The sequence below is a fragment of the Ensifer adhaerens genome (assembly GCF_013283195.1).
GTDB lineage: Bacteria > Pseudomonadota > Alphaproteobacteria > Rhizobiales > Rhizobiaceae > Ensifer > Ensifer adhaerens_G.
Genome location: NZ_JABEKT010000002.1, coordinates 113,632 through 228,974, shown reverse-complemented (window position 1 = coordinate 228,974; position 115,343 = coordinate 113,632). Strand labels below are relative to the sequence as shown.

The following is a 115,343-nucleotide window of genomic DNA, read 5'->3' as shown; positions in this document are numbered from 1 at the left end:
TGCTCGCACGCGCCCGCGAACTGCAAACAGCAGCAGCTGACGTCGCGCTTGCCCGCCAGGAGACACAGCTCGCCCGTGAGCGTCTCAGCCTTTGCCGTCGCGACCTCTTCAAGCTCATCGAAGTCCTGCGCGAAACCGATCCTGCGTCCGATTGCGACAGCCTGCAACAGCGTTACCTGCTCGCAGTCGAGCACCTACCAAGGAAACCAACGCTTGCTGAAATCGAACACGTGCTCAGCCAACTCGACCTATTGCGCGCAGACGTACTCAACCAATTGGAAAAACTGATAAATTTACAAAAACTGGCCACCAATGATAGCCAAAATGGCTGCCACATACAGAGTTCACATCCAGACTCTTCTACTGAATCTGTACGGGGCTTGGGACATGAAACGCAGGCAGGTTTGAGATCGAACAGCGGAAACAGCGTTCTCATCGAGGAACCGCTGATCAACGACACCCTGGCGACCGACCTTCGCGTCAGCCCCCGCCAGATGGCGACTGAACCGGGTCAATCCACACAGGCTTTCCCGCTATCGACGGTGCTGAAGGCGTGCCCTGACATCGTCGATTATGGTCCTGGTGGCGAAATCCGCTCCTGGCGCGACCTGATGACGGCAGCCGTGGTTGTCCGCTCCATGCTGAATGTCAGCCAAGGCGCCCATGACGAAGCTTGCCGCGTGCTCGGCCCGGAAACGGCGGCGGCGGTGCTTGCATGTATTCTGCAGCGCTCGGCGCACATCACGTCGGCTGGCGGTTATCTGCGCGATCTGACCCGCCGCTCACTCCGGAAGGAGTTTGCCATCGGTCCCATGATCATGGCGTTGCTGCGATCTCATCCTGGCAACGTCTCGCTAGCAAGCTAACGTCGAAGCATCGTTCGGTTTTGGAGCAGGTTGACAGCTGTCAACCGATGTTTACCCGCGCCCGGAGTTTAACATGCCGAGCGCATTGTATCTGTCCCGGCGCCGCCATACCTGACCATCAGACGTCAATCGTTCAGATTGCGCGATAAGGTTCTCGCCGGTTTGACGGGAGAAGTGTGGCCCACGTATCGACGGGATATGTTGAGCGATGCGATAGGGAATCTGCGCCCTGTGACACATCATAACGTTGCTTGATCGTTGGAAGAAGCGAGTTGACTCGTCTCAAGCTCGGGATCTCACAGCTGGCAATTCGAGAGCAACGACGAGCGTCGATCCGCTGAAATTGTCAACGAGCCCAGAGAGCGGTTGTGAGGCGCATCAAATTGCCTTGCGTTTCGACGAAGGCCGCGCGTAACTTCTCTCTGCGCGCGGTATTAGCGCCGACATGCGTCAACCTCGGGGACGATTATGTATTTCAACAGGATGACATTTAGATCTTCGTTCGTCTCGCTGATGATTTCTCTGGCGGTCGTCGCCTCACCGGTGGCGGTTCCCGGTAAAGCAAGCGCTCAAACCAACATCAACATCAACATCGGGGTTGGCACCAGCCTCAACAGCGGTCGTGGCATAACGTGCAGTCAGGGAGAACGGTTGCTCCGTAACCGCGGCTTCCGCGATATTCGTCGGGTCGACTGCCGTGGCCGATTTTTTGTCTATCGCGCATGGCGCGGCAATACCCGCTTCGAAATCGGAGTTCGTCAATTTGACGGCAGGATTGTCGACATGCGGCGTATCGATCGCCGGAGATAGACGGGCTTTACAATGTCCGTGGGTGAGTGTGCCCCATGAGGATCGATCCGGAGGCATGGCCATTTGACGTCACGGCCACCATCCGGCCTCGGCGAGTAGTTGGTGGGCGTATCAATAATCCCAGCCCTCGCTGACCCTAGGGGCAAATTTCTGCATCCGGTACTTCAGTGTATAGCCCGGCTGATGTTGGCGAACCTATGGGAAGTTCTCAAAAGCAGGACCGAAGGGATGTGCGCACAGAGAGAGCGTTGCGCGCCGGTTGTCTGCAGCGAGAACTGTGGCAAGTTGGATGGCAGACTTTTCGCTATTCCACCGCGGTTGCAGCCGTTAAACAACGCAATGCGGCTCTGGTGGATGGATCGGATAAGGCCTTGTCCGGCAAGCGGGACGGCGCTCGAAAGGAAGTTAAATCAGCGATAACTTCCCTCACCCGAAGCCCTGGTCTGCCTATGTCGATCGACGCAAGACAATTGGACTTTTGTACGAGGTGAGCTGCATATCAGTCGATTGAGGCTGGATGTTCTTTTGCGCCACAAGACCTGCCGTACCGTCTACGTGCGGTGTGAGCCCGGGAGATCTGCGTGCGGTCAAAAGCGCTATGCTATCCTCCGAGATACGAGAGGGCGAAACGATACTGCGGATCTCCACGGGGGTAGACAGTTGGGCTGTGTTTGCCGCAGTCATTCAGCGTGTTGACAGCTGTCAACTCTGCCGGCCGCATCCATCTGGATTTCGACCCAGTGGAACAAGGCTTGGTTTTCCCGTGAATGACCCGGTTTGTCGAATCAGCAGCGTTCGGTTTGGCTGCGATAATGGCCCCACATGCGCCATCGGATTAGCGCGGCTGGCGGTCAAGTCAGGGTGACGGCGCTCTGGGGCAGCGCACAAGCAAGGGTTCATTGTTCGATTTTGGAGAATGAAACGCGGGCAAGAACACCATGGCGACGGTGACATCACACAGAATGTGAGCTGTCTCTTCGGTTGCTTCTGTGGGGCAGGACAGTCTGTCCGGACTGACGGGTGTTCGCGCCGCTGTCCCCGTACGAGGGTTTCAGTCAAGGTCATTGGTATCTCCAACCATCGGCATGCATCGGGTTCCTTCGTCGCTAAGATTTCCTGAAGCGGGTGGGTGGGCAGGAGTGCGCTATTCTGTGATCTCAGCGGCGGAGGAGGCGCGCCGCATTCGAGATTCTTCGGGCGGCAATGGATGCCGTTGACAGCTGTCAACTCGTTGCGGAATAGCAAGGCGTGTCTGCGAAACGATGCTGTTCGGCACGATGTAGATGCGACGACCTGGCCGCCGGTAGTGGCCGCCCCACCACCTGGCAATGGCTAAGGCGCTTTTGTTGGTCTGCATAGCAGCAACCTTTTGGACTGATGTCAGCGGTCGAAGGCGTCGGCAGTGCCTGTGGCTTTGGCTGAGTGGAGTTGCGCAACGCTTGGTAACGTGGTTGTCAAGGGGCTCTGATCTCGGGTTATTCTGCGGATGGTTGGAGTGCATCTGAAGTGGTGTGATCGCACAACTCCGGTCTCGCCGCCATCAGTTGACAGCTGTCAACACGAAGCCCTGACGCACCCGTTGCCCTTACCGGCAGGCGAGATAGATCTGTCACTCCGATTGTTGTCTGCTGCCACTCCCGTCCGCTTTGTGCGGAGCGTCAGCCCATCGCTGCCCAATACCCTTCCTGCCACTTTCAGAGCTGTTATCGGAATAGAAAGGATGCAGTGTTATCCTGGTGATGTCGGCCGTCTTGCGTTGCGAATGCCCCGTAAGAGCGTACAATGACACGGTCAAATCGTTCGATTCGAGCCTGATTTGCGCTCAATAGTAACGTTGCGTGGCCAATCTGGCTCTCCGGCTTGATCGACGCAAAAACCCGACGACAATCACTGCACTTTTCGGTAAAAAGACGCATCTTGTGTGTCGGAAGAAAACGACCGGATTTCTTCCGTTTGCCGAAAATAGCGTGTGATTGTAATGCGATACGATATCCAGAATTCACTCCTGCAGACGCTCTGTTCTGCATCCATCGATGCGGAAGACCGCCTCGCGCGGCTGGATGAGCGTGCCGGCCGCCACCCGGTCGCCGAAGGTTTCCGCGAGCGCGGTCAGTTCTTCGATGCCGCCAGTGCGCTCTGGGTTGCGGGCGAACTCGTCCACGTCGAGGACCTCGTGCTGCATGATGCGCATATGGATGCCCGCGCACCGACGCACGAGTTGACGATTGCCCACGCGATCCTGCGGACGCGCCGAAGGATCTGGCTGTCTGATCCGGATTGGGCACTGTCGAACGTCGGTCTCGGGGTGCTTCGGGGCGAGCAGGTTGGTGCCGGGACTGCGTTGCTCGATGCGGACCGGGGGCATTCGACTGAGGCGGAGGAGGAAGAGGACGCCGCCATTGACGACGATGCGGGCGACAACCCGCTATCCCTCGAATTCGCCGAGATCGACGCGGCGATCGAACGGTCGCAACGCCTGCTTGACGAACAGGCGGGTGAACCCGGCGAAGGCGGATTTGGCGGAACGGAACGCCCGTCCGCGCCGGAGCCCAAGGGGCAGCTGGGATTGCTTTTCGATGACGAGTGGGATGAGGGCGCACGGCTCGAGGCATGGCGGTCGCTGATCCCGGCGGCGGATCGGTTGCCGGCCTGCCTTGGTGCCGCGATGCTTTTCGATGCGTGGGAACAGATCGAGCCGCTTCGCAGGCAGCATTGGCTCGGAGGGTTGCTCGTCGGTGCTTACCTGCGCGCCCGCGGCAAGGTGACGTCGCATTTGCTCTGCTTCAACACCGGCCTGAAGACAATCCGCCACGAGCGACGCCGGTCGAAAGAGCAAGAGGCTCGGCTGAGGGCTTTTCTCGAAGCTCTGGTTCTCACGGGAGACCTTGGTCTCAAGGAACTGGACCGGCTGTTCCTTGCCAAGACCCAGATGGAAATGCGCGTGCGTCACCGCCGATCAAACAGCAGCCTGCCGAGCCTGATTGAGCTTCTGCTGTCCCGGCCGATCGTATCCGCCGGGCTTGTCGCGCGGCATGTCGGCGTCACCCAAAGGGGAGCGCTGAACCTGGTTCGCGAACTCGGCGCCAAGGAGATGACGGGCAGGGGGCGGTACCGCGGTTGGGGCATACTGTAGCCGACCGCAGCGTCGGCAACCATTGCCGATGATGATATTGGGTCTCGCCAAATTTTGCAGGCGGCAGGGTCTCGCCCGCTACGACGGCGTTTCAGATGTAAACCACAATCGACGACGGCAAGGAGGCGGGCCCGGATCACCGACGCTGCCGCCGGTCCGGATCGGCAACTGTTGCGCCGGCACGATCTGGCGACCGGTTTCGACCCGCTTGGCCGCAATGATCGAGTTCGGCCTCCGGCTACCCGGCGACTAACCGAGCAGATTGCGGATCGTGCGCATAAAGGCACGGGCACCCACCGCGATCAGGGCGTCGGGAAAGTCGTAGTCGGGATTGTGCAGGCGAGGGTGGTCCTCTCCCGCCCCCAGGAAGAACATGGCCGAGGGGGCAACGCGGCCGAACAGGCCGAAGTCCTCCGATCCCTTCATCGGCAGCGCCGTAGCGCCTCTGTCATGGCTGATCTCTTCGTCGACAAGCGCGCGACGCAGTTCGTCGACGGCCGCCGGCGCATTGCTGCATTGATGGAAGATGTCCTCGTAGCTGATCGACGATACCAGTCCTGCGGCCTCCGCATGGCTACGGACAAGCGTTTCAGCGCTCTCTACCAGGCCGGTCATCCGCACGTCCGTCAGCGTGCGCAAGGTCGCCCAGATCTCGGCGCGACCCGGGCTGATGCCGAAGGCGGGTTCGCCAAGGCGCGCATGGGTCACGGTTACCAGCGTGAAGTCGGCATCGAGGCGGCCGCCGGCGCCCAGGCCGGTCAACTCCTCCAAAAGCCTGGCCATGGCGAACGTCGGGGCGATGCCATCCTCCGGGCAGGAGGCATGCGACGTCTTGCCGGAAAGCACGATCTTCATGCCGCGCGAGGCACAATTGACCGGACCTTCCGCCAGGGCGACGTGCCCCAGCGGCAGGCCGGGAAAGTTATGCAGCGAAAACACGAAGTCCGGTTTCAGCGCTTCGAATTTCGGGTCGGCCAACACGGCGGCAGCCCCAGCTCCATTCTCTTCGGCCGGTTGGAAAAGCAGGATGGCCCGTCCGCGTGCCGGTCTCCTGTGAGAGAGACCTTTGGCAAGTGCGATCAGGATAGCCGTGTGGCCGTCATGTCCGCAGAGGTGTCCCTTGCCGGCGATTTCGGATCGGTGTGGCAGGGATGAAAGTTCTTCGATCGGCAGAGCATCGAGTTCGGCGCGGATCATGACGGTCGGACCGTCGGCCGCTCCTTGATAGACGGCCGCTATCCCGTGTCCGCCGAGGCCGGTGACGATCGCGTCCGGTTCGCTTGACCGTAGCGCTTGGGTCACCGTCCTGGCTGTCTCGGCCTCGTGGCCGGATAGCTCCGGCCTGCGGTGAAGTTCGCGCCGAAACGCGGTGATCTCGTCCAGTTCGCCACCATTCAAAAACATGCCCAACATCCCAAACTAGAAAATCGACCCCGTGGCGCGCCGACGAGCGAGCCTCGATCCCGGCAGCGAATGTGAAGTGGCGTTTCGGCTCTGTCCAGAGCATCCCGTTCTTCAGGTGGAATCACGAAAGGGGGATAGGACGCTCCAGCCATGAAGGTGAGATTGAAGGAAGGGTGCGTCGACGACGTCGTCGAAGGGATACCGCCATCTCGTCATTCGCGACCGCGGGCCGCAGCGGGTGCGCCATAGCGTCTGGATCGCGACCGAGCAGCGGTTGTCGGGGCAGCCACAAATCGACCTCCATCCGGGCGGCCTGCATGCGCTTTGCCTGGTATCCCGGGGACTGGATCCGCGAGGAACTGGCCACAGGTCAGATCAACCCCTTGCCGCTAAAGGAGGGAGCGGAGCGTTGGGGGCGATGTATCTCGTCTATCCCGATCCTGATGGTGCCGGTCCGGGCGTCCGCCGGTTGGGAGAGATCATCCGGCGCGAGGCGCCGAGCATCGCTTAAGCCGTTGGCGCGAGGCTGAGCACCTATCTGCGGGCGCCGCCGACAAGTGATATCGAACGCGCGGCGGCCGTCACCAGCGGGGCGAAGCGTTCTTCGGTTTCTTCCGGCGTGTAGCGGCTGCGTGATACCGCGATGTTGATCGCGCCGTAGGGCGTGCCGTTGGCATCCAGCACCGGGGCGGCGATCGACAGGTCGCCGTGAAAGTATTCCTCGAAGGCCGTGGCGTAGCCCTGGGTTGCCGATTGTTTCAGCTTTGCCTTCAGCGCGTCGAGGTCCCAGGTCGTGTGCGGCGTGAACGGGTAGAGGTCCGATTTTTCGAGAATTGCATAGGCTGCGGCTTCTGGCAGGCCCGACAGGATGGCGATGCCCGGCGCCGTGCAATAGGCCGGCAGCCGCGTGCCTGTGATGACGTCGTTGTTGAGCACGTGTCGGCTCATGAAGCGCGACACGAAGACGATGTCGGTATCGTCAAGCACGGTGAGGTTGACAGTTTCTTCTGTCGCTTTGCTCAGGTGCAGAAGATAGGGCATGCCCCGTTCGACGAAGCCGCTGGCGCGGGTGTAGTGGTAGCCGAAATCAAGCGCCTTCACCGTCAGCTCAAAGCGCTTGGTATCCGGGTTCTTGCCGAGATAGCCGAGCTTTGCGAGCGTGTGGGTGAAGCGTTGGGCAGCGCTCATGTCGAGCCCGGTTTCCTCGGCGATCTGCGACAGGCTGAGGTTCGGGCGGCGACCATCAAAGGCTCTTAAGACCCTGAAGGCCTTCTCGACCGACTGAACCAGCAAGGGATCGCGGTCTTCCCCCGGCGTTTCGTTTTCGTCCGTCGCAGCCTTGTTCGCCTTGCGCGCCATCAATCCCCCGGTCCTCACCGTTTCCCGCATATCGATAACAGAATCGCCAAGCCTAGGAAAAGGTGCTTGACAGCTAAAATAAACATAATCACACTATGACATAACAATTATCGCATTGCAATAGTTGTTTCATCGCAACGGAGAAAATCATGGACCGCTTCATCCTGACTGAACGGCGCGGCGAAGTCGGCGTCATCACGCTGAACCGCCCCGAAATCCTCAATGCATGGCACAGCCCGATGCGCCAGCAGCTGGTTGCTGCCTTCAAGGCCTTCGAAGAAGACGAGGCGGTCCGCGCCATCATCCTCACCGGTGCCGGCGATCGCGCCTTCAGCGCCGGCCAGGACCTGAACGAGACCCGTACGTTCGATGGCGCCCGCGGTCAGGAATGGGTGGGTGAATGGGAGCGGCTCTATGATGCGATGCGCTCGCTGTCGAAGCCGCTGATTGCAGCGCTCAATGGCGTTGCCGCCGGCTCGGCATTCCAGGTGGCACTTCTGTGCGATTTCCGCATCGCTCATCCCGGCGTTCGCATGGGTCAGCCGGAAATCAATTCCGGTATCGCCAGCACCACGGGCCCGTGGATGATGCGCGAGATGATCGGCTTGTCCCGCACCATCGACCTGACCCTCAGCGGGCGTCTTATGGAGGCGAATGAATGCCAGGCCATCGGCATCATCAACCGCATCGTGCCGCAGGAACGCGTCATGGACGAAGCCCTGTCGCTGGCGCATGAACTCGCCGCCAAGCCGCCGGTCGCCATGCGGCTTGACAAACAGCGCTTCAGGGAGATGACAGAGGCTGGTTTCCGCGACTGCCTCGAAGCCGGCGCCCGTATCCAGCGCGAAGCCTACGCTTCCGGCGAACCGGCGCGGATGATGGAACAGTTTCTCGCACGGCGTGCGGCAAGCAAGGCCTGACAAAGGCCAGGCCGCTTATGGGAGGCGGCGCGCAATCCAAGATAAGAGGGTAGAACAATGACCAACGACAAACGCATTCTGATTGATCGTCGCAACCTGCTGAAAATCGGCGGAGGCCTGGGCGTTGCCCTGGCCGCGCCAGCCATCTTCACGCGGCACGCCTTCGCCGCCGAAGCACTGACCGTTGCCGATCCCGGCGGTCCTTATAGCCCGGGATACCGCAAGGCCTTCTACGATCCCTTCGAAAAGGCGACCGGCATCAAGGTCATCAATGTCGCCCGCGATGCCGAACCGACCGCGCAGTTCCGCGCGATGGTCGAGACGCAATCCTACAGCTGGGACGTCTGCACGCTGACGCTGTCTGCCCGCGACATTCTGGAAAAGCGCGACCTGCTCGAACCGATCAACCTGCCGGCTGCCGACGTGCCCGGGCTGATGCCCGACGCGCTCACCGAACTGTGGCTCGGCGTCGACGTCTATTCCACCATCATGGCCTACCGCACCGATCGCTTCGACGCCGCCAATGGTCCGAGCTCCTGGGCCGATTTCTGGAACGTCGAGAAATTCCCGGGTCGTCGCGCCCTGCGCAAGAACCCGATCGATACCCTGGAGCAGGCGCTACTTGCCGACGGCGTGCCGCTTGCCGAACTCTACCCCCTCGACATCGAACGCGCTTATGCAAGCCTTGAGAAGATCAAGCCGCATGTCGATGTCTGGTGGACCGGTGGTGCACAGTCGAGCCAGCTGATCCAGAGCGGCGAAGTCGACCTGATCGCGCTCTGGAACGCCCGCGCCCAGGCGGTCATCGACGGCGGTGCGCCGGTCAAGATCGGCTGGAACCAGGGGCTTTACTCGATTGAGGGATGGGGCATTCCCAAGGGCTCGCCGCGCGCGGATATAGCCCGGCAGTTCGTCCGGTTCTGTGCCGATCCGAAGCAGCAGGCGCTCTTTACTGAATTCCTCGCCTACGGACCGACGAACCTCAAGGCCTATGAACACATCCCGGCAGAACGCGCCGCGGCGCTTCCGACCTCCGAGGCCAATCTCAAGGTCATGACCATCGCGCGCGAAGACTGGTGGAGCGCCAACCGCTCCGAAATGACCGAGCGCTTCAACGCCTGGATCCTGGGTTAAGGGGAAATTAGATGCTCGCGAAGCCCGAACAAGCCACTCGCCCCAAACTTCTCGTCGACGGACTGGCTAAGAGCTACGGTGCCACCGTCGCTCTGAAACCCACGCACGTCGCAGTCCAGACCGGCGAGTTCCTGACGCTTCTCGGGCCTTCGGGCTCCGGCAAGACCACTTTGCTGCAGATGATCAGCGGGCTGGTCCTGCCGACGGAGGGCCGCCTGTTCATCGACGGCAGCAACGAGACGGACACGCCGGTGCACAAGCGCGACATCGGCCTAGTCTTCCAGCACTACGCCCTGTTTCCGCATCTGACGGTGGCCGAGAATATCGGCTTTCCCCTGAAGATGCGCGGCAAGAGCACGGCCGAGATCGACAAACAGGTCAAGGGCGCTCTGGACATGGTTCAGCTCGGCCATCTGGCCGGGCGGTTCCCGCGCGAGCTTTCGGGCGGACAGCAGCAGCGCGTGGCGCTTGCGCGCTGCTTCGTCTACCAGCCGTCGATCATCCTGATGGACGAGCCGCTGGGCGCGCTGGACAAGAAGCTGCGCGAACACATGCAGTTCGAAATCAAGCGGCTGCACCGGCAGACCGGCGCAACGATCATCTATGTGACGCATGACCAGGAAGAGGCGCTGGCGCTGTCGGACCGCATCTGCCTGATGAACCACGCCATGGTCGAGCAGATCGGCCCGCCGCAGGAAATCTATGCCCGGCCGCGCACGGCCTTTGCTGCCGATTTCATCGGCATCTCCAACATCTTCCGCGGCCGCGTCGAGATCGGCTCCGGTGGTGCCGCCCATCTTTCGACCGAAAGCGGCCGCTTCCGGATCGATGGTACCGGCCTTTCCAACAATGCCGAGATGGCGCTGGTGGTGCGGCCGGAGCATCTCGAACTCGGCTCGACCGGGGCAAACGAAATCAGCGGCCGCGTGGCCGAAGTCGTCTATGCCGGCTCGGAAACCCGCCTGCTCGTCGACATTTCGGCCGGTGAACTGGTGACGGTTCGTGTTCTTCCCGGCAAGCCGTTACCAAGCATCGGCGAAACCATCATGCTCAGCTGGGCGCCGGAAGCGGCCGTGCTGGTGACGCCATGACCGCCGCCGCCATGACCCCAGCGCGCGCCGCGCGTTCCAGCCGCTTCCGCTTCGGCCCGCTTTGGCTGGCGGTGCCGGGTATCGCCTTCCTGCTGATCTTCTTCCTCGTCCCCGTTGCAAGGCTCATGGGCCTCAGCCTCGAAGACGCCGACACCGGGGCGATGACCGCCAGCCACTATGCAAGGATCTTCGAGACCGACGTTTACTTCCGCGTCCTCCTGATCACGTTCCGCATCGCCGGGCTGACGACGCTCTTCTCTTTGTTGCTCGGCTATCCCTTGGCCTACTGGCTGTCGCGCCTGCCCGACCGAACGCGCGGGACGATGATCCTTCTCGTCATGGTGCCGTTCTGGACAAGTTATCTCGTCAAGAGCTTCGCCTGGGTCATCGTGCTTGGGCGCACCGGCGTCATCAACCAGATCGGTCTTGGATCGGGTCTGCTCAGCCAGCCGCTCGAACTGCTGCACAATGAAATCGGCGTGATGATCGGCATGGTCCATGCCATGGTCCCGCTTGCCATCCTCACGATGTTGCCTGTGATGACCGGCATCGATCGCCGGCTGACACAGGCATCGGGAACGCTGGGCGCGACGCCGGCTAAGGGCTTCTGGCTCGTTTATTTCCCGCTCTCGCTTCCGGGTGCTGCGGCTGCCGGCCTGCTCACCTTCATCTCCTCGCTCGGCTTCTTCATCGTTCCGGCTCTGCTGGGCGGCCGCCAGCAGACGATGCTGGCGCAGCTGATCATCGTGCAGGTCCAGGAGATCCTGAACTGGGCCTTTGCGGGCGCGCTCGCCGCCATGATGCTGGTCGCAGCATTGGTGACCTGCTGGCTCTACGACCGGGTCTTCGGTCTCTCCAGCCTCTCGGGCGAACCCTCTGATGGAAAGGCTGGCAAGACTGGTTTCCTGCGTGCCCTCGGTTTGGCGATCCTCGATCGCGTCGCAACCGTCAGCAGCGCCATCGCGGCCGGCAGCCACCGCCTGCTGGGGGCTGCGGTTTCGAGCCGAATGCTCGGCATCTACAGCCTCATGATGTTCGCCTTCCTGATGCTGCCGACGCTCGTCGTCCTGCCGATCGCTTTTACCAGCTCACAGTTCCTCGAGTTCCCGCCGCCGGGATTTGGTCTCGAATGGTTCCGGACCTACTTCACCTCGGACCTCTGGGTGGCGGCCACCATTCGCTCCTTCGGCGTTGCCTTCGCGACCGCCATCGTTGCAACGGTGATCGGCGGCTTTGCGGCGCTCGCGCTTGCCCGTTCGCGCTCGCGCTGGCGGGGCATCATCTTCGCCTTCTTCCTGGCACCGATGATCGTGCCGCGCATCGTTATCGCCGTCGGCCTGTTCTACCTCTTCGCCCAGATGGGTCTCGTCGCCACCGATCTTGGTCTCGTCATCGGCCACACGGTGCTGGCGTTGCCCTTTGCCTTCGTTGCCATCGCGGCGGTGCTGAAGAGCTATGACTGGCGGCTCGACCAGGCGGCGGCCACGCTCGGGGCAAACCGGGTTCAGGTCCTGCGCTTCGTCACCGTGCCGCTGATCAAGAGCGGTCTGACGGCAGCGTTCCTGTTTGCCTTCATCACCTCGTTCGACGAGCTGACCGTGGCGATCTTCGTCAGCGGCGGCGTCAAGACGACACTGCCGAAGCAGATGTGGGACGACATGATCCTTCAGCTCAACCCGACGCTCGCGGCGGTTTCCGTCGTCGTCTTCATCGTCGTGACGACACTTCTCCTGGCGGCGGAAAAACTCCGCCGCTCCACCTGACACACCATCCGAGATCCTCCCATGACCGTTTCTCTCGAAGGCTTCCTCGGAAGCTTCACGACCAAGGCTGCCCGCAAACCGGAACAGGTGTTCGCCCGTTTCAACGGCGAGCCGATCACTTTTGCCACCCTCGATGCCATGTCGGCAGCCCTTGCCGCCGAGTTGCGACGGCGTGGCCTGAAATCCGGCGACCGCGCCGCTGTCATGATGCGCAATTCGCGCCTGTCGCTGGCCGTCCTGTTCGGCCTTGCCAAGGCCGGCGTCGTCTGGGTGCCGGTCAACGCGCAGCTGCGCGGCGAGGGCCTGCGCTACATTCTGGAGCATTGCGAGCCGGGGGCCGTCATCTGCGATGCGGAGCTTGCCGAGACCATCGCCGAATGCGGTGCTGCTCTGCCTGCGGCCGGGCTCATTCTTGCGGGCGAACAGGCAGGCGAGGGCTCTCTGGAAACAATCCTGTCGTCAGGCGCTGCCTTCGACGAGGAACCGCCGGCGGCCGACGATCTGTTTGCGATCATGTATACCTCCGGCACCACCGGTCGGCCAAAGGGCGTGCTGGTGACCCACGGCATGATCCGGCTTGCCGGCGAGGCGGTGCGCACGCTTTCGGTCGCCGGTCCGGGCGATGTCTTCTTCGTCTGGGAGCCGCTCTATCATATCGGCGGTGCGCAGCTGATCGTGCTGCCGATCATCGAGGACCTGTCGCTCGCCATGGTCGACAGGTTCAGTGCCAGCCGTTTCTGGGACCAGGTGCGCAGCTACGGCGCCACCCACATCCACTATCTCGGCGGCATCCTGCAGATCCTTTTGAAGCAGCCGGAAAGCGTACGCGACCGCGAGCATCCGGTGCGGATCGCCTGGGGGGGCGGCTGCCCGAAGGAGGTCTGGCCGCTGTTCAAGGAACGTTTCGGCGTCGAGATGCGCGAGTGCTACGGCATGACGGAGGCCTCGAGCATCACCACCTGCAACGCAACCGGTGTTGTCGGCGCCGTCGGCCAGCCGATGCCCTGGTTTTCGGTCGATATCCTCGACGACAAGGGCGCGCCGGTGCCGACGGGCGACAAAGGAGAGATCGTCGTGCGGACCTCGCTTCCGGGCGCGCTGTTCAAGGGTTATCTGCGCAATCCGGAAGCAACCGAAAAGGCTCTTCGCAACGGCGCGCTTCATACCGGCGATTCCGGCTCCTTCGATGCCGATGGCAATCTCTGGTTCCATGGCCGGCTCACAGATAGCGTCCGTTGCAAGGGCGAGAACGTTTCTGCCTGGGAAGTGGAGCATGTCGCCGCCGCCTACCCGGCAGTCGAAGACTGCGCCATGATCGGCGTTGCCGCCGATGTCGGCGAGCAGGATATCAAGCTTTTCGTCAAGCCGAAGCCGGGCAGCGCCATCGATCCGATCGACCTGTCGGGATGGCTTTCCCATCGTCTCGCACCCTACCAGAACCCGCGCTACATCGCCGTTGTCGACGAGTTCGAGCGCACGCCGAGCCAGCGCATCATGAAGCACCGGCTGCCTGCTGGTCTCGACAACTGCTGGGATCGGTTGGCACGGCAGTAGGGCCGAGGTTTTTCGGACGAAGACGGTGAACGAAGGGAAGCGGCGGGATGGATCAATCTGACGAGATCGTGCTGGTCGGCTGTGGCAACATGGGGTTTGCGCTGCTCGAAGGCTGGGTCGGGCGTGCGGGTATTCCCGCCGGCCGAATTCACGTGATCGAGCCTGCGAAGGCCCTTCGCAGCCGCGCGGCGGCTGTGGGTGCCACCGTCCATGCCGATGCGGCCGAGCTACCACAGGCGTTGCGGCCCCGCGCCGTCATTATTGCCGTCAAGCCGCAGGTCGTTCGTTCGATGCTCTGCGCTTACCGCCGGTTCGGCGGAAAGGCTGCTTTTGTCAGCATTGCCGCCGGCGTGCCGATATCGACCTTCGAGGCGACGCTTGGCGAAACAGCGATCATCCGCGCCATGCCCAATATGCCGGCTTCGATCGGGCTGGGGGTGATCGCCGCCTTTGCCAACGTCCATACCGACGACGGCCAAATGGCCTATGTGACAAACCTGCTCGCGGCCGTCGGCGCCGTTCATTGGCTGGCGGAGGAAAAACTCGTCGATGCGGCGACGGCGATTTCGGGGTCGGGGCCGGCCTACCTCTTCCATTTCATCGAGTGTCTGACAGAGGCGGGCGTTGCCGTTGGTCTATCGGCGGAGACTGCGCTCGCCTTGGCAAAGCAGACGGTCGAGGGTGCTGCTGCTCTTGCCGGCACCAGCGGCTTTTCGCCGGCAGAGTTGCGTCAACAGGTGACCAGCCCGAACGGCACTACGGCTGCAGCGCTCCAGGTCCTGACGGCCGAGCCATGTCTGGCCGAACTGATGACGCGGGCGGTCGCCGCTGCACATCGCCGGGCGCTGGAGCTTGCGGTCGCCTGATCGCCGGCCGGAGATGTGTCAGGGCGTCGTGAACGACGCGTCGCGCACACCGGGAATATGAAAGGTCTGCTGGAAATAGGACCGCAGCGCCTGCATCGGCGGCGTGAATTCCGCCCCGCGCCGCCAGGCAAGGCCGACGTCCATGGCAGGCACCGGATCGCGCACGGTGATCGTCTCGATGCGCCGGCCTTCGAGCGACCAGGGGCGATGAACCATGTCGGACAAAATGGTCACGCCCTGGCCATTGGCGACCAGCGAACGGACCGCCTCGACCGACGAGGTCCGGAGATTGACGCGCGGCTGGTAGGTCGAGGCGCTCCAGTATTTCAGCGACGAGTGCGCTGCCTCGTCGACCGTCAGCATGATGTAGGGTTCCTCGGCGATCTCGCGAAAACCCACGCTGTCGCGTTGAAGTAGCGGATGCTGGGCCGGCACCCAGAGCCGGCGCGTCGAACTCATCAGCTTTTCGGTCGTCAGCGCCGGGTTGAGGATGTTGGACGTCAGGAGCACGGCCATGTCGTAACGGTTTGTCAGCAGGCCTTCCTCGATCGATTCCCGCTTGAGTTCGAACAGCTGCAGTTCGAGTTTTGGAAACCGGCGCCGCAGCCGCTCGATATGCTGCGGCAGGAAGTAGCCGATGACGGTATAGGTGGCGGCGATTGCCAGCGTGCCCTCGACGGCGCTGCTGACGACGTTGAGATGCGTCGCCTCATCCACCTTCTTGAGGATTTCGTAGGCGTGCGAGAGGAACTCCCGCCCTGCCATCGTCAGGTCCATGCCGCTCGGCGTGCGCAAGAACAGATTGGCGCCGACGATGCGCTCCAGCTCCTTGATGGCCGTGGTGACTGCGGATTGGGAGATCGAAAGATCGATCGCCGCCTGCGATATCTGGCCAAGTTCGGCGGTTGCGACGAAGTAACGAAGCTGGCGAAGGCTGATCGACATCCGCATTTCCCATCTGATTATTTTATAATGCGGCTGAAAAAATCAGAAAGTCTGCCGCACTTTTGCGCAACCGGTTGATCGTCCTTCAGGCATCCTCGTCTAAACCTCTCTAAAGACGCTAATTTTTGCAGGCGCTTTTTGCAACTGCGAATTCTGAAATTCAGATAATCGGCATATGAAAATAGAATTTTTCAAATGCTTCGTTTCACCCTAGCGTTTCCCGAGAGGTCAGGGTTGCCGGGAGAGCAATCTCCAGGAGAGCGACCTGCAACAGAGGGATGAGGCATTGCTCGACGTCGTCGACATCAATTGCGACATGGGAGAAGCGTTCGGTCGCTGGCGCATCGGCGATACGGACGATGCGACGCTGATGCCGCTGATCAGCTCCGCCAACATCGCGGCCGGTTTCCATGCCGGCGATCCCAACCTGATGGATGAGACGGTTCGGCTTGCCGCCGAACATGGTGTCGGCATCGGCGCCCATCCTGGCTATCGCGATCTGCAGGGGTTTGGCCGCCGCAAGATTGCCGGCACGCCACGCGAACTCGTCAACGACATCGTCTATCAGGTCGGCGCGATCCGCGAATTCGCGCGCCGTCATGGCGCACCGCTGCAGCATGTGAAGCCGCATGGCGCGCTCTATATGGAGATGGCGGTCAACCGCGAACTCTCGCAGATCTTCATGCAATATATGCGCACCGTCGCGCCGAACGCCTTCGTCTTCTGCATGGCGGGATCGGCGACGGAGCTATCGGCACAGGATGTCGGCCAGCCCGTCATTCGCGAGTTCTATGCCGACCGCGATTATGACGACAGCGGCTCGATCGTCTTTACCCGCGATGCCGGCCGGCCGGATGCCGCGGCAATCGCCCGCAAGGTCGTTCGCGCTTGCCGGGAAGGGCGGGTGCGCACCGTCACGGGCGCCGATGTCGAGGTCCCGTTCGAATCCATCTGTTTTCATTCCGATACGCTGGGCGCGCTCGATATCGTGCGCCTCATGCGGGAGGGGCTGAGTGCCGAAGGCATTCGCATCGCTCCCGTCTCTCAGGTCAAAACCAGATAACATAGCGGAGGCAACCATGAGCAAGCACGAAATTCGATCGCCCCTTCCAGGAACCTTCTATCGCTCGCCTGCTCCGGATGTTCCGCCGTTCAAGACGGATGGCGATGCCGTTTCCTCCAGCGACGCCATTGGCCTGATCGAAGTCATGAAGACCTTTCAGGAAATCCAGGCCGGCGTGGCCGGCGGCAGCATCCGTTTCCTCGTCGACAATGAAGAGCCTGTCATGGCCGGCCAGGTGATCGCCGAGGTCGAACAATGAAACTGCGCTCGGTTCTCGTTGCCAATCGCGGCGAAATCGCCGTCCGCATCATCCGCGCCGCCAAGGCGCTCGGTATCCGCACGGTTCAGGTCTATAGTGCCGCCGACGCCGACATGCTGGCCGTCAAGCTCGCCGACGAGGCGATCGAGATCGGGCCACCTGCGCCGAAGAAATCCTATCTCAACATAGAAGCGGTGATTGCGGCGGCCAAACGCGCCGATGTCGATGCGGTTCATCCGGGTTACGGTTTCCTGTCGGAGAACGGTGATTTCGCCGATGCCGTGGTTGCCGCCGGCCTCATCTTCATTGGACCTTCAGGCGATGCCATCCGCCTGCTGGGCGACAAGGTCGCTGCACGCGCTGTTGCCGAGAAGGCCGGCGTGCCGACGGTTCCGGGCAGCGATGGCCGGATCTCCAGCCTGACGGAAGCGCTTGCCGTAACGGAGCGCACCGGCTTTCCTGTGATGATCAAGGCGGCAGCCGGCGGCGGTGGCCGCGGTATCCGTATCGTCAACGATCCGGCCGAACTGGAAACGCAGTTTCCGCAGGCGTCCGCCGAAGCGCTGGCATCCTTTGGAGATGGCGGCCTCTATCTGGAAAAGGTCATCACCCGCGCCCGCCACGTCGAGGTGCAGATCCTCGGCGACGGTACGGATGTCGTGCATTGCTATGAGCGCGAATGCTCGCTGCAGCGCCGCCGGCAGAAGGTCTGGGAAGAGGCGCCGTCCTTCCTGCTTCCGTCCGATGTGCGCAAGAAGCTCTGCGACAGTGCCGTCGCGCTGGCGCGCTCCGTCGGCTACCGCGGGGCAGGCACGGTCGAGTATCTCTATGACGACGAGACCCGCGAATTTTACTTCATCGAGGTCAACACCCGCATCCAGGTGGAGCATCCGGTCACCGAGATGATCACCGGCATCGATCTGGTCGAGGAGATGTTCCGCATTGCCGCCGGCGCGCCACTGTCGGTCCGCCAGGCCGATATCGCCGTCAAGGGCCATGCGATCGAGTGCCGGATCAATGCCGAGGATCCGAGACGCGGTTTCATGCCGGCGCCGGGCAAGATCGAGAGGCTCGATGTGCCCGAGGGCGAGGGTATTCGTTTCGATACGATGCTCTACGAGGGCTACGTCATCCCGCCATTCTACGATTCCCTGCTCGGCAAGTTGATCGTCTGGGGCGAGGACCGCAGCGCCTGCCTGGCGCGGCTTTCGCAGGCGCTGGCAGAACTGAAGATCGAAGGCGTGCCGACGACGATCCCGTTGCATCGCGCACTGGCCGCTGACGCACAGATCGCTACGGGCGCCTTCCATACCCGCTTTCTCGAGACATGGCTTGAAACTGAATTTGCCGCCGATGGCGGCCGTGCCGCGGAGGTCGCGTGATGCCGACACGATATACGTTCGGAGGCGACGAGCACCTGTTCGTCGAGTGCAGCGACGAGATGTCGTTGGAAGCCTTCTTCAAGAGCCTCTCGATGGCCAACGGCGTCAAGGAGAGCGGCATCAAGGGCATCACCGAGATCTGCCCGGCCAATGCGTCGTTCCAGATCAAGTTCGACCCGGATCAGATCAAGCCTGATGACGTGCTGAAGGAAGTGCGCGCCATCGAGGGGGCTGCCGAGCGGGCCGAGCCGGTCATCCGCACCCGCATCGTCGAAATTCCGGTCTTCTACAACGACCCCTGGACGCATGAGACGCTGATGCGTTTTCGCGAGCGCCATCAGGAGCCGTCGGGAACCGATCTCGACTATGCGACGAGGATCAACGGCTACGGTGATGTCGACGATTTCGTCGCTGCCCATTCCGGCTCGCCCTGGTTCGTGTCGATGGTCGGCTTTGTTGCCGGCCTGCCGTTCATGTACCAGATGGTCGAAAGGCAACGGCAGATCCAGGTGCCGAAGTATCTGCGCCCGCGCACCGACACGCCGAGGCTGACCGTTGGCCATGGCGGCTGCTTCGGCTGCATCTATTCGGTGCGCGGTGCCGGTGGCTACCAGATGTTCGGCATCACGCCGATGCCGATCTTCGACCCGACGCAAACCACCAGCTATCTTCGTGATTTCATGGTGTTCTTCCGCCCAGGCGATATCGTCAAGTTCAAGCCGATCGACCGGGACGCCTATGACCAGGCGGTCGAGGATGTCGACAAGGGGCGCTTCAGCCCGCCTGTGCGCGAGGTCAGCTTCGACCTGCGCGAATTCCAGAAGGATATCACTGGCTACAACACCCGGCTGGAGGGCATGATCAATGGCCATTAAGGTGCTGCATCACGGTCTTGCGACCACTGTCCAGGACCTTGGCCGTCCGGGCTACTTCCACCTCGGCATTCCGCTCGGAGGCGCGATGGATCGCTACGCGATGCGCGCCGCCAATCTGCTGGTCGGAAACGACGAGGGAGCCGCGGGTCTTGAGGCGGTGTTCCTCGGCCCCAAGCTCGAATTTACCGAGGACGCTACCGTTGCCGTGACCGGTGCCGACATGCCGGTCAAGGTCGACGGCGTCGAGCAACCGGGATGGACGGCCTTTGCCGTTCGCGCCGGGCAGACGCTGACCTTCGATTTCCTCAAATCCGGCGCCCGCATTTACATCGCCGTTGCCGGCGGCATCGACGTGCCGCTGGCGCTTGGCAGCCGATCGACCTACCCGATCGGTGCGCTCGGTGGCTACAAGGGCCGGCCGCTTGCGGCGGGCGACGAACTGCCGGTTGGTGCAGCCAATGGGTCGGGTGAAGGTCGCTCGGTGGCTGAGCCGTTGCGCCGCCTGCCCGCAGCCCCCGTGGCGCTTCGCGTCCTGCCCGGTCTCTACTGGGATCGCCTTTCCGACGAGGCCAAGCGGAGCTTCTTTGCCGACGAATGGAAGGTGGCGCCGGAGGCAGACCGCATGGGCTACCGCTTCCGCGGTGGCACCAAGCTTTCCTTTGTCGACCGCGAGCAGCCGTTCGGCGCTGGCTCCGACCCGTCCAACATTGTCGACAGCTGCTATCCCTATGGCTCCATCCAGGTGCCCGGCGGAACCGAGCCGATCATCCTGCATCGCGATGCGGTATCGGGTGGCGGCTACTTCATGCTCGGAACGGTGATCTCCGCCGACATGGACCTGATCGGGCAGATGCAGCCGCATACGCCAACCCGCTTTGTCGAGGTGACGATGGATGAGGCATTGGCGGCGCGGGCAGAGGAAAACGACCGGCTGGAAGCCCTGCGCACGTCGCTGCGCTGACGAGGCCACAGGAAGCGGAGGGGAAGATGGAGCGCGGGCATCGGAAGGGACAATCGGTAGCCGCGCCCGGATATGCCGGCAACGCTACCGAACGCGTTCGCCTATTCGACGACGCGCGTCAGATAGGCGGCGGTGACGCTTGGGCCTGGAATGATCGCGACGATCTTCATCTGCGCGATCGTCCGGTTCATCGAGGCGTCTATGTGGTTCTCCAGCATCGCCGCGGCCGCTGCGGTCGCACCGCGCGTCATCAGTTCGACGATCAGCCGGATCTCCGCAATCACCGCCGGGTCTCCCGGAAGACCGAGCTGCCGCAGCAGCCGTTCCGTCGCGGTGACCGGCAGAAGGTTGTTGCGGATCAGTTCGCGCAGGCGCTCGTTCGGCATGGCCAGCACGCAGCACTCGGTAAACTGCGTGCGGATGTCCTCGAGGTTCTGCCAGGCGTCGGTCGGTTGCGAACGGTCGAGTTCGCTAAGCCGGCTAAACAGGACGGCAAGCCGATCCCTGTCGATATGGCTGGCGCCAAGGGCAAGCGCCTGCGGTTCGAGCAGACGGCGCAGCATGAAATGGTCCTTGACGGTCTGGGCCGTCAGCGGGCCGGCGATCCAGTGCGAGCTTTGGTTCTTGCGCACCAACCCGCGCTCGCGCAGCCGTGTCAGCACGTCGCGCACGACGGTGCGGCTGACGCTGAAGTGGTTGGCCAGTTCGTTCTCGATGATGCGGTACTGGCCGAAGATGACGCAACCGGCGACGTCGTTCTCGATCTCGGTGTAGATGCGCTCCCAGGACGAGCGGCTCTGCAGCGCCTCGTCGGCGTGTTGCGGGATGGTGAGTCCGAGCGACTTGATGTCGGTGCGGTTGGGCTCGATCGCCCGGCCCGGCGGCCCGACGAGATAACCGCGCCCCTTGAAACGGTGAACGAGCCCATCGCTTTCCAATTGCAAGAGCGCGCGCTGAACCGGCGCGCGCGAGATCTGCAGGATCTCCGCAATCGGCCCCTCGAGCAGAACGAGGCCGGCCGGCAGGATGCCGTCGGCGATATTGCTGCGCAGAACGTCCTCGGCAATTTCGTAGCGGCGCTGGGTATTCTGGCCGAGGCGTGGCTCGCTCATGCGATCGGGCGTCTTCCGTTTGGCTGGCAATTTCGTCCTCTTTCTTTACGCCACTTGCCTGGGGATGTGACAGCTGAAAATAAATGCATTTTGCATACTGGATGGCAAATTAAATGTGCGATTGCCTATCATGTCTGGCAATGAACACATGACGCGTGACCGCTGTTCGGGCGAATGTGAGTGCCGTTGCTGCCCTGTCAGTTGCGTCTATATGGTGCGCTGGAGCGGTTAGGAACTGCAGATTGTACGGTATATCTGATTGTCTGGCGCATTTTCCGGCCGAGGTCGGCGTCTGCGATTGCGTGTCGGAATGATGGCGCATTTCACTTCGAGATAAAAGACGAATAAAAGTCTATTGCATACAAAAATCATTCATGTCATTGTTCGTGACATGCAAGCGCTCAGAAGAAGCGTGCAGGTGGAACTTATCTTTTGAACCGCAAAGGACCTTCATCCCCGACGCGCATGTGACCATGCGCGAACGCAATCGCATGTCCGTTCGGATGCCGCATCGGCTCCGGCGACGGCGAAGCTTTGGGGGCGGGCGTTACGGCGGCAAACTGGCAGGAAACCAATGTCGACGGTCCTTCAGCTCAAGAACATCACCAAAACCTACGGCGACATGCGCGCGCTCAGCGGCATCGATCTCGCCTTGCCCGGCGATGCTTATATCTCGCTTCTCGGGCCGAGCGGATCCGGCAAGACGACGCTCTTGAGGGTCATCGCCGGTTTCGAGCATCCGGATGGCGGCGCGATCCTGTTTGACGGCAAGCGCATCGACACCGTGGCGCCTCACCAGCGCGGCATCGGTTTCGTCTTCCAGAACTTTGCGCTCTTCCCGCATCTGTCCGTCGCGCAGAACATTGCCTTCGGCCTGGAAAACAGGGATGTCGATCCGGTCACCGACCGGCGTGTCGTCGACGCCAGGGTGCGCGACATCATCAGCCTCGTCGGTCTTTCCGGTCTTGAGGGCAGGGCGGTCACGCAGATATCCGGCGGCCAGCGACAGCGCGTCGCGCTCGCGCGCACGCTGGTCACCGAGCCGCGCATGGTGCTTCTCGACGAGCCGCTCGGCGCGCTCGACGCCAATTTGCGCGCCCGGATGCGGGCGGAGTTGAGGGCGATCCGCGAGCGCTGCGGCGTCACTTTCCTGCATGTCACCGGCAGCGAGGCCGAGGCCCTGGCCATGGGCGATACCGTCCTTGTGCTCGAAAGCGGTCGCATCGCCCAGTCGGCGGATTCCGACACGGTCTACAACCGGCCCGCGTCTCCGGCCGTTGCCCGCTTTCTCAACTGCTACAACCTCTTTCAGGGACGGATCGAAGGCGGTGCCTTCGTCGGCGGCGTCGGCCGGTTTGGGCTCGGGTCAGCCGCGCCGACGCGGGCGGCATCACCGGCCTACGCGATCCGCTACGACCGGGTTTCGGTGCGGCCACGCGAAGCCGCCATCGCCGAGGACGAGATCCGCATCGAGGCGAATTTCGTCGCCAGCGAATACTCCGGTGCCGCGGTCAATTCCTTCTTCGCGCTCGATGACGGCCGGGTTTTCGAGGTCGAAAGCCACCTCAGCCACGCAGCGCCCGAAACCTATGCCGAACAGGGCCGCTACGCGCTCGTCTGGAAGCGGGAGGACGCCCTTGTCTATGCGTGAGATCGTTTTCGCAAAACCCGGCGCCACGGCGCCGCACCGTTCCCGCCCGGAGAATGAGAGATGAGCATGATGGCCGTTGCGGAGCAGACGGAAACCGAACCCGTCGTCGAGAAGAAATCACCGGGAAAAGCACTTTGGCTGCTGGCACCCGGCGTCATCTGGATGAGCCTCTTCCTCGTCCTGCCGATGCTGATGATGGTCTATGTGTCCTTCTGGACGCAGACGACCTTTACCATCGAGCCGACGCTGACGCTGAAAAGCTGGGTCACCTTCTTCACCAGCGACACTTATCTCGGTGCGCTCTGGACCACGGTGCGCATCTGGCTGATCGTGCTCGTCGCCACCGTGCTGGTCGGCTATCCCGCCGCCCTTTTCGTCGGGCTGTTCGTCAAGAACAAGGCGCTGCAGACGGTGCTTCTGGTCCTGTGCGTCATCCCCTTCTGGACGTCGTTCCTGATCCGCGTTCTCGCCTGGCGGCCGATGCTCGGCAAGGAGGGTGCGATCAACATGATCCTGATGAACCTCGGCATCACCGATGCACCGATCGAGGTGCTGTTGTTCTCCGAACTGTCGGTGATCATCGGCATGACGCAGATCTACTGCGTCTTCATGGTCGGGCCGATCGCCTTCATGCTCGGCCGCATCGACACCTCGATCATCGAGGCAGCCCAGGATCTCGGCGCCGGCTTCTGGCGGATCTTCCGCACGATCATCCTGCCGCTGTCGATGCCGGGCGTGGTCGTCGGGGCGATCTTCGTCTCGGTCATGGTTCTCGGTGAGTTTGCGACCTCAGCGGCGCTTTCGGGCCGCAAGGTCAACCTGCTCGGGAACATCATCGTCACCCAGGTCGGTTCGCTGAAATGGGCCTTCGCGGCGGTCGCCGGCGTCGTGCTCACCATCCTGATGGGCGCGGTCGTTGCCGCCCTGCTCAGGGTCGTCGATCTCAGGAAGGAGCTCTGATCATGAATGCCAGCGGCATCAAAACCGGCCTTGGCGCCTATACCGCGCTCTTCCTCGTGTTCCTCTATGGCCCGCTCGTCGTGCTTGCCATCCTGTCCTTCCAGACGGGACCGGAGGGCGGGCCGCAGTTCCCGATCATCGAATGGTCGACCTATTGGTACAAGCATCTCTTCGGCCTGACGCCGCCGTCGCGCATCGCGCCGCTGCCGATCGAGCAGGCGCTGGTCCGCTCATTGGGTCTCGCGGTGATGACCATGATCGTCTCGACGGTGCTGGGCGTCACGGCGGCGCAGGCGTTCCGCCGCAAGTTCCGCGGCTCGGGCGTGGTCTTCTACCTCATCGTTCTCGGCATGATGGTGCCGGGCGTTCTGGTAGGTCTCGGCATGGCGCTCGTCGCAAACACGCTCGGCATCGACCGTCACTGGTGGAGCACCGCCTTTGTTCTCCACGTGGTCTACACCTTCCCCTTCGCCTTCCTGGTGATGCTGGCGATCTTCAACCGCTTCGATCCGAGCATGGAGGAAGCGTCCTGGTCGCTCGGCGTCACGCCGGCACGCACCTTCCGCAAGGTGACGTTCCCGCTGATCTTCCCCGGCGTGCTTTCCGCCATGCTCTTCGCCTTCACGCTCTCCTATGACGAGTTTTCCCGCACGCTCTTTGCCTCGGGCCGCGACCTGACATTGCCGCTGGCGATCTACGGCACCTTCTCGGTCGAAGTGCATCCGAACGTCTTTGCCTTCGGCGTGCTGACGACGCTGTTTTCCTTCGCTCTGCTCGGCACCTATGCAGCGCTGATGATGCTGTCGGTGCGCCGCGCCAAGCGGGTCGCGATCCAGGAGGAGGCGTGATGGCCGGCTCTTCCGCACGCGGCTCAGCGATCGTCACCGGTGCCGGTTCCGGCATCGGCCGGGCCATCGCACTGCGGCTGGCGACTGATGGTTATGCCGTCGTTGTCAACGATCTCTCGCCTGAAAGCTCGGCGGCGGTCGCCGGAGAGATTGTGGCAGCCGGCGGTGTAGCAACGGCAATATCGGGCGACGTGTCCAGCGAAGCCGACGTCACAGCGACCGCCGAGAAGGCGGCCCAACGCCATGGCCCCGTGGCGCTGCTCGTCAACAATGCCGGTATCGCCCATCAGGCGCTGTTCGAAAATCTCGAGGTCGCCGATTTCGATCGGATGTTTGCGGTGCATGTGCGCGGCACCTTCCTGATGACCAAGGCGGTGCTGCCGGGAATGCTTGCCCGCGGCGAGGGCGTGATCGTCAACATGGCCTCGCAGCTCGGCCAGATCGGCGGCGTCGAGCTCGTGCACTACTCGTCTGCCAAGGCCGCGATCATCGGCATGACCAAGGCGCTGGCACGCGAGGTGTCGAGCCGCGGCGTGCGGGTGAATGCAGTCGCGCCCGGCCCCATCAATACGCCACTTGTCATGGGGCTTTCGCAGGATTGGCGGGACGCCAAGAAGGCGCAGCTGCCGCTCGGGCGTTTCGGCGAGCCGGACGAAATCGCTGCGACCGTTTCGTTCCTCGCTTCGCCGTCGGCAAGCCTGTTCGTCGGCCAGACGCTCGGGCCCAATTCCGGCGACGTAATGCTTTGACAGGAAAGATGAACATGCCAAATCCTCAGAAGTCCTCCCGCATCGTTATCGTCACCGGTGCCGGCATCGGTATCGGTCAGGCCGCCGCCAAAGCCTTTGCCGCCAAGGGCGATCATGTGGTCGTCACCGACATTCTCGAGCGTGAGGGCACGGCCACGGTCGAGGCCATCGTCGATGCTGGTGGCTCCGCTGAATTTGCCTATTACGACGTCCGTTCGACATCGGCGACCGACGCGCTGGTCGCTGATCTGGAAAAGCGGCACGGCCGCATCGACGTCGTCGTTGCCAATGCCGGCATTGCCCATCGCACCCCGCTGGCCGCACTCACCGACGACAAGTGGGACCTGACCTTCGACATCGATTTGAAAGGCATCTTTCGCCTCGCGCGCGCCGTCGCACCCGGCATGCGCCAACGCGGCGAGGGCAGCATCGTCGCGCTCTCCTCGATCATGGGCGTTGCCTATGGCTGGGACGAGCATGTGCATTATTCCGCCGCCAAGTCCGGCGTGATCGGTCTGGTGCGCGGGCTCGCGGTCGAGCTTGCTAGCGACGGGGTTCGCGTCAACGGGGTGGCGCCTGGCTACATCCGCACGGCGCAGCTGCTGTCGAAGGAAAACTCGCTTGGGCCTGAGGGCGCGGAGGCGGCTGCAGCCTTCATCCCGATGAAGCGGCTTGGAACGCCGGAGGATATCGCCGATGTCATCGCGTTCCTCGCATCCGACAGCGCGAGATACATGACCGGCCAGGTGCTGGTCGTGGATGGGGGCCTCCTGGTGGGGCGCTACTAGCGTCGCGCTGCGCGGCGAAAGAACAAGGGGTTCGTATCAAGCGTGCCCCGGGGAACAACAACAACTGGAGAAGAGACAATGCCCAATCTGGAAATCAATCGCCGCTCGCTCCTCAAACGGTCTGCCGGGATGATGGCGCTGGCGATGGGCGGCGGCACGCCGTTCCTGTCCTCGCGCGCCGCCTTCGCACAGGCCGCCGACCTGGCAGGCCAGCAGCTGCGCACCATCGGCCTTTCGGTCACCGTTCAGGAGCGCATTCTCGAACAGTTCAAGGCCGCTGCCGGCGTTGGCGGCACCTCCGGAACGGCCGCGACCTTCCCGGACGCCCAGACGAAGATCCTCTCCGGCTCGAAGGACTATGATTGCTGGGAAATCATCGCCGAACGCCTGCCGTCGATCGTCATGACCAACAATGTCGAGCCGGTCCCGGCCTCGGCCTTGAAGAACTGGGCCAACATCCGCGATACCTTCACCACCGCGAGCGACAAGTGGGATCGTTCCGCCCAGATCGTCGGCCAGATTTGGACCGACGAAAGCCAGGCGGCGCTGAACATGGTGCCGGCCGTCTATAACTACGATTCCATCGGCTACAATCCGGATGTGCTGTCGGCCGAAGAAGCCAACAGCTGGACTGCGATCTTCGATCCGAAGTGGAAGGGCAAGTCCGGCATCAACACCGACCCGCTGATCGCCATCGGTCAGGCGATGATGGCCATGAACTCGCTCGGCCTTTCCGACGTCAAGAACCCCGGCAATGCCACTGCAGCCGAGATCGACGAAGCTGCAAAGTTCCTGATCTCCAAGAAGAAGGAAGGCCAGTTCCGCGCGCTCTGGGGCGATTTCGGCGAACTCGTCAACCTGATGGCATCGGGCGAAATGGTCGTCTGCGATGCCTGGCAGCCGGCGGTCATGGCCGTCAAGGCGCAGGGCAAGCCCTGCCGCTACGCCGTGCCGAAGGAAGGCTATCGCGGCTGGGCGATCGGCCCGGCGATGATTGCCGGAACCGCCAACAAGGAAGCTGTTATCGCCTATGCCGACTACTGGCTCTCGGGCGAGCCGGGCATCACCGTCTCCGAGCAGGGCTACTATTCGCCGTCGACCAACATCAAGAACGTCATGGCGCCGGAGAAATATGCCTTCTGGTACGAGGGCAAGCCCTGGGTCGGCGCGGAAGAGCGCGGCATCAAGGAAGGCGACCTGCGCGACGGCGGCTCGCTCGAAGAGCGTGCCAAGAACGTCGCCTACTGGCACCAGTGGCCGGATGAATACGACCACCTGATCCAGAAGTGGGACGAATTCCTCAACGCCTGACGAAGGACGACAGCCGGGAGGCAAATGCCTCCCGGTGTCTCAAGACACGGGCGCGTGGCCATTGCGCGCGCCCGCTACCAGCCAGTGATTTCAGCAAGCTCCGGAGAGCCACGATGATCTTCGACCTCGAACTCAACACTGTCGGCAAGGTCTACGACAACGGCACGCCCGCCGTGATCGATTTCAACCTGTCGGTTTCCAAGGGCGAGTTCATCGCGTTCCTCGGGCCATCCGGTTGCGGCAAGACGACGACGCTGCGCATGATCGCCGGCTTCGAATCGATCTCCTCCGGCGAGATGCTGATCAAGGGCAAGCGCATGAACGACATCCGGCCGGAACACCGGCCGACGTCGATGATCTTCCAGAGCTACGCGCTCTTTCCGCACATGACCGTGCGCCGCAACGTCGGCTACGGGCTCGACGTCAAGGGCATGGCAAAGGCCGAGCGTGACGCCAAGGTCGACCGGATCCTGGCGACGCTCGGGCTCGAGGATATCGCCGAGAAAAAGCCCGACCGGTTGTCGGGCGGCCAACGCCAGCGCATTGCGCTCGCACGCGGGCTCGTCGTCGAGCCGGATATCCTGCTGCTCGACGAACCGCTCGGCGCGCTCGATGCCAATCTGCGCAAGGCGATCCAGAACGAGTTGAAACTGCTGCAGAAGACGCTCGGCGTCACCTTCGTCTTCGTCACTCATGCCCAGTCGGAGGCGCTCGCGCTCTCCGACCGCATCGTGGTGATGAACCAGGGCAAGGTCGAGCAGATCAGCCCGCCGCACCAGCTTTACACCCGGCCGAACACGGCGTTCGTCGCACAGTTCATCGGCAACAACACGATCTTCCAGGGCGAGGTCGACGGCGCATCGGATGACCGGACGCTGGTTTCGACGCCGCTCGGTCAGCTTTCCGGTCGGCCGAACGGCACGCTCGCCAGGAAATCGAGGGTCAACGTCGTCATCCCGGCCGAAGCGATCGAGGTGCACCCCGCCGCTCTGGTTTCGCGTGACCAGATTGCGCACACGGTCGGCGGCAACGTCGTCGGCGCCAGTGTCAGCCGTTTCGACGTGGTCGGCCACGTATCCCATCTGACGGCAACACTTGGGGACGGGCGCACCGTCTCGCTCGAAGCCCATGTCGACAAGTACCAGCCCGATGCCTTCCCTGTCGGCGCCGACATTCTTTTGAGCTGGCAGCCGGGCGAAGCCACGGTCATTCCAGCCTGACGTCCAGCCAGCTTGACCTTTTGAACGATAAAACACGAAGGAGACATACCATGGCCAAGGAAATCCTCTGCAGCTTCGGCATCGACGTCGATGCGGTCGCCGGCTGGCTCGGATCCTATGGGGGCGAGGATTCGCCTGACGATATCTCGCGCGGCCTTTTCGCCGGCGAGGTCGGCAGCCCGCGCCTCCTGAAGCTGTTCGAACGCTTCGGAATCAAGACCACCTGGTTCATTCCCGGCCACTCGATCGAGACCTTCCCGGAACAGATGCAGGCGGTTGCCGATGCCGGCCACGAGATCGGCATTCACGGCTACACCCATGAAAACCCGATCGCCATGACGCGTGAGCAGGAGACCGCGGTCCTCGACAAGTGCATCGATCTCGTCACCAAGCTCTCGGGCAAGCGCCCGACCGGCTATGTCGCGCCGTGGTGGGAGTTTTCCAACGTCACCAACGAGCTGCTGCTGGAACGCGGCATCAAGTACGACCACTCCCTGATGCACAACGACTTCACGCCCTATTATGTGCGCGTCGGCGACAAGTGGACCAAGATCGACTACTCCAAGAAGCCGTCCGACTGGATGGTGCCGCTCACGCGCGGCAAGGAAACCGATCTCATCGAAATCCCGGCCTCCTGGTACCTCGACGACCTGCCGCCGATGATGTTCATCAAGAAGTCGCCAAACAGCCACGGCTTCGTCAATCCGCATGACATCGAGCAGATCTGGCGCGACCAGTTCGATTGGGTCTACCGCGAGATGGACTATGCGGTGTTTCCGATTACCATCCATCCCGATGTTGCCGGGCGCCCGCAGGTGCTGATGATGCTGGAGCGGCTCTATGCCCACATGATCAAGCATCCCGGCGTGAAGTTCGTGACGATGAACGAGATCGCCGACGACTTTGCCAAGCGCTTCCCGCGCAAGAAGTGAGCGACTGACGGGGGCGGTCTGCGTACCGTCCCCGCCTTTTTACCGATTGCCCGCCTTTTTACCGATTGGATGACACCATGTGCTCTCTCTGCGGCGTCCTTGGAGGTAACGAACACTGGGCCGATGCCGTGGCGCGGCCGGGCGTCTATACCCGCAATGTCGAGCGCATCGACCGAAGGCGCGAGCGCGCCAACCGTGTGCGGATCGCCAACGGGATGCTGGCGCGCTTCGGCCTCACAATCACGGACTGGCAGGGCGCATCCTTCGTGCTTGCGACCCGCACTGGCAAGAGCGAGATCATCGAGGATCTCGGCCACCTCTGGCCGGCGGCCGAACGGCTCTGTGGCCGCCCCTGCGATCCGCTCGACGTGGACCTGATTGCTGCCGCGGAGGTCGCGATCGATGACTGAACCGCAGATCCCGCTTTTGACCCCGATCAACCTGCTCACGGGCTTCCTCGGCTCCGGAAAAACGACGCTCCTTGCACGCCTGCTCGCCGACCCCGCCCTTTCCGACGCCGCCGTTCTCATCAACGAATTCGGAGAAGTCGGTCTCGACCATCACCTGGTCGAGCGCATCGACGACACTATGGTGCTGCTGCAATCGGGCTGTCTCTGCTGCACGGTGCGCGGCGAGCTTGCCGATGCGATCAAGGACCTGCACTCGAAACGCGAGCGCGGGCTGGTTCCGCCGTTCCGCCGTATCGTCGTCGAGAGCACCGGGCTTGCCGATCCGTTCCCGGTCCTGTCGACGATCAAATCCGATCCGGTTCTGCGCCATCATTTTCGCCCCGGCAACGTGATTACCACCGTCGATGCGGTCAACGGGCTCCGTCAACTCGGCAGCTATGTCGAGTCTAATCGACAGGCCGCCGTTGCCGACCGGCTTGTTGTCACCAAGGCCGATCTGGCGCCGGCGGCCGATATGTCGGGCCTGGTCGAGAAGTTGCGTGGCATCAATCCGGATGCGCCGCTCTTGACCGCAACCGATCCCGCCTTCGATGTCGCCGACCTCGTCGATGAAAACCTCAGCCTGCGTGCAGCGGCGCTGCAATCGACAAGCGGGTTCTACTGCGAAGCGCCGGCTCAACTGGCAACGGCTGACGGCGGCGTGCATCAATCGGCGGTCACATCCTTCGTGATGATCGTGGAGCGCGCCATCGACTGGACGGCCTTCGGTATCTGGCTAACGATGCTGCTGAACCGTCACGGCGACAGGGTGTTGCGGGTGAAGGGCATTCTCAACATCGCCGGCGAGGAGCGCCCGGTCGCCATTCATGGCGTTCAGCATCTGGTGCACACGCCTGTGCATATGGAGCGCTGGCCGGATGAGGATCGCCGTTCGCGCATCGTGTTTATTGTTGACGGTCTGGATGTCGAGCTGCTGAAACGGTCGTTCGAGGCCTTTGCCCTCGACCGGTCGTCGGTCGGGGACGGGGCCGTGCCGAAACGCAGCCTTCAGGAACGTCAGTCGTCTTCATGAGCAAACATCTGCCTGATCAACCGACACCAGCGACACCATCCCTCCATCTCGAAGGGCGGCCGCGCCTGCGCGTGCTCGGCACGGCGATTTCGCTGCTGGAGGAGTTGCGGGTTCGTGCCGAGGCCGATCTCGGCATCGAGGTGGTGTTCGACAACAACGACTTCCTGACGACCCAGCACAAGGCGGCGCAGGAGCCGGATAGTTACGACATCTACGATCAGTGTTTCCACAATCTGGATATCGTCTGGTACTGGCGGGCGATCCAGCCGATCGAGATCGGCCGCATTGCGCTCTGGGACGAGATCAACGACCTGACGAAGACTGGCCATATCGGCCCGAATGCCCGCCTGGGGCAGGGCGACGCGCCGGTCAAGAAACTGTTCGTGCAACCCAATCTCGAGCTTGGCGACACACCGTCGAGCACGATCTCGATGCTACCGACGACGCATAATTTTGACAGCTTCGCCTACAGGACCGATGTCGCCCCCAATACGGTGTCGATGAACAGCTGGGCGGCGTTGCTCGACGAACGCTGGGCAGGACGTGCAGCCCTGGTCGACGAGCCGGCGATCGGCATCTTCGATGCGGCGCTTGCAGCGCAGGCGTCTGGATTGATGTCGTTCGACAATATCGGCGCCATGACGGTCGACGAGATCGATCGGCTGATCGGCCTGCTCGAAGAGCGCAAGAAGAACGGCTACTTCCGCGCCTTCTGGCGCACGGCCGAGGATGCGGCGCGGCTGATGGTGCGCGGCGAGACCGATATCCAGAGCATGTGGTCGACGGGTATCAGCATCCTCAACGGCCAGGGCGTTCCGGTGGAGCAGGCGGTGCCGGCCGAAGGCTATCGCGCCTGGCATGGCGGCTTGTGCCTTGCGCGTCATCTGTCGGGCCGCATGCGCGACGTCGCCTATGAGTATCTCAACTGGTGGATTTCCGGCTGGCCGGGCTCGGTGGTCGCGCGCCAGGGCTATTATATCTCGACGCCGGAGCGCTCGCGACAGTGCATGTCGGCGGCTGAATGGGACTACTGGTATGGCGGCCTGCCGGCTACCTGCGACCTGCCGGGGCCAGACGGTACAATCCGCATCCGGGCGGGATCGGTCCGCAGCGGCGGTTCCTACTGGCAGCGCGCCAACTGCATCGCGGTCTGGAACACCACCATGGACGAGCACAATTATCTGGTACGCCGCTGGATGCAGCTGGTCGAGCGATAGAGGGGTATGCGATGACGCAGGATCTTGGCGGACGGTCGATCGCGCAGTTGTCTGCGCTGCTGCAAACCGGTGCGCTCGATCCGCGAGACCTGGCAGCCTGGACGCTTGAGCGGATCCGTAGCCACGACGACCAGGCGATCTTCACCATGATCCTGCCGGAGCGGGCGATGCGCGAGGCGGATGCTTCCGCCCGACGCATTGCCGCCGGTCGCCCGCTTGGGCTTCTCGATGGAATTCCCGTCGCGTGGAAGGACCTGTTTGCCATTGCAGGGGTTCCGACGACAGCCGGATCGGCGGTCCTGAAGGACGCGCCGGCAGCGCAAGACGACGCGGCCGTGGTAACGGCGCTCGGCCATGCCGGCATGGTCAGTGTCGGACGGGTCAACATGAGCGAGTTCGCCTTCTCGGGCCTTGGCATCAACCCGCATTACGGCACGCCGCGCAATGCGCGCTCGCTCGATGTCGATCGACTGCCGGGCGGCTCGTCCTCCGGTTCCGGCGTCGTGGTTGCTGCCGACCTTGTGCCCGTCTCGATCGGTACTGACACGGGCGGGTCGATCCGCATTCCCGCCGCCTTCAACGGCGTTGTCGGCTACAAGGCGACCCGCGGCCGCTATTCCATGCGCGGTGTCTTTCCGCTCGCCAAGAGCCTGGATTCGCTCGGGCCCCTCTGCCGCACGGTGCAAGATGCCGTCTGGGTCGATGCCGCCATGCGCGGCCTGCCGGCGCCGGAAATCCGCCGTGGTCATCTCGATGGCCTGTCGATCGTCGTGCCGACGACAGTGGTGTTCGATGGGGCCGAGGACGGTGTCGTCTCCGCTTTCGAGGCAGCAATCGGCCGGCTGCAGCGGGCTGGCGCCCATGTACGCCGCCAATCGTTTCCGGCGTTCGAGCGTATCTTCGAGACCATGGCGCGCCATGGACCGCTGGTGACGGCCGAAGCCTACGCCCTGCATCGAGACCGGCTCGAAGGCCCGCAGGCCGCAATGATGGACCAGCGCGTCGTGGCTCGGGCGCGGCTGGGGCAAAATATCAGCCTTTCCGACTACATCGCCACGCTTGAGATACGCGAGGCGTTGATCGCCGAGGTCGCCTCAAGCGTTGGGCCGAACGAGATTATCGCCATTCCGACGGTCGCGCATGTCGCGCCCGCCACCGATCCGCTCCTCACGGACGATGCCTTGTTCGTCGAAACCAACGCCCGGACCTTGCGCAACACCTTGATCGGTAATTTTCTCGACTGGTGCGGCGTCTCGCTCCCCTGCGGCACTGGCGAGGCCGGCATGCCGGTCGGCCTGCTGCTCTCCGCCCAGCCGCATCACGACGCCCATCTCCTGTCGATGGCGCTTGCGGCGGAAGCGGTGGTGCGCGCCGATTGATCTTTCACTACGCCCAGCGACAAGAGCAAGCGCACTTTGCGACTAGCCGGAGGGCCAAAGGCATAGTCTACTGCTTGAAGACCTCCGGAAACGCCGGTCGCAAAGGCCCTGAAGAGGCTGCGACAGCAAAGGCGACCGGTCAGGAATAATGGGCCGCGATCGGCCGTCGCCTCGGCACCACGGGAACAGCCGAAGCGAACGGACGGCGGACGGGATGGGAGCTTCGCATGGACGTGAGTTATTCCACGGCAGGCACGGCGGCGCGCGAGCGCAAGCGGTATTGGGACGAAGCGGTATCGAGCACCTACTTTCCGCTCGACCTGCGCTTCCAGAATTCCGCGGAGTTTTCCGGCGACTTGAACGTCTGGGACCTCGGCGCAGTCTCGCTGTCGCGGCTCGATTCCGACGGCCTTCTCTACCGCCGGCAGAAGCGGCACCTGCTGCATGAGCGCGAAGAAAGCTACCTGATCACCGTACCGGAAAAGGCGGAGATCAGTTTCGAGCAAAGCGGCAAGGCCGTGCGCTGCAAGCCGGGCGCCTTCCTCGTCGAGCGCAGCCACCTGCCCTATGAGTTCAGCTACACCGCCAAGAACACGCTCTGGGTGCTGAAGGTGCCGATCGCGACGCTGCGCCCGCGTGTCGGCCTGCCCGAACGTATCGCGTCGCTCAGCTTCGATTCCACCCGAGGCACCGGCGCATTGTTCGTCGACATGATCCGGCTGATCGCGCCACGGCTTGTGGAGATGGATGCACCTGCCCGCAACATGACCGGCAAGCATCTTGTCGACATCCTCGCTATGTCGCTCATCTCCGATGAGCGCATGCTGATGTCGGATGCCGGGTCGGTTCAGGTCGGCCACCTGCACCGCGTCGAAAGCTATGTCCGCGCCAACCTTGCCCGTACCGATCTCGGGCCGCAGGTGATCGCCGATGCCTGCGGCATCTCGGTACGCTATCTGCACCAGTTGATGAAGCGGCAGGGCACGTCCGTGTGCCACTGGATCCGGGTCCAGCGGCTTTTGCGCTGCGACGAGATGTTGCGCGATCCGGCCTGCCGCAAGCTGGTTTCGGAAATCGCCTATGCGCTTGGGTTCAGCGATCACGCGCAGCTCAGCCGCCACTACAAGGCGCATTTCGGCTACAGCCCGAGCGAAGCGCGTGAGCGCCACAGCCTGACGAGCCCCAGCGGCTCCGGCTGAGCCGGGCGGCCGTTCGTTCCAGACACACGCGAGGTGAGCGCGCCCGACCGGGCGAGGGCGAAGCCTTGCCTGCTTTTCAATGAACCGAAGACAGGAGACGAACCTTGCAGAACCTTCGCGTTGCCGTCGATGTCGGTGGCACCTTTACCGACATCTGCATCATGGACGAAACCACCGGCCTGATCCGGGTCGAAAAGACGTCATCGTCGGCAGATCCGATCGACGGCATCATGTCCGGCGTCGAAAAAGCCGGCATCGACCTTTCGAAGGTGGCGCTGTTTTCGCACGGTACCACCGTTGCCACCAATGCCCTGATCACGCGGCGCCTGCCGCGCACGGCGATGGTGTGTACCCGCGGCTTCCGCGACGTGATCGAGATCCGCCGCGCCAACAAGGAAGACCTCTGGGATACCTACAAGGACGTGGTGCCACCCTATGTGCCGAGGCGTGACCGGCTGGTCGTCTCCGAACGTATCGACGCGCAGGGCGGGATCGTAGAAACGCTCGACGAGGACGAAGCCCGTGAAGTCGCGCGCATTCTCAAGCGCCGCAATGTTGCGGCCGTCGCCGTCTGCTTCATGAACGCCTTCATGAACGGTGCCAACGAGCGGCGGATGAAGGAAATCCTGATGGAGGTGATGCCCGGCGTACCGGTGTCGACCTCGTCGGAAGTCCTGCCCGAAATCTTCGAACATGAGCGGTTCTCGACCACGGTCGCCAATGCGGCGCTCAGCCCCGTCGTCGTCGACTACACCTCGAGGCTCGGCAAGCGGCTACAACAGGACGGCTATGAGCGCGACCTTTTGCTGCTGCACACGGGCGGCGGGGTGATGACGCCGAAGAGCGTCGAAGACTTTGCCGCGCGGCTCGCCGGGTCCGGCATCGCTGCCGGCGCGATCGCCAGCAAATACATTGCCGAACTCTGCGGCTTCAGGAACTCAATCGGCCTCGACATGGGCGGCACCTCGACCGACGTGTCGCTTGCCTATGACGGCCAGTCGCGCATCACCAAGGACTGGTTCATCGAGTTCGGCTATCCGATCCGCTTTTCGTCCATCGAGGTTCTGACCATCGGCGCCGGCGGCGGTTCGCTCGCCTGGACCGATGAGGCGGGATCGCTGCGCAACGGGCCGCAATCGGCGGGCGCCAATCCCGGCCCGGCCTGCTATGCCAAAGGCAACCGCCAGCCGACCAACACCGATGCCAATGTCGTGCTCGGCCGCCTCGGCACCAGCCTGGCCGGCGGCAAGATCACGCTTGATGCGGACCTGGCGCTTCAGGCGGTTCGCGAAGGCGTGGCCGAGCCGTTCGGGCTCGAGCCGCATGCGGCCGCCGATGCCATCATCCGAGTGGCCAATGCCAACATGTCTGACGCTGTGCGGCTGATCTCGATCAGCCGCGGCTATGACCCGCGCGACTTTGCGCTGGTTGCCTTCGGCGGTGCAGGCGCCCTGCATGGCGCGGCGATCGCCCGCGAGCTGTCTATCCCCGCCGTCATCGTTCCGCCGAACCCCGGTGTCACCTCGGCGCTCGGCTGCCTTCTCGTCGACATGCAGCATGATTTTTCCGAGAGCTATCTGAAGCCGGCTAACGACGCAGACGCAACGGCTATCGAAGAGGCCTTCATCCGCCTCGAACAGGAAGCGCTGGAACGGCTCGCGCACGAGGGTGTGGCCGACAAGGACGTGGTGCTCCAGCGCAGCATCGACATGATGTATCTCGGACAGTGGCGGTCGCTCGCTGTCTCCGCGCCGTCGCCTGTCACCGACATCGCGCCGCTGGTCGAAGCCTTCCATCGTGAGCATCAGCGCGAATACAATTTCCGCCGTGACGAGACACCCGTCAGCCTGTTCCGCATCAACCTGAAGGCAGTCGGCATGGTGCCGAAGGCATCGCTTGCCAAGCACGCGCCGACCGGACTGATCCCTACGCCGAAGACGCGGCGCAGTGTCTGGTTTGCAGCCGACGCCGCGGTCGATACGCCCGTCTACGAGCGCGAGACGCTGCCCGCAGGCTTCGTCTTCAAGGGGCCCGCCATCATCGAACAGCTTGATTCCACCGTCGTCGTCCCGCCGGGAACGACCGCGGAAGTGGACACATACCTCAACATCATCATCCGCATCGAAGGTGAAGCGAATGTCTGAACAGCAAAACCTTGACCCGGTGACCTTCGAGGTCCTGAAAAACTCCTTCATCACCAGCGTCGACCAGATGGCCGAGCAGATCTTGAGAACCTGCTATTCCTTCGTCATCTACAACCGCGACTTTTCGAGCGCCCTTCACGATGCCGAAGGCAATTCGGCCGCGCAGGGCAACCAGGACATCGCCGTCCATGTCGGTACGCTGCATTTCACCTGCAAGGACGTCATCCGCGCCTTCGACGGCGACATGCATCCGGGCGACGTTTATGCGATCAACGATCCCTATGCCGGCGGCACTCATTTCAACGACGTTCGGCTGATCCGGCCGATCTTCGTCGACGGCAGGATCATTGCCTTCAGCCAGTCGAACGGACACTGGTCGGATCTCGGCGGTAGCGTGCCCGGCTCCTTCGACGTCGCGGCCAAGGAAATGTTCAAGGAGGGCATGCGCATCACGCCGATCCGTTTGTTCGACAAGGGTCGGTTCTGCAAGGACGTCGCTCATCTGATCGCCTCCAACACCCGCGACCCGGCCTCGATCATTGGTGATATTCATGCGCAGGCCCAGGCGACCCAAGTCTGTGAGCGCGAGATCCTGCGGCTCGTCGGCAAATACGGCGAAGGCACCGTCAAGCAGGGGCTTGGCGCTGTGCAGGATTATGTCGAGCGGGCCATGCGCCAGCGCATCGCCGCGCTGCCCGACGGCGAGTGGGAAACGCAGGACTTCATCGACCGCGATCCGGCCGGCAACGAAGGCATGATCCCGATCAAGGTCAAGCTGACGATCAAGGGCGATCGGGCGATCTACGACTTCACCGGCAGCCATCCGACCATCGGCTCGATCTACAATTCGGCCTTCGGCGCGACCTTCTCGGCGGTGGCGGCCGGCATGAAGACCTTCTTCCCAGATCTGCCGCTCAACAGCGGCTTCTATCGGGTGTTCGAAATCATCGCGCCGGAAGGCTCGATCGTTGACGCCAAATGGCCGGTGGCCGTTACCGGCTTCCTCATGCCTTTCGAGAAGATCATGAACGCGATCTACGAGATCTGGTCGAAGATCATTCCGGAGCGCGCCATCGCCTGCGCCTTCAATCTCGAATATCTCCTGACCGGCGGGCGCGACGCGCGGGCGGCGGAAAAGCCGATCTTCATGTTCTATGACTGGTTGCCGGGCGGCTGGGGCGGACGCAACGGCATGGACGGTTGCAATGTGACGACCGCCTGCTTCGGAACCGGACTAATGGCCCAGCCGGTCGAAGGGCAGGAGCGGGCAAATCCGATCCTGACCACCGAATTCGAGGTGCTGACGGATTCGGCCGGCCCGGGGAAATGGCGCGGTGGCGCCGGGGTGATGAAGACCTCCCGCATGCTGGAGGCCGAAAACACCGTCATTTCCTATATCTGCGACCGCGAGCGCGCCATCGTCTGGGGCATCGAGGGCGGCTTGCCCTCCATGCCGCACGGATTGACGTTGACGCGGGAAAAGACCGGCAGGAAGGAGTGGCTCGGCGCCACCTTCTCCGACGTGGCAATCGAGGCCGGCGATATCTTCTCGCGCCCGACCGCCGGCGGCGGCGGCTTCGGCGATCCGCTGGAGCGCGATGCGCAGCGTGTCCTTGCCGACGTCATCGATGACTATGTCTCGGTCGAGCGGGCAGGCAAGGACTATGGCGTCGTCATCAGCCCCGTCGATCCGGAAATCTGCGCCTACGAGATCGATGCCGCAGCGACTGCCGCGTTGCGACAACAGATCAGGGCTGAGCGCCTGGGCTGGCTTGAGACGGATCCAGCCGAGATCTCGGCGCGATTCAAGGCGGGCGAGATCGACGCACTCGACGCGGTGCGCCGCCATGCGGTGATCCTCGACTGGGACACAGGCGATCTGCTGCCCGTATCCACCGAACAGTTTCGCGACATGTATCGCAAGCGCTCAGCCGCCTGCTGGCAGTAACAACGCAAACGGCGCGGCCGGTGGGCGGAGCGCCCACTCGGTAGACAGGGGGGACGGCATGGCAGGTGTTACGATCGTCGCGGCCACGGAGGCCGACAGATCGGCGTGGAACGAGCTTCACGCCGGGTTCGCCGCGTTCTATGGCGTTCATCAGACCGACGAGATGCGGGACCGGGTCTGGGGCTGGATCCGCGACGGTGCGCTCGAATGCAGGCTGGCGCTCGATGGCTCCGGCCGCCCGATCGGTCTGACGCACTTTCGCGAATACATTCGGCCTCTCTTGGCGGCGCGCGGCGGCTTCCTCGACGATCTCTTCGTGGCGCCCGAGGCGCGCGGCAGCGGGGCGGCCCCAGCCCTCATTCGGGCCGTCGCCGATATCGGACGAGAGCGTGGCTGGTCTGTCATCCGCTGGATCACGCGCGACAACAACTACAGGGCCCGCGGCCTCTACGATCAGCTGGCCACCAGAACCGATTGGCTGACCTATGATATCGCCCTGTAACGCATTGAAACCGGAGATGCCGATGACCGCACAGCCCAATTCCACCGAAGCGCGGGACATGGCCTACCATCTCCATTCCTACACCAACCCGCGCAAGCTCGAGCGGGAAGGGCCGCTGATCATCGATCGCGGCGAAGGCATCCACGTCTTCGACAACAGCGGCAAGCGTTACATCGAGGGTATGGCTGGGCTCTGGAGCGTAGCCGTCGGCTTCGGCGAGAAGCGGCTGGTCGAGGCCGCGCGTCGCCAGATGGACAAGCTTCCCTATTACCATACCTTCTCGCAGAAAGCGCACGGGCCGGTGGTGGATCTGGCGGAGAAGCTCATCGGCATGGCGCCGGTGCCGATGTCCAAGGTCTATTTCGCCAATTCCGGATCCGAGGCGAACGATACCGCGATCAAACTGGTCTGGTACCGCTCCAACGCGCTTGGAAGACCGGAAAAGAAGAAGATCATTTCGCGCATCAAGGGCTATCATGGTGTAACAGCGCTGAGCGCGAGCCTGACGGGGCTGCCCAACAATCATCGCTCCTTCGACCTGCCGTTTGCCAACATCCTGCACACGACCTGCCCGCATTACCGCACCGGTGCCGAACCCGGCCAGGACGAACTTGCCTTTTCGCGCTGCTGCGCCGAAGAGCTGGAGGCGCTTATCCTTGAGGAGGGCCCGGAGACGATCGCCGCTTTCATCGGTGAACCGGTCATGGGTGCCGGCGGTGTCATCGTTCCGCCCGAGGGCTACTGGGCGGCGATCCAGGACGTGCTGCGAAAATACGACATCCTGTTGATAGCCGACGAAGTGATCTGCGGCTTCGGGCGCACCGGCAACATGTTCGGCTCAGAGACCTTCGGCATGCGCCCTGATATCATGACGCTCTCCAAGCAGCTGTCGTCGTCCTACCAGCCGATCGCGGCGCTCATGATCAACGACAGTGTCTATGAGCCGATCGCCAATGAGGCCGACCGGATCGGCGCGCTCGGGCACGGATTTACCGCGAGCGGCCATCCGGTCGCCGCTGCCGTATCGCTCGAAAACCTCGCGATCATCGAGGAGAAGGACCTGGTCGGCAACGTCCGCCGCCTCGCACCGCATTTCCTTGGTCGTCTGAATGCGCTCGAACGGCACCCGCTGGCGGTCGAAGCGCGCGGCATCGGCCTCATCGGTGCGCTTGAGCTTGAGGCGGCGGATGGCGCGGCCGCTGGCGCAACCGGCGCCCGGGTAGGAGCGATCCTGCAGAGGAACGGGCTGATCTGCCGCAATATCGGCGATTCCATCGCCTTTTGCCCACCGATGATCATCACCGCGGCCGAGATCGACGAGATGTTCGATATCGTCGAGGCGAGCCTTGGCGAGCTCGGTCAGCAGGCAGCGGCATAAGGGCCTCCATGTCGGGCCTACGTCAGATAGCGGGCCGCCGACACGCCGGCCCGCAGACGTTTCTGATAAAAGAAGATCTTCGCAACGAAGCAGTTGAAAGCCGAAGGTGCGCGCCTTCCTTCGGTTGCATCTTCATCCTTCGTCGTAGCTAAAAGACGCAGATTGACACGCCTTCAATCCTGGACATATCATTAAGTCAAATTACTTGACTTATTAATGCGTCATCGAAACCTGGAGGGGAGTTCGTCATGTCGGCAGTCGAGGAAATGCGGTCCAGACCAATTGCAGGAGGGACCGGAGGGATCATTCATTCAGTGACGGCAAGGTTGTTCGGTGGGGCCATGGCCGCATCGTTGGCCCTGCTTGCGGCGGGCCAGGTACAGGCCGAGTCCGTTCTGACCATGCACATCGAAGAGCAGACGAGCTGGGTGCAGAATTTTAACCCGTTCGATCTCGGCGGGCGGCGCCAGAGCACCATGGACTTCGTCTACGAGCCGCTCGTCATCTTCAACGACTACGACGGCGGCAAGCCCGTCTGGCGGCTGGCGACCGGCTACAAGTTTGCCGACGACCTGAAGTCGATCACCTACACGCTGCGCGACGGCGTGAAGTGGTCGGACGGCAAGCCGCTGACATCGGCCGATATGAAATTCACACTTGAACTGATGCTGAAGAACCCGGCCGTCGATATCGTCGGCGTCGGTGAGAGCGTCGCCTCCGTCGAGGCGGTGTCGCCGACCGAGGTCAAGATCAATCTCAAGGACGTCGATACCCACTTCCCGGAATCACTCGCCGACTTTCCTGTGGTGCCCGAGCATATCTGGAAGGACGTCGGCGATCCGCTCGCCTTCAAGAACGAGAAGCCTGTCGGTTCCGGCCCGATGACCGAGATCCGCCGCTTCACGCCGCAGGTCTACGAGCAATGCCGCAATCCCAATTACTGGGACGCAGCGACGCTGAAGGTCGATTGCCTCAAGCTGCCGCAGATTGCCGGCAACGATCAGATGCTGGCGCTCCTGCCCGAAGGCGGCCTCGACTGGTTCGGCTCGTTCCTGCCGCAGATCGACAAGACCTATGTCGGCCTCGATCCGGAACACAACGCCTATTGGCAGCCGCCGGCCGAAACCGTCTCGTTCCAGATGAACCTCAAGTCGGCCAATGCCGGTAACGCTGAAGCGTTCAATGACATAACCTTCCGCCGCGCCTTCAGCCTGGCGATGGACCGCACATCGATGGTCGATATTGCCGGCTTCGGCTACCCCGTCGTCAATGCGCATGCGAGCGGGCTGCCGCCGCGTTTCGATAGCTGGCGCAACAAGGCGGCCGAGGCGGCCCAGGACGAATGGCTCGCCTATGATATCGACCGAGCCAACAAGCTGCTTGACGATGCCGGCTACAAGAAGGACGGCGAAGGCTTCCGCACGACGCCGAGCGGCAAGCCGATCACCTTCCCGATCATCGTGCCCAACGGCTGGACCGACTGGATCGACGCGGTCCAGATCGCGACCGAGGGCCTGCGAAAGATTGGCATCAATGCTTCGGTGGCGACACCGGAATACGAGCAATGGCAGAAGCAGATCCTCGACGGCTCGTTTGAAGCGGTAATGAATTCGCGTGCTGACGGACCGACACCGTTCCGTGGTTACTTCCAGTCGTTGTCGACCGCTTTCGGCGGACGCATCACCAGCGCGCCCTCGCGTTATTCCAATCCGGAACTCGACAAGGTGTTCGATAACTACCGACGGGCGACGACGGACGAGGACCGCAAGAAGCTGTTTGACCAGGTGCAACTGATCGTCGCTGACAATCTACCCGTCGTTCCCGTCTTCAACGGTCCAACCTGGTATCAGTTCTCGACCAAGCGCTTCACCGGCTGGGTCTCGAAGGAAGAACCGGCGATGAATCCTGAGGATCACGACAACAACCGCATGCGGCTGGTGCATTTGCTGCGGCTGAAGCCGGTCGAATAGAGCCAGGGAAGGGCTGACGGATGCGGCTTCCCCGCCGACGGCTTGCCGTCTACTGCGTCGCGTTCCTGTTTGCGATCGTGATGAACTTTGCGGTTCCCCGGCTGATGCCGGGGAGCCCCGTCGACAGCATGATCGCCCAACTCGGCCCGCGGGCAACGCCCGCGGCCATCGCGGCGATCAAGGCGCGTTTCGGCGCCATCGAGCAGCCGATGTGGCAGCAGTTCGTCGACTATATCGTCGGGCTGGCGCATTTCGATCTCGGCGTGTCGGTGAAATATTATCCCCAGACAGTGCTGGAGGTCCTTGGCCGGTCGGCCGGCTGGACGGCGTTCCTCGTCGTGACCGCCATCGTTTTTTCACTGTCGATCGGGGTTTCGCTAGGGGCACTTGCCGCCTGGCGTCGCGGTGGCCGTTTCGACAGCTTCGTCTCGCCGTTTTCGGTGGTGATGATCGCGGTGCCGCCCGTCATCATCGCGCTGGCGACGCTGTTTATCTTCGGCGTCACGTTGCGCCTGCTGCCGGTCGGCTATGCCTATGACCCGAACCTCGATCCAGGGCTCAATTTCACGTTCTTCGGCAGCGTTTTCCTGCATGCGATCATGCCGGTTCTCACCCTTTCGCCCTACCTGATCGGTGAGTTCCAGACGACCATGCGCTCCAGCATGATCTCGGTGCTCGGCGAGGATTATGTCACCATGGGGAGAGCCAAGGGGCTGTCGGAAACCGCCGTGATGTTCGGCTATGCCGCCCGCAACGCCATGCTGCCGGTCTTGACCAATCTGGCGCTGATGCTCGGCGCGGTGTTCGGCGGGTCGATAGTCACCGAGATCGTCTTCAACTATCCCGGCCTCGGCCTCACGCTCTATACCGCCAGCGTCGCGCGCGACTACCCCGTCATCCAGGGCCAGCTGCTGCTGATGACCTTGGCGACGCTCGGGGCAAACCTGCTTGTCGACATCCTCTATGGCGTCGTCGATCCGCGCATTCGGGAGGGGCGGGCATGACCTCAGGTCTCGCATTATTGTGGCGGCAGAAGAAGGCCGTCGCCGGTCTCGCCATCATCGTCGCACTTTGCCTGATGGCGCTGCTGGCGCCGGTAATCGCGCCGGGCGACCCCGGCGAACGGGTCGGACGCTCGCATCAGCCACCGACCGTCGAACATGTGTTCGGCACCACCAAGATGGGACGCGACGTCTATTCCCAGTTCGTCTGGGGCGCGCGCCCTTCGCTTGCCGTCGGTTTCGCCACCGGCCTCGCGATCACCGCGCTCGGCACGATCGTCGGGCTGGTCGCCGGCTACTTCGGCGGGCGTACCGACGCAACGCTCGATCTCGCGACCAACGCCGTGCTCGTCATTCCCAACATCCCGCTCCTGATCTTGCTCGCCTCCTTTGCGGGCACAGTCGGGCCACTGGCGATCATGGCGATCATCGCGCTCACCTCATGGCCCTGGGGCGCGCGCATGACGCGCTCGCAGACGCTGGCGCTGCGCAACCGTGAATTCGTCGTCGCCGCCCGCATGGTCGGCGAACCGCACTGGCGGGTGATTTTCGTCGAGATCCTGCCCAATCTCGTGCCGCTGATCGGCATCAACGTCGTCGGCAGCATCATCTACGCCATCGTCGCCCAGACGACGCTCGAATATCTCGGCTTCGGCGATCCCCTGCGCGTCACCTGGGGCACGATGCTCTACAACGCCCAGAACTCGTCGGCGATCATCATCGGCGCCTGGTGGGATATCGGCGCGCCGGCTGCCGGCATCGCGCTCGTCGGTCTTGGTCTCGCTCTTCTCAACTTCACATTCGACGAGATCGCCAATCCGCAGCTTCGTTCAGGCCCTGCGCTTAGCCGTTGGCTACGGCTGAACCGGCGGCGCAATCGGGCGCTGGAGGTGGGACAATGAGCGAACCGCTGCTGCAGGTGCGCAATCTGGATGTCGATTACCTCACCGACGACGGCGCCTTTCGCGCCGTCCGGAATGTCTCGTTCGATATCAAACGCGGCGAATTGTTCGGGCTTGCCGGCGAATCCGGTTGCGGCAAGAGCACCATCGCGTTTGCGATCACCCGCCTGTCGAAGCCGCCGGCCTGGGTGGCGGGAGGCGAGATCCTGCTCGAAGGCCGCGACCTGCTGCAGATGTCGGAAACGGCCCTCCAGGATGTGCGCTGGCGGCGCATCGGCATGGTGTTCCAAAGCGCGATGAACTCGCTCAATCCGTTGATGCGGGTGGAGGCGCAGTTCCATGACGTGCTTGCCCGGCACACCGGCGCGACGCGGGCACAATCGCGGGCACGCGCCGAGGAGATGTTTCGCCTGGTCGGCATTCCGGCCAGCCGGCTCGATGACTACCCGCACCAGTTCAGCGGCGGCATGCGCCAGCGCATCGTCATCGCGATCTGCCTGGCGCTTCGGCCACAGCTGATCATCATGGACGAGCCGACGACGGCGCTCGACGTGGTTGTGCAGCGCGAAATTCTCGAGCAGGTCGTCGACCTGCAAAGCACGCACGGTTTCTCGGTGCTGTTCATCACCCACGACCTGCATCTGATGGCGCAGCTCTGCCATCGCATCGGGGTAATGCTGAATGGCGAACTGGTCGAGGTCGGTGACGTCAGGCAGATCAGCCGGACGCCCGCGCATGACTATACGCGCAGGCTCTGGGGGGCGATCCCGCAGTTGCCCGCTTCCGTCAGGAGATTGGGGGCCGTAGAATGAACGTCATGCCCGTCGCTTCACCTGTCGTGCCGACGCCAACCGACGCGATCGTCCAGCTCGAGGCGATCGCGCGCAGTTTTGGTCATGTCGAGGCGCTCCGCGGCATCTCGCTGGCGCTGAGACCGGGCCGTGCGCTGGCTCTGGTCGGCGAATCCGGCTGCGGCAAGACGACATGCGCCCGCATCATCGCGCGCATGGATGCTCCGACCGCGGGATCGATGCAGTTTCGCGGCCGCGATATCACCACCGTCGGGAACGCTGCCGATGAGAAAGCCTATCGCCGCGCCGTCCAGATGGTGTTCCAGGATCCATTCGCATCGCTCAATCCTGTCTTCACGGTCTATCATCACCTGGCAAGACCGCTCGCCCTGCACGGTCACGCCAGGGGCAGGGCGCAGTTGCGGCAGGCCGTCGACACGCTGTTGAGCGATGTCGGTCTCGACCCGGCCCTGACCGCGCACAAGTTTCCGCATGCGCTTTCCGGTGGCCAACGCCAGCGCGTCAACATCGCCCGGGCGCTCGCCGTTCGGCCCGACGTCCTCGTCGCCGACGAGCCGACATCGATGCTCGACGTCTCGATCCGACTGGATATCCTCGAACTGCTGGCCGGCATCAAACGCGATCGCGCTCTCGCCATGCTCTACATCACCCACGATATTGCGACGGCCGCGCACATTGCCGAAGACGTGGTGGTGATGTTTGCGGGCCAGATGGTCGAATGGGGCGAGACGGAAGCGGTGATCGGCGATGCGCGTCACCCCTATACGCAACTGCTGCTCTCTGCAGTTCCCGATCCCGATCGCCCCTTTGTGCCGGGCGCCAGCGCCCGCTTTCTCGGTCATGCCGAGGAAGTCCGTCGCATCAGCCGCCCGGTCTCCAGCGTGGTCGAACAGGTCGGCTCCAACCACTTCGTGCGCGCGCTTGGCGCCGCCTAACGCTCAGTACAACAGGTTTGCTCATGGATTATCTCGTCAATCTATCTCTGCTTCGACCAAATCCCGACCTCGACCTGCGGATGGCGGCGGCCGGGGTGACGATCAGGCGCGCTTTGGCGCCCGAGTTCGAACTGGTGACCGCGTGGGTTCGGGAAAAATTCGGTGCGGGCTGGGCTGGCGAGACCGCCGTTGCTCTCGCCCGTCAGCCTCCGACCTGCTTTCTCGCCACGCGAAACGGGCGTCTCCTTGGCTTTGCCTGCCATGAATCGATCGCGCGTGGGTTCTTCGGTCCGACCGGCGTCGATGAGGCGGCCCGCGGCGAAGGCATCGGGCACGCGTTGCTGCTTGCCTCTCTGCTCGATTTGAAGACGATGGGCTACGCCTACGCCATCATCGGCGATGTCGGGCCGTCGGAGTTCTACGAGAAGACCGTCGATGCGATGCCGATCCCCAATTCCGCGCCCGGCATTTACGCCGGCATGCTCAAGATCGACGAATAGCCCTGCAGGAGATGATGATGACGATCGCCACCAAACCGGAATTTCGGCTGGAAACACTCTGGACGCCGGCAAAGACGGATACCCAAGCGATTTACTCGCTGACATTGACGAACGCCTCCGATCGCCCGCTGAAGGACTTCCGCCTTTGCGTTTCCGGGCCTGCCCGCATCGACCCGGCTGCCACCGTCGAAGGCGGTGCTTTACTGAGCCGGCTATCCAATCATTCCGAGTTTGCGCCGCCGGCCGACCTGGTGCTGCAGCCGGGATCTGTGTGGACCGTGAAGGCCCATGGCATGAGCTTCGCGCCGCAACACTGGACCGACGGTGCCAACTCCGCCTATCTCGTTCTTGCCGATGGCAGCACGGCGCCGATCTCCGTCGTGCCGTCGCGGGCCCATGGCGACAATGCCGAGCTGAAGCGCGGCGCGGTCATCTATCCTGTGCCGAAGGTCGCGCCGGTCGCCGTTTCCATCGTGCCCTGGCCGCAGGAGGTATCCGTCTCCGGTCGCCTGACGCCGCCGCTTGGGCTCGATCTGGCGCCGGAGGGGCCAGAGGCCGCGGCCGCGGCGGAAGCATTTGCGGACCTCACAGCCAGCCTGTTTCCGGTCGAAGGAATTGTGCGCCCGGTCGCGGAAGGCGGCCTTCCGGCAACGCTCGCGCTCGCAGGTGACCTTGCGGAGGAAGGCTATGTCATCCGGTTCTCGCCGGCCGGCGTTGCGGTGACCGGCGGCACGCGCACTGGTCTGCTCTATGGCCTGATCACGCTCGGCCAGATTCTGCGCGGCGCGCGGCTCCATCCAGGAACGTTCCTGTTTCCGGCCGGCGGTGAGATCCGGGACGAACCGGCGCTCGGCTGGCGCGGCACGCATCTCGACGTTGCCCGTCAGTTCTACAGCACCGCCGAGGTCTCGCGGTTCCTGCGGCTGATGGCCTGGAACAAGCTCAACCGCTTCCACTGGCACCTCTCCGACGACGAGGCCTGGCGGATCGAGATCGATGCCTATCCGGCATTGACCGACGTGGGTGCGTGGCGCGGCCATGGCCGCAAGATCCCGCCGCTGCTCGGCTCCGGCCCTGATGTCACCGGCGGCTACTACACCAAGGCCGCCGTCCGCGAGATCGTCGCGCTTGCCGCGACCCTGGGTATCGAGGTGATGCCGGAGATCGACGTCCCCGGCCATTCCTTCGCCATGCTGCAGGCCATTCCCGAGCTGCGCGATCCTGAAGAGGCAGGCAGCTACTATTCGGTGCAGGGGTTCCCGGACAATTGCCTGAACCCGGTGCGCGAGGAAACCTATCGTGTGCTCGAAGTCGTCTTCGACGAACTGATCGACCTCTTCCCGTCGAAGATCATCCATGTCGGTGCCGACGAAGTGCCGCTTGGCGCGTGGTCGGGTTCGCCTGAGGCGCTTGAACGTCTGCGGACCGTCGCCGGCGACGAGATGGCGGAGGCTCACGCCAAACGGCTGAACGTCGTCACCAACACGCATGGCGCCGACGAGATCGACGGGTCGGGTGCTGCCGTGCTGCAGGCGGAGTTTCTCGCGCGCGTCCAGGGGTTCCTTGCAAGCCGCGGCTGTGTCACCGGCGGTTGGCAGGAGGCCGCCCATGGCAACGTGATCGACAAGCAAAAGTCGTTGCTGTTCGGCTGGCGGACGGTCGAGGCCAATGCCGAGCTTGCCGGTGAAGGCTACGACATCGTCGTCTGCCCGGGGCAGGTTTATTATCTCGACATGGCCAACAGCCCGGCCTGGTCCGAGCCCGGCGGCAGCTGGGCCGGGTGGTCGGATCCGGAAAAACTCTACCTGTTCGATCCGATCGAAGGCTGGACTGAGGCCCAAAAAAAGCATCTGCGCGGATTGCAATGCTGCATCTGGTCGGAGCCGATGACCGATCGCGGCGTGTTCGACCGGCTGGTGTTTCCGCGGCTCTCGGCACTGGCCGAAACCGGCTGGACCTGCCCGGAGCGCAAGAATTTCAAGCGCTTCGAGGCGCTGGTCGGGCTGATGCCTGTCCTCTACGGCTTCTATTCCGAGCAGTAGGCCTGTGGCTCGACGGGGCGCCAAAGCAATTTGATGCCCCGTTCCCCCTTGCATTTTTGGATGGGCAGACGCCGCGAATCAACGTTTGCGGCGTGGCCGTCACCCGTGACATAAGGGCGCCGCAACGTTTCGGGCCCCTAAAACATGATTCGTATCGAGAATATCAGCAAGCAGCTCAGCCACCGGATCCTCTTCATCGAGGCATCCGCGGCCCTCAACAAGGGCGAGAAGGTCGGCCTCGTCGGCCCCAACGGTGCGGGCAAGACGTCTCTCTTCCGGATGATAACGGGTGAAGAGATGCCCGATGAAGGCCAGGTCGCCGTCGATAAGGGCGTGACGATCGGTTACTTCAATCAGGACGTCGGCGAAATGGCGGGCGGCAGCGCCGTGGCCGAGGTGATGAACGGCGCCGGGCCGGTGAGCACCGTTGCCGCCGAACTGCACGAACTTGAAGCCGCCATGGTCGATCCCGATCGTCTCGACGAGATGGACGCGATCATCGAGCGCTACGGCGAAGTGCAGGCGCGCTACGAGGAACTCGACGGTTATGCGCTCGAAGGCCGCGCGCGCGAAGTGCTTGCGGGCCTCAGCTTCTCCCAGGAGATGATGGACGGCGACGTCGGCGCGCTTTCTGGCGGCTGGAAGATGCGCGTTGCGTTGGCGCGCATTCTGTTGATGCGCCCTGACGTGATGCTGCTCGATGAGCCGAGCAACCACCTGGATCTCGAAAGCCTGATCTGGCTCGAGGCCTTCCTCAAGGGCTACGAAGGCGCACTGCTGATGACCTCGCACGACCGCGAGTTCATGAACCGGATCATCACCAAGGTGGTGGAAATCGACGGCGGCCAGCTCAACAGCTATTCCGGCGACTATGGCTTCTACGAACAGCAGCGGGCGCAGAACGAAAAGCACCAGCTGGCGCAGTTCGAACGCCAGCAGGCGATGCTCGCCAAGGAAATCAAGTTCATCGAGCGCTTCAAGGCGCGCGCCTCGCACGCAGCCCAGGTGCAGAGCCGGGTCAAGAAGCTCGACAAGATCGACCGGGTCGAGCCGCCCAAGCGCCGGCAAGCCGTGTCGTTCGAGTTCCGCCCGGCGCCGCGCTCGGGCGAAGACGTCATCAACTTCAAGAACGTGCACAAGAAGTACGGCGAGCGCAGCATCTACGAAGGCCTCGACTTCATGGTGCGTCGCCGCGAGCGCTGGTGCATCATGGGTATCAACGGCGCCGGCAAGTCTACGCTTCTGAAGCTGGTGACGGGCTCGACCGATCCGGACGAAGGCAGCGTCGCGCTCGGCGCCAGCGTGAAGATGGGCTATTTCGCCCAGCACGCCATGGACCTGCTCGACGGCGAGCGCACGGTGTTCCAATCGCTCGAAGATGCCTTCCCGCAGGCCGGCCAAGGACCGCTCCGCGCGCTTGCCGGCTGCTTCGGCTTTTCCGGCGACGACGTCGAGAAGCGCTGCCGGGTGCTTTCGGGTGGCGAGAAGGCACGGCTGGTCATGGCGATGATGCTGTTCGATCCGCCGAACCTGCTGGTGCTCGACGAGCCTACCAACCACCTCGATCTTGACACCAAGGAAATGCTGATCAAGGCGCTGGAGCAGTACGAGGGCACGATGCTGTTCGTCTCGCACGACCGCCACTTCCTGGCGGCCCTGTCCAACCGCGTGCTGGAGCTGACGCCCGAGGGCGTGCATCAGTATGGCGGCGGTTATACCGAATATGTCGCACGCACCGGCCAGGAAGCGCCGGGGCTGCGTAGCTGATTTCGATCGATCGCGGCCACGCCGCGACAATGGTCTGAAACGACAAGGGCCGAAGCGCGTTATGTGCTTCGGCCCTTTCTTTGTTGATCATCTTATCTCGAAACCGTTGCGGCGGTTCGGACGACCGGCGTCAGGCGCGCTCTTCCCAGACCTTGGTGAGTTCGACCAGTGTTTTGACGGCGCTCTCCATGTCCTGGCGGCTCACCCATTCGAGCGGCGAGTGGAAGGCATGGCCACCGGCGAAGATGTTGGGGCAGGGCAGTCCCATGAACGACAGGCGTGAACCGTCGGTGCCGCCGCGGATGCTGCCGCGCACCGGCGTCATGCCCGCACGGCGCACCGCTTCCAGGGCATTTTCGGTGATCTCGGGATTGCGGGCGAGGATCGCCTTCATGTTGCGATACTGCTGCTTGACCTCGAAAGTGTAGGACGAGCCCGGATAGGCCGCGATCACGTCTTTGACGATGCCTTCGATCAGGGCCTCCTTCGTCGCAAGGCCCTCGTCCTCGAAATCGCGCACGATCAGGCTGAGGCTCGCCTTTTCCATCGTGCCGGTGACGCCGGTCGGGTGGATGAAGCCTTCGCGGCCCTCGGTGCTTTCAGGCGCGATGTCTTTCGGCAGGCGATCGATGATGGCGCCGGCGATCTTGATGGCGTTTTCCATCTTGCCCTTGGCAAAGCCCGGATGGATGGCAACACCGGCGATGGTGATCTCGACGCCGTCGGCGGAGAAGGTCTCATCCTCAATATGGCCGGCGGTCTCACCGTCGATCGTGTAGCCGAACTGGGCGCCGAGCTTCTTGAGGTCGACCTTGTCGGCCCCGCGGCCGACCTCCTCGTCGGGCGTGAAGAGGATGCGGATGGTGCCGTGTTTGATACCCGGATTGTCCATCAGGACCTGTGCTGCCGACATGATCTCGGCAACGCCGGCCTTGTCGTCGGCACCCAGAAGCGTCGTCCCGTCGGTGGTGATGATGTCGTTGCCGATCTGGTCGAGCAGAACAGGGTGCTCGCTGACGCGGATGACCTGTTGCGGGTCGCCGGTGAGGCGGATGTCGCCGCCCTGGTAATTCCTGACGATCTGCGGCTTGACGTTGGTGCCGGTGAAATCCGGCGCCGTATCCATGTGCGAGCAGAAGCAGATGACCGGGACCGGCTTGTCGACGTTCGACGGAATGGTGGCGTAGACATAGCCGTGTTCGTCGAGATGCGCGTCCGACACGCCCATCGCCTGGAGTTCGTCGACCAGCAACCGGCCGAGCGTCTTCTGCTTCTCGGTGGTGGGCGTGGTTTTCGACTTGGCATCCGATTGGGTGTCGATAACGACGTAGCGAAGGAAGCGATCGATAACAGTGTCGGTCATGGGCAAAGTGTCCAATATATCTGCGTCAACGATAGTCCCGCTATAACGCATCGCCGCCACTACCGTGAATGGTCTTTTCGCCGCGCCGACGGGTTTTGTCGACGCGGCGAAGGCGGTTCGTGGTCTGTCGCGGACGTTACGACGATTTCGCCGTTGAACAGGCAAGTGCCGTTTCCGCCTTCGGGCGAAGACCGAAGACGAACAGGCTTGCGGCGGCCGATAGCCAGACACCGACCATGCCGTAGAGCATGACCCAGCCAAATCCCTCACTGAGCGCCGCATGGATGACGGTCTCCGACACGCCGTAGCCGGCGTCCAGCGTGCCGCCTGCGGAGATCTTTTCGGCGAGGCCGCGCAGTTCGCTTACGGTTATTTGTCCGGCAAATGAGCTTTGCAGCGAGGATAATACGCCTTCGACCAATATCAGGCCCATCAGGGCGATGTTGATCGCGAGCGAAATCATCCGGGCACTGGTGTCTATCCCCGAGGCCATGCCAACCCGTTCGGCGGCGACAGCACCGGTCGCGGCGTTGGTGACGGTGGTGTTGGTCAGGCCGATGCCGATGCCCGCGACCATGCATCCTGGAAGCATCGTCAGCCAGCTGGCGTCGGCATGGCTGCTGCCGATCTTCATCATCAGGAAGCCGAGGCCGATCGTGAACAGGCCGGCTGGGATCACGATCCCGGGACGGAAGCGCAGCATCAGGCGTTCGGCAAAAGGCGGGACGACGAGCGGGGGAAGCGTATAGGCGAGAAGTGCCACGCTCGCGGTGACGCCGTCATAGCCGAGGCCCGCCTGAAACCAGATCGGCAGATAGATCATGAACGGCCAGAAGCTGATGTTCATGCCCATCGATCCGAACAGGGCACCGGAGAAGCTGCGGACGCGGAACACCGAAAAATCGAACATCGGCCGGGCACTGACTTTTTCGGCAATGACGAAGCCGATCAGGCTGACGACGGCAAGGCCAAGGATCGACAATGCGGTCGGGCTGGCAAATCCGAGTTCGGGCCCTTGCGTGATGAAATAGGCGAGGCAGAAGACCGCGACTGACAGGGTGACGATGCCGGCGATGTCGAGGCGCTCGGCACCCGGATCGCGCGATTCCTGTACACCTGCGAGCGCCAGCGCCACCGCGACGCCCGCAAGCACGACGTGGACGAGAAACACCCATTCCCAGCTCAGGAGCGCGACTGTTGCGCCGCCGATGATCGGGCCGAAGCCGAGGCCCAGACCGAAGATGGTACCCCACCAGCTGAACGCGATGCCGCGCTGACGGCCGGATGGAAACTGGTGCGAAAGGACGGCGATCTGGCAGATCAGCATTACGCCGCCGGCCATGCCCTGGAGAAAGCGTGCGATGATCAACACTGAGGCGTTGTCGGTCAGCCCGCAGATCAGCGAAGCGATGCCGAAGGCGACAATGCCGGCGACGAAGATGCGCTTGCGGCCGTAGCGATCGGCCAGCGTTCCCGCGGCCATCAGCACGGCGGTGACGGCGATAGTGTAGGCGTTCATGATCCATTGCAGCTGTTTGAAGTCAGCGCCGAGGACCTGCTCCAGCGTTGGCAGGATCGCCGGGATGCTCGATATCTCCAGGCCGAACATCGCGGTGGAGAGGCAGACGGCTGCCAGTGCCAACGCGCTGCGGCGGTTGATGGGTTCGTTCATTCTCATGATCTTTCAATGCTGCGGCGGGATGAAGGACGCGCCGACGCCGGCTCTTCCATGCGCTCCGCGCGATTTGATCTCGATTGGCAGGGGCACCATAATCGGGCCTTGATCACAACTGAATTGTATGGATAGCTATTTCAGAGATAACAAAATCGGATAGATGCAATGATGACGCTGGATGTGGATGCGGTACAGGCCTTTGTCGCGATCGCCGATTTCCAGAGCTTTACCCGCGCGGCGGAGTTTCTCGGCAGCACGCAAGGGGCGATCAGCGTCAAGCTGAAGCGGCTTGAAGATCGGCTCGGCGTGCGGCTGCTGGAACGCACGCCAAGGCAGGTGCGTCTCTCGGCACAGGGCGCCGTCTTCATAGAGGGCGCACGGGAGTTCCTTGCGGCGCACGAGCGGGCGCTTGCCGGGCTTTCGTCCACGCGGCGCCGCTTCGGCCTCGGTATCGCGGCCCATGTGGCCGGGCCGGAAGTGCCGACATTGCTGGCGCGTCTTTATGCCCATGATCCGGGGCTGTGCATCGAGGTTCGGCTGGAAACGTCGCGAAATCTGCTTGGCGCCTTCGACCGCGGAGAGCTCGATGCCGTCATCATCCGGCGCGACGAGGATCGGCGCGACGGCGAGACGCTTGGGCCGGAACATTTCGGCTGGTTCGCGTCACCCGGTTTCAAGCGCGCGCCTGGCGAACCGCTTCGCCTTGCAGCGCTGGCGCCGCTCTGTGGTGTGCGCGATATCGCGACACGCGCGCTCGATGCGGCCGGCGTTCCCTGGGTGGAGGTGTTCGTCGGCGTGTCGACCGCCGTCAACGCCGCCGTCTCGGCGGGCCTCGCGGTCGGCCCGTTCTCCTGCCGCCTTGCGCCTTCCGATACGATCGAAGTCAGCAAGCAGTTTGGCCTGCCGCCGCTTCCGTCCTCGGAGATCGTTCTGCATTCGACTTTGACCGACGCGCGGTCCCGCAAGGCCCTGCAAACTCTAGCTGCCGCCTTCCGTGAGCGGCACGCAGTCTCAACTGAATCCGACATGTCGGCACAAAAGACATGGCCGAAGATCGAACTTGCGGCGTCCTGAGGACTGCGGGCGCGACTCATTTTTGGAGGTCGTGTCCGCCGCCATTAGCGGCTGGAGCGTCCCCGCCTGTGAGGACGCTGTGGGCGGACAATTACCGCGTGGTGGCGAAGCGTCGCTGTTCCAGACCGATCCTGCGCGCCGGTGCCGCCGGCGCCTTGACCCAGCCTTGGCCGGTCGGCACTTTTCTGTCTGGCTTGCTGGCGCTTGGCCCCTTCAGCCAGCGGATGATGGCCTCGAAGCCGTGTTTGGCGAGGCGTTTCGTGATCCGCAGGCTGTCGTCATCGAGATCGCAGGCGAGGCCAATTTCCTTCCAGTCGAGCTTGTTGCCGGTCTGGGGCGGCATTGCGCGCCTGACCACGAAATCCAGCATGTAATGGCGCAGGTTGTCGTAGTCGTGCTTGGGAAGGGCGCGGGCGAGCCGCAGCTCGCAGAACGATTCAATCTTTTGATGAAAATTGTGAACCGGGGCAGTCAATGGGGGCATGTCACTTGCAACTCATACGTGGTTAGCCGGCGAGACGCCGGGGTACGGGCAGCTAAGTGAATCGCGTTAATGAAGCGTTTCGCCGGTCAGAGATTGCAACGCGCCTGTGCGTACCATGCGGCAGAGGCGGCCAATCTTCATGCGTGACAGGAAGTCCCAAGGCTCGGGTTTACGACCACCGCAGCGCTGCAGTCATTACGGGGAAGTCCCACAATTGCAGCTCTTCCGCCGTCAGAAGAGCGAGCGTGATCGACAGACCCTGCATGTCGAGCGACGTGACATAGGTCCCGACCAGTGAGCGCTCGATGACAATGCCCTGTTTCTCCATGAAATGGCGGGCGGCGTTGTACGCCAGGTAAAGTTCGGCAGGTGGGGTTCCGCCAAGGCCGTTGACGAAGAGCAGCGCCTTGGCGCCGGGCTGCATCGCGATGTCGCCGACGATGGTTTCGCAGAGTTGGTGGACGATTGCGTCCGAGGCGGCGAAGGGCTGCCTCGAATGCCCGGGCTCGCCATGGATGCCGATCCCGACTTCCATTTCGCCCGCGCCGAGTGCGAAGGTGGTGCGTTGCGTGTGCGGAACAGTCACGCCGTTGAGTGCGACGCCCATCGATCGTATCCGCGCGCTCAATCCGTCTCCGAGCTGTTTCAACGCCTGCAAGGGCATGCCCTGCTCGGCGGCCGCGCCTAGCAGTTTCTCGACGACGAGCGTTCCGGCAACGCCGCGCCGCCCATGCCCTTCGCCGACCCGCGCCGTTTCGATGTCGTCGGCAACGATCACGGTTGCGATGTCGTGGCGGCCCGCCGCCATCTCCATCGCCATCTCGAAGTTCATGATGTCGCCATCGTAATTCTTGACGATCAGCAGGCAGCCATTGCCGCTGTCCGTCTCTTCGATGGCGCTGATGATCTGGCTCGGCGTCGGCGAGGTGAAGACGTGGCCGACGCAGGCGGCGTCCAGCATACCCTGGCCGACAAAGCCGATGTGCATCGGCTCGTGGCCGGCGCCGCCGCCGGAGATGACGGCGACCTTGCCGGGCTGAAGATGCCGCCGCCGAACGCATCTTTTGTCCGCTCCGAACACGACGAACGTCTCATGGGCACGCACGAAGCCTTCGACGCTTTCGGCCGCCATGGTTTCCGCAGTGTTCATAAACTTCTTCATCGAGCCCCTCCCAAGGCGACGACTGTCTTACTGTTCAGCGGTGGGCCTGTATGTGGACGTCATTCCGGTCCACCCGAGATCGCGGCGATCTTCTGCACGAGTTCGGAGATCGCCTCCTCCAGCAACCGGTTCCGTCGCTCGTCACCAAAATCGGGGACCATCAGCGACAGGTGACGCAGCTTTTCCGACGACCCGAGCTCCGGCAGTTTTCCGGGATGCGCATTCTGGTAGGCAGCAAGGAACCGTTCCTGCTCGGCAGCGCTGAAATGGCAGACGCGAAAGATCGTCGCGAGATGACGGGCAGGCAGCGGCGTCGCATAGGTCGGACTGGTGATCTGCGTGACGAAGCTGCGGTGTTTTCCAAGCTCGGTCGCGAGCCGCTGGCGGGTCCCGGATGGCCGGTTGTCGATGATCTGCGCCAGAATGGATTTGTAGGCGATGATGGCGTCTTCGTTGTCTTCGCGCGCCATTCTAGTCTCCGGCTGCCCTGGTCCCGTCGGCATTCAGCCCGACAAGCACCGATCCTATCGCGGGACGTTGTGCCGGCGCCACGGAAAAATGTCTGAGCCCGGCAGCGAGCAGCGCCGGCAGGAAGGACGGATTGCCGGCCATGTCCCCGCAAATACTGGCGGGCTTGCCGGCGCTCAGCGCCATTGCTTGGGCAATGAGGCGCAGAACAGCCGCAGCCGCCTTGTCGCGATAATCCCTGATGTCGGAGCCATCGCGAGCCGATGCCGCCAGGTACTGCGCAAGATCGTTGGTGCCGAAGGAAAAGAACTCGGCGTTGTCGAATGTATCGAGCATCAGGGCTGCGGCCGGCACTTCCACCATCATGCCGATCTGTGGAATGCGATGGGCTATCTTGCGGTGAAGCAGCAACTCGGCTTCCTGGGCAAAGATCTGCCGCATGCCGTCGATCTCGGAAGGAAAAGTCACCATCGGCAGTAGCACACGCAGGTTGCCGAAAGGGGCGGCACGCAGGAGGGCCCGGGCCTGAACCCGGGCGATTTCCGGCCTGGCGAGAAGCAGCCGGATCCCGCGCATGCCCATGGCGCCCGTACCGTCGTCGAGGCCAGCGAGCGGTTTGTCGCCACCGATGTCGAGCATGCGGATCGTCACGGGCTCGCCACACGCCCATTCCAGCGCGCGCCGATAGATCCGGAACTGCTTGTCTTCGTTGGCTGCGTCCGCAAGCGAGCGCACGGCGAATTCCGAGCGCATCAATCCGATCCCCGCAGTCGTCGTCGCGCCGATGCCGTCGATCTCCGAGGGGTCGTTGACATTGATCGACAGCAGGATGGGGACGCCGTCCGATGTCTGCAGCTTGCCATGGTCAATCGCAGCTGCGTGGGTCTGTGATGGCACGCGCGCCGGCGCCGACGACAGACCCTCAGCTTGTTCATCGAGAAAGACCATGCCGGCATCGCCGTCAATCCGCACCTGGCTGTCCGTGGCCACGTCAAATCGATCGCAGCCGACCACCATCGGGATGGATTTCGCGCGGGCAAGCAGCGCGACATGGCCGGCGGCGCTGCCGCCAAAAAGCACGATGCCGCCCCCTGCGGACCAATCATGGCCCAGAAACCGGCTCGGCTCGATGTCCTTGCCGACGAAGATCGAGCCGGCTGGAAAGTCTTCGATGGGTGTGCCGGACCATATGCCGAGCACGCGGTTCTTGATGTCGAGGATATCGACGGCTCGGGCGCGCACTTCTTCCTCATCGGCACCCTCGAGTTCGGCAACATGGGCATCGATGGCGGCCACCCAGGCGAAGACGCTGTGCTCTCCGGCGCTGACGCGTTCCTCGGTCATTTCTGCAATCGTCGGATCACGCAAGACCTCGATCTGGAAATCGATGATACCCCTGCTGTCGCCGTCCACTCGATCGGCAAGATCCTGAAGTGCAGCGACCGCGGTTTCGACGGCCTGCGCCAGCGTACCTGGGTCGGATGCCCGTGGCGCAACAGGCATGGGGACCAATGTCGGCCTTTCCGCGAGATAGACCGGGCCGGATGCTGTGCCGGGGGAGGCGCCTGTCGCCTGGAGCTTACGTGGTGCGGCCATGCTTCTTGTCTTCATCGAAGTTTCGCTCGATGAGTTCCTTGAGCGCGCGGATCGCTTCCTCGGCGAGAACGCCATCCGCCCGGATCCTGAGGATCGAACCCTTCCTGATCCTCGCGCCCATGATCTTGATGATGCTCTTGCCGTTCAGCCATATGTCGCTGCCGTTGACGGCGACTTCGATCGAACAGGGAAATGACTTCGCAAGCCGGGTAAAGGTCACGGACGGGCGCGCATGCAGCCCCACGCCATGCTTGACCTCGATTTCCGTCTGGCACTTGGCAGCCAATGGTTCGACCTCTCCTATGGTTAGCCTCGATCCGCTCATCAGGGCGATAGCTCCTCGGCAGTCGCGACGACCTTGGAAAGCGAGGCGCCGCCCGAGGCTTCGGCCGCGGCCATGACCGCACCCTCGACAAGCGGCGCGTTGCAGATCGACACCCTGGCAGAACGGGGCGCCCCCAGCATTTCGATGGCCATTTCGCTGTTGGTCTCGGCACCGCCGAGATCGACGAAGACGGCAACGCCGGCCTCCGACCAGGCGCTTTCGATCGCCCGCAGAATGCCGGCGGCATCGGTGCCGAGTTCTCCGTGAACATTGCCGCCGGACCAGGCTAGCGGCACGCTATCGCCCACCATCTGCCTGACCATGTCGGCGATGCCCCGCGCCACCAGCGGCGAGTGAGAGACGATGACGATGCCCACGTTCATGGTCGTTGCGGTCATTCCGGGCGGTTCTCCTCAAGGTACCGGCAAATGGCTACGGTCAGCAGGGCGCAACTCGACGCACCCGGATCGACATGGCCGATCGATCGGTCGCCGAGATAGGCCGCGCGGCCGCGCATCGCCTTCATCGGGGCGGTGTCGTTGGCGGACAGTTCGGCCCGGCTGGCTATATCCGACAGCCGGGAGCGGTGTGCAAGTGCATCCTGCACCGGATAGAGCACGTCGAGCAGGGTCTTGTCGCCGGCGGTCGCCCGGCCCCGCCGCGCCACTGCATCGATAGCGCGCTTCAGGATGATCGGAAACGCACCACCTGCCTCCTGGGTGCGAAGTTCGCGGCCCATTTCCATAAGCAATGTCCCATAGAGCGGCCCGGCTGCGCCGCCGATGTTCATCACCAGCGTCAAGCCGATCTTCTCGACGGCATCGGGCAAAGGCAGGCTGGAAAGATTGGCTTCCTCGGCGCTGACTGCCTCGCAGCCGCGCCGCATGTTGGTGCCGTGGTCTCCGTCGCCGATGGCGCGATCGAGCGCGCACAGATGGTCGCTGTTGGCCGCAATAGTCGCGCGGCAAACTTCGATCAAGCCGGCAATCAGCTTCGGTTCCGTCTGCACCAGCGTCCTCCCAGCCGCGTCGCCGCCTTATGCCATGGCCGCCGCGACCTCGAACACGCCGGCAACCGCCACCGCGCCCGGATCCGGCACGCCTTCGAGATCCTTCTCGCCGACATAGGAAGCGCGGCCGGCCTTGGCCTTCTTCATGGTCCTGGTCGATTCCGCGCCGGCGGCCGCAGCTTCTGCCGCTGCCGCAACGCTTCCCGAGGTCAGGGCCTTGAGTGCCGGGGCAAGCGCGTCGACCATGGTGCGATCGCCGACCTCGGCGCCACCATAGAACGTCATCCGGTCAAGCCCGGCAAGCAGCGCCGCTGCGATATCCGCCTTTTCCGTCATCGCCTTGGCGGCAGCGGTGAAGAAGATCGACAGAAGCACGCCACTTGAGCCGCCCATGCTGGTGCTGAGGATATCGCCGATCGACGCCAGTGTTGCTGCCGGCTGCTTTAGCGGCAGACCCGACAGCCGGGCCAGGACGCTGCGCGCTCCGGTGGCAACCGTCGAACCGGTGTCGCCATCGCCGACACGGCCGTCGAGCCTGTTGAGTTCGCCCTCGAGCGAGACCAGATGTTCGCAGAGCGCCGCGATCAGCCGCTTCGTGCGCTCGTCGTCGCTGGCCGCAGCCGCGCCATTGGATTTGGCGGCGACCTTCGGTGCGGGAAGCACGACGATGGCGTGGCGCTCGACAACGGGAATCCAGGCATGCGGCGCGACCGCTGCCGCAAGCGCTGCCTCACGGCTGTCGTCCAGCGCAATGAGCGAGAGCGAGAAGCCGTTCATGTTGAGCGCCGTCATCATCGGCGCCGGCCCGATGATCAGCTTGACGCTGGCGGCAAGCGGGGACGACAGCACGGCATTGGCAATAACGCTCATTTCCAGCGGTGGCACGGCGCCGAGATTGTTGATCAACAGCGCGTGCGGCCCTGCCTCGCGCTGCGCTGCCGCAAGTCGCGCAGTCATGGTGGCGACGATATCGGCGACCGGCTGAAGCGCGATGCGTTCGACGCCCGGCTCGCCGTGGATGCCGAGCCCCAGCTCGCCTTCAGCCTCGCCGAGGCGATCTTCGTGCGCCTGGCCGGGCACGCTGCAGGTGCTGAGCGACATGCCGAGCGAAATGATGTCGCCGGCGGCGCTAGCGGCGTGGGCTGCGACCGATGCCAGGTCCTCGCCCGCCTCGGCATGAAAGCCGGCGATCTTGTGGACGAACAGCGTGCCGGCGACGCCGCGCGGCTGGTTGATATCCGGTATGGCGATATCGTCGGCGACAATGACCATGTCGACGTCGAAGCCTTCGGCCCGTGCCTTTTCCGCCGCAAGGCCGAAATTCAGCCGGTCGCCGGTATAGTTCTTGACGATCAGCAAGGCGCCCTTCGGACCGGTGACCGCCCGGATCGCTGTCAGCACCGCGTCGACGCTTGGCGAGGCAAAGATTTCGCCCGACACGGCCGCTGTCAGCATGCCCTTGCCGACGAAACCCGCATGCGAGGGTTCGTGTCCGGCGCCGCCGCCGGAAATGATCGCCACCTTCGACTTGTCCCAGTCGGCGCGCAGGATCACCTTGATCTCGGGGAAGGTATCCAGACGGGCAAGGCGTCCCGCACCGCTGGTCAAAAGCAGACCATCGACCGCTTCGGTGACGATGTTTTCCCGACGATTGAAGAAATGTTTCATGGAATGATACCCGTCTGTTTGTCGTTGCATGCCGTCTTTGTTTGACCTTTGCGGCTCAGACGAGCCGTTGTCCACCCGCATCGAAATAGAGCGGATCGCGAAGCGTCAGATTGATCCGGTCGCCCGGCCTGATCTCGATATAGGGATCGGCGAGGGTGACGAGCTTGTGATCGCGAACGCGGATGTGCAGATGGTTCTGGTCGCCCAGATGCTCGATCCAGTCGACCTGCGCATTGGCATTCTGGCTGACGGCGATCTCGAGATGTTCGGTCCTTGCCCCGATCGTCTTCGTGCCCGCGGGTGGTGCGGCGCCTTCGAGCAGGTCGGCAGGCAACAGGTTGATGTGCGGCTGGCCGAGCCGGGCCGCGACATGCAGGTTGGCGGGATTGGAGTAGATTTCCCGCGGGGTGCCGACCTGCATCAGCTTTCCCTCCGCCAGAATGCCGATACGGTCGGCCATGGTCATCGCCTCCACCTGGTCATGGGTGACGTAGAGCAATGTCGAGCCCAACTCCTTCTGGATGCGCTTCAGCTCCAGCCGCAGTTCCGAGCGCAGCTTGGCGTCGAGCGAGGAGAGGGGCTCGTCCATGAGATAGATCGACGGTCTGCGCACCAGAGCGCGACCGATGGCAACGCGCTGCATCTCGCCACCGGAAAGCCGCGTCGAGCGGCTTTCCAGCTTGTGGTCGATCCGCACCATGCGGGCAATCTCGCGCACCCGCCGGTCTATCTCCTCGTTGGACAGTTTGCGGACCGGTGCCTTTAGGGGGAAGGCCAGGTTTTCGTAAACTGTCATGTGCGGGTAGAGCGAATACTGCTGGAAGACGAACGCGACATCCCGTTCGGCCGGTGCCTGACCGGCGACGTCCCGGCCGCCGAGCTCGACGCGGCCATTGTCCGGCTTCTCGAGGCCGGCGATGAGCCGAAGCGTCGTCGTTTTGCCGGCTCCTGTCGGGCCCAAGAGCACGACGAACTCGCCGTCGCGGATCGCAAGATCGAGGCCGCTGATGGCCTGGTTGTCGCCGAAGCGCTTGTTGAGACCTTTGAGAACAACGTCAGCCATGCTGGCCTCCCGAATAAAGCGATGAGGCGACCGCGCGACCGGACTTGCAATCGAAGAGCGTGAGGTTGGCGGGGGTGAATTCCAGTCCGACGGTTTCGCCGATCTGGAAATTGCGGTTCGCCGGCACGCGCGCCTTGATCAGCCCGTTACCAGTTTCGATAGCTACGACCTGATTGGTTCCGAGATACTCGCTGCCGTAGACAGCCCCGCGCAGCGGTGAGGCATCGCTGAAGCGGATATGCTCCGGCCGCACGCCGAGCGCGAGTTCACCGACCGCAACATCCTGATGGATCTCCGGCACGATGACGTCGACGCCGTTGAGCGAAATTGCGGATGCGCCCCTTTTCAGGCCGGATGTGAAACGTAGAAAGTTCATCGGCGGCGAGCCGATGAAGTCGGCGACGTACATGCTCGCCGGCTTGCGGTAGATCTCCTGTGGCGTGCCGAATTGCTCGATGACCCCATGGTTCATCACCGCGATCTTGTCGGCCATCGCCATGGCTTCGTGCTGGTCGTGGGTGACATAGACCGTCGTTGCGTGCACGCGGTTGTGCAGCTCTCTCAGCTCATGGACCATCACCTCGCGGAACTCCGCATCGAGCGTACCGAGTGGCTCGTCCATCAGAAAGCATTTCGGCCGCCGCACGATCGCCCGACCGAGGGCGACGCGCTGCCGGTCGCCACCGGCAAGGCCCGAGACGGAGCGGTCGAGGATATGGCTGATCTGCAGGAGCCGTGCGGTCTCTTCGACGCGCTCGCGGATTTCCGCCCTGGGCATGCCCTGGGACAGCAGCGGGAAGCCGATGTTCTTGCGCACGTTCATATGCGGGTAGAGCGCAAAGAGCTGAAAGACGAAGGCGATGTCGCGGGCGCTGGCCCGGTTGAAGGTGACGTCCTCGCCGTCGAGATAGATCTTGCCGCTCGTCGGCAATTCGAGCCCGGCGATCATGCGCAGCGTCGTCGTCTTGCCGCATCCAGAGGGTCCGAGAAGCGCCAGGAACTCGCCGTCGTTGACGACGAAGCTCGACTCCTTGACCGCGACGAAATCGGCGAATTCCTTGCGCAGGTTTTCAATTCTGATCTCGGCCATCGGTCACTCCGGAAATTTCGAAACGATGATGAACATCACCGTGCCGGCAAGCAGCGTTACGAGCGAGTAGGTGTAGAGCACCAGCGCAAACGGCTGGAACAGCATCAGAAAGCCGGTGGCGATCAGCACGGTCGCGATGTTTTCCATTGGGCCGCGCCGGAAGAAGAACGGCCGCTTTGGAGAGGTCTTGGTAGGTGTCCGGGTCAGATCTGTCATTTGCGCACCGCTCCAAAGGTGATGCCGCGCAGCAATTGCTTGCGTAGGAGAATGGTGAAAACCAGGATCGGGACCAGGAAGATCGTCGTGCCGGCCGCAACGGCCGGCCAGTCCTGGCCGCCTTCGCCGATGATCGTCGGGATGAACGGCGGCGCGGTCTGTGCCTGGCCCGAGGTCAGGAGTGCCGCGAAGGCATATTCGTTCCAGGCGAAGATCAGGCAGAAGATGGCGGTTGCCGCGATGCCGGTGGTTGCCTGCGGCAACACCACCTTTCGAAACGCCTGCAGCCGGGTATAGCCGTCGATCATCGCTGCTTCCTCGTATTCCCGCGGGATTTCGTCGATGAAGCCTTTCAACAGCCAGACGGCGAGCGAGACGTTGACGGCCGTGTAGAGCAGGATCATGCCGAGCGCTGTATCGGAGAGCCCGAGCTCGCGGTACATAAGGTAGATCGGGATCGCGACGGCGATCGGCGGCATCATGCGCGTCGACAGGATGAAGAACAGCAGGTCGTCGGCAAGCGGCACCTTGAAGCGCGAGAAGCCGTAGGCGGCCAGCGTTCCGAGGAAGACGGCAAGGAAGGTCGAGCCGAACGCGATCACCAGCGAATTGACGAAGCGCGGCAGGAAGTTCGACGGACCGGCGATCACCATGTTGCGTTTGCGCGTGACCTCGTCGCACGTGCTGGTCGGTTCCGGCAGGGCGGCGATGTAATCAGGCGTCTGCCGCGTCCTCGTCGTGAACAGGTTGCAATAGCCTTCGAGCGTTGGGGTGAAGACGATCTTGGGCGGATAGCTGATCGAATCCGGCGGCGACTTGATGCTGGTCAGGAAGATCCAGACGAGCGGGATCAGCGTGATCAGGGCGTAGACGATGACGATCGTGCCGGCCACGCGTTTGCTGGTGTCGCTCGGCGCGACGACCGAATGGGCGGTGTTGGCGGAGCTCATCGTTGTTTCACCTTGTTGAGGGCTTTGACGTAGATGTTGGCAAGGCCGAACACCGCAACGAAAAGAATGATCGCGAAGGCGGACGCCCGGCCGGTTGCCCAGCTCTCGAACGCCGCACGCTTGAGTGTGATCGAAGCGACTTCGGTGACGGACCCTGGGCCGCCGCCGGTCAGCAGCGTTACCATGTCGAACATCTTGAAATTCTCGATGCCGCGGAAAAGAACAGCGAGCATGATGAAGGGAAGGGCCATCGGCACGGTAATCGACCAGAACTGCCGCCAGCTGGAGGCGCGGTCGACTTCGGCAGCCTCGTAGATGTAGTCCGGGATCGAGCGCAGCCCGGCGAGGCAGATCAGCATCACATAAGGGGTCCACATCCAGGTATCGACGATGATGATCGCCCAGGGCGCCAGCGAGACGTCGCCGAGCATCCGGATCTCGGAGGTCGGAATGCCGGTGACCATCGAGGCGGCATAGGCGAACAGGCCGATCTGCGGCTCATAGAGGAAGCGCCAGAAATTGCCGACCACGGCCGGCGAAAGCATCATCGGGATCAGGATGATCGTCGTCCAGAAGGCGTGGCCGCGAAACTTGCGGTCGATGAGATAGGCGAGCGCAAAGCCGATGACGGTCTGCAGCACGATCGTCCAGAAGACGAAATGGGCCGTCGTCTGCATCGCCTGCCAGATATCGGGGTCGGTCAGGACGCGTTGGTAGTTCCTGAGGCCGACGCCTTCGACGACTGCGTTCGGGCGATTGGCCCGATAGTTGGTGAAGGACAGATAGATTGCCCAGAGCAGCGGGAAAATATTGATCGCCAGCAGCAGGGTGATGGCAGGGGCGATGAAAGCCCAGGCGATCGCCCTGTCGGAGAGGCCGCGTACCCGCCGGGCAATGGGCGCCGGCGTTGCCATCGCGGCCGTCTCGGCGATGGAGGAATGGGAAAGGGTCAAGGTATCACCTGGTCTTTTGGGTCGGGATTTCGAGGCGGCCCGCAGCGATTGCCGATGGGGCCGCCCTTAGCGGCACGAGATCTCCGGGTTTAGAGCCCGGACTAGATCTTGCCGTCTTCCTCGAACACCTCGGTCCAATCCTTCACCAGGCCGTCGAGCGCTTCCTTGGCGGTGCCGTTGCCGGCGACGACATAGTTGTGCACGCGTTTCTGCATGTCCTGGAGCAGGGAGGCGTAGCTCGGCTCGGCCCAGAAATCCTTGACGATCGCCATGGAGTCGAGGAACGCCTGGGCGTAGGGCTGGCTGGAGGCAAAGCCCGGTGCGTTGACGACAGCCTTCAGGCAGGAGTAGCCGCCGAGTTCCCACCACTTGGCCTGCACGTCAGGCTGGGCGAACCACTTGATGTATTGCAGCGCTGCATCGCGCTTTTCAGAGTAGGACACGACCGATATGCCCTGTCCGCCGAGTTGGGCGAAATGTGCTTTTTCGGCCGGATTGGGGAAGAAGCCGATGCGATCGCCACCGACCTTCTCGTCCTTGTAGAGACCGGGCCAGGTGAAGGCGAAGTTCATCTGCATTGCCACCTGCCCCGATTTGAAGGCATCGGCGGATTCGACCATGTAGACGTTGGAGCTGCCGGGCGGTGTGCAGCAATCGTAGAGCGCCTTGTAGAATTCGAGGCCCTTCACCGCGTCGGGAGAATTGACGAAGCCTTCCATCTCGTAGGGCTTCTTCGGGTTCTCATACTGGAAACCCCAGTCGTAAAGCACGTTGGTGACACCCATGGTGATGCCTTCCGAGCCGCGCTCGGTATAAATCGAGGCACCATAGACGGTCTTGCCGTCGACTTCGCGCTTCTGGAAGAATTCGGCGATCTGCTTCAGCTGATCGTAGGTTTTCGGCGGGCCGAGATCCCAACCGTATTTCTCCTTGAATTCCTTCTGCAGTTCCGGCTTTTCGAACCAGTCCTTGCGGTAGGTCCAGCCGACGACGTCGCCCATTGCCGGTAGCGCCCAGTAATTCGGCGTGTTCTTCGGCCATTCGGAATAGCCGACAACGGTCGCCGGCACGAAGTCATCCATCTTGATGCCTTCCTTGTCGAAGAACTCGTTGAGCTTGACGTAGTGGCCGTTCTCCGCCGCGCCGCCGATCCACTGGCTGTCGCCGATGATCAGGTCGCAGAGTTTGCCTTGGGAGTTGAGTTCGTTGAGAAAGCGGTCGGCATAGCTGGTCCACGGCACGAATTCGAACTTCATGTCGATCTTGGTCTTGGCGGTGAAATCCTTGGACAGCTCGACCAGAGCATTTGCCGGGTCCCAGGCGGCCCAGCACAGTGTCAGTTGTTCGGCCTTGGCCGCATTCGGCAACGCTGACGACAGGGCAAGCGCCGAGGCGAGCCCGAGAAGGGCTTTCAATTTCATCTGCATGAGTTCCTCCCAGAACTGAAAAAGCCGGCTCCCCGCCAGCGTCGAAACGGTATCGACTTCAATGAATGCTCACATGAACTCCTCACGTGTCATGTTTAGCAATATGTTTAGTGAACAGTATTTTTATAAACAAAGCAAGCGCCAATCGTTGCTGCGTTGCACACAGGGCGTGGGGTGGGCGCTACGCGAAAGGCTGGGCCCGAAAGCGGCAAGGCCCGGTCACCTCACGGCGGCCGGGCCTCGTCTTCAGGTTAGCGGGCTATCGCAGAGGGATAGCTGCTGGAGATCGACCGTCTATGGTCTCAGGAGAACGTCAAGGCGCGGTCGCCGTCCGCATCCTTGATGCGGGTGGGAAGTCCGATCCGGTTGAGGATGTCGAGGAACGGGCGCGGCGGCAGTTCCTCGACGTTGACCATCTGCTTCACGTCCCATTCGCCCGATGCAATCAGCATGGCGGCAGCGACCGGCGGTACGCCGGCGGTGTAGGAGATGCCCTGCGATCCGACTTCTTCGAAGGCTTCCTTATGATCGGCCACGTTGTAGATGAAGACTTCGCGTTCCTCGCCGTCCTTCAATCCCTTCACGAAATCGCCGATGCAGGTCTTGCCCTGGTAGTTCGGTGCCAGCGACGACGGATCCGGCAGCACGGCCTTGACCACCTTGAGCGGCACGACCTCGAGGCCTTCGGCAGTTTTCACCGGCTGCTCGGACAGGAGGCCGAGGTTTTTCAGGACGGTGAAGACGTTGATGTAGTGATCGCCAAAACCCATCCAAAAGCGGACGTCGGCGCCGTCCATGTGCTTTGCCAGCGAATGAACCTCGTCGTGGCCGGTCATGTAGGCCTTGCACTTGCCGACCACCGGCAGGTCATATTCCTTGCCGACCTCGAACATCGAATTGGTCTGCCACTGGCCGTTCTGCCAGGAATAGACGACGCCGGTGAATTCGCGGAAGTTGATCTCGGGGTCGAAGTTGGTGGCGAAGTATTTGCCATGGCTGCCGGCATTGATATCGACGATATCGACGGCGGTGACCTTGTCGAAATACTCATCCTTGGCGAGGCGTGCATAGGCGTTGACCACGCCCGGGTCGAAGCCGACGCCGAGGATGGCGGTGATGCCTTTTTCCTTGCACTCCTGCGCACGCTGCCATTCGTAGTTTCCGTACCACGGCGGCGTTTCGCAGATCTTCTTCGGGTCTTCGTGGATCGCGGTGTCCATATAGGCAGCACCGGTATCCATGCAGGCGCGCAGCACCGACATGTTGACGAAGGCGGAGCCGACATTGATGACGATGCCGGCCCGGGTCTTTTCGATCAGCGCCTTCGTTGCCTCGACATCCATGGCATCAAGCGCATGGGCTTCGAGTGTCACGTCGGTCTTCAGGCTCTTCTTTTCGCGGACCGAGGCGACGATCGCGCGGCACTTTTCGACCGTTCTGGATGCGATATGGATGTCTCCCAGTACATCGCAGTTCTGCGCGCACTTATGCGCCACGACCTGAGCCACGCCACCGGCGCCGATGATGAGAACGTTCTTCTTCATTTCGGGTGATTTTTCCTTCTTTTATGGGGGTATGACGAGCCTTAGGAGAGGCTCTGTTCGTAGTCGGCGAATGAAAATTCGCGGACGAGCCTGACGCTGCCGTCAAGCTCTCTGACGGCGATCGACGGCATGCCGACGCCGTTGAACCAGTTCTTCTTGACCATGGTGTAGCCGGCCGCATCCTGGAACGAGACGCGGTCTCCGACTTTCAGGGGCTCTGGAAAGCGGAACTCGCCGAAGATATCGCCGGCAAGGCACGATTTGCCGCAGACCATGATGCTGTGCGGTCCGGCATTCGGCTCGACCTTGGCGCTTTCGCGGTAGATCAGGAGGTCGAGCATGTGCGCCTCGATCGAGCTGTCGACGATGGCGAGGTCCTTGCCGTTGTTGAGCGTGTCGAGGACGGTGGTCTCAAGCGTCGTGCTGCGGGTGATCGCTGCTTCGCCGGGCTCCAGATAGACCTGGACGCCGTGACGGCCGGAAAAGGCCTTCAAGCGCTCGCAGAAGGCGTCGACCGGATAGTCGTCGCCGGTAAAATGAATGCCGCCACCGAGACTGACCCAGTCGGCGCGGGAAAGCAGTCCGCCGAACCTTTCCTCGATCTCGCCCAGCATCCGGTCGAACAGGCCGAAATCCCTGTTCTCGCAGTTGTTGTGGATCATGAAGCCGCTGATGCGGTCCATTACGGTCTCGATCCGCGCCGCATCCCATTCGCCGAGCCGGCTGAAGGGGCGGGCGGGGTCGGCGAGGTCGAAGCTGGATGAGCTCATGCCCGGATTGAGGCGCAGCCCGCGGGCAATGCCGGACGCCTTGTCGGCGAAGCGGTCGAGCTGGCCGATCGAGTTGAAGATGATCTTGTCGGCATGGCCGATCACCTCGTCAATTTCATTGTCGCCATAGGCGACGCTATAGGCATGGGTTTCGCCGCCGAATTTTTCGCGGCCGAGCCGCACCTCGTAGAGTGAGGAGGACGTCGTACCATCCATGTATTCGCGCATCAGATCGAAGACCGACCATGTGGCGAAGCATTTGAGCGCGAGCAGCGCCTTGGCGCCGGATTTTTCGCGCACATAGGCGATCTTCTCCATGTTGCGAAGGAGCTTCGCCTTGTCGATCAGATAGTAGGGGGTCTGGATCATGATGTGCCTTGTGTCTTTAAGATGTCTTCGGATGCTTGGGCTGTCGGTGGGCAGGCCAGGGTTATCTGACGGTTAGCCCCAGCGCCCGCCGCTTCATGGCGCGGGCGGCAAGCGAGATATTGACCGAGCTTTTGGAGCGATAGTTCATGGCCAACGTGCCGACGTTACCCGCCTCGCCGATCATCGGTGCGGTGGGCAGTTGTTCGGGCAACGAAGATTGGTTGGCAGCCGGTGTCGGGCAGAACTCTTCGCCCCTGATCGAGCCTAGCCAGATCAATTCGTGTTCGGCCTTTTGCCTCAGGACGGCGGCAGCCTCAAGAAAATCCGCTTGCGCGGCCGCATCCTGCGGGTCGAGGCGAAGGCGTTCCTGGCTGGCATGGATCGCGGTCGCAATGCCATGTGGATCGCACTTCGGTCTGCGCCACAGCAGATATCGTCCGTCGATCAGGTCGATGTAGTCGTCGAGCATGGCGACGGGCAGCGGTTCTGCGGCAAATGGTCCAAAAAACTGGAACGGGTCGGCGGCGGATGCCGGTTCAAAGCGCGCGCCGGTGTCGTGCGACGTTTCGGGCTCGAAGTCGACAATGCGGGCGACCGACACGGGGATCTGCGGCCAGTTCGAAAGCGCCTGCTCGGCAACGTGGCATTTCAGGTCGGCGTCGCAGCGAAGCGAATGGATGATGGCGAGGCTGGTGCGTGCCGCCGCGTCGAGCTCGAATTGCTCTGGGCCGTCTGCGCAAGCAGCCCGTCGTGTGCTTTTCAGCGTGTTGCAATCGAACAGCTCGGCGAGCGCCGCCCGGCTTTCGCCGAGCGCGGTTGCGATGTCGAACGCGGTAAGCAGGCCGGAGCGCCAGCCGGCAGTTTGGGGAAGATTTTTCATTACATGCTGTCGAGAGCTAAGGCCTGCTCGCTATCAGGAAGTCCGCTTATGGCGGTGCGAGGCGGCGATCGATTTCATCGTCTCAGCTAACAGGGAGATAGCTGGGATGGCGTGACATGCCCCGGTCGCGCACGGTAAAAGCCGCGGCCGGGTTACGATCCCGCTTTGAGGCGCACGGGTTCTCGAAGGGCATATGAAGTCACGATCAGCATGCCACTATCGTAAATGCGACGGCGCATAAGTCAAGGCGATGGGCCCGGTGTGCGCAAGCGCCGCACTCTCCGGCGTGGCTTTCGGTCATCGATGCGGCTTCCCGAACGGGGCATGCGCGGCGCCAGAACGTACGAGAAAATGAGGAGTAGCAAAAAATCGCGGCGGTCATGCGAATCTTGGAAGAGCGATCCCTCTCGGGCTTCAGTTCTGGTTTTGCATTGATTGAGAACCGGGCGCCGTGCTGTCACATTATGACGGTCGCTTGATGTGCAGCCATCCTCCCGGCTGCGAGAGCGATGTTCCCTCTGGAGGTTACACCTCTCGCTTTGCGTGGAGGTCATATCTCTCACTTTGAGGCCGCCGGTTCTACGGTGGCCTTTTTCTTTTTGACACCACAACAAGACCGGCAAAACCACGTCCGAAATCGGGTGGACTTGCGGACTCGAAATCTCCGTGGTAACGTTCCCACGAATTCATGCCATGGGAGGGCGTGTGGAATGCAGCGGAGGCGGCCGACGATCATTGACGTCGCGCGAAAGGCGGGGGTGTCGAAGAGCACCGCCGGCCGGGCACTCTCCGGCGCGTCCAATGTTACGGACGAGGCGCGCGAGCGTGTGCTCGAGGCCGCCCGTGCCGTCGGCTATGAGCGCAACGATCTGGCCGTCGGCATGCGCTCCGGCCGCACAGGTCTGCTCGGCCTTGTCATTCCTGATATCACCAATCCGTTCTGGGCCGAGGTGGCGCGCGGTGCGCAGGACCGCGCGGCCGAAAACGGCACTTCGCTCCTGGTGTTTTCCTCCGATTGGGATCATGGCCGCGAGGCGAGCCATCTGCGTGCCCTGCGGCAGGCGCGGGTCGATGGCGCCATCATCAATCCGGTTGCCGACAGCTTCGACGATCTCGACAGGTTCGGGCTGCCCTTCGTGCTGATCGGTTCGAGTGCTGAACGTTTTCCGGCCAATTCTTCCGTCGGTTCCGATATTGCCCAGGCGGTCAGGCTCGGCATGGACCATCTGGTGTCCAAGGGGCATCACGCGCCGGCGCTGATCCTCGGGCCGAAATCGCGTATCGCGCGGGCCCGGTTTCTGCGCACTTTTCATGAACATTGCGTCGAGCGCGACATCGACCCGGCAGCACTGCCGATGGAAGATGGCGAATATACCGTCGAAGGCGGGCGAACCGCGATGATGCGGCTGCTTGCACGCGACCGGGTCGGCCATCTCGCGGTTTTCGCGGCCAACGATCTGATGGCGCTCGGCGCCATGGTCGCCGTGCGCGAAGCCGGTCTGCGTTGCCCGGAAGACGTCTCCATCCTCGGCTTCGACGGCATTCCCGCAGGCGCATTTTCCTGGCCGGGACTGACGACGGTCGCCAAGCCTGGGCGCGAGATCGGCGTGCGCGCCGTCGATTGCCTGTTTGATGAAATCGCCGGCCGCCCGGAGCATGGGCGGGTGTTCATGCCATGCCGGCTGATCGAGCGCGGCTCATTGGCCGATCTGTCGCTCAACCAGCCCAGACGCGCAGCAAGCTCCGGGAGGGGGTAAGCAATGACCAATCGTGACGAGGCGGTGATGTCGCCTAAATTTGGGAACGTTCCCAAATCGAGCGCGCGCCGCAGGCAGGGGCGCGTTGCGGTCGCTGCCGATGGCTGGCGCCGGTGGTGGCCCTATTACGTCATGATGGCGCCGGGCATCCTGTTCTTCCTCATCTTCCATTACCTGCCGATCTGGGAGGCGCGCATTGCCTTCGAACAGGTCCGCATCGTGCCACCCAACATCTGGGTCGGCATCAAGCATTTCCAGGTGCTGTTCTCCTCGCCGGTGTTCTGGCAGGTGCTGGCCAACACCTTGATCATCTCGGCCATGAAGATGGTGTTCTTCCTACCGGTGCCGATCATCGTCGCGCTACTTTTGAACGAGGTTCGCGGCGGTTCGCTGCGCAAGTTCATCCAGTCGGCGATCTATCTGCCTCACTTCCTGTCCTGGGTGGTGATCGCCGGCATCTTCATCGCAGCGCTGTCGCCGACCGATGGCGCCGTCAACAATATCATGGGCATGGCCGGCATCGCGCCGCGTTCGTTCATGACCGATACCGGCGCCATCCGCTGGGTGCTGGTGTTCACCGAGATCTGGCGTTCGGCCGGTTGGGACAGCCTGCTTTATCTCGCCGCCATCATCGCCATCGACCAGCAGCTTTATGATGCCGCCGAGATCGACGGCGCCAACCGCTGGCAGAAGATCCGCCACGTCACGCTGCCCGGCATCGTACCGACGATCGCGACGCTGTTCATCCTCAATGCCGGCATGTTCCTCAACGCCGACCTCAATCAGGTGATCAACCTCTCTAACGACGTGGTGCGCAGCAAGATCGATATCGTCGACACCTATGTCTACCGCATCGGGCTGCAGACCGGCGAATACTCGCTGGCAACGGCCGCAGGCCTCTTCAAGGCCGTGCTCGGCACGATGATGATCGTGATCGCCCATTTCGTTTCCAAGCGTCTGACCGGAAAGGGAGTCTGGTAATGGCCCTGTCGCGCAAGACCCCGATCGAACGCATCGAATATGCGATCATCGTCTCGACGCTGCTGCTGCTCGTCGTCGTCACCGTCCAGCCGATCCTCAACCTGCTCGCCGTCTCGCTGTCGAACCCGGCAAAGGTGCCGGGCATGAGCGGGCTGACCATCATCCCTCGAGGGTTCTCCTTCGAGGTCTGGAGTGTTCTGCTGCAGCACCCCAATGTGCAGCGCGGCATCTTCAACTCGATCTTCATCACCGCTGTCAGCACCGTGATCGGCGTGGTCGGTACCGCGCTGATGGCCTGGGGGCTTTCAAGGCCCGGCCTGCCGGGTCGCAAGGCGCTGTTTATCCTCGTGCTCGTCACCATCGTGTTCGAGCCGGGCATCATTCCCGACTATTTCGTCAACAAGCGCCTGGGCCTCCTCGACAGCTACTGGTCGGTGATCCTCTTCAAGGCGGTCAATGCCTGGTATCTGATCATCCTCATCCGTTTCTTCGAGGAGATCCCGCAGGAACTGCTGGAGGCTGCCGAACTGGATGGCGCCAACCCGTTCCAGGTGTTCTGGCATCTGGTGCTGCCGCTCGCCAAGCCGGCGCTCGCCACCATCTCGCTGTTCTATCTCGTCTTTCACTGGAACGAGTTCTTCCGCGCGATGATCTATCTGAACGATCAGGGCAAATGGCCGTTGCAGGTGGTGCTGCGCCAGTTCGTCATCGATGGCGACAAGGTCGCGATCGTTGGCGCCAACAACGCCAGCAACAACACCGGCGCCAGCCAGATCGATCTGAGATCGCTGAAAGCCGGCATGATCCTGCTCACCATCGTGCCGATCCTGGCGATCTACCCGCTGATCCTGAAATTCTTCACCAAGGGAACCATGAGCGGCGCGCTCAAGGGGTGACGAAGACACGCGTTCAAACAAAGAAGCCTATCTAAACGGAGGAGACGAAATGCTTAGAAAAATGGTCCTGCTGGCATCGACTGCGCTAGCACTCAGCCTCGGTGCTGCCGCCCCGACATTGGCCGAACCGGTCAAGATCCGGGTGGTGTCCAAGGACTTCACCCCGTCCAACCCCGACGACGTCAAGCACCTCAAGCGCATTGAGGAAGCGCTCCGGGCGCAGGGCACCGATCTGGACATCGAACTCGTCGACCTGCCGTCTTCAGGCTATGCCGACAAGCTGTCGGTGATGCTGCTGTCGGGCGATATTCCGGACCTGATCTATTTCCAAGGCGGCGACGCCAAGATGGTCGAGCAGGGCGTGCTCGAGGATCTCGGCCCGATGCTGGCCGACACCAAGTACCTGAAGGACGCGCTGTGGCCGCACAATGTCGAGCGCCTCAAGAACTACCCCTACCTTCTCTATGTCTATCCGGTGCGCGGGCCCCAGCCGGTGATCCGCAAGGACTGGCTGGAAAAGACCGGCCTCAAGGCGCCTGAAACCGTCGAAGACTATGTCACCCTGTTCAAGGCGATCAAGGACGGCGATCTCGACGGCAACGGTGTCGCCGACAGCTATGGCGTGACCACGGCCGATAACACTAACGAGCTCGATTCCATCTTCAACCAGGCATTCGGCATCACCGGCACCTGGATGAAGAACGCGGGCGGCGAATGGGTGCATGCGCGCACCACCACGCAGGAGAAGGACAAGATCGCCTTCTACGCATCGCTGCGCGAACAGGGCCTCTACGATCCCGAATACATCACCACCAAGTTCGACGTGAAGGAAGACAAGTTCTACACCGGCCGCGCCGGCGTGATCTTCGGCTCCTCCGGCGAGGTCATCGACATCTATGGCGGCAAGATGCGTCAGGTGCATCCGGGCACCGAGCTCGTGCTCCTGTCGCCGCCGAAGGGACCGGGCGGCCAGGGTCTCGCCGCCGTCGACGTCTCCAAGGAATCGCGCGGATTTGCGATCTCGTCGGTGTCGGAACACAAGGCCGAAGTGATGAAGCTGCTGGACTTCATGGCAAGCCCAGAAGGCCAGATGTTCGACCGCCTCGGCTTCGAAGGCCAGGAATACACCAAGGACGGCGACGCCTATAAGGTCACCGACAAGATCGCCACCTGGTATGCCCGCTTCATGGTGGCGGCCAACTGGACCCCGCCCGTTGTCTGGCAGTCGGAAGCGGCCCAGCAGTCGCTGGCGACGATCCAGAAGGACTTCAAGCCGGACAATACCTTTGTCTGGCCGGCCGATTACGCCGCCGATCTCGACGCCACCGAAAACGTCTACCGCTCCTGGGTCTACAAGTTCATCTCCGGCGCCGCCAAGATGGATCAGTGGGATCAGTACGTCGCGGAGTGGGAAGCGGCCGGTGGCAAACGCCTCAACGAGTATGCAAGGACTGTTCTCGATGCACAAAAGTAGCGTTCAAGGGCTCTCTCTCAAAGGGAGAGTCCGCGCGCTCATCCATGGCGTCGCGCTTGGCGACGCCATGGGGGCGCCGGTCGAAAAACTGCCGGCCGCCGAAATCGCTAAGCGATATGGCCGGGTCAGCTCGCTGGACACCGAGTGGCACAAGATGTCGCTTGACGCTACCGCCCGCAACGGCCGGGTGCGCGGCAACGGCATCGTCACCGACGACACGCTGATGACGCTCTGCCTCATGGATATCTATGGTGACGTCGGCCGGCATCTCGATGCCTGGGACATGGCCGACGGTATGGTCAGGCAGATCGCCTGGGTGCCGCGCTACGTGCCGGAACTGCAGCGCGAAGCGATGCTGATCGAGCGCCTTTTCTATCCGGAGAAATGGATCTTCCAGCGCCACCAGCTGACATCGTGCGATCCGCGCCAGGGCGGCATCGGCAACATGGTCAATTGTGGTGCCGCGATGTATGTCGCGCCAATCGGCGTCGTCAACGCCTGCGATCCGAGGGCCGCCTATGACGAGGCGATCGCGTTTGCCTCCGGCCACCAGGAGAGTTTCGGGCTTGAGGCGGCGGGCGTGTTTGCCGCTGCGGTTGCCGCGGCGTTCGTTCCGGGAACTGATATCGAAGGCGTGATCGAAGCCGTTCTGGCATTGGCCAAGGACGGGACGCGCAACGCCATTGCCGACATCGCAGACGTTGCCCGCAAGCTCAAGGTGCAAGGTGCTGATCATCAGACGGTCGTTGCCGCCTTCCATGCGGCGATCGCGCCCTATTCTCCCATGGGCGACGACGTCAACCACACACCCGCCAAGGCAGGTCGTCTGACGGCTGCCTATCAGCCGAGCCGCCTCGGCTCGATCGAAGAGCTGCCGCTGGCGCTCGGTTTCTGCCTGTTCAACGACGGCGACTTCCGCCGCTCGATCGAGGACGGCATCAATTCCGGTCGCGATACTGACTCCATCGGCGTCATGGCCGGTGCGATCCTCGGCGCGATGCATGGCGAAGGTGTCATCGACGACGCCGACCATGCCCTCCTCGACCGGGCGAACCGGCTCGACCTCAGCGCTTCGGCCGATCGCTTCACCGAAGTGGCAACGACCATGCTTGCCGCCGACCAGGCGGCCGCCGACCGGCGGGCCAGCTTCCGCGCCGCCCTCACATTCTGATCGATAACGAAAGACGCATGATGCCCAAGCTCAGCAAAGAGACGATTTACGAGAAGATCTATGCCGGTTTCATCGGCAAGGCCATTGGCGTTCGCCTGGGCGCCCCGGTCGAACCGACGATCTGGAGCTATGAGCGCGTCCAGAAGACCTATGGCGAAGTCACCCAGTATCTGCGGGACTTCAAGAATTTCGCCGCTGACGACGACACCAACGGCCCGGTCTACTTCATTCGCGCTCTGCGCGACTACGGTCTGAAGGCGAGTGCTGCCGATGTCGGCAAGACCTGGGTGAACTATGCTGCCGAAGAGCACGGCATGTACTGGTGGGGCGGCTTCGGCGTATCGACCGAACACACCGCCTATCGCAACCTGCGTGCCGGCATTCCTGCGCCGCAATCCGGATCGATCGCTCAGAACGGCGCGACTGTTGCCGAGCAGATCGGCGGGCAGATCTTCATCGACAGCTGGGGCTGGGTGCATCCGGGTGAGCCGCAGAAGGCAGCCGACGCTTCGGCTCGCGCTGCAAGCGTTGCTCATGACGGCGACGGCCTGAACGGCGCGCGCTTCTGCGCCGCCGCCATCGCTGGGGCTTTCGAGGCGACCTCGATCGCCGAGGTGATCGCCGCCGCCATGGCGACCATCGACGCGAAATCCACCTATGCCCGCGTGGCGCAGGCGGTGATCGACTTCCACAAGGCCAATCCCGGCAACTGGCGCGCCTGCCGCGACATGCTGACTGCCGATTGGGGCTATGACCGTTATCCCGGAGTCTGCCACATCATCCCCAATGCCGGCGTGACCGTCATGGCGATCCTCTATGGCGAAGGCGACCTGCCGCGCACTGCCGAGATCGCCACCATGGCCGGCTGGGACACCGACTGCAACGCCGGCAATGCCGGTGCCATCGTCGGCACCTTCCAGGGGCTTCAGCCGGGTTGGGACAAGTACAGAAAGCCGATCAACGACTTCATCGTTGCCTCCGGAGTCGTCGGCTCGATCAATATCGTCGACATCCCGTCCTTTGCCCGGGAACTGACGGTGCTGGCGCTGCAACTGCGTGGTGACGACGTGCCGGCTCTCTGGTTGGAAGACTTCACCCGCCGTGGCGTCCGCTTCGACTTCGATCTGCCCGGATCGACCCACGGTTTCCGCACCGAAGGCTTCAACCAGATCAGCCTCAAGGGTTCGACCGAAAAGCAGGCCGAAGGCTCGCGCGGTTCGCTTGAAATCCAACTCGACCGGCTCGAGCGTGGCCAGGGCGGACGCATCTTCTGGAAGCCCTTCTATCGCCGCTCCGATTTCGACGACGAGCGCTACCGCCCGATGTTCTCGCCACTGGTCGATGCCGGCCAGACGGTGTCGTTCAAGCTATGGCTCGATCCGTGGAACGGTGACGGCAACCTGCGCGTCGCGCCCTATATCCGCCGCGCCATGTCCGGCGCGATCGAGGAGACCGGCGCGTGGCACGTGCCCAATCATGAGGGTTGGCAGGACTATTCCTTCACCGTGCCGGAAGGCGCCGAGGCGATCGACGAGATCGGCATCCAGGTCGAGTATTTCGGCCGGCTGAAATTCCTCGGCCGCCTGTTCCTCGCCGATTTCAAGGTCGAGGGCGCTGGCCACACCGTCATCGATCCCAGGGGCGAAGTGCAGGAATGGGGTTCGATTTCGCGCTTCACCTGGAACCGTGGTCACTGGACCCTGCAGGATGGCCGCATCCACGCTCATACGGCCAATGATGCCGATCTGTGGACGGGCCATTACTACGCCCGCGACGTCGAGGTGCTGGCGGATGTCAAGCCGCTCGCCGGGCCGTCGCAGCTGGTGACGGCGCGTGTTCACGGCACGAGCCGGTTCTATGCCGCAGGCTTCGACGGCGATGAGGTGGTCATCCTCAAGGAGGATTTCGGCACCACCGTTCTGGCGCGCGCACCGTTCAAGCGCGAACTTGGCAAGAGCTACGGCTTCGCGTTCACCCTCAAGGGTGATGCATTGTCCTTCGCCATCGACGGCAAGCCGCTGATCGAGGCGAGCGATGACCAGTTCGTCTATGGCATGGCCGGTCTTCGCCTGGGTGCGCTCGGTCGCATGAGCGTCGGAACCATCGAGATCGTCGAGACTGCCTGAGCGGTCTAGTTCCCGCCCGCCGGCCTGTGAAACGGGCCGGCGGGCGGCGCCAAGAGCCGCACCGGCGCATCAAATGGGAGGAGAGACCATGTCCGAGATCGAACTCAGGAATGTGGGAAAGAGCTACGGCAGCATGTCGGTGCTCGATGATATTTCGCTCGACATGGGCAGCGGCGAATTCGTCGTCCTGGTCGGTCCGTCCGGTTGCGGCAAGTCGACCTTGCTGCGCATGATCGCCGGGCTCGAGGACATCAGTGCCGGCGAGATCACCATCGGTGGCCGCATCGTCAACGACATGCCGGCCAAGGAACGTGACCTTGCCATGGTGTTCCAGAGCTACGCGCTCTATCCGCACATGAAGGTCGCCGACAATATGAGCTTCGCGCTGAAACTTGCCGGCGTGTCGAAGAGCGAGATCAAGCGTCGCGTCGACGAGGCCGCCGACATCCTCGGGCTCGGGCACCTGCTCGAACGGCTGCCGCGCGAACTGTCGGGCGGCCAGCGCCAGCGTGTGGCCATGGGGCGCGCCATCGTGCGCGACCCGCGCGCCTTCCTCTTCGACGAGCCGCTTTCCAACCTCGATGCAAAGCTTCGGGTGAAGATGCGCGGCGAGATCAAGAAGCTGCATCAGCGCCTCGGCAAGACGACGATCTACGTCACCCACGACCAGACGGAAGCCATGACCATGGCCGACAAGATCGTGGTTCTGAACGGCGGCAAGATCGAGCAGATGGGGCCGCCGCTGGAGCTCTACAAGAACCCGCAGAACCTGTTCGTCGCCAGCTTCATCGGCTCGCCTGAGATCAACCTCTTGCGCGGCGAGGTCGATGGCCAGATGCTGCGGCTTGCCGATGGCGCCCGGCTGCCGCTGCCCACAGGTCACGGGCTCGTTTCGGGGCGCAAGATCGTTTACGGCATCCGCCCGCAGCACATCCACCTTGCCGACAGTGGCATCGCGGCCGAGGTCGTGCTGGTCGAGCCGACCGGGGATGCGCAGGAGGTGATGCTTCGGGTCGAGACCACCGACATCACAATGGTTCTTGGCGAAAGCGCGCTTCTGCAGTCGGGCGCGAAGGTGACAATCGGCTTCGACACGGCCAATGTGCTTTTGTTCGACGACAAGACGGGCGGGCGCCTCCAATGAACGATTTCGTCAGAAAGCACTGGGATCCTGATGCCGAAGGGCCGCTTCAGGGGATCAAGGTGCTTGACCTTTCGCGTCTGGTCGCCGGCAACATGCTGTCGCTGCAGCTTGCCGATTTCGGCGCCGACGTGATCAAGATCGAGCCGCCGGCGGGCGACCCGCTGCGCGAGTGGAAGGACGAAGGCCTGTCGTTGTTCTGGAAGACCTATGGGCGCAACAAGCGCTCGGTGATCCTCAACCTCAGGGAAACGGCCGATCGCGAGGCACTCTGGGCACTGGTCGCGAGCGCCGACGTTTTCATCGAGAATTTCCGCCCGGGAACACTGGAACAGATGGGCTTCGGCCCGGACGTGCTTCTCGCACGCAATCCCGATCTCGTCGTCGTGCGCGTGTCCGGCTTCGGCCAGACCGGTCCCTATGCGGCATTTCCCGGCTTCGGCACTATCGTCGAAGGCATGAGCGGCTACGCCTACCGCACCGGCTTTCCCGACCGGGAGCCGGTGCTGCCGCCCTTGGCGCTCGCCGACATGATCGCCGGCGTATACGGCATGTCGGCGACGATGACCGCGCTGTTTGCGCGCGAAAAGGGCAGGGCACGCGGACAGGTCATCGACCTGTCGCTGCTGGAGCCGATCTTCTCGGTTCTCGGCCCAGAGGCCGCGATCTATGCGCTCAACGGCACCGTCAAGGAGCGCATCGGCAGCGCCTCGAACACCGCCTGCCCGCGCAACGTCTATCAATGCGCCGACGGCAAGTACGTCGCGCTCTCGGGCTCGACGCCCGCCGTCGCCCGACGGATCTTCGAGATCATCGGCCGCGCCGACATGAACGAGGATCCGCGGTTTCGTTCCAACAGCGAGCGCCTCAAGCATCGCGATCTGGTCGATGAGGCGATCGGTGCCTGGTTTGCTGTTCGTTCCCACGACGAGGCGCTCGCCGTTATGCGAGACAGCGGCGCAACGGTCGGACCGATCTACAACATTGCCGACGCGACCGAGGACGCGCATTTTTCCGAGCGCGAGGTGATCGTATCGCTCGACGATGCGGAGCACGGGCCGCTGCCCATGCACAACATCGTGCCGCGACTGTCCGAAACGCCGGGGCGCTTCCGGCTGCCGGCGCCGGGTCTCGGGGAGCACACGGCCGAGGTGCTGGCGGAGGTCGGGCTCTCCGCTGCGACGGTCGCTGCCATCACGGATGCCGGCCGTTAAGCCTCGCGACACCGAAACCGCGTGACGAAGACGTGAAGGAAGCCGGGTGGCAAGGCCGCACTTTGCGCCCGGCGGCCCCGGCAGGCTGCCACCAGCCCATGTCGACATGCACAGCGTCACGCATTCCGGGGCCAGTGTCAGCCGAAGAACAAGGCGCGCATGCGGGCCAGCAGGCCGCTGCGTTCGCCGTTCAGAATCGACCGGACGAGCCCGGCTGCCGTCGCGGCATGCACCGTTGCACCGAAGTGGCAGTAGCAGATCACGCCGTGAAGCTGCCAGTCGCGTAGCCCGAAGAACCGGAGCGCCTCGCCGTAGGTATCGTCTTCCAGGCCGGCGGCCCGCAGCATCGGGTCGTTGAACGCCACGGAAATTGGCGAACCGTCGCTGCGCAAGGTATCGCGCACGGCGGCCGACTGGTGCTCGGTTTCATAGAGCGTCGCTAGATGGCGGGTCGGGCTCTGCTCGAGAAGCTCCGCCCAGCGTTCCAGGCGCTCGCTGTGGGACATGTTCAGCGGACGGACGTCCGGTTCGATCTGCGCGAAGACCTGCAATTGCTCGCGTGTATGGTGCTTCATTGTCGCCTCCATTTGGACGATAGATGCGCTGCGCCAACCCTTTTCCCTGGAGTGAGCGTGACTCTTGTCGGGCGTGAAGTCCAATCACGATGACGCCCCCTGATCCGCCTTCGAGACGATGCGGCGACGTTGCGTCCACAGGCAACATGCCTGACCTTTGGGGAGGACCCAGATTTCGCCATCTTGTGGGATCACGCCGACTGCCTGTTGCAAGGGAGGCATCCATGAAGACGAAGGCGCGCGACCGCGAACTCATCGACGCGATGAGACGATATTTCGTGGCAAAGGCCGAGCTGTCCGCGCTGCGGGCGGCACTCGAACAGGCCAGGCGTGTCACAGGTGAAGACATCGGCGGTTTCTACGATCCGCGGACCAATGTCGCCCACGCCGATCAGATCCGGCGATCGCATGCCCTCAACGCCGAGATGCGTTTGCTGATGGATCGGGCCGCAGCCTGGGGTCGCCTGGAGGTTGTCGAGCTGGAGAAAGGTCATGCGTCAGAAGAGCCGGAAACCGCGTTGCCGCCAGCCGGCAATCCGGCCGGGTCCTCCACCGCATAACCGCGGCGAGCCGGGCAGCCGATCCGGCTCACACGACAGTCACTGTCCCAACGAAGCGCACCCCGGCCGCATGGACGATATGCAGGTGCAGATCAACGCCAACCGCACTCCGGGGATCAGTGCTGGCTTGGTGTTTCCTCGCAGTGATCGCGGCGCTTTTGGTCGCGGTCGAAAGAAGGGCGAGACGATTGGCGGCTGCCCGCGACCCGCGAAAACAAAGGCGAAGTATAGGGGCGCTGCGGTCATTCGGCCCGCGGCAGAAGGTCGTTTTCGGTCATCGCGCTGCAAGTTTGGTCAGAACCTGAAATGAAGCATAGAATAGCTGTCGTCAGACGATCGAGCGGTGTTGGGGCGCTATGACAACCTCTGCTTTGCCTCGCGTGAGTTCCCGGTTGAATTCTGCGCGCTATTACGACAAACTCCGTCTCGCAATCGTTTGTCCACACGCTCCCTAGATTACAGGCCGAGAGGCTTACACACTGCCGTTGGGTCTTCTTTTGGCGCAGGGGTGCTGATCAATATTGGCGGAACGGCCCTAAGGTACAAATGACCTTCTTTCTGCAAACCTTTGGTGGCTTGAAGCTCGTCGACTCAGAGGGGCGGCAAGTTGCCTACCCCGAAAAAGGTTTGTTGCTTCTGGCCTATCTGCTGACGATCAGGGAAGGGGCCGAGCATCGCGCCGCCATGGCCGCATTCCTGTGGGGAGACGAGGACAACGCCGTGTCCCTCGTCAACATGCGCAAGATGATATCCAGGATAAAGCTCCGCCAAGACGAACTCGGTGCACAGCTCCTCTCCTTTTCCAGCAATATGATCCACGTCGAACGGCTGGCGGTGTCGTCGGACATGGTCTGGGTTGCCGATGAGGATGAGGCGGACCCCTTGCGTCAGTTGCGCAATCTCGCGACGCTGATGCATCGTTCGTTCCTGGGGCCTGTCGGCTGCCAGAGCCGTGACTTCTACGGATGGTTTGCCGAGCAGAAAGACCGTCAGAATACCCTTCTCAAAGCGCTGCTGAAGAGGGTGTCGCGTGTGGCGCGCTCGGACGAAGACGCCGAAATTCTCAAGGATGCGGGGATACTGCTCATCGGAGCGGAGCGCGCCGATCCGGACACTCTGCAGCTGCTTGTCGAAGTCTTCAACGCCGAAGAAGAGGTCGACCAGCTCCGCAAAATTCTCGAGAAGCGGAGCAACGCGCTGGCGCGCGGTGCTGATCTGGTCAACGCCACGGCGAACCGGGATGCCAGACAAACAGCTGCGAGCGCACAGGCCCATCCCTCGCTCGTCAGCATATCAGAGCAACGCCCTCATGTTGAACCTGACGACATGCGCCGGCATGCGGTACCTCGTTTGGTGCTGTTGCCTCCAAGCGATCATATCGGGCGCCCGGACAGCCGCTTCATCGCGAACGCCTTGATCGAGGACATCACGATCGGGTTTTGCGCGTTCAACAGTCTACAGGTCATCGCCCACCATTCCGCCGTCCAGATCGGCCATCAGCTCGAAGACCAGGCGGATTTCTTTCAACGCCACGCTCTCAATTACATCCTCGACAGCCGGATCAGCAATCAGACAAGCGAAGGAACGTTGTTCGTTCAGCTTGTCTTTTTCCCCGACAACGAGGTCGTGTGGGCGGAACGGTTCAGCCTGAGCCAACCCGACCTCGTCGCTGCCCGCCGCGTGATCGCACGAAACATCGCGCTTTCGGTTTCAAGCGAGATCGAACGGCACGAGGCGACGCGGCTTTACAGGGAACTGAACCCGGCGGCCTACCACAGTTATCTCGTGGGAAGACGGCATTTGAACCGGCTCACGCTGCCCGACCTTCGGCGTGCGCGCAAGGAAATGAAGACGGCCCTGCACGCGAGCACCGATTTTGCTCCGGCGCTGAGTTCGATCGCCAGAACCTATTCCAAGGAATGGTTGCTGACCGCACGGGGCGATATCGAGCTGCTGAAATCCGCCGAGGGGTTTGCGGTGCGCGCAATCGATGCGCGCCGGAACATGGCCGATGGCTACCGAGAGCTTGGCGTCGCCAAGCTTTTGCAGGGCGCATTCGATGAAAGCGCCGAGGCGATGGAACTGGCCGAGACGCTGGGGCCGCACTACGCCGATATCATTGCCGATCATGCGGATACGCTGGTCCATTGTTCTCTTCCCGGCAAGGCGTTGCAGAAGATCGAACGGGCGATCGAGCTCAATCCCTTGAGCCCGGACTCCTATCTCTGGACCGCCGCGGGCGCAAACTACGCGCTGAGCCAATTCGAGACCTCGCTGGACTATATCGGCCGTATGGCCGATCCGAGCCTGGCCGACAGGCTCTCGGCTGCGAACTGGGCGATGTTGGACCAGAAGGACAAGGCGCGTGTCTTTGTTCGCCGCGTGCGCGAAGCCAACCCCAACTTCGATCTGGAAACGTGGCTCGCGGCTGTTCCGAGCAAGGAACAATGGCACAGGGACCTCTATCGAGACGGCTTGAAGAGGGCGGGATTTTAACCGGAGCAATCCATCGTGAGAGGGGAAGTGAATGACTAAAGTTGTTGTGATCGGTATCGAGGGTGAAAAGGGGCTTTGGGTGGTCGATCTGGACGCTCGCAGTGTCGAGCCTCTCGAAACGCCGAAGTCAGGCGGACTGAAGACCGTCGCAGATCTGCGTGCAACGGGGGTGAGCGTGATCAAGGGTGCGGATGTGGCGCTGGTGGTCAAATCGGCTGCCGCGGCGTCGTCTGGCCACTACGAGGGGTAAGCGCTGGTGTAGAAGCAGGGCTCGCTCGCTGCCGACGCAATGCGAACGGTGGCGACGGCTTCCTCGGTTTTGTGGCGTCGTCGCCTCTCAGGGGCTGTTGCCTGATCCTCGAATGGGATCGGGGTGGCGGGGAACCTTTCGACCGGGTTTGAGGTGTTCCTGCGCTGCGCGTAACGCATGGCGCAGGACCATTGTTGCGCGACCCGTCGTTGTCAGGCGGCCATCGGTGCTGGCGCGGCCCGCGCAAGCCTTTCGCGCTATCCAAAGGACTTCGAGTAGACCCTCAGCTTCGCAACCTGTTTGTAGTCGCTGGCCTTGTAGTATTCCGCAGCGGCTCCCTGGCTTTGCGACAGGAGCCAAGCACTTGAAAAACCGGCGTTGTGAGCTTCTGCTTCAAGCAGTTTAAGCAGCCGTTTTCCAATGCCCCTGCCTTGATGAGATGGAAGGACGGCGATCTCGGGTATGTATAGGCCCCTGCCGGAAGCGGATGTGTGCGGGAGGCCGATGGCAAACCCGAGCAATTGTCCGGCCTCAAGGGCGCCGACCCCTATCCAGCCCTGTGTGGTCGACAATTCGCCCATGCGTGCCGTCGCCCCCTCCAGCGACCACTCTTCATTCCAAGGCGGCTCCACATAAGCCTGCACGATGATCGTCGCTGCCTGTGACGCCTGGCCCTCAGTAATGCGCTGAAAGATGACCGGCATCCAAGCTCCGCTTTGCCTGTATTTCCTCAAATCGGCATTGATCCGAGGAGAAGATTGTAATGCGCTGCTGCCACAGAAGCGCCGATTGTTGAGTATTCGAATCCTCGGAGATTAACAACTCTACGGTATCGTTTGTTTCATCTAAAACGTACAAATTGAAAATTGAGTGGTGTCGGCGATGGCCGGTTTCGAGTACGGCGCCAAGGCATCCGCTCTTCCGATCCGGGTGTCTCGTCACGTCATGCGATATCTTTCAGCGACCGAAGATAGCTCGGGATCGTTCGCTGAAAGACCGCGCTAACGGTCTCTTTTCCTTCGAGCAGGCAGAGAAGTCCGCCGCCCTCGATCAATGCCAGGCACTGGTCGGCAACGACCTCCGGCAACAGGCAAGAGCGCAGTCGCCCCGCCTCCTGATCTTGCCGCACGGCGGCGGCAATCTCAGCGCGGGCCGTTGCGATCTGCTGCGTTATCACGGACTTCACCTTTGGCAAGATCGAGAAGATGAAGCGATAATAGGCGTTTACATCGGGTGTGACGGTGGCGATTTCCGCAATGAGGCGCTCGTAGCCGGCGCACAGCTCATTGATCACATGCTCAAGGTTGGCCTCGCCTCCGGGCTGGGCCGCAGTCTCTGCCGGTTCAAAAAAGCGAACAAAGAAATACTCGATCGCGGCGTCGTGCAGCGCGTCCTTGTCCTTGAAGTGGTGATAGACGGCACCCTTCGACAGGCCGGATGCTTCGACCAGATCCGACATGCTGGTATTCTCGTATCCACGTTCCAGAAACAGCCGGAATGCGCACTCGATGATGGAGGTCTTGGTGTCTTTCACGATGTCTCCGCAATGGGTCGGAACTTGGCCTCGGCGTAAGTCCGCCGATATCGACCGGGGCCAACCTGTTGAAACCGCCCTGGAGATCCGCAACGACATTGCCCCCTAGCCTTTGTCGAGCGCCGTGCCGGGCGAACGCGGTTGGTATCCGGATCGCTCGACCGCGCCCTGATGCCAGCTTGTCGAGATCTCGAATGAAGACGCCATCGATCAGGCCCGTCCTTCTGGCGCGCAGGCCGCTTGGGAACAGGAATAGTGATCCACTGCAAAGCTGAAGAGCACCTTCAGCATGAACAGGGCGAAAACGATCGACATGAAGGGGGACACGCCGGGGTATAGCGCAAGCCAGCTCAGGCCCGCGGCCAGCAGAGACCCACCGGCAAACGTCTGTAGCGGGTTTGATTTCAACACGTTGACGACAACGGCACCGGCGATCGTGTAGCCCCACACGACCAACGAGGCCGCGAAGTCGGTGCCCAGCAGAAGGGCGACGATGATCACGTGGACATGGATTGCGATGAAGATCCACCGGTTGCGCGGCCGAGCGGCGTAAAAGTCGTTCGTGGATCGCGTGAAGTTCGCGACGCAACCGGCAGCGATATCGAGCACGAGGATCAGCGCCAACGCGCTTCTCCACAGCGGCACCGACGCCAGAAAATCCGGAAATCTGGTGGCGAGGGCGACAGGCAGAGCGATGCCGAACGAGATTGTCGCGGCCAGTTCCGGCAGGGTTTGCTGCAACCCGAAGACATCGTGGAGGTGGCGATGCACGGCAATGGGCTTCAACAGGTATCTCCATCACAAACCGAACGGTCGGTTTGTCTCATGCTGCATGTCTTCCGTCAATGTCTGTCAGCGTGACGGCGAAGAGCCTCTCTCCGAAAGAGGTACGGCGTGGGGAGCGATGCGGGAGGACGCGCGCTCACGGTTCGCGCCGGGTCGCCCCGTGACTTCGGAAGGCGCGTTGCGAACGCAGGACCGCCGGGACGCCGGCCTCAGCTGCCGATCAAGGGGGTCGCTCGGCATGCGCAGGGTTGCCCGCCGTTGGGCGCAAAAAGGCCGGCAAGAATGCCGGCCTTCGTCGTCCGTTGTACCAATTTTGCAGCCTGAAAAAATCAGGCGGCCTGAAGAACTGCGTCCGGCTCCGGATCTTCAATCGACTTCCCGGCATTGTATACGGTCTCGTCGAGAATGCCTTCGCGCTTGGCAACGATCGTCGGCACCAGTGCCTGTCCGGCGACATTGACGGCGGTGCGGCCCATGTCGAGGATCGGGTCGATGGCGAGCAGAAGGCCCACACCCTCAAGGGGAAGCCCAAGCGTCGACAGTGTCAGCGTCAGCATGACCGTTGCGCCGGTGAGGCCGGCGGTCGCTGCCGAGCCGAGCACCGAGACGAAGACGATCAGGACATATTCCTGGATGCCGAGCGGCACGCCGAAGAACTGCGCGATGAAGATAGCCGAGATCGCCGGATAGATGGCAGCGCAACCGTCCATCTTGGTCGTTGCGCCGAGCGGCACGGCAAAGGCGGCATATTCGCGCGGCACGCCGAGGCTCTTTTCCGTCACGGTTTCGGTGACGGGAAGGGTGCCGACCGACGAGCGCGACACGAAGGCCAGCTGGATTGCCGGCCAGGCGCCGGCGAAGAAGCGCGAGGGCTTCAGGCCATGTGCGACCAGCAGCGCCGGATAGACGACGAACAGCACGATGGCGAGGCCGATATAGACGGCCGCGGCGTACCAGCCGAGCTGCGCCAGCGTTCCCCAGCCATATTGCGCCACGGCGCGGCCGAGCAGGCCGATGGTGCCGAGCGGCGTCAGCCGAATGACCCACCAAAGGATCTTGCGGACGATGACGAGCAGCGACTGGTTGAAGGCGAGAAAGGGCTTGGCTGCGTCGCCCGCTTTCAACGCGGCCGTGCCGAAGACGATCGAGACGACGAGGATCTGCAGGACGTTGAAATTCAGCGACGTGCTGGCGCTACCCTCCGTCAGCTTGGTGCTTGCCTCCAGGCCCAGAATGTTGGCGGGGACAAGGCCCTTGAGGAAATCGAGCCAGGACCCGGAATAGGAGGGTGCCTTGGCAGCTTCCTGCGATACGGTCGAGCCTATGCCGGGCTCGATGATGAGGCCGAGCGCAATCGCGATGACAACGGCGATGAGCGAGGTGATCGCGAACCAGAGAAGCGTTTGCCAGACCAGCTTTGCCGCATTCTGAAGCGTCGCCAGATTGGCGATCGAAGCGACGATCGCGGTGAAGACCAGCGGCGGGACCAGGGCGCGCAGAAGCTGCACGAAGATGGTGCCGATCGTCTGCAATGTCACGGTCAGCCAGTTGGGGTTGCCGGCCGCGTCGACGCCCATGTTGCGGGCGATGAGGCCGAGCAGCAGACCGATGACCATGGCTGCGAGAACCTGGAAGCCGAACGACAGGAAGAACGGCTTCGGCGGGGATTTGATGGAAGCTTGGGACACGATTTACACTCGATTGATTGGTGGAGCGGAGCGTGAGGGAGGCAGCGTCCGCAACGAGGGCAAATTAGTCAAGGTTGTAAGGGAGTTTAAGCAACCGTTTCGCGCGCGACGCATGATAGGCGGAATAATTTTCCCGGCAGGCGGGCGAGCTTCGGTGCACCGCCGCATTTTCGAGCGTCGGCGAGCCAATCCGTGCAGCGTCATACCAATCCGCCGATACCGCCCTATCTGCAAGGCCGTAGATGTCACCCGGAGGAGATGAGCATGCAGATCAATCGCACTGGACAGGCAAAATGGGCCGGCGGTCTCAAGGACGGCAAGGGGCAGATTTCGACGCAGAGCGGGGCCTTGAAAGACTATCCCTACGGCTTTGCAGCTCGTTTCGAGGGCGTGCCGGGCACAAACCCGGAGGAACTCATCGGCGCGGCTCATGCCGGTTGTTTCACCATGGCATTGTCGCTGATCCTGGGAGAGGCCGGGCTCACGGCCGAGAGCATGGAAACGACCGCCAAGGTCACGCTCGAATCCGTCGCCGACGGCTTTGCCATCACCGCGATCCATCTGTCCCTGAAGGGACGTGTGCCGGGCGCGGATCTCGCAACATTCACCGAACTCGCCAACAAGGCGAAAGCGGGATGCCCGGTGTCAAAGGCGCTTGGTGCAGTTCCCATCACACTCGACGTCAGCCTGGCATGATCGGGATCAGCCGGGCATGACTGGCATCAGCGCGGCATGAGCGTGAGCCCGGAAATGAGGCGGGCGCCCATCTCAGATAGACAGGCGCGCCGCGAAAGCGGCGTCCCGTCGATTAGCGCCAGCCGAGCGCTGGTGCCACGTGCTTCAGGATCGCCTCGATGACGTGGGCATTGTAATCGACGCCGAGCTGGTTGGGCACGGTCAACAGCAGCGTATCGGCTTCCGCTACGGCTTCGTCGCCGGCGAGCTGCTTGATCAGCACATCCGGTTCGGCCGCATAGGAGCGGCCGAAGATTGCCCGCGTGTTCTCGTCGATGAAGCCGATCGTGTCCTGTTCCTTGCCGCTCTGGCCGAAATAGGCGCGGTCGCGATCGTCGACGATCGCAAAGATGCTGCGACTGACGGAGACCCGGGGCGTGCGGGTGTGCCCCGCTTCCTTCCATGCTTGCCGATAGGCACGGATCTGGGCTGCCTGCTGCACGTGGAACGGCTCGCCGGTCTCGTCGTCCTTCAGCGTCGAGCTCTGCAGGTTCATGCCGAGTTTGGCGGCCCAGACGGCGGTTGCGTTCGAGCTGGAACCCCACCAGATGCGGTCGCGCAGTCCTTCCGAATGGGGCTCGAGCCGCAACAGGCCCGGCGGGTTCGGAAACATCGGCCGCGGGTTCGGCTGGCCGAAACCGTTGCCTTTCAGCGCTTCGAGAAACACTTCCGCGTGGCTGCGGCCCATGTCGGCATCCGATGCGCCGTCCTCAGGCACGTAGCCGAAGTAGCGCCAGCCATCGATCACCTGCTCGGGCGATCCGCGGCTGAGACCGAGCTGCAGGCGAGAACCGGAGATGAGGTCGGCGGCGCCGGCGTCTTCGGCCATGTAGAGCGGGTTCTCGTAACGCATATCGATGACGGCGGTGCCGATCTCGATGCGCTTCGTCCGGGCGCCGACGGCGGCCAGCAGCGGGAACGGAGAGGCCAGCTGCCGAGCGAAATGGTGTACGCGGAAATAGGCGCCATCGGCGCCGAGCTCTTCGGCGGCGACCGCAAGGTCGATCGACTGCAACAGCGCGTCACCCGCCGAGCGGGTCTGCGACTGGGAGGAGGGGGTCCAATGGCCGAAGGAAAGGAATCCGATTTTTTTCACGATAGCGCCGCCTGGGGATGTGTCATTGCTTGTCTCCTAGATGGCATGGGACTGCCCCGAGCAACAGAGGTTGGGGGCCGAACGCTGTGTTTCCGAAACGCGCAGGAAACGACGTGTGTCCGATCCGTGGCAACGCAACGAGCAGTTTAGGATGTTTCATTGAGGTGCAAGGGTGGCAGGGCCCTTCCTGAACTGCCGGCGGTAGCTTGCCGGCGAGATCGAGAAGGCGCGGGCAAAGTGCTGGCGCAGCGAGACGGTGGAGCCGAAACCCGCGATCTCGGCGACCCGGTCGATCGGACAGGAGCCGGTTTCGAGCAGGCGTTGCGCGGTCGCCAGGCGCTGATTGAGCAGCCATTGTGTAAATGTGGTGCCGGTCGCCTTGCGGAAATGCCGGGTGAAGCTGCGCAGGCTCATTCCGGCCCGCTCCGCCAGTTTACCGAGCGACAAGGGTTCGCTCAGATGTTCGATGGCCCAGTTGATCGTCGCGCCGAGCTGAACCTCGCTGACGGCCGCCGGCATCGGTTTTTCGATATATTGGGTCTGGCCGCCTTGGCGATGCGGCGCCACCACCAGCCGCCGGGCAATGCGATTGGCAATTTCCGCTCCATGATCGCGGCGAACGATATGGAGGCAGCAATCCATTGCGGCGGCCGTTCCGGCCGATGTGAGGATGTCGCCATCATCGACGTAGAGCGCATCCTGATCGAGGGCGACCTGCGGGTAGCTTCGTTGGAACTCTCCGGCCCAGGCCCAATGGGTGGAAGCCGGTCGCCCGTCGAGCACGCCGGCTTCAGCCAGGACGAAAGTGCCGAGGCACAGGCCCACCAGCCGCGCGCCGCGCTCATGAGCAGCCCTCAGGCTCTGCAGCAAGGCTTCGGGTGGCCGCTCGTCCGGATCCCGCCAGGCCGGCACGATGACGGTATCGGCCGCGCCCAGGTAGCTCAGATCATGTGTCACCTCGATGCGAAAGCCGGAACCGGTGGGGATCGATCCGGTGTTTTCGCCGCAGATCAGCAGCCGGTAGCGTGGCACTCCAAGTTTCAACAACTCGTCGCCAAACACGATGCAGGGCACCGAGAGGTGGAAGGCGCTGATGCCTTCAAAGGCGATGACGGCGATGGTGTGCATCGGTGCTGTGATCCCGTTTCGAAGAGTTGGCCAGAACCTAGCATATATTGTCATTCCGGCCACTTTCGTGAGGCCGCCTTATGCGGGATTTTCCCGCGGCCAACAAAGACGCGAAAGGACATTTCCATGATACAGCACCCAACCATCCGCGCCCTCGCCGGTGCCACGGCGCCGCAAAGTCTTGATCCTGACAAGACAGCCCTGCTGGTGATCGATTTTCAGAAGGAGTATTTCAGCGGCAGAATGCCGATCCCGGATGGCGAAAAGGCACTCGTGAATGCCAAGCGCCTTATCGCCCGGGCCGATCAGGACGGCATGCGCGTCTATCACGTGCAGCATGTGACACCGGCGGGCAGCCCTGTGTTCGCCGAGGACAGCGAGATGTCCCGGTTGCACGACGCGATCCAGCCATCCGCGAGCCATGCGGTGATCAGCAAGTCGTCGGTCAGTGTGTTTCCGACCACCGATCTCGACCAACGGCTGAAGGAGGCCGGCATCGATACGCTGATCATCGCGGGTCTCATGACCCATGCCTGCGTCGCCGGGGCCGCCCGCGATGCCGTGCCGCTCGGTTACAGCGTGATCGTCGCCGACGACGCCTGCGCCACGCGCGACCTCGATATGGCGAATGGCAATACCGTTAGCCATATCGCTCTGCACCGCGCAGCTCTGGCCTCGATCGACGACACCTTCGGCGACATCGTCACGACCGATCGGCTTCTGGCGCTGCCGCTGACGGCCAAATGAGGCGTTGACGGTCAGCCAGCCTTGCAAGAAACGCCGCCGCCGACTGATCACGTAGGTGGCGGCGATCGTTAATCGATGCGCAGTTGGCGGCCGTTCCGACTCTGGAGAAATCGGGATCTCGGCCGCCAACCGATTGGGCTTTCAACTCAGCCCGGCTGGAGGGCCACCTTGCGGGAGACCGCCACGAGCGAGGCGCCCAGCAGCGCAGCCAGTGCGGCGAAGAGGAACACACCGGCCGGTCCCTGGAGTTCGACGATCACGCCGCCGAGGATTGCTCCCGTCGAGATGGCGATCTGGAATGTCGTCAGTGTCGCAGCGCCCGCACCTTCCGCCTCGTCGCCGGCAGCCCGGCTGATGAAGGACTGGACGCTGACGGGCAGAGCGCCGAAGGCGAACCCCCAGGCTGCCGTGGCTGCCGCGGCAACGGCCGGCAGCACGCCGGCGACGGCGAGAAGCAGAGCCGTGGCGGCGATACCGGCCGCCGCCAGCATCATCGACAGGCGGGTGTTGCGCTCCGCCAGAAAACCTCCGGCGATATTGCCGAAGAAGCCGCCGATACCGAAGGCGAGCAGGATCGCGGTGATCATCTCGACGTCAAAACGCGGAACCTGTTCGAGATAGGGGCGGATATAGGTGAAGCCAGCAAAGTGACCGGTGACAACCAGCAGGATCGTGGCAAGGCCCAGCCGGATCGCCGGGCGCTTCAGGACCCTTGCGATCGTGTCGAGGCCGGTGGTCCCGATGGGCGGCAACGATGGAACAGTCAGCGCCTGGACGATAAAGGTGATCACCCCGACTGCGGCTGCAAGCAGGAACGCATAGCGCCAGCCGAGCGTGGCGCCGATCCAGGCGCCGACGGGTGCCGCGCACACTGTGGCGATCGACACGCCCGACATCACGATCGCCATGGCCCGCGGCATCAGTCTGCCGGGAACAAGCCGCATGGCGAGCGCCAGCGACATGGCCCAGAAACCGCCGAGCGCGACGCCGAGCAGCACTCGGGCCGCAAGCAGAAAGGGAAGGTTCGGCGCAAAACCCGCCATCAGGCTCGAGACGACGAGCAGGCCGGTCAGAGCCAGAAGAACCGTTCGCCGGTCGAACCGTCCCGTGTAGACGACGATCGCCGGGCCGGCGACCGCCGCGACGACGGCCGTCGTCGTCACCGATTGCCCGGCCGCCCCGACGCTGACCCCTAGATCCGCCGACATCGGCGTCAGCAGGCTTGCTGGTAGAAACTCTGCCGTCACCAGGCCAAACACGCCAAGCGAAAGGGACACCACGGCGCCCCACCGCGCGCGGCTCCGGTCGTCCGTCGGGGCCGCTGATTTTGTCACCAAGCCATCCATATTCTCGATCTCCGCGATTGTTGATGGCGAAAATAGGTGGGATCTTCAGGAGTTTCTATGCTAGAAAATCCAAAAGACTGTGCCGTTTCTCCAAACTTGCCGGTGGGTTCATGAGCGATGCATTGACCGAAATCTTGCGCGGGCTGCGGCTCGACGGTGTTGAATACGGGCGTTGCCAACCCTGCGCGCCCTGGGCGACGGCCTATCCGGCGCAGGAGCCCGCGCGGTTCCACTTTCTCGCATCAGGCTCCGCCCACCTTCGTGCGCCGGATGGCGAATGGATCGAACTCTCGCAAGGCGATGCGGTTCTGTTGCCCAGAGGCGATGCGCATGTACTGGCGAGCAAGCCGGGCATTCCGCCGGTCTCGATCGCCGACCTGCCGAAAAGGCAGCTGTGTGACGGCATCATCGACGTGCAATGCCCGTCGACGGACAGCAAGAACCTCATCTTCTACGCGGTGATGCAGTTCAATGTCGATCGGCTGCATCCACTCCTGCAACTGATGCCGGCCGTCATGCGCACCAGCGATCTTGCGTCGAGCGAACCGTCGATCCCGCCACTTCTCGACGCCATGACGCGGGAAGCCGAGATGCAGCGCGTCGGTTCGGGCGGCATTCTGGCGCGGCTCGCCGACGTGCTGACCGCAACGCTCATTCGAACCTGGGTGGAGCATGGCTGCGGCACGGCGACCGGCTGGCTGGCGGCTGTGCGCAATCCGGAACTCGGTCGTGTGCTTGCCGCCATCCACCTTGAGCCAACACGGGATTGGAGTGTGCCCGAATTGGCAAAGCTGATGGGGGCGTCGCGATCGGGTTTCGCTCAGCGTTTCGTCGACATCATGGGCGAGACACCGGCGCGCTATGTCGCGCGCATGCGAATGCACCAGGCGCATCAATGGCTGCAGGAAGGGCAGAGGGTGGCCCTTGTCGCCGGCCGCCTCGGCTATGATTCCGAGGCTTCGTTCAGCCGCGCCTTCCGCAAGATCATCGGAGCACCGCCAAGCCACTATCGAAGCAAGACCTCGGTCAGGGAGAAACTGGCTTCCTGAGACGATCTGATATTCTTTTCCCCGGTCGCCCGGGGTCAGAACCGCCCGCTTATGCCAACCTTTGCGCCGGCAGATGTCTCGCCGTCGCCTTCGATGTTGAACAGTAATCCGGTGTCGATCGACCAGCTCTCTACAGTTTGCAGCGATAGCGCGGCCGAGAGCGAGCCGAACAGGCCCGCGCCATCAAGCCCGGAATAGCCGATCGTACCGGCGAGCTTGGGCGTCAGCGCCATGTCGTTCTCGAGGCTGAACTGCCGGGCAATCTCCGCCCTCAGGCTGACCCGCAATTGCTCTTCGGTGAAGCCCTTGAGGTCGACGATGTCGCCGGCGCCGTTCTTCACCCCATAGTCGTCAACCGTTTCGGAGAAATAGACGGCTCTCAGCGCCGGCGTAAACACAGTTGCCTCGTCCAGCTGCCATTGCCCCTTGACCGAAGTGTCCATGAGCAGGCGGCGCGTGTCGAATGTGCCGTCCCAGGCATTCATGTCGATGGTGTTGGACGAGCCGCCATAGAGCAGGCTCGAATCCCAGAAGATGCCCTTGCCGAGTTCGAAGGAGGCATAGGGACCGGCGAGCCAGCCATTGCCCGAAAGCTCTGCATCCTCGTCGGTCGGGTCGGTCATGCGGTCATAGTGGAAGGACAGGCCGAGCAGTGCTCTCTCAGACAGCAGATAGTCTGCGCCAAGCGAGACCATGCCGAAGTTGCCCCACTTGTCGTCGTCGTCCTTGCGACGGTGCATTAGGAACGTGCTGTCGAGCCAGATGTTGAATGGCGAGGCTTCGGCCTGGTCAACGCCATCGGCCCTGTCGCGCGCCGCCTCGATCTGGGCAAGGCTTGTGGAAAAGCCAAGTGTAACGCCATCGGTTGAAGGTGTCATACGGGTGGTGACCGTGTCTGATCCCGCGGCCATCCGGCGCCGGTCGATCAGGCCCGGCACCTTGATGGTCGAGGCGATCAGGTTCTGCCGCGTCCGTACGAAGTCGCGCACGAGTGCGTCGATCTCTGCGGCCTGCCCGGAGGTATCGAAGGCGAGATTGTACGTCACGGTCCCGGTGTTGGAGGTGCCGAGCGCACTGACCATACGGAAGCCGATGCGCACCCGGCCGGAATAGGCCTTGTTGGGCGTGAACTTCAGATACCAGCCAACCGGAGCGGCGGCCGGACCAACCTGTGCCAGTTCGCCCTGGATGATGGACGCCGTTCCGGCCTGGGCCGGCTCGACAAAGGTCGCCTCGGCCGCGATGAACGGACCGCCGGTGGCGCCGCGATTGAGATAGACATCCGGCGGTGCCGATCCGGCCGGGACATCGACCACCTTGTCGGTGACGGTGATCGCGCGGGCCTGGACCTTCACGGAATAGCTCGCCGTTCCCGTTGCGCCGTTGTTGTCGCGAACCTCGATCGCGAAGGTGTAACTGCCTCCGGCGTCCGCGGCCAGCGGGCCGGTCAGTTCACCCGTTGAGACGTTGAGGACCATGCCTTTGGGCAAAGCGCCGGATGCCAGGCGATAGAGCATTGGCCCGGTTCCGCCCTTGGCGGCAATCGGCTGGCTGTAGTCCTCTCCGGCCATGGCGTCCGTGAGCGTTCCAGCGGGTGGCTCGAAGCTGAAATCGACTGGGGCGGCTGCAATCGCGATCGAATAGCGTGCGGTTCCCTCAGCGTTGTTGGCATCGGTTGCCGTCACGGTGAAATCGTGGTCTCCGGCTCGGGTCGGGATGCCGCCGATCGCGCCGGTGGCGCTATCGAGCGCGAGCCCCGCAGGAAGCTGGCCCGATGTGACGGCATAACGATAAGGCGCGGTTCCGGCCGAGGCGGTGACGCCGCCGCTATAGGCGGCTCCGGCGGTTCCAGTCGCCAGCGCGCCAGCCGGTGGCGAGAAGGTGAGCGTCGGTGCTGTCACTGTGATCGACACCGTCGCGGCAGGCGAGGTGCCGGTGACGTTGGTGGCCACATAGGTGAAGCTGTCGGAACCGGAATAGCCCGGTGTCGGGGTATAGATGATCGCCAGTCCGGACACCGCGGTGGTGCCGTGCGCCGGCTGGGTTTCGACCGAAACCGTATTCGCTGCGCCGCCGCTCAGATCGAGCGTGATCAGGTTGGCCGCGGAGTTTGCTGCGACGGTTGCACGCACATTGTTGGCTGTCGGTGCCTGGATGACGATGGCGATCGAGTAGCTTGCGGTTCCCGTTGCATTGTTGGCGTCGGTTGCCGTCACGGTGAAATTGGCGGTTCCGGCCGTCGTCGGCGTTCCCGAGATGCGACCGTTGGTGCCATCGAGCGCGAGGCCTGCAGGCAGTGCGCCTGAAGCCACGGCATAGCGATAGGGCGCGGTGCCGGCCGACGCGGAGATGGTGACCAGGTCATAGACCGTCCCGACGATACCTCCGGTCAACGTGCCGGCTGCAGGCGAAAAGCTGAGAGTGGGTGCCGTGACGGTGATCGTCACGGTCGCGGCTGTCGACGTGCCGGTCGCGTTGGTGGCGGTGTAGGTGAAACTGTCGGAACCGGAGTATCCAGGCGTCGGTGAGTAAGTGATCGCAAGCCCAGACACCGAAGCGGTGCCGTGCGTCGGCTGCGTCCCGATCGCGAGCGTATCTGCGATCCCGCCGCCGAGATTGAGCGTGACCGGGTTCGCCGTGGAGTTTGCCGCGACCGTTGCGCTCACATCGCCGGCGGTCGGTGCCTCGACCGCAATCGCGATCGAGTAGGCCGCCGTCCCCGTTGCGTTGTTGGCGTCGGTGGCCGTGATGGTGAAATTGTAGTCTCCGGCCGTTGACGGCGTTCCCGAGATGAAACCGGACGCAGGATCGAGCGTCAGCCCGTCCGGCAGCGTGCCGGTTATGGCATAGGTGTAGGGTGAAGTGCCGGCCGATGCAGCGACGGTGACGCCGCTGTAGGCGGATTTGGCGGTCCCGCCGGCCAATGCGCCGGCTACGGGCGAGAAGCTGAGGGTAGGTGCCGTGACGGTGATCGTCACGGTCGCGGCTGTCGACGTTCCGGTGACGTTGGCGGCGGAGTAGGTGAAGCTGTCGGAGCCGGAGTACCCAGGCGTCGGTGAGTAAGTGATCGCAAGCCCAGACACCGAAGCGGTGCCGTGCGTCGGCTGCATGCCTATGGCCAGCCTATCGGCGATCCCGCCGCTGAGATTGAGCGTGACCGGGTTTGCCGTGGAGTTTGCCGCAACCGTTGCGCTCACATCGCCGGCGGTCGGTGCCTCGACCGCAATCGTGATCGAGTAGGCCGCCGTCCCCGTTGCGTTGTTGGCGTCGGTGGCCGTGATGGTGAAATTGTAGTCTCCGGCCGTTGTCGGCGTTCCCGAGATGAGACCGGACGCAGGATCGAGTGTCAGCCCGTCCGGCAGCGTGCCGTTGACGGCATAGATGTAGGGCGCGGTGCCGGCTGATGCAGCGACGGCAATGCCGCTGTATGGGGTCGCAGCCGTTCCGCCCGCCAGTGCGCCAGCGGGCGGAGAGAAGGCCAGGGTCGGCGCAGAAACGGTGATCGTCACGATCGCGGCGGCGGACCTGCCGGTCGCGTTGGTAGCGGTGTAGGTGAAGCTGTCGGAACCGGAGTACCCCGGCGTCGGGGTGTAGGTGATCGCGAGTCCCGACACCGAAGATGTACCGTGCGTCGGTTGGGTGCCGATGGCAAGCGTGTCCGCCGCACCGCCACTGAGGCTGAGCGTTATTGGATTGGCCGTGGAGTTCGCTGCAACCGTCGCACTCACAGCGTTGGCGATCGGCGCAGGCTTTGGTGTGACCGAACTGGACGCATCGGAGGCCGGACCGGGGCCGATGCTGTTGGTGGCCGTGACTTTGAAGGTGTAGGCCGTGCCGTTGGTAAGGCCTTTCACGGTGATGGGACTTGATCCGCCGGTTGCCGCGGCACCGCCCGGATCAGCCGTCACAGTATAGCTGCTGATCGGTGTGGTGCCTGCATTCACAGGGGCGGTGAAGCTGACCGTCGCCTCGCCGTCACCCGACGCAGCGCTGACGGCGGTCGGCGCATCAGGGGCTGCGCCCGCGCGATTGACGACGATGTCATAGGTCTTCGTGGTAACGGTGTCCTGCGCCGTCACCACGATGCTTACGGCGTTGTCGCCGACCTGGAGGTTGACGGGAAGGCTGCCCGGCGCCGCGATGACGGTTCCGTTGACCGAGACGACGGCGCCGGGATGTGCGCTGGCCGGAGTAACGGCGATGGTGGCAACGCTATTGCCCACCGAGACAGTATAGCTGGTGGTGGCGGCGTCGAAGGTCGGGGCAAGCGTGCCGCTCGAAACGCCGATGCCCGAGAGGTTGGCGTCGCTCGAGGGCGGCGCGACGATCATGGGCGTACCGCCGGTGAACGCCTTGGTCATCTCGTTGCCGGCGCTATCCTTGATGCCTGTGCCGGTGGACAGGCTGAGAGCCAAGGTGCCGTCCCCCGAAACATTCGCGATCTGCACCTGATAGGTCGCTCCCGATCCCGACACACTGTCGATCGTGCCTTGCGCGGTTCCTGTTTTCGCCAGGGTGAACTTGCCGATGTCCACGGCCGTGACCGGTTCGGAAAACGTGACGTCGAAGGTGGCGGCTGTCGCGGTGGGCTTGATTGACGTTACCGTGGGCCGGACGCCGTCGATCCTGATGCCTGATGTATCGGCAATGTTGCGCAGTGTGATATCTGCATCCACTAGGCGGTTGTAGTCCGTGATCGTTGCCCCCCCGCGCGCCATTGACGAGATTGCGATTCCGTCTTCGTCGAGGTCGTTTTCGGCAACAGTGTAGGAAAACGTCATGGTGTTAAAGACGGCGCCGATCAGGTTGATCCGCCGCTCGACAGCCCCAAAGACAGCCTTCAGGTACGGCCCCCCGTTGCTAGCGATGTGCTGATCGAACTCCACGTCGAACAGCAGCGTGGCGCCGATCGCGTAGGTTCGTGCGGGCGTGTTGAGCGGTTTGACGGCGGTGACAACCGGCGCGGCGACATAGGTATAGCCGTTTGCGCGCGTCACGGAACTGTTGCCTACGGTCGTCACGGTCACATCGGCCGGGCCGGCCGCTCGTGCCGGCGCAGTGGCGGTAATCCGGGTGGCACTATCGACGGTGAACGTGGTGGCGGGAACGCCGCCGAATGCAACGGCACTCACACCGATGAAGTTGGTGCCGGTGATGGTCACGGATTGTCCACCGGCACTGCTTCCAATCGACGGCGTGACGCCGGTGATCGTGGGAGGTGCGCTGCGCGTGACGACCACCCGATAGGTCCGCGTGACCGTGCGGTCCTCGGTCGTCACGGCAATGGTGAGTGTGTTGTCGCCAACATTGAGTGGCACGGCGGTCGATGTGCCCGATACGGCGCTGACCCCGTTGATCTTCACCGTCGCGGTGGTTCCGGGCGTTGACGGTGTCACGCCGAGGGTGGAAACGCCGTTGGCCACCGCGGCCGTATAGGTCAGGGTATTGGTGTCGAAGGCCGGCTCGAGGTTGCCGCTCGACAGGGCGAGACCGGAAAGTGCGGCGTCTAACGGGTTGCTTTTCGTGACGCAGACGACGTCCATACGCCAAGGAACGGTTGTCGGGCTTTGGTTTATGAATTCGACATAGATTCCACCGTCAACGAGGTTTTGCCCGGAAATCGATGCGGATTCATTGCCAGTTACAACACCGGCTTCATAACTGGTCATGAAGTATTCGACGCCAGTTTCAGAGATCGCGGTGAAGTACGCGCTGTCCCAGTAGGATGGATTGCGGATCAAATCGATATGAAGCCGGTCCGTCGTTAGAAAATCACTCTTGGGGTAGGTCTTCGAGAGAGCTAGGACGTCCTTCCCGTTCAGGTCGGCAACGATATCCTCACACCCTTTCGACGCAGCGAACGCTTCTCCCGCCACGGCCACGAGGCTGGAAAGAAGGAAGATCAGGGCCGTCATCAGCCGGATCTGATTGCGCCAGAACCGGCGCAACCTTTCAGCCTTCGGCAACGCCTCCACCGGCGTGGCGACGCACACTCGTTCGACGATGTCGTCAGACAGCATCGCCGAGGTTCTGCCGCCGCTTGCCCTACGAACGGCCGGGCTGCGGGAACGTGCGGCGGTGGCCGATAGGTAGCTTGTCATGACGGATTTCTCTCAACAAAAACCGCGCCATGGCAGGCGCGCTTCGTGTTAGCTCGGAGAAAGTGCCGTCTTCAATTGGTGGAGGCGGTCAGGCGTGGAAATGCGCACCACGTGCCAATGACCCTGCGTTTACTGCCAGATCGGCTGTCTCGCCACCACACCAACTTGCCGCTGAGGTCCCTATCGCCCGATCAGGCTGATCCATTGCGACCAGTCGGTCGCCGACAGCCCGGGTGCGGATTTCAGCAGGGCCGGATGGTGCGCCGAAAGATGCCGTAGTTCCCGCGGCGACAGGCCGAATTCCCGACGAAAAGCACGGCTGAAATTTGCCGCGTTGGTAAAGCCGTGTGCTGAGGCGAGGTCTGCAATCGCCATGTGCCTGTACTCCGGCGCTCGAAGATTGATGAAGGCACGCCGCAGGCGCTGCTGCGCCAGGAAAACCGAAAATCCCCCAACCAGTTCCAGAAGCCGATAGACCGTTCGGCGCGACAGACCGAATGCGGCCATGACGCGCTCCACGGTCAGATCGGGTTCGAGCAAGTGGTCGGTTATGTAGCGCCTGACCGCGATCGACAGCGCATGGCCGACGCTCGCTGCATTGCCCTCGCTCGTCTGGCTGTTGATCGCAGCGCCCGCGAGATCGAGCAGCGGAGACAGGACCGCTTCCGCGTCGCCGACGGAGATATGATCCAGTTGCCTATGCAGGCTGCCGAGCGTGTCCCTCAACAGCGAAACGAGCGGCATGCTCGACGGTAGGACCAATTCATGATTGTCGTCCGGGCGCTTCAGACGGGGGGCCAGCATCTGGCGCGGAATGACCAGGCTGAGATGCTCGTGATCGATTGTGGACGTGGCGAGCGGCTGCGCCATATCGATCACGTAGAGGTCACCGGGGCGGGCAATGCTGTCGGAGCCGCCGCGGCTGCCGCTTTGACCATTGAGATAAAACTGCACGAGATACCCGTCCATGCCGTCCCGGGCGATCTTGTAGCGGGAACGATCGAAGTCCTGACCGCTCGATCGAGTGCGCGCGACCCCGACACCTCCGATCAGGGCCGCATCGACGCTGGCGAAGAAAGGCTCGTCGGACGGACCGCGAAGGCGTGTGTCGAAAAGAACGCCGATCGACTCGCGCCACATCAAATGGGCGTCTTGCTGCCGCATGGCTGTCGTGTCGAATCGAGAGCGCGGCAATCCGAAGTGATCGATAGGCGAGGAGTCCAAGCTTGACGTGGCATCAATTGACATGGTCGGAAAACTTCGTTCTTGCGCTGCACTGATGGTCATAAGTTGACAACTGGCAATTGGCTTACCCAAGCATGTCCGCCACAACTCCTGAATACATCCGTTCATGTCGCGACTCTCGTTGGCCGCAAGCTAAACACTAGAGATAGCTGGATATTCTTGCGAGATCATTTCAGCCGCAAGGAGAAAAAAATTCCGAAGCGACAAGCTTCGAGCGGATAAAGGCAGACTGCGGCCGTATGCCGTTGCGGCACATTTCAGCTCTGTTTGCCGGTTTCGCCGTACAGCTTTTGACGGAAAACCGCTCCGCACTTTTCCAGGAAAGGCCCTAAGGGCTTGTCGCGGCCTTAAGAGCGCCTGCAAGCTTTCTGACGGCGACGTCGAGCTCGATCGGCGTATAGGCGGCGAATCCCATCAGGAATCCGGCCTCGCCAGCGCCGGATGCGTGAAGTGCCGACAGGCCCAGCAGCTCGACGCCAACGCGCCGCGCCGCGTCGATCGCCGTGCACTCTGGCAAGCCGCAGGTCAGCACGCAGGGCATCTGAAGACCGCCGATCGGAATCCGTGGCTCTACGAACGCCGAAAGGTGGGTCCGCACGAGGCCGACAAGAGCATCGAGACGTTCGCAGTAGACGCCGCGCATGGTGCGAACGTAAGCGCCGAAATGCCCGCCATCCATGAACCGGGCGAGTGTCAGTTGCGCAATCGAAGCCGTATGGCCGTCAAGCAATGTCCGTGCAACGGTCATCGGTTTGACCAATTGCGGAGGCAGCACGACATAAGCGATCCGCAGCCCGGGAAAGAGCGATTTGGTGAAGGTGCCGATGTAAATGGTCCGGTCGTGAGGGTCGAGGCCCTGCATGCAGGCTGTTGGTTTTCCGGCATAGTGGAATTCGCTGTCGTAGTCGTCCTCGATGATCCAGGTCTGGTGCTTCCTTGCCCATTCGATCAGGGAAAGTCGTCGATCGAGCGCAAGCGTCGCGCCGGTCGGAAACTGATGCGAAGGCGTCAGGAAAACGGCCTTGGCCTTGTGAGGTTGGCTCAAGATCCGTTCGACCGTGATGCCCTGATGGTCCACGGGAATTGGAACACATTCGAGGCCGGCAGCGTCGAATGCCTTGCGCGCGCCGTAGTATACCGGATCTTCGATGAAGATGCGGTCACCGGGATCGAGCAGCATATTGGCGCAAAGTGCCATTGCCTGTTGTGAACTCGTGAGAACCAGCACACGGTCGGCGCTGGCGCGAGCACCCCGTTCCAGGTTGACATAGTCGGCAATCGCGCGTCGAAGCGGTTCTGCGCCTTGTGGATCTCCATGAAGGAGAGCCTGTGTGCCCGTTTCCTTCAGGACCTGGCGCTCCAGACGTTCCCACAGCGAAAGCGGAAAGCTGCGCGTCTCCGGCACACCCGGTGCGAATGGCCGGGGTACAAGTTGTTCGCGGACGCCGCCGCTGCGGAACATGGCGGCACCGCGTTTGCTGAGGCTTGGCTCCTTGTGGCGCTGGAGCGCATCTCGCGGCGGAACTTTTTGGCCCACGGAGAATGCCTTCACCTCGGCGACGAAACTGCCGCTGCCCACCCGTCGGTCGATAAAGCCCTCGGCATGGAGTTGGCAATAGGCGGCCTCGACGGTGTCGCGGGAGACACCGAGTGACCTGGCGAGTGCACGCGACGCCGGCAGCGGTCTGCCGGGGCCAAGCGCACCATCGACGATGAGTTGCCGGACTGCTCGCTGAATCCGTGCGTGGAGCGGCAGCGCTGCATGCGCGGGATGGACGAGCCAAGCCTGCACGGTTTCCAATTGGGAATGCTTGAGCAAATGGTCTGGCCGTCGACTGATAAGTGGATGGGATAATCAGTCCATTTATCGACTAAAAGTCAAGCCGCATCCTGGCCCGGCGCCAGAGACTTTCAGGAGATTTCACCGGATCATGTCGCATACCTCGCCACCATCGCCCTTCCGTTTGGGCGACCTCACGCATCCCATCGTCGCCGGATTGATCTCCGTCATCGTCAACTATGGCGGAACCTTCATTCTGGTCTTCCAGGCCGCAAAGGTCGCGGGTCTGAGCCCGGAACTGACCGCATCGTGGGTGTGGTCTGTTTCCATCGGGGTGGGTCTGACCGGACTGTTTCTGAGCTGGCGCTATCGCGAGCCGATCATCACGGCCTGGTCGACCCCGGCTGCGGCATTCCTCGTGACGGCTCTTGCGACCACGCCCTATGCGGAAGCGGTGGGCGCCTATCTGATCTCGGCAGCTGCCTTCGTCGCATTGGGGCTGTCGGGCTGTTTCGACAGGGTCATCAAGCTGATCCCGCCCGGCATCGCCGCGGGGCTGCTCGCGGGAATATTGCTGCAGTTCGGCATCGGAGCTTTTGGCGGCGCGACGGTCGATCCGCTGCTGGTCGGGCTTCTGATCGTTGCCTATGTCCTGTTGAAACGCTTTACCGCACGCTATGCCGTGGTCGGCATACTGGTGCTCGGTCTCGTGTTCCTGGCCATGCAGGGCCGTATCGATCTTTCCGGGCTGCAGTTGAAGCTGGCCGCGCCGGTTTTCACGATGCCGCAATTCTCGCTGAATGCGCTTCTGAGCGTGGCGCTGCCGCTGTTTCTGATCACTCTGACCGGGCAATACATGCCGGGCATGCTGGTTCTACGCAACGATGGTTTCAAGACCAGCGCCAGCCCGATCTTGACGGTGACGGGCTTGGGTTCGCTTGTCATGGCGCCGTTCGGCTCGCACGCCTTCAACATCGCGGCCATCACCGCCGCGATCGCTACCGGCAAGGAGGCGCACGAAGACCCGAGCAAGCGTTGGGTGGCGGGGATCGCGGCGGGCGTCTCTTACGTTCTTGTGGGCGTGTTCGGCGTGACACTTGCGGCAGTCTTCATGGCATTGCCGGCGACGTTCATCACGACCTTGGCCGGGCTTGCCCTGCTGGGTACGATCGGCGGCAGTCTCGCCGGTGCAATGGCCGATCCGAAATCGCGCGAGGCAGCGTTGATTACCTTCCTCGCTTCGGCCGCCAACATCAGCCTGCTCGGGATCGGCGGCGCGTTCTGGGGCCTCGTGATCGGTATTGTCGCTTCCATCGTGCTGAACGGCCGCCTGCCGCGTCGGGACTGTGGCAAACTGGTTGCTATCGAGAGGGCGGCAGAGTGATATCCGTGGCAGATGTCGTACCGGCCGTCCTCATGATGTCGGATGTGGAACGTTGACCATCTTCTCGACCCCGACCGCTTGAGCGGGGCCAGGCGTGCGCTTCGCCCGCCACTCGGTGGGGCTCATGCCGGTCACGCGCCTGAACTCGCGGTTGAAGTTGGATTTCGTCAAAAAGCCGACGTCGTAGACAATCGTGGTAATGGCGATGTCGCCGCTTTCCAGGAGCCGGCAGGCCTCCGCGATCCGGAAATCGTTGACATATTGCGACAGGTTCTTGCCGCAAACGCTGTTGACGGCTTTCGACAGCTGGCGGGTGGGAATGCCGGCCCTGCGCGCAAGCCGGCTGAGGTTGAGATCATGATCCCGGTAGAGCCCTTGCGTCTGCAATAACGGCTTCAGGCGCACCACGATATGCGCGTCGTCGTCAGACGCAAGCCTTGGCTGCACCGCTTCAGGCGCAGGCGAGGATGGGTTTCGCGATGCGATCGCAGCCGCGGCCCCGAGCAGCATGACGAGAGGGATCGTTGCTGCGGTGACGATCGTGGCGGCATGTGAGCCGTCGAACACGCGAAGATCCATCGCGATCAAACTGTCGGCGATGGCTGCGAGCAGCATCGTCGTGGCCATGACCTGCAGCGACCGATGGACGAGGGGCGCATCGTCGAAACGCGCCAGATCGAGCGCGTCGGTTCCGGCCCAGGCGAGACGTCCGAGCGCCACCGCATACCAGGCGAAGATGGCGATGAGGGTAACGTCGATCCACTGTGGCCGGGCAACGGTGAGGATCGCGACCAGGAACGACGGCAAAAGGTGGGGCCAAAAACGATGGGCGAGTCTGTTGTCCTGCTCGGTGACAAAGGCCGCGAAACAGACCCACGCCAATGGGCCGACGGCTGAGGCAAGGATGGCCTGGGCCGGCAAGACGCGTTCGATCCCATAGCCCCAACGCACGCCGATGACGATCGCAAGCAGGCAGAGCAGCAGCACCAGAATCCGGAAATGCCGGCTCGCAGCCTGCTCACGAAGGCACATCTGTCCGAAAAGGATGAGCAGCAGAAGGGCCGCGACAAACGGCAGCGGAATGAAAAGCATCGGGTCGGTCCTGTTTGGGCGACACTATTGACCAGATCGCGATCGGAGACGACCTGGATCATGATCTTGGTCTCAATTGCAAAAACGTTATGCGAGGTTGGTCCGCATCATTTCAACCGGGCCAGCTCCATGATCTCGTTCAGACCGTTTCTCATCGTTGTTTTCCAGTTCACGCTTTTCATCTCCTCTGCGGCCTGTGCGAGCGTCGGCTTTGCGGAGGTTGAAGTCCCGGATCCTCTCGATCGCCCCATACAGGCTTCGATCTGGTATCCGACGAATGACGAGCCGCGATTGCAACCGCTCGCAGCCTACGCGCAGATCGTCGCCCCCAACGGTCACGTCGCCGGCGAAGGACTGCCGTTGGTGGTTGTCTCGCACGGCACGGGCGGCAGCGCCTATGGCCATCACGATACCGCCTTCGCGCTTGCCGAAGCCGGCTTCGTCGTGGTGGCCCTGACGCATCCCGGCGACAACTATGCCGACATGCGCCACTACGCGAGCCGCAGCCAGCTGACGGAACGCCCCCGTCAGGTCTCGCTGATCATCGACTATATGCTGCGGGCGTGGCCGCACCGCGGAGCGATCAATCCGGATCGCGTCGGCATTTTCGGGTTTTCGATCGGCGGGTTCACGGCGCTGGTCGGGATGGGTGGAAAGCCGGTGCTTTCTGGTCTCATCGAACAATGCGCAGCCGCTCCGCAGCGATGGGTCTGTCGCGAATTCGGTGGGGTGGACAATCTCGCCAGAAGCTTCGGCGCTGCACCTCTTGATGTCGTTCACGATGCACGGCTGAAAGCGGCGTTCGTGGCCGCACCGGCCATCCCGGCCCTCTTTCTAGCCGACGGCCTCAGCGACGTGCACAAACCCGTGGCGCTCTGGGCGGCCGCCTTGGACGACATCGTGCCGGTGGAGCCGGACTTCGCCATCGTCCGCGACGGATTGCCGGTCAGGCCCGTTTCCCATGTCGAGCCCGGTGCGGGACACTACTCCTTCCTCGCGCCGTGCACTCGGAGCCAACGCGCGGAGCTGCACGAGATCTGCACCGATCCGCCGGGCTTCGATCGCGCCGCATTTCATGCGCGTCTGAACGCTGCTGCGGTCGCCTTCTTCAGGGCCAATCTCTAGGCGGATGCTTGGGTGGATGTGAGTGGCGCGAGGCGAGGCGCCCGTATCGATGGGCGACGACGGGGTCGACTGCCTCATTGCGTATGGGAGGCATACGCCGCTGCAGGAGGACGCAATCGCCGCTGCAAGCTAGACACAACAGCAGTTTCAGAGCGGAGGTCGGTCGATGAATGCAGTGGGGCAGAGATATTCCGGGAAGGTCGCGCTGGTTGCCGGCGCAAGCAGGGGCATTGGCGCCGCCACTGCCAGGGCATTTGCGGCGGAAGGTGCGGCGGTCGTGCTTCTCGCCCGCTCGAAACAGGCGATCGATGACGTCGCCCTTTCGATCCGCTGGCAGGGTGGGGAGGCGCTGGCGATAGAGGCGGATGTCGGTGACGAGAGCGCGATGGCACGCGCGTTGGACATCGTCCTGCAGCGCTATGGACACCTGCACGCTGCCTTCAACAATGCGACCGATGGCGGCATGCCAGCGCCGCTTGCCGATCTCGATGTCGAGGCCTTCGATCGCGGCCTGCGAACCAACATTCGTGGCACCTTCATTGGCATGCGCCACCAGATCAGGGCCATGGTGCGCAACGGCGGCGGCGCGATCGTCAACATGGCTTCGGTCGCCGGCGTGAACGGGACATCCGGTCTTTCAGCCTATGTCGCGGGAAAGGCCGGCATTATCGGTCTTACGAAAGCTGCGGCGCTCGACTATGCCGATCAGGGCATCCGCATAAACGTCGTCGCCCCTGGCCCGATCCTGACCCATCATCTGGAAGCCGCCGGTGCGAAGGCTCAGGAGCAAGCCGCCCTTTCGACGCCGATGCGCCGGCTCGGAACGGTCGAGGAGGTTGCCGCGGCCGTGCTTTGGCTCTGCTGCGAGCAGGCAAGCTACATCACCGGGGCGGTGCTTCCCATCGACGGTGGCATGAGCGCCGGCACCAAGCTTTCTGTGAACTACCGACGGGGTGAGCCGCTCGGCAAGGGTGCGGATTGATTGTTCTGCACTTGCATCGGGCTGTGGATGGCGTTCTATGCCGCTGTCGATCTGGACAGAGGTGATCCTATGGACTGGGAAGAACTGCATCTTGTTCAAGTCCTTGCGCGCTACGGTTCCTTAAGTGCCGCGGCGCGCGGCCTTGGCTCGAGCCAGCCGACACTCAGCCGACGCCTGGACGCGTTCGAGGGAAAATGCGGGCAAAAGCTCTTCGAGCGGCAGCCGAATGGATTGATGCCGACGGCGGGATGCCGTTCCATTCTGTCTGCGCTGGACGAAATGGAGGCGGGTGCTCTTGCGGTGGAGCGTCGTCTTGCCGCCCAGGAAGACGATCTGCAGGGAGCCATTACCGTCACCAGTCTCGACTGGTTGGGTGACTATGTCATTGCGCCCATGCTGGCGAGATTTGCGGCCCGTCATCCGGGCATCACGATCAATCTCCTCAACGACAGCAGGCGCTTCAACCTGTCCAGGCGGGATGCCGACATCGCGTTTCGGTTCGGCAGCTTCGACCAGAACGATATCGTCGAGCGCAAGGTAGCGGATATCCGCTATGGGCTGTTTGCAGCCGATGGCTATGTCGATCGTTTCGGACAGCCTTCGGCTGACAGCAGCGGCACACATTCCGTCGTCGAACTGGATGAAGCGCCGGTGCGCGTGTCCCTTTCCGCCTGGCTGCGGGAACTGCTTCCGGACGCGCGGGTGATCATGCGGACAAATTCGATACGCTCGCAGCTGAGCGTCGTGGAGGCCGGGTTGGCTGCCGCCACGCTTCCCTTTTTCCTAGCCGCCGGTCGACCCGGACTAAGGGCCTTGGTTACGGGGACATCGGCGCCGACCCTGCCACTCAAACTCGGCGTCCACAGCGAAGTGCGCAATATCGCCCGAATCAGGAAACTGATCGATTTTACCGTCGCCGAATTCGCCGGCCTTCGATCCAGGCTTCATCCCGCTAATCCTTGAGCCGATGGCGTCGCCGGCGCTTCATCATCTCCCGTCATTCCTCGCGGAAGGCTCTGAGCATCTGGTCGGAGAATGGTTTTGTGAGGTAGGAGATCGCGGTTCTCTCATCGGTCTGGACGAACACTTCGACGGGCATTCCGGGCATGAGCTTGCGGCCGCCGAGCTTGTCGAGCGGTTCGGTGATCTCGACGGTTGCGAGATAGAAGGGTTGTCCGGTGTTGCGGTCGAGCGCGCCGTCCTCGCCGCGCAGCACGTCGCTGCCGGCATCCCCCGACAGGATGTCGCTGCCGCCGCCGCCCAGAAGCACGTCGGCAACAGCACCACCGAGCAGAACATCCGCCGCAGACGTGCCGATCAGCGTGCGCGCCGCAACCGGCAACGGCGTCTCGCCACCGTCCCCATCGCCAGACCCACTGCCATCGCCAAAGCCGCAGGTGTCGTCGTCCCCATCATCATCATTGTCGTCCGGGTCGGAGCCGGCGTCATCGTCATCGTCGTTGACAGGAACCAGGGTCGGCGCAGCACCGTGGAAGGTGATGGTGTGCTGGCCGCTCGCAAGCGTCGTCGTGCCATTGCCGTTGTCGGTCGCCAGATAGCTTGCAGGATCGGCACCTGCCGGGATCTCGACGACATCCTGCGGACGAAGCGTGCCGACGATGGTGTCCCGCCCACCGTTCGAGCGGAAGACGATGCGATGTGCCGAGGTGAGGCTGGAAATGTCGACGATGTCATCGCCGCTCGAGCCTTCAATGGTAATGGTCGAGTAGTTGAGGCTGGTGCTGTCGAAATTGCCGATGACCTGGATGGTATCCGTGCCGCTGGCGCCGCCGTCCGGCGTGCCATTGCCGTTGTTGGCGGTCACGTTCAGATTGCCGATGACGATTTCCTCGATGTTGTCGAGTTCGGCCACAACGGTCTCGACGCCCGCCACTGTGCGGGTGATGACGATTTCTGTCGAGGCGAGGAACGCGGTGTTGAGACTTGCCGCAAGTCCACCATTCTGGCCGTTGGTGACCGCATAGATGCGGAACTGCTCTGCCCCCTGGACGCCCGACAGGCGGTAGGTGTCACTGCCGGTTCCGCCATCGACGATGTCACGGCCTTCGTTGCTCGTTTGGTCGATGACGTCGTCGCCGCCGCCAGCGAGGATGACGTCATTGCCGGCACCGGCGTTGAAGGAGTTGGCCGCGTCGCTGCCCACCAGGATCTGGCTGCCGTTGCCGCCGGTGATCGGTCCCGCCGTGTCGTAGGTGAGCGCGACATTGGCGTTGTCCGCGTTGCTCCCTGTCGCCGTGTAGGTGAACAGTCCGCCGGCCGTGCCGTTGGTCGGATCGGTGAGCGTTACCGAGCCGGGATTGGTGGTGAGGCTGACACCCGTCAGCCCGTTGGCAGCGGATACGGCCGTCACGTCCAGCGCGCTGTCCGGATCGGTGTCGTTATAGAGGAATGCCCATTCCGGAATGATGATCGCCGTGCCACGCGCCACGTTCGTGACGATGCTGTCATCGTTGGCGACCGTCGGATCCTGAACCGCGGTGACATTGACAGTGGCGGTTGCGACCGCGCTGTTGCGAATACCGTCATTGACCGTCACCGCGATGGAACGGGGCGTCGTGTTGGGGTTATCAGAGGTGTTTTCGAAGCGGACGGCATCAAGCGCTCTCTGGAAATCCGCAGCCGTTCCCGTACCCGAAAACTGCAGGACGATCTGGCCATTGGCGGCTGTCTGCTGGACCGAGATGCCGGCCGGGCGGCCATTGCCGGTCGTGGCCGTCAGGACGTCTCCGGCGGCAGCGTTGGTCAGGACGACCCTTGCGGAGACGATCTGCTCGTTGCTCGCAATTCCGGCGAGGCTCGAGATGCCGACTGCGGCCTGATCCTCGACGAAGGTGCTGGTCCAGCCCGTCGATCCATCGTCGATCGGGCGGGTGAACTGGACGTTGACATTGTCGATACGCACGGTTTCGTTGCCGGCGTCGACGCCGCTGAAGAGGAAACGGATTGCGGCGGTGGCGGTGAACGGCCCCGTCAGTGTCAGGCTCGCCGTGCCGTTGTTGGAGGTGCTGTTGAGCGTCTGCAGCGTGGTGAAGTTCTGGCCGTCAGTCGAATACTGCACCTGCAGCGTTTCGCCGTTGTCGAGGTTGGCCTCCTGATAGCTGAAGCTCAGCGTCGCGGTGCCGTTGCCAACGGTCGACAGGTCGACGCTGCGAGTGATCGATGCGCCGGCGGGTGTAGAGCCGACCCCTGTATCCTGCCGGAATTCCAATTGGCCGGCACTGATGCGGATCTCGCCCGTGGTTGCCTCATTGCCTGCCCGGTCGTTCGCTTCGGTCCAACCGGTGGTCCAGGGGATGGATCCGTTGGAATTGGCGTAGCTGGCCGTTGCGAACTGATCGCGATAGTTCTGGGTTTCGAAGGCATGCAGGTCCACGGTCGGCAAACGAAGGTCGAGGACCCGGTCGGCGAACTGGATGCGTTCGATGTTGAAGAGCCGGTCCGTGCCCTCGGCTTCGAGGTTCCTGCCGGTTTCGGGGTCGATGATGCCGACCGTTGGGTTGATATGCGAGACGGTGACGCTGCCGTCGTCGTTGTACGTGATCTCGTAATTCGCGAAATCGTCGTAGTAGACGGCGGTGTCGACATCGCCTTCATTGCCGCCGTCGAGAATTTCCCGGACCACCTGCAACTGCTTCGGCTTGATCTCGCCGGAGAACAGCCGCGCCTGGATGTCGGCGATCGAGTCGATGCTAAACGGTGTCCAGATCTGGCCGCGGGACAGATCCGGCGATACCAGGATGCGCACGTTCAACCACTTGTCGCCGTCGATGATGTCGTTGCCGCCCATGCCGCGGATGATGTCGGAACCGCCGCCACCCAGGATGATATCAGAGCCGTCGGATGTATCCATGACGCCAAGCAGCATCTCGCCTGCCGGATTGATCGGGTTGCCGTTGGCATCGAGGTTGTGCGGATTGTAGATCTCGAAGCGTTGCAGGTGAGCGACGAGGTCGCGCAGGCCGGCAATCCGGTCGACGTTCTTCTCGAGAAGCGCGTTGGAGAAGCTTTCGATCGGCGCATCGGGCTCGACCTGTGCCGCATTGCCGTTCGGATCATAACCACCGATCACCACGTCGCGGCCGGTGAGCCGGTCGTTGTGATCCCAGCCCGACAGGCCTTCGACCAGGTCGTAGCGGTCCCGGACGATGTTGTTTTGCTGATTGACGAAGATGCTGATGTTCATGTTGGCATCGGCGCCATAGTCGTTGTTCTGGAACGACGTCCAGTCGAAGCCGGCCATGCCGTTCGAGCGGTTGATGCCGATGCCCTGCACCATGATGTCGTCGCCGGATTCACCGTCGAAGTCGGTGTCGTTTTCGCCGGCGATCATCACGTCGTGGCCGATGATGCGCGAATTGAAGAACAGTTCGGAGTTGTCGCCGGTGAGCGTCGTCATGTTGCCCTGGGCTTCCATCCAGTCGTCGCCCTCGTTGCCGAGGATGACCCCACCGCCGGTGGGCGCCCGGATGAAATCGTTGCCTTCACCGCCCGACAGCGTCTTCTGGTCTTCGCCACCGGCCAGAACGTCGTTGCCGTCGCCGCCGAAGACGAGGTCTAGGCCCATGCCGCCATTGATGATGTCGTCGCCGCCCTCGCCCTTGATCACGTCGGCCGCGCCGATATCGGTCCCGCTGTCGGTGATGATGTCATCGCCATCGCCGCCATGCAGGTGATCGACGCCGAAGCCGCCCTCGATACGGTCGTCGCCGCCTTCGCCCCAGATGGTGTCGTCGCCGGAGCCGCCGATCAGTGTTTCGCCGGCATTGGTCCCGCCGAGGACCACGTGCTGGTCACCGGTAAACCGGAGATAGTTGGCCGCACGCACGACGAGCGAGGTTGTGCCCGTGATAGCAGAGATGACGTCGGCTTCGCCGGTCGGGTCGGCACTGCCGATCCCCTGGTTGTACTGCTTGGACTGGTCCATCGCGATGATGTAGTCGGCTGTCTGGAACGCGGCCCCGTTGATATGCAGGCCGGTTTCTTCGGTGTCGGTGTTGCGGCGGATCAGGTCGGCGAAGCTGTCGCTTTCCAGTTCGTTCAGCAGGTTCTGACCCTGTGTGCGGCTCAGGTAGTAGAAACGGTCGCCGTTCTGCAGGTTCTGGATTTGCAGCTCGAAAACGTAGGTGAAGGTGGAGCCGAGCATGCCGCCGAACGGCATCAGCGCTTCGGCAAGACCCCCGATCCAGAAATCGACCTTGTTGAGGCCTGTCTCCGTGTTCGCCCAGCTGCCAGTTGAATTGAGATAATCAAGGCGCGCCTGACGCTCGGCGGCTGTCTCCCCGGCAACGCCGAAGACCAGATCCCAGGCGGCGTCGCGCTTGGCTTCCGCGGTCGTAGCGCCGATGATCGCATCATGCGTGCCATAGGCGGCAATGAAGTTGACGACCGAGAGCGGGTTCTTGATATGCTGGGCGAAGTCGGCCCAGCTCGTATAGGGCTTGAGGTAGGTGTCGTTCGTCTGCTCGTAGATCTGCCGCCGGGCCTCGTTGAGTGAGGGCACGCCGGTTTCCCGGGCGCGCGCCATGTTGAGTGCCGCCAGATCCAGCGGCAGGCCCACGAGGTTGTTGCGCAGCGCGCTGGTCATGAATTCGTCGATTTCGTTGCCGACCTGACGGGTCATGCCGCGCAGGATGGCGCCGGACG

At 62.8% G+C, this 115,343-nt stretch carries 94 protein-coding genes (2 of these 94 only partly in view); 58 read left to right on the top strand and 36 right to left on the bottom strand.

What is annotated here, in order from left to right; translation table 11 throughout:
• From repC to LPJGGPFB_RS17545, 3 genes are all read left to right on the top strand, one after another.
• Window positions 1–866: the 3' portion of a plasmid replication protein RepC gene (gene repC, locus LPJGGPFB_RS17555; RefSeq protein ID WP_173421247.1), read on the top strand. The gene continues 430 nt to the left of window position 1, outside the view; only the last 866 of its 1,296 coding nucleotides appear in the window; the start codon falls outside the window, past its left edge; the stop codon is at window positions 864–866.
• A gap of 468 nt (window positions 867–1,334) precedes the next feature.
• Window positions 1,335–1,676 (top strand): hypothetical protein, encoded by a 342-nt coding sequence (locus LPJGGPFB_RS17550; RefSeq protein WP_234902923.1) that lies wholly within the window; start codon window positions 1,335–1,337, stop codon window positions 1,674–1,676.
• Between the two features lie 1,978 nt (window positions 1,677–3,654).
• A complete protein-coding gene (locus LPJGGPFB_RS17545; RefSeq protein ID WP_173421246.1) occupies window positions 3,655–4,809 on the top strand; it encodes an RHE_PE00001 family protein in 1,155 nt (384 codons plus the stop codon).
• Window positions 4,810–5,058: 249 nt separating this feature from the next.
• Here LPJGGPFB_RS17545 and LPJGGPFB_RS17540 read toward each other — a convergent pair whose 3' ends face one another.
• Together LPJGGPFB_RS17540 and LPJGGPFB_RS17535 are read right to left on the bottom strand one after the other, a co-directional pair.
• Window positions 5,059–6,213, bottom strand: coding sequence for an amidohydrolase (locus LPJGGPFB_RS17540; RefSeq protein WP_173421245.1), 1,155 nt, complete (start codon window positions 6,211–6,213; stop codon window positions 5,059–5,061).
• A 534-nt stretch (window positions 6,214–6,747) separates the two neighbouring features.
• Window positions 6,748–7,572: an IclR family transcriptional regulator gene (locus tag LPJGGPFB_RS17535; protein ID WP_173421244.1), complete on the bottom strand. Its 825-nt coding sequence runs from the start codon at window positions 7,570–7,572 to the stop codon at window positions 6,748–6,750.
• Window positions 7,573–7,721: 149 nt separating this feature from the next.
• Here LPJGGPFB_RS17535 and LPJGGPFB_RS17530 point away from each other — a divergent pair, with 149 nt between their 5' ends.
• Genes LPJGGPFB_RS17530 through proC form a run of 6 tightly spaced genes read left to right on the top strand, consistent with a single transcriptional unit; the run spans window position 7,722 to window position 14,900 of the window.
• Window positions 7,722–8,492: an enoyl-CoA hydratase/isomerase family protein gene (locus tag LPJGGPFB_RS17530; RefSeq protein ID WP_173421243.1), complete on the top strand. Its 771-nt coding sequence runs from the start codon at window positions 7,722–7,724 to the stop codon at window positions 8,490–8,492.
• A 57-nt stretch (window positions 8,493–8,549) separates the two neighbouring features.
• Entirely contained in the window at window positions 8,550–9,626 is a 1,077-nt protein-coding gene (locus LPJGGPFB_RS17525) for a polyamine ABC transporter substrate-binding protein (RefSeq protein WP_173421242.1), read from the top strand.
• 11 nt (window positions 9,627–9,637) lie between these two features.
• Window positions 9,638–10,717 carry an ABC transporter ATP-binding protein gene (locus tag LPJGGPFB_RS17520; protein ID WP_173421241.1) on the top strand — a complete coding sequence of 360 codons (1,080 nt, stop codon included), beginning with the start codon at window positions 9,638–9,640 and terminating at the stop codon, window positions 10,715–10,717.
• Complete coding sequence (locus LPJGGPFB_RS17515) at window positions 10,714–12,480, top strand: ABC transporter permease subunit (RefSeq protein ID WP_173421240.1); 1,767 nt, start codon at window positions 10,714–10,716, stop codon at window positions 12,478–12,480. The genes LPJGGPFB_RS17520 and LPJGGPFB_RS17515 overlap by 4 nt, the downstream gene beginning before the upstream one ends.
• Before the next feature lie 21 nt (window positions 12,481–12,501).
• Complete coding sequence (locus LPJGGPFB_RS17510; RefSeq protein ID WP_173421239.1) at window positions 12,502–14,034, top strand: AMP-binding protein; 1,533 nt, start codon at window positions 12,502–12,504, stop codon at window positions 14,032–14,034.
• Between the two features lie 47 nt (window positions 14,035–14,081).
• Entirely contained in the window at window positions 14,082–14,900 is an 819-nt protein-coding gene (gene proC, locus LPJGGPFB_RS17505; RefSeq protein WP_173421238.1) for a pyrroline-5-carboxylate reductase, read from the top strand.
• An 18-nt stretch (window positions 14,901–14,918) separates the two neighbouring features.
• On the opposite strand, the gene LPJGGPFB_RS17500 is transcribed toward proC, so the two are convergent.
• Window positions 14,919–15,845, bottom strand: coding sequence for a LysR family transcriptional regulator (locus tag LPJGGPFB_RS17500; protein WP_173421237.1), 927 nt, complete (start codon window positions 15,843–15,845; stop codon window positions 14,919–14,921).
• Between the two features lie 286 nt (window positions 15,846–16,131).
• On the opposite strand from LPJGGPFB_RS17500, the gene LPJGGPFB_RS17495 reads away from it, so the two are divergent.
• From LPJGGPFB_RS17495 to LPJGGPFB_RS17475, 5 genes are read left to right on the top strand one after another with little or no spacing between them, the layout of a single operon-like run.
• On the top strand, window positions 16,132–16,908 hold the full coding sequence (locus tag LPJGGPFB_RS17495) for a 5-oxoprolinase subunit PxpA (RefSeq protein WP_173421236.1): 777 nt from the start codon (window positions 16,132–16,134) through the stop codon (window positions 16,906–16,908).
• A gap of 16 nt (window positions 16,909–16,924) precedes the next feature.
• Window positions 16,925–17,167, top strand: coding sequence for an acetyl-CoA carboxylase (locus tag LPJGGPFB_RS17490; RefSeq protein WP_173421235.1), 243 nt, complete (start codon window positions 16,925–16,927; stop codon window positions 17,165–17,167).
• Window positions 17,164–18,549: an acetyl-CoA carboxylase biotin carboxylase subunit gene (locus tag LPJGGPFB_RS17485; RefSeq protein WP_173421234.1), complete on the top strand. Its 1,386-nt coding sequence runs from the start codon at window positions 17,164–17,166 to the stop codon at window positions 18,547–18,549. The genes LPJGGPFB_RS17490 and LPJGGPFB_RS17485 overlap by 4 nt, the downstream gene beginning before the upstream one ends.
• Window positions 18,549–19,424 carry a 5-oxoprolinase subunit B family protein gene (locus tag LPJGGPFB_RS17480; protein WP_173421233.1) on the top strand — a complete coding sequence of 292 codons (876 nt, stop codon included), beginning with the start codon at window positions 18,549–18,551 and terminating at the stop codon, window positions 19,422–19,424. Before LPJGGPFB_RS17485 ends, LPJGGPFB_RS17480 begins: the two co-directional genes overlap by 1 nt.
• The gene (locus LPJGGPFB_RS17475) at window positions 19,414–20,385 is read left to right on the top strand and encodes a 5-oxoprolinase subunit C family protein (protein WP_173421232.1); all 972 of its coding nucleotides are present in this window, start codon (window positions 19,414–19,416) and stop codon (window positions 20,383–20,385) included. The genes LPJGGPFB_RS17480 and LPJGGPFB_RS17475 overlap by 11 nt, the downstream gene beginning before the upstream one ends.
• Before the next feature lie 101 nt (window positions 20,386–20,486).
• On the opposite strand, the gene LPJGGPFB_RS17470 is transcribed toward LPJGGPFB_RS17475, so the two are convergent.
• Window positions 20,487–21,497, bottom strand: coding sequence for a GntR family transcriptional regulator (locus tag LPJGGPFB_RS17470; protein WP_173421231.1), 1,011 nt, complete (start codon window positions 21,495–21,497; stop codon window positions 20,487–20,489).
• A 574-nt stretch (window positions 21,498–22,071) separates the two neighbouring features.
• On the opposite strand from LPJGGPFB_RS17470, the gene LPJGGPFB_RS17465 reads away from it, so the two are divergent.
• The 25 genes from LPJGGPFB_RS17465 (at window position 22,072) to abc-f (ending at window position 51,134) form a co-directional block, all read left to right on the top strand.
• Window positions 22,072–23,148, top strand: coding sequence for an ABC transporter ATP-binding protein (locus tag LPJGGPFB_RS17465; RefSeq protein WP_173421230.1), 1,077 nt, complete (start codon window positions 22,072–22,074; stop codon window positions 23,146–23,148).
• Window positions 23,149–23,217: 69 nt separating this feature from the next.
• Entirely contained in the window at window positions 23,218–24,108 is an 891-nt protein-coding gene (locus LPJGGPFB_RS17460) for an ABC transporter permease (RefSeq protein ID WP_412728345.1), read from the top strand.
• A 2-nt stretch (window positions 24,109–24,110) separates the two neighbouring features.
• The gene (locus tag LPJGGPFB_RS17455) at window positions 24,111–24,956 is read left to right on the top strand and encodes an ABC transporter permease (protein WP_112806212.1); all 846 of its coding nucleotides are present in this window, start codon (window positions 24,111–24,113) and stop codon (window positions 24,954–24,956) included.
• Entirely contained in the window at window positions 24,956–25,705 is a 750-nt protein-coding gene (locus LPJGGPFB_RS17450; protein ID WP_173421228.1) for an SDR family NAD(P)-dependent oxidoreductase, read from the top strand. Before LPJGGPFB_RS17455 ends, LPJGGPFB_RS17450 begins: the two co-directional genes overlap by 1 nt.
• Before the next feature lie 14 nt (window positions 25,706–25,719).
• The gene (locus tag LPJGGPFB_RS17445) at window positions 25,720–26,493 is read left to right on the top strand and encodes an SDR family NAD(P)-dependent oxidoreductase (protein ID WP_173421227.1); all 774 of its coding nucleotides are present in this window, start codon (window positions 25,720–25,722) and stop codon (window positions 26,491–26,493) included.
• Window positions 26,494–26,571: 78 nt separating this feature from the next.
• Entirely contained in the window at window positions 26,572–27,804 is a 1,233-nt protein-coding gene (locus LPJGGPFB_RS17440) for an ABC transporter substrate-binding protein (RefSeq protein ID WP_173421226.1), read from the top strand.
• Window positions 27,805–27,917: 113 nt separating this feature from the next.
• Window positions 27,918–29,024, top strand: a complete 1,107-nt coding sequence (locus LPJGGPFB_RS17435) for an ABC transporter ATP-binding protein (protein ID WP_173421225.1) — start codon at window positions 27,918–27,920, stop codon at window positions 29,022–29,024.
• Window positions 29,025–29,074: 50 nt separating this feature from the next.
• Entirely contained in the window at window positions 29,075–29,956 is an 882-nt protein-coding gene (locus tag LPJGGPFB_RS17430; protein ID WP_173421224.1) for a polysaccharide deacetylase family protein, read from the top strand.
• Window positions 29,957–30,033: 77 nt separating this feature from the next.
• Window positions 30,034–30,366, top strand: coding sequence for a hypothetical protein (locus tag LPJGGPFB_RS17425; protein WP_173421223.1), 333 nt, complete (start codon window positions 30,034–30,036; stop codon window positions 30,364–30,366).
• Window positions 30,359–31,438, top strand: coding sequence for a CobW family GTP-binding protein (locus LPJGGPFB_RS17420; RefSeq protein WP_173421222.1), 1,080 nt, complete (start codon window positions 30,359–30,361; stop codon window positions 31,436–31,438). The genes LPJGGPFB_RS17425 and LPJGGPFB_RS17420 overlap by 8 nt, the downstream gene beginning before the upstream one ends.
• Window positions 31,435–32,655: an ABC transporter substrate-binding protein gene (locus tag LPJGGPFB_RS17415; RefSeq protein WP_173421221.1), complete on the top strand. Its 1,221-nt coding sequence runs from the start codon at window positions 31,435–31,437 to the stop codon at window positions 32,653–32,655. Before LPJGGPFB_RS17420 ends, LPJGGPFB_RS17415 begins: the two co-directional genes overlap by 4 nt.
• A gap of 11 nt (window positions 32,656–32,666) precedes the next feature.
• Window positions 32,667–34,034 (top strand): amidase, encoded by a 1,368-nt coding sequence (locus LPJGGPFB_RS17410; protein WP_173421220.1) that lies wholly within the window; start codon window positions 32,667–32,669, stop codon window positions 34,032–34,034.
• Between the two features lie 227 nt (window positions 34,035–34,261).
• Window positions 34,262–35,233 carry an AraC-like ligand-binding domain-containing protein gene (locus LPJGGPFB_RS17405; RefSeq protein WP_173421219.1) on the top strand — a complete coding sequence of 324 codons (972 nt, stop codon included), beginning with the start codon at window positions 34,262–34,264 and terminating at the stop codon, window positions 35,231–35,233.
• Between the two features lie 104 nt (window positions 35,234–35,337).
• Complete coding sequence (locus tag LPJGGPFB_RS17400) at window positions 35,338–37,377, top strand: hydantoinase/oxoprolinase family protein (protein WP_173421218.1); 2,040 nt, start codon at window positions 35,338–35,340, stop codon at window positions 37,375–37,377.
• A complete protein-coding gene (locus LPJGGPFB_RS17395; protein ID WP_173421217.1) occupies window positions 37,370–39,325 on the top strand; it encodes a hydantoinase B/oxoprolinase family protein in 1,956 nt (651 codons plus the stop codon). Before LPJGGPFB_RS17400 ends, LPJGGPFB_RS17395 begins: the two co-directional genes overlap by 8 nt.
• Window positions 39,326–39,383: 58 nt before the next feature.
• A complete protein-coding gene (locus LPJGGPFB_RS17390) occupies window positions 39,384–39,827 on the top strand; it encodes a GNAT family N-acetyltransferase (protein WP_173421216.1) in 444 nt (147 codons plus the stop codon).
• Window positions 39,828–39,849: 22 nt separating this feature from the next.
• Window positions 39,850–41,205 carry an aspartate aminotransferase family protein gene (locus LPJGGPFB_RS17385; RefSeq protein ID WP_173421215.1) on the top strand — a complete coding sequence of 452 codons (1,356 nt, stop codon included), beginning with the start codon at window positions 39,850–39,852 and terminating at the stop codon, window positions 41,203–41,205.
• Between the two features lie 341 nt (window positions 41,206–41,546).
• Window positions 41,547–43,175 (top strand): ABC transporter substrate-binding protein, encoded by a 1,629-nt coding sequence (locus LPJGGPFB_RS17380; protein ID WP_173421214.1) that lies wholly within the window; start codon window positions 41,547–41,549, stop codon window positions 43,173–43,175.
• Window positions 43,176–43,195: 20 nt separating this feature from the next.
• Complete coding sequence (locus tag LPJGGPFB_RS17375; RefSeq protein WP_173421213.1) at window positions 43,196–44,179, top strand: ABC transporter permease; 984 nt, start codon at window positions 43,196–43,198, stop codon at window positions 44,177–44,179.
• The gene (locus LPJGGPFB_RS17370) at window positions 44,176–45,078 is read left to right on the top strand and encodes an ABC transporter permease (protein WP_173421212.1); all 903 of its coding nucleotides are present in this window, start codon (window positions 44,176–44,178) and stop codon (window positions 45,076–45,078) included. Before LPJGGPFB_RS17375 ends, LPJGGPFB_RS17370 begins: the two co-directional genes overlap by 4 nt.
• Entirely contained in the window at window positions 45,075–45,890 is an 816-nt protein-coding gene (locus tag LPJGGPFB_RS17365) for an ABC transporter ATP-binding protein (protein WP_173421211.1), read from the top strand. The genes LPJGGPFB_RS17370 and LPJGGPFB_RS17365 overlap by 4 nt, the downstream gene beginning before the upstream one ends.
• Window positions 45,891–45,895: 5 nt before the next feature.
• Complete coding sequence (locus tag LPJGGPFB_RS17360; protein ID WP_427858286.1) at window positions 45,896–46,825, top strand: ABC transporter ATP-binding protein; 930 nt, start codon at window positions 45,896–45,898, stop codon at window positions 46,823–46,825.
• Between the two features lie 23 nt (window positions 46,826–46,848).
• Window positions 46,849–47,325: a GNAT family N-acetyltransferase gene (locus tag LPJGGPFB_RS17355; protein ID WP_173421209.1), complete on the top strand. Its 477-nt coding sequence runs from the start codon at window positions 46,849–46,851 to the stop codon at window positions 47,323–47,325.
• Window positions 47,326–47,336: 11 nt separating this feature from the next.
• Window positions 47,337–49,367: a beta-N-acetylhexosaminidase gene (locus LPJGGPFB_RS17350; RefSeq protein ID WP_427858275.1), complete on the top strand. Its 2,031-nt coding sequence runs from the start codon at window positions 47,337–47,339 to the stop codon at window positions 49,365–49,367.
• Window positions 49,368–49,511: 144 nt separating this feature from the next.
• A complete protein-coding gene (gene abc-f / locus LPJGGPFB_RS17345) occupies window positions 49,512–51,134 on the top strand; it encodes a ribosomal protection-like ABC-F family protein (protein WP_173421207.1) in 1,623 nt (540 codons plus the stop codon).
• A gap of 130 nt (window positions 51,135–51,264) precedes the next feature.
• On the opposite strand, the gene pepT is transcribed toward abc-f, so the two are convergent.
• Window positions 51,265–52,497: a peptidase T gene (pepT, locus tag LPJGGPFB_RS17340; protein ID WP_173421206.1), complete on the bottom strand. Its 1,233-nt coding sequence runs from the start codon at window positions 52,495–52,497 to the stop codon at window positions 51,265–51,267.
• A gap of 136 nt (window positions 52,498–52,633) precedes the next feature.
• On the bottom strand, window positions 52,634–54,169 hold the full coding sequence (locus LPJGGPFB_RS17335; protein ID WP_173421205.1) for an MFS transporter: 1,536 nt from the start codon (window positions 54,167–54,169) through the stop codon (window positions 52,634–52,636).
• Window positions 54,170–54,337: 168 nt separating this feature from the next.
• On the opposite strand from LPJGGPFB_RS17335, the gene LPJGGPFB_RS17330 reads away from it, so the two are divergent.
• Complete coding sequence (locus LPJGGPFB_RS17330; protein WP_173421204.1) at window positions 54,338–55,246, top strand: LysR family transcriptional regulator; 909 nt, start codon at window positions 54,338–54,340, stop codon at window positions 55,244–55,246.
• A 91-nt stretch (window positions 55,247–55,337) separates the two neighbouring features.
• On the opposite strand, the gene LPJGGPFB_RS17325 is transcribed toward LPJGGPFB_RS17330, so the two are convergent.
• The 17 genes from LPJGGPFB_RS17325 to LPJGGPFB_RS17245 all read right to left on the bottom strand — a co-directional run bounded on the left by LPJGGPFB_RS17325 (window position 55,338) and on the right by LPJGGPFB_RS17245 (window position 71,220).
• On the bottom strand, window positions 55,338–55,730 hold the full coding sequence (locus LPJGGPFB_RS17325; protein WP_173421203.1) for a hypothetical protein: 393 nt from the start codon (window positions 55,728–55,730) through the stop codon (window positions 55,338–55,340).
• A gap of 169 nt (window positions 55,731–55,899) precedes the next feature.
• Entirely contained in the window at window positions 55,900–56,892 is a 993-nt protein-coding gene (locus LPJGGPFB_RS17320) for a dihydroxyacetone kinase subunit DhaK (RefSeq protein ID WP_173421202.1), read from the bottom strand.
• 59 nt (window positions 56,893–56,951) lie between these two features.
• Window positions 56,952–57,362, bottom strand: a complete 411-nt coding sequence (locus tag LPJGGPFB_RS17315) for a hypothetical protein (protein WP_173421201.1) — start codon at window positions 57,360–57,362, stop codon at window positions 56,952–56,954.
• Between the two features lies 1 nt (window position 57,363).
• On the bottom strand, window positions 57,364–58,956 hold the full coding sequence (locus LPJGGPFB_RS17310) for a putative PEP-binding protein (protein WP_173421200.1): 1,593 nt from the start codon (window positions 58,954–58,956) through the stop codon (window positions 57,364–57,366).
• A complete protein-coding gene (locus LPJGGPFB_RS17305) occupies window positions 58,940–59,281 on the bottom strand; it encodes an HPr family phosphocarrier protein (protein WP_173421199.1) in 342 nt (113 codons plus the stop codon). The genes LPJGGPFB_RS17310 and LPJGGPFB_RS17305 overlap by 17 nt, the downstream gene beginning before the upstream one ends.
• Window positions 59,281–59,679, bottom strand: coding sequence for a dihydroxyacetone kinase phosphoryl donor subunit DhaM (dhaM, locus tag LPJGGPFB_RS17300; RefSeq protein WP_173421198.1), 399 nt, complete (start codon window positions 59,677–59,679; stop codon window positions 59,281–59,283). Before dhaM ends, LPJGGPFB_RS17305 begins: the two co-directional genes overlap by 1 nt.
• On the bottom strand, window positions 59,676–60,290 hold the full coding sequence (gene dhaL, locus LPJGGPFB_RS17295; protein ID WP_173421197.1) for a dihydroxyacetone kinase subunit DhaL: 615 nt from the start codon (window positions 60,288–60,290) through the stop codon (window positions 59,676–59,678). Before dhaL ends, dhaM begins: the two co-directional genes overlap by 4 nt.
• A 27-nt stretch (window positions 60,291–60,317) precedes the next feature.
• Window positions 60,318–61,958: a dihydroxyacetone kinase subunit DhaK gene (locus LPJGGPFB_RS17290; protein ID WP_173421196.1), complete on the bottom strand. Its 1,641-nt coding sequence runs from the start codon at window positions 61,956–61,958 to the stop codon at window positions 60,318–60,320.
• A gap of 55 nt (window positions 61,959–62,013) precedes the next feature.
• A complete protein-coding gene (locus LPJGGPFB_RS17285; protein WP_173421195.1) occupies window positions 62,014–63,021 on the bottom strand; it encodes an ABC transporter ATP-binding protein in 1,008 nt (335 codons plus the stop codon).
• Complete coding sequence (locus LPJGGPFB_RS17280) at window positions 63,014–64,111, bottom strand: ABC transporter ATP-binding protein (protein ID WP_173421194.1); 1,098 nt, start codon at window positions 64,109–64,111, stop codon at window positions 63,014–63,016. Before LPJGGPFB_RS17280 ends, LPJGGPFB_RS17285 begins: the two co-directional genes overlap by 8 nt.
• Window positions 64,112–64,114: 3 nt before the next feature.
• Complete coding sequence (locus tag LPJGGPFB_RS17275; RefSeq protein ID WP_173421193.1) at window positions 64,115–64,327, bottom strand: hypothetical protein; 213 nt, start codon at window positions 64,325–64,327, stop codon at window positions 64,115–64,117.
• Entirely contained in the window at window positions 64,324–65,277 is a 954-nt protein-coding gene (locus tag LPJGGPFB_RS17270; protein ID WP_077501717.1) for a carbohydrate ABC transporter permease, read from the bottom strand. Before LPJGGPFB_RS17270 ends, LPJGGPFB_RS17275 begins: the two co-directional genes overlap by 4 nt.
• Window positions 65,274–66,230 (bottom strand): carbohydrate ABC transporter permease, encoded by a 957-nt coding sequence (locus LPJGGPFB_RS17265; protein ID WP_173421192.1) that lies wholly within the window; start codon window positions 66,228–66,230, stop codon window positions 65,274–65,276. The genes LPJGGPFB_RS17270 and LPJGGPFB_RS17265 overlap by 4 nt, the downstream gene beginning before the upstream one ends.
• A gap of 101 nt (window positions 66,231–66,331) precedes the next feature.
• Window positions 66,332–67,657 (bottom strand): ABC transporter substrate-binding protein, encoded by a 1,326-nt coding sequence (locus LPJGGPFB_RS17260; protein ID WP_173421191.1) that lies wholly within the window; start codon window positions 67,655–67,657, stop codon window positions 66,332–66,334.
• A 302-nt stretch (window positions 67,658–67,959) separates the two neighbouring features.
• The gene (locus LPJGGPFB_RS17255) at window positions 67,960–69,201 is read right to left on the bottom strand and encodes a saccharopine dehydrogenase family protein (RefSeq protein WP_173421190.1); all 1,242 of its coding nucleotides are present in this window, start codon (window positions 69,199–69,201) and stop codon (window positions 67,960–67,962) included.
• A 41-nt stretch (window positions 69,202–69,242) separates the two neighbouring features.
• Entirely contained in the window at window positions 69,243–70,340 is a 1,098-nt protein-coding gene (gene nspC / locus LPJGGPFB_RS17250) for a carboxynorspermidine decarboxylase (RefSeq protein ID WP_173421189.1), read from the bottom strand.
• Between the two features lie 61 nt (window positions 70,341–70,401).
• Window positions 70,402–71,220 (bottom strand): hypothetical protein, encoded by an 819-nt coding sequence (locus LPJGGPFB_RS17245; RefSeq protein WP_173421188.1) that lies wholly within the window; start codon window positions 71,218–71,220, stop codon window positions 70,402–70,404.
• A gap of 710 nt (window positions 71,221–71,930) precedes the next feature.
• Here LPJGGPFB_RS17245 and LPJGGPFB_RS17240 point away from each other — a divergent pair.
• From LPJGGPFB_RS17240 to LPJGGPFB_RS17205, 8 genes are all read left to right on the top strand, one after another.
• Window positions 71,931–72,977, top strand: coding sequence for a LacI family DNA-binding transcriptional regulator (locus LPJGGPFB_RS17240; protein ID WP_173421187.1), 1,047 nt, complete (start codon window positions 71,931–71,933; stop codon window positions 72,975–72,977).
• Between the two features lie 3 nt (window positions 72,978–72,980).
• Window positions 72,981–73,958 carry an ABC transporter permease gene (locus LPJGGPFB_RS17235; protein ID WP_173421186.1) on the top strand — a complete coding sequence of 326 codons (978 nt, stop codon included), beginning with the start codon at window positions 72,981–72,983 and terminating at the stop codon, window positions 73,956–73,958.
• Entirely contained in the window at window positions 73,958–74,854 is an 897-nt protein-coding gene (locus LPJGGPFB_RS17230; RefSeq protein WP_173421185.1) for a carbohydrate ABC transporter permease, read from the top strand. The genes LPJGGPFB_RS17235 and LPJGGPFB_RS17230 overlap by 1 nt, the downstream gene beginning before the upstream one ends.
• A 49-nt stretch (window positions 74,855–74,903) precedes the next feature.
• A complete protein-coding gene (locus tag LPJGGPFB_RS17225; RefSeq protein ID WP_234902922.1) occupies window positions 74,904–76,328 on the top strand; it encodes an extracellular solute-binding protein in 1,425 nt (474 codons plus the stop codon).
• The gene (locus tag LPJGGPFB_RS17220) at window positions 76,315–77,499 is read left to right on the top strand and encodes an ADP-ribosylglycohydrolase family protein (protein WP_173421184.1); all 1,185 of its coding nucleotides are present in this window, start codon (window positions 76,315–76,317) and stop codon (window positions 77,497–77,499) included. The genes LPJGGPFB_RS17225 and LPJGGPFB_RS17220 overlap by 14 nt, the downstream gene beginning before the upstream one ends.
• A gap of 17 nt (window positions 77,500–77,516) precedes the next feature.
• Entirely contained in the window at window positions 77,517–79,625 is a 2,109-nt protein-coding gene (locus tag LPJGGPFB_RS17215; RefSeq protein WP_234902921.1) for an ADP-ribosylglycohydrolase family protein, read from the top strand.
• Between the two features lie 88 nt (window positions 79,626–79,713).
• Window positions 79,714–80,769 (top strand): ABC transporter ATP-binding protein, encoded by a 1,056-nt coding sequence (locus tag LPJGGPFB_RS17210; RefSeq protein WP_173421183.1) that lies wholly within the window; start codon window positions 79,714–79,716, stop codon window positions 80,767–80,769.
• Window positions 80,766–81,980: a CaiB/BaiF CoA transferase family protein gene (locus LPJGGPFB_RS17205; RefSeq protein ID WP_173421182.1), complete on the top strand. Its 1,215-nt coding sequence runs from the start codon at window positions 80,766–80,768 to the stop codon at window positions 81,978–81,980. Before LPJGGPFB_RS17210 ends, LPJGGPFB_RS17205 begins: the two co-directional genes overlap by 4 nt.
• A gap of 137 nt (window positions 81,981–82,117) precedes the next feature.
• On the opposite strand, the gene LPJGGPFB_RS17200 is transcribed toward LPJGGPFB_RS17205, so the two are convergent.
• Window positions 82,118–82,555: a hypothetical protein gene (locus LPJGGPFB_RS17200; protein ID WP_173421181.1), complete on the bottom strand. Its 438-nt coding sequence runs from the start codon at window positions 82,553–82,555 to the stop codon at window positions 82,118–82,120.
• A gap of 224 nt (window positions 82,556–82,779) precedes the next feature.
• Here LPJGGPFB_RS17200 and LPJGGPFB_RS17195 point away from each other — a divergent pair, with 224 nt between their 5' ends.
• From LPJGGPFB_RS17195 to LPJGGPFB_RS17185, 3 genes are all read left to right on the top strand, one after another.
• Window positions 82,780–83,115 (top strand): hypothetical protein, encoded by a 336-nt coding sequence (locus tag LPJGGPFB_RS17195; RefSeq protein WP_234902920.1) that lies wholly within the window; start codon window positions 82,780–82,782, stop codon window positions 83,113–83,115.
• Between the two features lie 546 nt (window positions 83,116–83,661).
• On the top strand, window positions 83,662–85,611 hold the full coding sequence (locus LPJGGPFB_RS17190) for a hypothetical protein (RefSeq protein ID WP_173421180.1): 1,950 nt from the start codon (window positions 83,662–83,664) through the stop codon (window positions 85,609–85,611).
• 31 nt (window positions 85,612–85,642) lie between these two features.
• Entirely contained in the window at window positions 85,643–85,861 is a 219-nt protein-coding gene (locus LPJGGPFB_RS17185; protein WP_173421179.1) for a hypothetical protein, read from the top strand.
• A gap of 257 nt (window positions 85,862–86,118) precedes the next feature.
• Here LPJGGPFB_RS17185 and LPJGGPFB_RS17180 read toward each other — a convergent pair whose 3' ends face one another.
• The 4 genes from LPJGGPFB_RS17180 to LPJGGPFB_RS17165 all read right to left on the bottom strand — a co-directional run bounded on the left by LPJGGPFB_RS17180 (window position 86,119) and on the right by LPJGGPFB_RS17165 (window position 89,872).
• Window positions 86,119–86,565, bottom strand: a complete 447-nt coding sequence (locus LPJGGPFB_RS17180; protein WP_173421178.1) for a GNAT family N-acetyltransferase — start codon at window positions 86,563–86,565, stop codon at window positions 86,119–86,121.
• Window positions 86,566–86,804: 239 nt separating this feature from the next.
• Entirely contained in the window at window positions 86,805–87,395 is a 591-nt protein-coding gene (locus tag LPJGGPFB_RS17175) for a TetR family transcriptional regulator (protein ID WP_173421177.1), read from the bottom strand.
• A gap of 210 nt (window positions 87,396–87,605) precedes the next feature.
• Window positions 87,606–88,181: a hypothetical protein gene (locus LPJGGPFB_RS17170; RefSeq protein ID WP_173421176.1), complete on the bottom strand. Its 576-nt coding sequence runs from the start codon at window positions 88,179–88,181 to the stop codon at window positions 87,606–87,608.
• 329 nt (window positions 88,182–88,510) lie between these two features.
• On the bottom strand, window positions 88,511–89,872 hold the full coding sequence (locus LPJGGPFB_RS17165) for a dicarboxylate/amino acid:cation symporter (protein ID WP_427858285.1): 1,362 nt from the start codon (window positions 89,870–89,872) through the stop codon (window positions 88,511–88,513).
• A 261-nt stretch (window positions 89,873–90,133) separates the two neighbouring features.
• On the opposite strand from LPJGGPFB_RS17165, the gene LPJGGPFB_RS17160 reads away from it, so the two are divergent.
• Window positions 90,134–90,565, top strand: a complete 432-nt coding sequence (locus LPJGGPFB_RS17160) for an OsmC family protein (protein ID WP_173421174.1) — start codon at window positions 90,134–90,136, stop codon at window positions 90,563–90,565.
• Window positions 90,566–90,677: 112 nt separating this feature from the next.
• On the opposite strand, the gene LPJGGPFB_RS17155 is transcribed toward LPJGGPFB_RS17160, so the two are convergent.
• Window positions 90,678–91,700, bottom strand: a complete 1,023-nt coding sequence (locus LPJGGPFB_RS17155) for an LLM class flavin-dependent oxidoreductase (RefSeq protein ID WP_173421173.1) — start codon at window positions 91,698–91,700, stop codon at window positions 90,678–90,680.
• Window positions 91,701–91,856: 156 nt separating this feature from the next.
• Entirely contained in the window at window positions 91,857–92,828 is a 972-nt protein-coding gene (locus LPJGGPFB_RS17150; protein ID WP_173421172.1) for a GlxA family transcriptional regulator, read from the bottom strand.
• Window positions 92,829–92,954: 126 nt separating this feature from the next.
• Here LPJGGPFB_RS17150 and LPJGGPFB_RS17145 point away from each other — a divergent pair, with 126 nt between their 5' ends.
• On the top strand, window positions 92,955–93,575 hold the full coding sequence (locus tag LPJGGPFB_RS17145) for a cysteine hydrolase family protein (protein ID WP_210264514.1): 621 nt from the start codon (window positions 92,955–92,957) through the stop codon (window positions 93,573–93,575).
• Window positions 93,576–93,721: 146 nt separating this feature from the next.
• On the opposite strand, the gene LPJGGPFB_RS17140 is transcribed toward LPJGGPFB_RS17145, so the two are convergent.
• A complete protein-coding gene (locus LPJGGPFB_RS17140; RefSeq protein ID WP_173421171.1) occupies window positions 93,722–94,921 on the bottom strand; it encodes an MFS transporter in 1,200 nt (399 codons plus the stop codon).
• 110 nt (window positions 94,922–95,031) lie between these two features.
• Here LPJGGPFB_RS17140 and LPJGGPFB_RS17135 point away from each other — a divergent pair, with 110 nt between their 5' ends.
• On the top strand, window positions 95,032–95,970 hold the full coding sequence (locus tag LPJGGPFB_RS17135) for an AraC family transcriptional regulator (RefSeq protein ID WP_173421170.1): 939 nt from the start codon (window positions 95,032–95,034) through the stop codon (window positions 95,968–95,970).
• Between the two features lie 35 nt (window positions 95,971–96,005).
• Here the strand turns inward: LPJGGPFB_RS17135 and LPJGGPFB_RS17130 are convergent, their stop codons facing one another.
• From LPJGGPFB_RS17130 to pdxR, 3 genes are all read right to left on the bottom strand, one after another.
• On the bottom strand, window positions 96,006–102,071 hold the full coding sequence (locus tag LPJGGPFB_RS17130) for a putative Ig domain-containing protein (protein ID WP_173421169.1): 6,066 nt from the start codon (window positions 102,069–102,071) through the stop codon (window positions 96,006–96,008).
• A 180-nt stretch (window positions 102,072–102,251) separates the two neighbouring features.
• Complete coding sequence (locus tag LPJGGPFB_RS17125; protein WP_173421168.1) at window positions 102,252–103,235, bottom strand: AraC-like ligand-binding domain-containing protein; 984 nt, start codon at window positions 103,233–103,235, stop codon at window positions 102,252–102,254.
• Window positions 103,236–103,644: 409 nt separating this feature from the next.
• Complete coding sequence (gene pdxR / locus LPJGGPFB_RS17120) at window positions 103,645–105,135, bottom strand: MocR-like pyridoxine biosynthesis transcription factor PdxR (protein WP_173421167.1); 1,491 nt, start codon at window positions 105,133–105,135, stop codon at window positions 103,645–103,647.
• A 112-nt stretch (window positions 105,136–105,247) separates the two neighbouring features.
• Here pdxR and LPJGGPFB_RS17115 point away from each other — a divergent pair, with 112 nt between their 5' ends.
• Window positions 105,248–106,480 (top strand): benzoate/H(+) symporter BenE family transporter, encoded by a 1,233-nt coding sequence (locus tag LPJGGPFB_RS17115; protein ID WP_173421166.1) that lies wholly within the window; start codon window positions 105,248–105,250, stop codon window positions 106,478–106,480.
• A 30-nt stretch (window positions 106,481–106,510) separates the two neighbouring features.
• Here the strand turns inward: LPJGGPFB_RS17115 and LPJGGPFB_RS17110 are convergent, their stop codons facing one another.
• Window positions 106,511–107,572 carry a helix-turn-helix domain-containing protein gene (locus LPJGGPFB_RS17110; protein WP_173421165.1) on the bottom strand — a complete coding sequence of 354 codons (1,062 nt, stop codon included), beginning with the start codon at window positions 107,570–107,572 and terminating at the stop codon, window positions 106,511–106,513.
• 129 nt (window positions 107,573–107,701) lie between these two features.
• Between LPJGGPFB_RS17110 and LPJGGPFB_RS17105 the strand changes: the two genes are divergently transcribed.
• From LPJGGPFB_RS17105 to LPJGGPFB_RS17095, 3 genes are all read left to right on the top strand, one after another.
• Window positions 107,702–108,697 (top strand): alpha/beta hydrolase family protein, encoded by a 996-nt coding sequence (locus tag LPJGGPFB_RS17105; RefSeq protein ID WP_173421164.1) that lies wholly within the window; start codon window positions 107,702–107,704, stop codon window positions 108,695–108,697.
• A gap of 166 nt (window positions 108,698–108,863) precedes the next feature.
• The gene (locus LPJGGPFB_RS17100) at window positions 108,864–109,679 is read left to right on the top strand and encodes an SDR family NAD(P)-dependent oxidoreductase (protein WP_173421163.1); all 816 of its coding nucleotides are present in this window, start codon (window positions 108,864–108,866) and stop codon (window positions 109,677–109,679) included.
• A gap of 69 nt (window positions 109,680–109,748) precedes the next feature.
• Entirely contained in the window at window positions 109,749–110,642 is an 894-nt protein-coding gene (locus tag LPJGGPFB_RS17095; RefSeq protein WP_173421162.1) for a LysR family transcriptional regulator, read from the top strand.
• 34 nt (window positions 110,643–110,676) lie between these two features.
• On the opposite strand, the gene LPJGGPFB_RS17090 is transcribed toward LPJGGPFB_RS17095, so the two are convergent.
• Window positions 110,677–115,343, bottom strand: the 3' portion of a protein-coding gene (locus LPJGGPFB_RS17090; RefSeq protein WP_173421161.1) for a peroxidase family protein. It continues 2,593 nt past the right edge of the window; the window shows 4,667 of its 7,260 coding nt (coding positions 2,594–7,260); the start codon falls outside the window, past its right edge — the gene reads right to left on this strand; its stop codon occupies window positions 110,677–110,679.

Coding starts and splice junctions, on each gene's coding strand:
- LPJGGPFB_RS17330 (WP_173421204.1), top strand. CDS start 54,338: ATGATGACGCTGGATGTGGATGCGGTACAGGCCTTTGTCGCGATCGCC.
- LPJGGPFB_RS17275 (WP_173421193.1), bottom strand. CDS start 64,327: ATGACAGATCTGACCCGGACACCTACCAAGACCTCTCCAAAGCGGCCG.
- LPJGGPFB_RS17310 (WP_173421200.1), bottom strand. CDS start 58,956: ATGGCCGCACCACGTAAGCTCCAGGCGACAGGCGCCTCCCCCGGCACA.
- LPJGGPFB_RS17205 (WP_173421182.1), top strand. CDS start 80,766: ATGAACGATTTCGTCAGAAAGCACTGGGATCCTGATGCCGAAGGGCCG.
- LPJGGPFB_RS17405 (WP_173421219.1), top strand. CDS start 34,262: ATGGACGTGAGTTATTCCACGGCAGGCACGGCGGCGCGCGAGCGCAAG.
- LPJGGPFB_RS17145 (WP_210264514.1), top strand. CDS start 92,955: ATGATACAGCACCCAACCATCCGCGCCCTCGCCGGTGCCACGGCGCCG.
- LPJGGPFB_RS17270 (WP_077501717.1), bottom strand. CDS start 65,277: ATGAGCTCCGCCAACACCGCCCATTCGGTCGTCGCGCCGAGCGACACC.
- LPJGGPFB_RS17215 (WP_234902921.1), top strand. CDS start 77,517: ATGATGCCCAAGCTCAGCAAAGAGACGATTTACGAGAAGATCTATGCC.
- LPJGGPFB_RS17550 (WP_234902923.1), top strand. CDS start 1,335: ATGTATTTCAACAGGATGACATTTAGATCTTCGTTCGTCTCGCTGATG.
- LPJGGPFB_RS17525 (WP_173421242.1), top strand. CDS start 8,550: ATGACCAACGACAAACGCATTCTGATTGATCGTCGCAACCTGCTGAAA.
- LPJGGPFB_RS17285 (WP_173421195.1), bottom strand. CDS start 63,021: ATGGCTGACGTTGTTCTCAAAGGTCTCAACAAGCGCTTCGGCGACAAC.
- LPJGGPFB_RS17305 (WP_173421199.1), bottom strand. CDS start 59,281: ATGAGCGGATCGAGGCTAACCATAGGAGAGGTCGAACCATTGGCTGCC.
- LPJGGPFB_RS17465 (WP_173421230.1), top strand. CDS start 22,072: ATGTCGACGGTCCTTCAGCTCAAGAACATCACCAAAACCTACGGCGAC.
- LPJGGPFB_RS17110 (WP_173421165.1), bottom strand. CDS start 107,572: ATGCTTTTCATTCCGCTGCCGTTTGTCGCGGCCCTTCTGCTGCTCATC.
- LPJGGPFB_RS17290 (WP_173421196.1), bottom strand. CDS start 61,958: ATGAAACATTTCTTCAATCGTCGGGAAAACATCGTCACCGAAGCGGTC.
- LPJGGPFB_RS17140 (WP_173421171.1), bottom strand. CDS start 94,921: ATGGATGGCTTGGTGACAAAATCAGCGGCCCCGACGGACGACCGGAGC.
- LPJGGPFB_RS17475 (WP_173421232.1), top strand. CDS start 19,414: ATGGCCATTAAGGTGCTGCATCACGGTCTTGCGACCACTGTCCAGGAC.
- LPJGGPFB_RS17185 (WP_173421179.1), top strand. CDS start 85,643: ATGACTAAAGTTGTTGTGATCGGTATCGAGGGTGAAAAGGGGCTTTGG.
- LPJGGPFB_RS17455 (WP_112806212.1), top strand. CDS start 24,111: ATGAATGCCAGCGGCATCAAAACCGGCCTTGGCGCCTATACCGCGCTC.
- LPJGGPFB_RS17420 (WP_173421222.1), top strand. CDS start 30,359: ATGACTGAACCGCAGATCCCGCTTTTGACCCCGATCAACCTGCTCACG.
- LPJGGPFB_RS17370 (WP_173421212.1), top strand. CDS start 44,176: ATGACCTCAGGTCTCGCATTATTGTGGCGGCAGAAGAAGGCCGTCGCC.
- LPJGGPFB_RS17415 (WP_173421221.1), top strand. CDS start 31,435: ATGAGCAAACATCTGCCTGATCAACCGACACCAGCGACACCATCCCTC.
- LPJGGPFB_RS17410 (WP_173421220.1), top strand. CDS start 32,667: ATGACGCAGGATCTTGGCGGACGGTCGATCGCGCAGTTGTCTGCGCTG.
- proC (WP_173421238.1), top strand. CDS start 14,082: ATGGATCAATCTGACGAGATCGTGCTGGTCGGCTGTGGCAACATGGGG.
- LPJGGPFB_RS17180 (WP_173421178.1), bottom strand. CDS start 86,565: ATGCCGGTCATCTTTCAGCGCATTACTGAGGGCCAGGCGTCACAGGCA.
- LPJGGPFB_RS17115 (WP_173421166.1), top strand. CDS start 105,248: ATGTCGCATACCTCGCCACCATCGCCCTTCCGTTTGGGCGACCTCACG.
- LPJGGPFB_RS17485 (WP_173421234.1), top strand. CDS start 17,164: ATGAAACTGCGCTCGGTTCTCGTTGCCAATCGCGGCGAAATCGCCGTC.
- pepT (WP_173421206.1), bottom strand. CDS start 52,497: ATGACCGACACTGTTATCGATCGCTTCCTTCGCTACGTCGTTATCGAC.
- LPJGGPFB_RS17520 (WP_173421241.1), top strand. CDS start 9,638: ATGCTCGCGAAGCCCGAACAAGCCACTCGCCCCAAACTTCTCGTCGAC.
- LPJGGPFB_RS17255 (WP_173421190.1), bottom strand. CDS start 69,201: ATGAAGAAGAACGTTCTCATCATCGGCGCCGGTGGCGTGGCTCAGGTC.
- LPJGGPFB_RS17395 (WP_173421217.1), top strand. CDS start 37,370: ATGTCTGAACAGCAAAACCTTGACCCGGTGACCTTCGAGGTCCTGAAA.
- LPJGGPFB_RS17200 (WP_173421181.1), bottom strand. CDS start 82,555: ATGAAGCACCATACACGCGAGCAATTGCAGGTCTTCGCGCAGATCGAA.
- LPJGGPFB_RS17390 (WP_173421216.1), top strand. CDS start 39,384: ATGGCAGGTGTTACGATCGTCGCGGCCACGGAGGCCGACAGATCGGCG.
- LPJGGPFB_RS17385 (WP_173421215.1), top strand. CDS start 39,850: ATGACCGCACAGCCCAATTCCACCGAAGCGCGGGACATGGCCTACCAT.
- LPJGGPFB_RS17445 (WP_173421227.1), top strand. CDS start 25,720: ATGCCAAATCCTCAGAAGTCCTCCCGCATCGTTATCGTCACCGGTGCC.
- LPJGGPFB_RS17360 (WP_427858286.1), top strand. CDS start 45,896: ATGCCCGTCGCTTCACCTGTCGTGCCGACGCCAACCGACGCGATCGTC.
- LPJGGPFB_RS17190 (WP_173421180.1), top strand. CDS start 83,662: ATGACCTTCTTTCTGCAAACCTTTGGTGGCTTGAAGCTCGTCGACTCA.
- LPJGGPFB_RS17540 (WP_173421245.1), bottom strand. CDS start 6,213: ATGTTTTTGAATGGTGGCGAACTGGACGAGATCACCGCGTTTCGGCGC.
- LPJGGPFB_RS17530 (WP_173421243.1), top strand. CDS start 7,722: ATGGACCGCTTCATCCTGACTGAACGGCGCGGCGAAGTCGGCGTCATC.
- LPJGGPFB_RS17100 (WP_173421163.1), top strand. CDS start 108,864: ATGAATGCAGTGGGGCAGAGATATTCCGGGAAGGTCGCGCTGGTTGCC.
- LPJGGPFB_RS17460 (WP_412728345.1), top strand. CDS start 23,218: ATGGCCGTTGCGGAGCAGACGGAAACCGAACCCGTCGTCGAGAAGAAA.
- LPJGGPFB_RS17380 (WP_173421214.1), top strand. CDS start 41,547: ATGGCCGCATCGTTGGCCCTGCTTGCGGCGGGCCAGGTACAGGCCGAG.
- LPJGGPFB_RS17425 (WP_173421223.1), top strand. CDS start 30,034: ATGTGCTCTCTCTGCGGCGTCCTTGGAGGTAACGAACACTGGGCCGAT.
- LPJGGPFB_RS17210 (WP_173421183.1), top strand. CDS start 79,714: ATGTCCGAGATCGAACTCAGGAATGTGGGAAAGAGCTACGGCAGCATG.
- LPJGGPFB_RS17335 (WP_173421205.1), bottom strand. CDS start 54,169: ATGAACGAACCCATCAACCGCCGCAGCGCGTTGGCACTGGCAGCCGTC.
- LPJGGPFB_RS17545 (WP_173421246.1), top strand. CDS start 3,655: ATGCGATACGATATCCAGAATTCACTCCTGCAGACGCTCTGTTCTGCA.
- LPJGGPFB_RS17440 (WP_173421226.1), top strand. CDS start 26,572: ATGCCCAATCTGGAAATCAATCGCCGCTCGCTCCTCAAACGGTCTGCC.
- LPJGGPFB_RS17125 (WP_173421168.1), bottom strand. CDS start 103,235: ATGCGGCAGCAAGACGCCCATTTGATGTGGCGCGAGTCGATCGGCGTT.
- LPJGGPFB_RS17350 (WP_427858275.1), top strand. CDS start 47,337: ATGATGATGACGATCGCCACCAAACCGGAATTTCGGCTGGAAACACTC.
- LPJGGPFB_RS17490 (WP_173421235.1), top strand. CDS start 16,925: ATGAGCAAGCACGAAATTCGATCGCCCCTTCCAGGAACCTTCTATCGC.
- abc-f (WP_173421207.1), top strand. CDS start 49,512: ATGATTCGTATCGAGAATATCAGCAAGCAGCTCAGCCACCGGATCCTC.
- LPJGGPFB_RS17480 (WP_173421233.1), top strand. CDS start 18,549: ATGCCGACACGATATACGTTCGGAGGCGACGAGCACCTGTTCGTCGAG.
- LPJGGPFB_RS17245 (WP_173421188.1), bottom strand. CDS start 71,220: ATGAAAAATCTTCCCCAAACTGCCGGCTGGCGCTCCGGCCTGCTTACC.
- LPJGGPFB_RS17375 (WP_173421213.1), top strand. CDS start 43,196: ATGCGGCTTCCCCGCCGACGGCTTGCCGTCTACTGCGTCGCGTTCCTG.
- LPJGGPFB_RS17320 (WP_173421202.1), bottom strand. CDS start 56,892: ATGAAGAAGTTTATGAACACTGCGGAAACCATGGCGGCCGAAAGCGTC.
- LPJGGPFB_RS17500 (WP_173421237.1), bottom strand. CDS start 15,845: ATGTCGATCAGCCTTCGCCAGCTTCGTTACTTCGTCGCAACCGCCGAA.
- dhaM (WP_173421198.1), bottom strand. CDS start 59,679: ATGACCGCAACGACCATGAACGTGGGCATCGTCATCGTCTCTCACTCG.
- LPJGGPFB_RS17315 (WP_173421201.1), bottom strand. CDS start 57,362: ATGGCGCGCGAAGACAACGAAGACGCCATCATCGCCTACAAATCCATT.
- LPJGGPFB_RS17095 (WP_173421162.1), top strand. CDS start 109,749: ATGGACTGGGAAGAACTGCATCTTGTTCAAGTCCTTGCGCGCTACGGT.
- LPJGGPFB_RS17105 (WP_173421164.1), top strand. CDS start 107,702: ATGATCTCGTTCAGACCGTTTCTCATCGTTGTTTTCCAGTTCACGCTT.
- LPJGGPFB_RS17260 (WP_173421191.1), bottom strand. CDS start 67,657: ATGCAGATGAAATTGAAAGCCCTTCTCGGGCTCGCCTCGGCGCTTGCC.
- LPJGGPFB_RS17160 (WP_173421174.1), top strand. CDS start 90,134: ATGCAGATCAATCGCACTGGACAGGCAAAATGGGCCGGCGGTCTCAAG.
- LPJGGPFB_RS17355 (WP_173421209.1), top strand. CDS start 46,849: ATGGATTATCTCGTCAATCTATCTCTGCTTCGACCAAATCCCGACCTC.
- LPJGGPFB_RS17225 (WP_234902922.1), top strand. CDS start 74,904: ATGCTTAGAAAAATGGTCCTGCTGGCATCGACTGCGCTAGCACTCAGC.
- LPJGGPFB_RS17535 (WP_173421244.1), bottom strand. CDS start 7,572: ATGGCGCGCAAGGCGAACAAGGCTGCGACGGACGAAAACGAAACGCCG.
- LPJGGPFB_RS17325 (WP_173421203.1), bottom strand. CDS start 55,730: ATGCCCCCATTGACTGCCCCGGTTCACAATTTTCATCAAAAGATTGAA.
- LPJGGPFB_RS17435 (WP_173421225.1), top strand. CDS start 27,918: ATGATCTTCGACCTCGAACTCAACACTGTCGGCAAGGTCTACGACAAC.
- nspC (WP_173421189.1), bottom strand. CDS start 70,340: ATGATCCAGACCCCCTACTATCTGATCGACAAGGCGAAGCTCCTTCGC.
- LPJGGPFB_RS17230 (WP_173421185.1), top strand. CDS start 73,958: ATGGCCCTGTCGCGCAAGACCCCGATCGAACGCATCGAATATGCGATC.
- LPJGGPFB_RS17135 (WP_173421170.1), top strand. CDS start 95,032: ATGAGCGATGCATTGACCGAAATCTTGCGCGGGCTGCGGCTCGACGGT.
- LPJGGPFB_RS17510 (WP_173421239.1), top strand. CDS start 12,502: ATGACCGTTTCTCTCGAAGGCTTCCTCGGAAGCTTCACGACCAAGGCT.
- LPJGGPFB_RS17470 (WP_173421231.1), bottom strand. CDS start 21,497: ATGAGCGAGCCACGCCTCGGCCAGAATACCCAGCGCCGCTACGAAATT.
- LPJGGPFB_RS17450 (WP_173421228.1), top strand. CDS start 24,956: ATGGCCGGCTCTTCCGCACGCGGCTCAGCGATCGTCACCGGTGCCGGT.
- LPJGGPFB_RS17195 (WP_234902920.1), top strand. CDS start 82,780: ATGAAGACGAAGGCGCGCGACCGCGAACTCATCGACGCGATGAGACGA.
- LPJGGPFB_RS17150 (WP_173421172.1), bottom strand. CDS start 92,828: ATGCACACCATCGCCGTCATCGCCTTTGAAGGCATCAGCGCCTTCCAC.
- LPJGGPFB_RS17280 (WP_173421194.1), bottom strand. CDS start 64,111: ATGGCCGAGATCAGAATTGAAAACCTGCGCAAGGAATTCGCCGATTTC.
- LPJGGPFB_RS17235 (WP_173421186.1), top strand. CDS start 72,981: ATGACCAATCGTGACGAGGCGGTGATGTCGCCTAAATTTGGGAACGTT.
- LPJGGPFB_RS17365 (WP_173421211.1), top strand. CDS start 45,075: ATGAGCGAACCGCTGCTGCAGGTGCGCAATCTGGATGTCGATTACCTC.
- LPJGGPFB_RS17220 (WP_173421184.1), top strand. CDS start 76,315: ATGCACAAAAGTAGCGTTCAAGGGCTCTCTCTCAAAGGGAGAGTCCGC.
- LPJGGPFB_RS17130 (WP_173421169.1), bottom strand. CDS start 102,071: ATGACAAGCTACCTATCGGCCACCGCCGCACGTTCCCGCAGCCCGGCC.
- LPJGGPFB_RS17430 (WP_173421224.1), top strand. CDS start 29,075: ATGGCCAAGGAAATCCTCTGCAGCTTCGGCATCGACGTCGATGCGGTC.
- LPJGGPFB_RS17240 (WP_173421187.1), top strand. CDS start 71,931: ATGCAGCGGAGGCGGCCGACGATCATTGACGTCGCGCGAAAGGCGGGG.
- LPJGGPFB_RS17515 (WP_173421240.1), top strand. CDS start 10,714: ATGACCGCCGCCGCCATGACCCCAGCGCGCGCCGCGCGTTCCAGCCGC.